The 115343-nt window shown below is 41.8% G+C and carries 104 protein-coding genes and 1 pseudogene (2 of these 105 cut by a window edge); 58 read left to right on the top strand and 47 right to left on the bottom strand.

Features of this window, described 5'->3' with window-relative positions; genetic code table 11:
• The 3 genes in view from ACQEXS_RS10775 to ACQEXS_RS10765 are tightly spaced (at most 54 nt apart) and all read right to left on the bottom strand, a layout consistent with a single transcriptional unit that may run on beyond the window.
• Positions 1–75, bottom strand: the 5' portion of a protein-coding gene (locus ACQEXS_RS10775) for a bifunctional diguanylate cyclase/phosphodiesterase (protein WP_427013818.1). 1836 nt of this gene lie to the left of the window's left edge; only the first 75 of its 1911 coding nucleotides appear in the window; the start codon lies at positions 73–75; its stop codon lies off the left edge, out of view.
• 5 nt (positions 76–80) lie between these two features.
• Positions 81–743: a transglutaminase-like cysteine peptidase gene (locus ACQEXS_RS10770; protein WP_427010791.1), complete on the bottom strand. Its 663-nt coding sequence runs from the start codon at positions 741–743 to the stop codon at positions 81–83.
• A gap of 54 nt (positions 744–797) precedes the next feature.
• Complete coding sequence (locus tag ACQEXS_RS10765) at positions 798–2189, bottom strand: HlyD family type I secretion periplasmic adaptor subunit (protein ID WP_427010790.1); 1392 nt, start codon at positions 2187–2189, stop codon at positions 798–800.
• 321 nt (positions 2190–2510) lie between these two features.
• On the opposite strand from ACQEXS_RS10765, the gene pdxH reads away from it, so the two are divergent.
• Positions 2511–3146 carry a pyridoxamine 5'-phosphate oxidase gene (gene pdxH, locus ACQEXS_RS10760; protein ID WP_367990374.1) on the top strand — a complete coding sequence of 212 codons (636 nt, stop codon included), beginning with the start codon at positions 2511–2513 and terminating at the stop codon, positions 3144–3146.
• 28 nt (positions 3147–3174) lie between these two features.
• Here pdxH and ACQEXS_RS10755 read toward each other — a convergent pair whose 3' ends face one another.
• From ACQEXS_RS10755 to ACQEXS_RS10745, 3 genes are all read right to left on the bottom strand, one after another.
• Positions 3175–3888 (bottom strand): helix-turn-helix transcriptional regulator, encoded by a 714-nt coding sequence (locus ACQEXS_RS10755; RefSeq protein WP_367990373.1) that lies wholly within the window; start codon positions 3886–3888, stop codon positions 3175–3177.
• Between the two features lie 310 nt (positions 3889–4198).
• Entirely contained in the window at positions 4199–6022 is a 1824-nt protein-coding gene (locus ACQEXS_RS10750; protein WP_427013817.1) for an SUMF1/EgtB/PvdO family nonheme iron enzyme, read from the bottom strand.
• Positions 6023–6167: 145 nt separating this feature from the next.
• The gene (locus tag ACQEXS_RS10745; RefSeq protein WP_427010787.1) at positions 6168–7274 is read right to left on the bottom strand and encodes a PEGA domain-containing protein; all 1107 of its coding nucleotides are present in this window, start codon (positions 7272–7274) and stop codon (positions 6168–6170) included.
• Between the two features lie 450 nt (positions 7275–7724).
• Between ACQEXS_RS10745 and ACQEXS_RS10740 the strand changes: the two genes are divergently transcribed.
• The 6 genes from ACQEXS_RS10740 to ACQEXS_RS10715 all read left to right on the top strand — a co-directional run bounded on the left by ACQEXS_RS10740 (position 7725) and on the right by ACQEXS_RS10715 (position 15122).
• The gene (locus tag ACQEXS_RS10740) at positions 7725–8543 is read left to right on the top strand and encodes a helix-turn-helix domain-containing protein (protein WP_427010786.1); all 819 of its coding nucleotides are present in this window, start codon (positions 7725–7727) and stop codon (positions 8541–8543) included.
• A gap of 187 nt (positions 8544–8730) precedes the next feature.
• Complete coding sequence (gene putA, locus ACQEXS_RS10735) at positions 8731–11850, top strand: bifunctional proline dehydrogenase/L-glutamate gamma-semialdehyde dehydrogenase PutA (protein WP_427013816.1); 3120 nt, start codon at positions 8731–8733, stop codon at positions 11848–11850.
• Positions 11851–11871: 21 nt separating this feature from the next.
• The gene (locus ACQEXS_RS10730) at positions 11872–12570 is read left to right on the top strand and encodes a 1-pyrroline-5-carboxylate dehydrogenase (protein ID WP_367990368.1); all 699 of its coding nucleotides are present in this window, start codon (positions 11872–11874) and stop codon (positions 12568–12570) included.
• Between the two features lie 71 nt (positions 12571–12641).
• Positions 12642–14129 carry a sodium/proline symporter PutP gene (gene putP / locus ACQEXS_RS10725; RefSeq protein WP_427010783.1) on the top strand — a complete coding sequence of 496 codons (1488 nt, stop codon included), beginning with the start codon at positions 12642–12644 and terminating at the stop codon, positions 14127–14129.
• A 173-nt stretch (positions 14130–14302) separates the two neighbouring features.
• Positions 14303–14530: a hypothetical protein gene (locus tag ACQEXS_RS10720; RefSeq protein ID WP_367990366.1), complete on the top strand. Its 228-nt coding sequence runs from the start codon at positions 14303–14305 to the stop codon at positions 14528–14530.
• Between the two features lie 115 nt (positions 14531–14645).
• On the top strand, positions 14646–15122 hold the full coding sequence (locus ACQEXS_RS10715) for an Lrp/AsnC family transcriptional regulator (RefSeq protein ID WP_427013815.1): 477 nt from the start codon (positions 14646–14648) through the stop codon (positions 15120–15122).
• Between the two features lie 52 nt (positions 15123–15174).
• Here ACQEXS_RS10715 and ACQEXS_RS10710 read toward each other — a convergent pair whose 3' ends face one another.
• Together ACQEXS_RS10710 and ACQEXS_RS10705 are read right to left on the bottom strand one after the other, a co-directional pair.
• On the bottom strand, positions 15175–15879 hold the full coding sequence (locus ACQEXS_RS10710; RefSeq protein WP_427013814.1) for a DUF445 domain-containing protein: 705 nt from the start codon (positions 15877–15879) through the stop codon (positions 15175–15177).
• Positions 15880–16000: 121 nt separating this feature from the next.
• Positions 16001–17854 (bottom strand): ABC transporter ATP-binding protein, encoded by a 1854-nt coding sequence (locus tag ACQEXS_RS10705; protein ID WP_427013813.1) that lies wholly within the window; start codon positions 17852–17854, stop codon positions 16001–16003.
• Positions 17855–18161: 307 nt separating this feature from the next.
• Here ACQEXS_RS10705 and ACQEXS_RS10700 point away from each other — a divergent pair, with 307 nt between their 5' ends.
• Positions 18162–19139 (top strand): arginine deiminase-related protein, encoded by a 978-nt coding sequence (locus ACQEXS_RS10700; RefSeq protein ID WP_427013812.1) that lies wholly within the window; start codon positions 18162–18164, stop codon positions 19137–19139.
• 43 nt (positions 19140–19182) lie between these two features.
• On the opposite strand, the gene ACQEXS_RS10695 is transcribed toward ACQEXS_RS10700, so the two are convergent.
• Positions 19183–20103 carry a DUF368 domain-containing protein gene (locus ACQEXS_RS10695; RefSeq protein ID WP_427013811.1) on the bottom strand — a complete coding sequence of 307 codons (921 nt, stop codon included), beginning with the start codon at positions 20101–20103 and terminating at the stop codon, positions 19183–19185.
• 640 nt (positions 20104–20743) lie between these two features.
• Between ACQEXS_RS10695 and gltS the strand changes: the two genes are divergently transcribed.
• Complete coding sequence (gene gltS, locus ACQEXS_RS10690) at positions 20744–21970, top strand: sodium/glutamate symporter (RefSeq protein ID WP_367990359.1); 1227 nt, start codon at positions 20744–20746, stop codon at positions 21968–21970.
• Between the two features lie 72 nt (positions 21971–22042).
• Here the strand turns inward: gltS and ACQEXS_RS10685 are convergent, their stop codons facing one another.
• Together ACQEXS_RS10685 and ACQEXS_RS10680 are read right to left on the bottom strand one after the other, a co-directional pair.
• On the bottom strand, positions 22043–23083 hold the full coding sequence (locus ACQEXS_RS10685) for an NAD-dependent epimerase/dehydratase family protein (RefSeq protein ID WP_427013810.1): 1041 nt from the start codon (positions 23081–23083) through the stop codon (positions 22043–22045).
• Positions 23084–23858: 775 nt separating this feature from the next.
• Positions 23859–24596 (bottom strand): PilZ domain-containing protein, encoded by a 738-nt coding sequence (locus ACQEXS_RS10680; protein ID WP_427010777.1) that lies wholly within the window; start codon positions 24594–24596, stop codon positions 23859–23861.
• Between the two features lie 132 nt (positions 24597–24728).
• On the opposite strand from ACQEXS_RS10680, the gene ACQEXS_RS10675 reads away from it, so the two are divergent.
• Positions 24729–25007, top strand: a complete 279-nt coding sequence (locus tag ACQEXS_RS10675; protein ID WP_427013809.1) for a GNAT family N-acetyltransferase — start codon at positions 24729–24731, stop codon at positions 25005–25007.
• 2 nt (positions 25008–25009) lie between these two features.
• Positions 25010–25990: an oxidoreductase family protein gene (locus tag ACQEXS_RS10670; protein WP_427013849.1), complete on the top strand. Its 981-nt coding sequence runs from the start codon at positions 25010–25012 to the stop codon at positions 25988–25990.
• A gap of 16 nt (positions 25991–26006) precedes the next feature.
• On the opposite strand, the gene ACQEXS_RS10665 is transcribed toward ACQEXS_RS10670, so the two are convergent.
• On the bottom strand, positions 26007–26501 hold the full coding sequence (locus ACQEXS_RS10665) for a GNAT family N-acetyltransferase (RefSeq protein ID WP_427013808.1): 495 nt from the start codon (positions 26499–26501) through the stop codon (positions 26007–26009).
• Between the two features lie 223 nt (positions 26502–26724).
• On the opposite strand from ACQEXS_RS10665, the gene ACQEXS_RS10660 reads away from it, so the two are divergent.
• A complete protein-coding gene (locus ACQEXS_RS10660; RefSeq protein WP_427013807.1) occupies positions 26725–27903 on the top strand; it encodes an MFS transporter in 1179 nt (392 codons plus the stop codon).
• A 33-nt stretch (positions 27904–27936) separates the two neighbouring features.
• On the opposite strand, the gene ACQEXS_RS10655 is transcribed toward ACQEXS_RS10660, so the two are convergent.
• From ACQEXS_RS10655 to ACQEXS_RS10620, 8 genes are all read right to left on the bottom strand, one after another.
• On the bottom strand, positions 27937–28779 hold the full coding sequence (locus ACQEXS_RS10655; RefSeq protein ID WP_427013806.1) for an energy-coupling factor transporter transmembrane component T family protein: 843 nt from the start codon (positions 28777–28779) through the stop codon (positions 27937–27939).
• Complete coding sequence (locus ACQEXS_RS10650; RefSeq protein ID WP_427013805.1) at positions 28776–30470, bottom strand: ABC transporter ATP-binding protein; 1695 nt, start codon at positions 30468–30470, stop codon at positions 28776–28778. The genes ACQEXS_RS10655 and ACQEXS_RS10650 overlap by 4 nt, the downstream gene beginning before the upstream one ends.
• Positions 30471–30477: 7 nt before the next feature.
• On the bottom strand, positions 30478–31026 hold the full coding sequence (locus ACQEXS_RS10645) for an ECF-type riboflavin transporter substrate-binding protein (protein ID WP_367990350.1): 549 nt from the start codon (positions 31024–31026) through the stop codon (positions 30478–30480).
• A gap of 156 nt (positions 31027–31182) precedes the next feature.
• On the bottom strand, positions 31183–32985 hold the full coding sequence (locus ACQEXS_RS10640) for a tetratricopeptide repeat-containing diguanylate cyclase (protein ID WP_427013804.1): 1803 nt from the start codon (positions 32983–32985) through the stop codon (positions 31183–31185).
• A 159-nt stretch (positions 32986–33144) separates the two neighbouring features.
• Positions 33145–34275, bottom strand: a complete 1131-nt coding sequence (locus ACQEXS_RS10635) for an HlyD family secretion protein (RefSeq protein WP_427013803.1) — start codon at positions 34273–34275, stop codon at positions 33145–33147.
• Positions 34275–34667 carry a DUF3302 domain-containing protein gene (locus ACQEXS_RS10630; protein ID WP_427013802.1) on the bottom strand — a complete coding sequence of 131 codons (393 nt, stop codon included), beginning with the start codon at positions 34665–34667 and terminating at the stop codon, positions 34275–34277. Before ACQEXS_RS10630 ends, ACQEXS_RS10635 begins: the two co-directional genes overlap by 1 nt.
• Positions 34668–34763: 96 nt before the next feature.
• Entirely contained in the window at positions 34764–36344 is a 1581-nt protein-coding gene (locus ACQEXS_RS10625; protein WP_427013801.1) for a diguanylate cyclase domain-containing protein, read from the bottom strand.
• On the bottom strand, positions 36316–37806 hold the full coding sequence (locus ACQEXS_RS10620; RefSeq protein ID WP_367990344.1) for a hypothetical protein: 1491 nt from the start codon (positions 37804–37806) through the stop codon (positions 36316–36318). The genes ACQEXS_RS10625 and ACQEXS_RS10620 overlap by 29 nt, the downstream gene beginning before the upstream one ends.
• Before the next feature lie 747 nt (positions 37807–38553).
• Between ACQEXS_RS10620 and ACQEXS_RS10615 the strand changes: the two genes are divergently transcribed.
• Both ACQEXS_RS10615 and ACQEXS_RS10610 read left to right on the top strand, forming a co-directional pair.
• Positions 38554–40431 (top strand): S8 family serine peptidase, encoded by a 1878-nt coding sequence (locus ACQEXS_RS10615; RefSeq protein ID WP_427013800.1) that lies wholly within the window; start codon positions 38554–38556, stop codon positions 40429–40431.
• Between the two features lie 10 nt (positions 40432–40441).
• Entirely contained in the window at positions 40442–40894 is a 453-nt protein-coding gene (locus ACQEXS_RS10610) for a hypothetical protein (RefSeq protein ID WP_427010767.1), read from the top strand.
• A gap of 364 nt (positions 40895–41258) precedes the next feature.
• On the opposite strand, the gene ACQEXS_RS10605 is transcribed toward ACQEXS_RS10610, so the two are convergent.
• The gene (locus tag ACQEXS_RS10605) at positions 41259–42728 is read right to left on the bottom strand and encodes a transposase (protein ID WP_427013799.1); all 1470 of its coding nucleotides are present in this window, start codon (positions 42726–42728) and stop codon (positions 41259–41261) included.
• 71 nt (positions 42729–42799) lie between these two features.
• A complete protein-coding gene (gene deoD, locus ACQEXS_RS10600) occupies positions 42800–43510 on the bottom strand; it encodes a purine-nucleoside phosphorylase (protein ID WP_367990340.1) in 711 nt (236 codons plus the stop codon).
• 301 nt (positions 43511–43811) lie between these two features.
• On the opposite strand from deoD, the gene ACQEXS_RS10595 reads away from it, so the two are divergent.
• From ACQEXS_RS10595 to ACQEXS_RS10585, 3 genes are read left to right on the top strand one after another with little or no spacing between them, the layout of a single operon-like run.
• A complete protein-coding gene (locus ACQEXS_RS10595; RefSeq protein ID WP_427013798.1) occupies positions 43812–44762 on the top strand; it encodes a YbgA family protein in 951 nt (316 codons plus the stop codon).
• A 20-nt stretch (positions 44763–44782) separates the two neighbouring features.
• A complete protein-coding gene (gene phrB / locus ACQEXS_RS10590; protein ID WP_427013797.1) occupies positions 44783–46198 on the top strand; it encodes a deoxyribodipyrimidine photo-lyase in 1416 nt (471 codons plus the stop codon).
• A gap of 1 nt (position 46199) precedes the next feature.
• Positions 46200–47105, top strand: a complete 906-nt coding sequence (locus tag ACQEXS_RS10585; protein ID WP_367990337.1) for a L,D-transpeptidase family protein — start codon at positions 46200–46202, stop codon at positions 47103–47105.
• A gap of 71 nt (positions 47106–47176) precedes the next feature.
• Here ACQEXS_RS10585 and ACQEXS_RS10580 read toward each other — a convergent pair whose 3' ends face one another.
• Entirely contained in the window at positions 47177–47437 is a 261-nt protein-coding gene (locus ACQEXS_RS10580) for an Lpp/OprI family alanine-zipper lipoprotein (protein ID WP_367990336.1), read from the bottom strand.
• 465 nt (positions 47438–47902) lie between these two features.
• On the opposite strand from ACQEXS_RS10580, the gene ACQEXS_RS10575 reads away from it, so the two are divergent.
• On the top strand, positions 47903–49246 hold the full coding sequence (locus ACQEXS_RS10575; RefSeq protein WP_367990780.1) for a DEAD/DEAH box helicase: 1344 nt from the start codon (positions 47903–47905) through the stop codon (positions 49244–49246).
• A 149-nt stretch (positions 49247–49395) separates the two neighbouring features.
• Here the strand turns inward: ACQEXS_RS10575 and ACQEXS_RS10570 are convergent, their stop codons facing one another.
• Positions 49396–51039 (bottom strand): methyl-accepting chemotaxis protein, encoded by a 1644-nt coding sequence (locus ACQEXS_RS10570; protein WP_427013796.1) that lies wholly within the window; start codon positions 51037–51039, stop codon positions 49396–49398.
• 375 nt (positions 51040–51414) lie between these two features.
• Between ACQEXS_RS10570 and ACQEXS_RS10565 the strand changes: the two genes are divergently transcribed.
• From ACQEXS_RS10565 to ACQEXS_RS10490, 16 genes and pseudogenes are all read left to right on the top strand, one after another.
• Positions 51415–52236, top strand: coding sequence for a phosphate ABC transporter substrate-binding protein (locus tag ACQEXS_RS10565; protein WP_427013795.1), 822 nt, complete (start codon positions 51415–51417; stop codon positions 52234–52236).
• A 79-nt stretch (positions 52237–52315) separates the two neighbouring features.
• Positions 52316–53245 (top strand): phosphate ABC transporter permease subunit PstC, encoded by a 930-nt coding sequence (gene pstC, locus ACQEXS_RS10560; protein WP_427013794.1) that lies wholly within the window; start codon positions 52316–52318, stop codon positions 53243–53245.
• 3 nt (positions 53246–53248) lie between these two features.
• Positions 53249–54124: a phosphate ABC transporter permease PstA gene (gene pstA, locus ACQEXS_RS10555; protein ID WP_427010760.1), complete on the top strand. Its 876-nt coding sequence runs from the start codon at positions 53249–53251 to the stop codon at positions 54122–54124.
• 42 nt (positions 54125–54166) lie between these two features.
• Positions 54167–54916: a phosphate ABC transporter ATP-binding protein PstB gene (gene pstB, locus ACQEXS_RS10550; RefSeq protein WP_427013793.1), complete on the top strand. Its 750-nt coding sequence runs from the start codon at positions 54167–54169 to the stop codon at positions 54914–54916.
• Positions 54917–55372: 456 nt separating this feature from the next.
• Positions 55373–56773, top strand: a complete 1401-nt coding sequence (locus ACQEXS_RS10545) for an undecaprenyl-phosphate glucose phosphotransferase (protein WP_427013848.1) — start codon at positions 55373–55375, stop codon at positions 56771–56773.
• Between the two features lie 22 nt (positions 56774–56795).
• A complete protein-coding gene (locus ACQEXS_RS10540) occupies positions 56796–57377 on the top strand; it encodes a polysaccharide biosynthesis/export family protein (protein WP_427013792.1) in 582 nt (193 codons plus the stop codon).
• 78 nt (positions 57378–57455) lie between these two features.
• A complete protein-coding gene (locus ACQEXS_RS10535; protein WP_427013791.1) occupies positions 57456–59675 on the top strand; it encodes a GumC family protein in 2220 nt (739 codons plus the stop codon).
• Positions 59676–59803: 128 nt separating this feature from the next.
• Positions 59804–61030: a polysaccharide pyruvyl transferase family protein gene (locus tag ACQEXS_RS10530; RefSeq protein WP_427013790.1), complete on the top strand. Its 1227-nt coding sequence runs from the start codon at positions 59804–59806 to the stop codon at positions 61028–61030.
• Positions 61031–62452 (top strand): oligosaccharide flippase family protein, encoded by a 1422-nt coding sequence (locus ACQEXS_RS10525; RefSeq protein ID WP_427013789.1) that lies wholly within the window; start codon positions 61031–61033, stop codon positions 62450–62452. It abuts the gene before it with no gap.
• 2 nt (positions 62453–62454) lie between these two features.
• Positions 62455–63663, top strand: a complete 1209-nt coding sequence (locus ACQEXS_RS10520) for a glycosyltransferase (protein WP_427013788.1) — start codon at positions 62455–62457, stop codon at positions 63661–63663.
• Positions 63664–63671: 8 nt separating this feature from the next.
• On the top strand, positions 63672–64586 hold the full coding sequence (locus tag ACQEXS_RS10515) for a glycosyltransferase family 2 protein (protein WP_427013787.1): 915 nt from the start codon (positions 63672–63674) through the stop codon (positions 64584–64586).
• 7 nt (positions 64587–64593) lie between these two features.
• Positions 64594–66051, top strand: coding sequence for a hypothetical protein (locus tag ACQEXS_RS10510; protein WP_427013786.1), 1458 nt, complete (start codon positions 64594–64596; stop codon positions 66049–66051).
• 16 nt (positions 66052–66067) lie between these two features.
• Positions 66068–67033 (top strand): glycosyltransferase family 4 protein, encoded by a 966-nt coding sequence (locus ACQEXS_RS10505; RefSeq protein ID WP_427013785.1) that lies wholly within the window; start codon positions 66068–66070, stop codon positions 67031–67033.
• Between the two features lie 343 nt (positions 67034–67376).
• Positions 67377–67541, top strand: a pseudogene (locus ACQEXS_RS10500) (DapH/DapD/GlmU-related protein); the annotation flags it as partial.
• A gap of 209 nt (positions 67542–67750) precedes the next feature.
• Positions 67751–69430 carry a type I secretion system permease/ATPase gene (locus ACQEXS_RS10495; protein ID WP_427013784.1) on the top strand — a complete coding sequence of 560 codons (1680 nt, stop codon included), beginning with the start codon at positions 67751–67753 and terminating at the stop codon, positions 69428–69430.
• 5 nt (positions 69431–69435) lie between these two features.
• On the top strand, positions 69436–70764 hold the full coding sequence (locus ACQEXS_RS10490) for an HlyD family type I secretion periplasmic adaptor subunit (RefSeq protein WP_367990321.1): 1329 nt from the start codon (positions 69436–69438) through the stop codon (positions 70762–70764).
• A 247-nt stretch (positions 70765–71011) separates the two neighbouring features.
• On the opposite strand, the gene ACQEXS_RS10485 is transcribed toward ACQEXS_RS10490, so the two are convergent.
• A complete protein-coding gene (locus tag ACQEXS_RS10485; protein WP_427013783.1) occupies positions 71012–71668 on the bottom strand; it encodes a LuxR C-terminal-related transcriptional regulator in 657 nt (218 codons plus the stop codon).
• 391 nt (positions 71669–72059) lie between these two features.
• Between ACQEXS_RS10485 and ACQEXS_RS10480 the strand changes: the two genes are divergently transcribed.
• From ACQEXS_RS10480 to ACQEXS_RS10465, 4 genes are all read left to right on the top strand, one after another.
• Positions 72060–72968: a hypothetical protein gene (locus tag ACQEXS_RS10480; protein ID WP_427013782.1), complete on the top strand. Its 909-nt coding sequence runs from the start codon at positions 72060–72062 to the stop codon at positions 72966–72968.
• 833 nt (positions 72969–73801) lie between these two features.
• Positions 73802–74704 (top strand): hypothetical protein, encoded by a 903-nt coding sequence (locus tag ACQEXS_RS10475; RefSeq protein ID WP_427013781.1) that lies wholly within the window; start codon positions 73802–73804, stop codon positions 74702–74704.
• A gap of 171 nt (positions 74705–74875) precedes the next feature.
• Entirely contained in the window at positions 74876–75562 is a 687-nt protein-coding gene (locus tag ACQEXS_RS10470; protein WP_427013780.1) for a hypothetical protein, read from the top strand.
• A gap of 98 nt (positions 75563–75660) precedes the next feature.
• Entirely contained in the window at positions 75661–76098 is a 438-nt protein-coding gene (locus tag ACQEXS_RS10465) for a hypothetical protein (protein ID WP_427013779.1), read from the top strand.
• A gap of 36 nt (positions 76099–76134) precedes the next feature.
• Here ACQEXS_RS10465 and ACQEXS_RS10460 read toward each other — a convergent pair whose 3' ends face one another.
• Positions 76135–77106, bottom strand: a complete 972-nt coding sequence (locus tag ACQEXS_RS10460; protein ID WP_427013778.1) for a porin — start codon at positions 77104–77106, stop codon at positions 76135–76137.
• Between the two features lie 303 nt (positions 77107–77409).
• On the opposite strand from ACQEXS_RS10460, the gene ACQEXS_RS10455 reads away from it, so the two are divergent.
• The gene (locus ACQEXS_RS10455) at positions 77410–78804 is read left to right on the top strand and encodes an O-antigen ligase family protein (protein ID WP_427013777.1); all 1395 of its coding nucleotides are present in this window, start codon (positions 77410–77412) and stop codon (positions 78802–78804) included.
• A complete protein-coding gene (locus ACQEXS_RS10450; protein ID WP_427013776.1) occupies positions 78797–79237 on the top strand; it encodes a low molecular weight protein-tyrosine-phosphatase in 441 nt (146 codons plus the stop codon). Before ACQEXS_RS10455 ends, ACQEXS_RS10450 begins: the two co-directional genes overlap by 8 nt.
• A gap of 10 nt (positions 79238–79247) precedes the next feature.
• Here the strand turns inward: ACQEXS_RS10450 and ACQEXS_RS10445 are convergent, their stop codons facing one another.
• The 5 genes from ACQEXS_RS10445 to ACQEXS_RS10425 all read right to left on the bottom strand — a co-directional run bounded on the left by ACQEXS_RS10445 (position 79248) and on the right by ACQEXS_RS10425 (position 83736).
• Positions 79248–80339: a GGDEF domain-containing protein gene (locus ACQEXS_RS10445; RefSeq protein WP_427013775.1), complete on the bottom strand. Its 1092-nt coding sequence runs from the start codon at positions 80337–80339 to the stop codon at positions 79248–79250.
• Positions 80340–80345: 6 nt separating this feature from the next.
• Positions 80346–80810 carry a molybdopterin-dependent oxidoreductase gene (locus ACQEXS_RS10440; RefSeq protein WP_367990311.1) on the bottom strand — a complete coding sequence of 155 codons (465 nt, stop codon included), beginning with the start codon at positions 80808–80810 and terminating at the stop codon, positions 80346–80348.
• Positions 80811–80981: 171 nt separating this feature from the next.
• Positions 80982–82352, bottom strand: coding sequence for a YjiH family protein (locus tag ACQEXS_RS10435; protein ID WP_427013774.1), 1371 nt, complete (start codon positions 82350–82352; stop codon positions 80982–80984).
• A 211-nt stretch (positions 82353–82563) separates the two neighbouring features.
• A complete protein-coding gene (locus ACQEXS_RS10430; protein WP_427013773.1) occupies positions 82564–83247 on the bottom strand; it encodes a YoaK family protein in 684 nt (227 codons plus the stop codon).
• Positions 83248–83337: 90 nt separating this feature from the next.
• Positions 83338–83736, bottom strand: coding sequence for a GFA family protein (locus ACQEXS_RS10425; protein ID WP_427013772.1), 399 nt, complete (start codon positions 83734–83736; stop codon positions 83338–83340).
• 78 nt (positions 83737–83814) lie between these two features.
• On the opposite strand from ACQEXS_RS10425, the gene ACQEXS_RS10420 reads away from it, so the two are divergent.
• The 3 genes from ACQEXS_RS10420 (at position 83815) to ACQEXS_RS10410 (ending at position 86316) form a co-directional block, all read left to right on the top strand.
• Positions 83815–84429, top strand: a complete 615-nt coding sequence (locus ACQEXS_RS10420) for a hypothetical protein (RefSeq protein ID WP_427013771.1) — start codon at positions 83815–83817, stop codon at positions 84427–84429.
• Positions 84430–84547: 118 nt separating this feature from the next.
• Positions 84548–84847 carry an isoamylase early set domain-containing protein gene (locus ACQEXS_RS10415; RefSeq protein ID WP_367990306.1) on the top strand — a complete coding sequence of 100 codons (300 nt, stop codon included), beginning with the start codon at positions 84548–84550 and terminating at the stop codon, positions 84845–84847.
• 176 nt (positions 84848–85023) lie between these two features.
• On the top strand, positions 85024–86316 hold the full coding sequence (locus ACQEXS_RS10410; protein WP_427013770.1) for a peptidoglycan DD-metalloendopeptidase family protein: 1293 nt from the start codon (positions 85024–85026) through the stop codon (positions 86314–86316).
• Positions 86317–86344: 28 nt separating this feature from the next.
• On the opposite strand, the gene ACQEXS_RS10405 is transcribed toward ACQEXS_RS10410, so the two are convergent.
• Positions 86345–88189, bottom strand: a complete 1845-nt coding sequence (locus tag ACQEXS_RS10405; protein ID WP_427013769.1) for a putative bifunctional diguanylate cyclase/phosphodiesterase — start codon at positions 88187–88189, stop codon at positions 86345–86347.
• A 146-nt stretch (positions 88190–88335) separates the two neighbouring features.
• Positions 88336–89220 (bottom strand): LysR family transcriptional regulator, encoded by an 885-nt coding sequence (locus ACQEXS_RS10400; RefSeq protein ID WP_367990303.1) that lies wholly within the window; start codon positions 89218–89220, stop codon positions 88336–88338.
• Positions 89221–89335: 115 nt separating this feature from the next.
• Here ACQEXS_RS10400 and ACQEXS_RS10395 point away from each other — a divergent pair, with 115 nt between their 5' ends.
• The 3 genes from ACQEXS_RS10395 (at position 89336) to ACQEXS_RS10385 (ending at position 91131) form a co-directional block, all read left to right on the top strand.
• Positions 89336–90514 (top strand): multidrug effflux MFS transporter, encoded by a 1179-nt coding sequence (locus ACQEXS_RS10395; protein WP_367990302.1) that lies wholly within the window; start codon positions 89336–89338, stop codon positions 90512–90514.
• Between the two features lie 63 nt (positions 90515–90577).
• A complete protein-coding gene (locus ACQEXS_RS10390) occupies positions 90578–90928 on the top strand; it encodes a hypothetical protein (RefSeq protein ID WP_367990301.1) in 351 nt (116 codons plus the stop codon).
• Positions 90929–90996: 68 nt separating this feature from the next.
• Positions 90997–91131 (top strand): hypothetical protein, encoded by a 135-nt coding sequence (locus ACQEXS_RS10385; protein WP_367990300.1) that lies wholly within the window; start codon positions 90997–90999, stop codon positions 91129–91131.
• Positions 91132–91189: 58 nt separating this feature from the next.
• On the opposite strand, the gene ACQEXS_RS10380 is transcribed toward ACQEXS_RS10385, so the two are convergent.
• From ACQEXS_RS10380 to norR, 9 genes are all read right to left on the bottom strand, one after another.
• On the bottom strand, positions 91190–91798 hold the full coding sequence (locus tag ACQEXS_RS10380; protein WP_367990299.1) for a glutaredoxin domain-containing protein: 609 nt from the start codon (positions 91796–91798) through the stop codon (positions 91190–91192).
• Between the two features lie 54 nt (positions 91799–91852).
• Positions 91853–92743 carry a DMT family transporter gene (locus tag ACQEXS_RS10375; RefSeq protein ID WP_427013847.1) on the bottom strand — a complete coding sequence of 297 codons (891 nt, stop codon included), beginning with the start codon at positions 92741–92743 and terminating at the stop codon, positions 91853–91855.
• A 129-nt stretch (positions 92744–92872) separates the two neighbouring features.
• Entirely contained in the window at positions 92873–93793 is a 921-nt protein-coding gene (locus ACQEXS_RS10370) for a DMT family transporter (protein ID WP_427013768.1), read from the bottom strand.
• A gap of 211 nt (positions 93794–94004) precedes the next feature.
• Positions 94005–95333: an MATE family efflux transporter gene (locus tag ACQEXS_RS10365; protein WP_427013767.1), complete on the bottom strand. Its 1329-nt coding sequence runs from the start codon at positions 95331–95333 to the stop codon at positions 94005–94007.
• Between the two features lie 85 nt (positions 95334–95418).
• Complete coding sequence (locus tag ACQEXS_RS10360) at positions 95419–97350, bottom strand: monovalent cation:proton antiporter-2 (CPA2) family protein (RefSeq protein WP_427013766.1); 1932 nt, start codon at positions 97348–97350, stop codon at positions 95419–95421.
• The gene (locus tag ACQEXS_RS10355) at positions 97347–97967 is read right to left on the bottom strand and encodes an NAD(P)H-dependent oxidoreductase (RefSeq protein WP_367990295.1); all 621 of its coding nucleotides are present in this window, start codon (positions 97965–97967) and stop codon (positions 97347–97349) included. Before ACQEXS_RS10355 ends, ACQEXS_RS10360 begins: the two co-directional genes overlap by 4 nt.
• Positions 97968–98054: 87 nt before the next feature.
• Positions 98055–98672 (bottom strand): HAD family hydrolase, encoded by a 618-nt coding sequence (locus ACQEXS_RS10350; protein ID WP_427013765.1) that lies wholly within the window; start codon positions 98670–98672, stop codon positions 98055–98057.
• A gap of 14 nt (positions 98673–98686) precedes the next feature.
• Complete coding sequence (locus ACQEXS_RS10345) at positions 98687–99046, bottom strand: glutaredoxin family protein (protein WP_367990293.1); 360 nt, start codon at positions 99044–99046, stop codon at positions 98687–98689.
• Between the two features lie 96 nt (positions 99047–99142).
• Positions 99143–100729, bottom strand: coding sequence for a nitric oxide reductase transcriptional regulator NorR (gene norR / locus ACQEXS_RS10340; protein WP_427013764.1), 1587 nt, complete (start codon positions 100727–100729; stop codon positions 99143–99145).
• Between the two features lie 218 nt (positions 100730–100947).
• Here norR and hmpA point away from each other — a divergent pair, with 218 nt between their 5' ends.
• A complete protein-coding gene (gene hmpA, locus ACQEXS_RS10335; RefSeq protein WP_427013763.1) occupies positions 100948–102120 on the top strand; it encodes an NO-inducible flavohemoprotein in 1173 nt (390 codons plus the stop codon).
• Positions 102121–102165: 45 nt separating this feature from the next.
• Here the strand turns inward: hmpA and ACQEXS_RS10330 are convergent, their stop codons facing one another.
• The 3 genes from ACQEXS_RS10330 to ACQEXS_RS10320 all read right to left on the bottom strand — a co-directional run bounded on the left by ACQEXS_RS10330 (position 102166) and on the right by ACQEXS_RS10320 (position 103521).
• On the bottom strand, positions 102166–102705 hold the full coding sequence (locus ACQEXS_RS10330; protein ID WP_427013762.1) for a hypothetical protein: 540 nt from the start codon (positions 102703–102705) through the stop codon (positions 102166–102168).
• Positions 102698–103237, bottom strand: coding sequence for a YaeQ family protein (locus ACQEXS_RS10325; protein WP_427013761.1), 540 nt, complete (start codon positions 103235–103237; stop codon positions 102698–102700). Before ACQEXS_RS10325 ends, ACQEXS_RS10330 begins: the two co-directional genes overlap by 8 nt.
• Before the next feature lie 74 nt (positions 103238–103311).
• Positions 103312–103521 carry a cold-shock protein gene (locus ACQEXS_RS10320; protein WP_367990288.1) on the bottom strand — a complete coding sequence of 70 codons (210 nt, stop codon included), beginning with the start codon at positions 103519–103521 and terminating at the stop codon, positions 103312–103314.
• A 332-nt stretch (positions 103522–103853) separates the two neighbouring features.
• Between ACQEXS_RS10320 and ACQEXS_RS10315 the strand changes: the two genes are divergently transcribed.
• Positions 103854–104129 (top strand): alternative ribosome-rescue factor A, encoded by a 276-nt coding sequence (locus tag ACQEXS_RS10315; protein ID WP_427010722.1) that lies wholly within the window; start codon positions 103854–103856, stop codon positions 104127–104129.
• Here the strand turns inward: ACQEXS_RS10315 and ACQEXS_RS10310 are convergent.
• The gene (locus ACQEXS_RS10310; RefSeq protein ID WP_427010721.1) at positions 104113–105276 is read right to left on the bottom strand and encodes a threonine/serine exporter family protein; all 1164 of its coding nucleotides are present in this window, start codon (positions 105274–105276) and stop codon (positions 104113–104115) included. The two genes, ACQEXS_RS10315 and ACQEXS_RS10310, sit on opposite strands and share 17 nt — an antisense overlap.
• A gap of 449 nt (positions 105277–105725) precedes the next feature.
• On the opposite strand from ACQEXS_RS10310, the gene ACQEXS_RS10305 reads away from it, so the two are divergent.
• The 6 genes from ACQEXS_RS10305 to ACQEXS_RS10280 all read left to right on the top strand — a co-directional run bounded on the left by ACQEXS_RS10305 (position 105726) and on the right by ACQEXS_RS10280 (position 109265).
• Positions 105726–106085: an NADH:ubiquinone oxidoreductase gene (locus ACQEXS_RS10305; RefSeq protein ID WP_367990285.1), complete on the top strand. Its 360-nt coding sequence runs from the start codon at positions 105726–105728 to the stop codon at positions 106083–106085.
• A 168-nt stretch (positions 106086–106253) separates the two neighbouring features.
• Positions 106254–107420, top strand: coding sequence for a serine hydrolase (locus tag ACQEXS_RS10300; RefSeq protein ID WP_427013760.1), 1167 nt, complete (start codon positions 106254–106256; stop codon positions 107418–107420).
• Positions 107421–107630: 210 nt separating this feature from the next.
• Positions 107631–107990, top strand: a complete 360-nt coding sequence (locus tag ACQEXS_RS10295) for a helix-turn-helix domain-containing protein (protein WP_367990283.1) — start codon at positions 107631–107633, stop codon at positions 107988–107990.
• A 97-nt stretch (positions 107991–108087) separates the two neighbouring features.
• The gene (locus ACQEXS_RS10290) at positions 108088–108753 is read left to right on the top strand and encodes a DUF3313 domain-containing protein (protein WP_427013759.1); all 666 of its coding nucleotides are present in this window, start codon (positions 108088–108090) and stop codon (positions 108751–108753) included.
• A gap of 14 nt (positions 108754–108767) precedes the next feature.
• Positions 108768–108983 carry a DUF3820 family protein gene (locus tag ACQEXS_RS10285; protein WP_005433583.1) on the top strand — a complete coding sequence of 72 codons (216 nt, stop codon included), beginning with the start codon at positions 108768–108770 and terminating at the stop codon, positions 108981–108983.
• A 39-nt stretch (positions 108984–109022) separates the two neighbouring features.
• On the top strand, positions 109023–109265 hold the full coding sequence (locus ACQEXS_RS10280) for a hypothetical protein (protein WP_427013758.1): 243 nt from the start codon (positions 109023–109025) through the stop codon (positions 109263–109265).
• 208 nt (positions 109266–109473) lie between these two features.
• On the opposite strand, the gene ACQEXS_RS10275 is transcribed toward ACQEXS_RS10280, so the two are convergent.
• Positions 109474–109812 carry a cytosolic protein gene (locus ACQEXS_RS10275; RefSeq protein ID WP_427013757.1) on the bottom strand — a complete coding sequence of 113 codons (339 nt, stop codon included), beginning with the start codon at positions 109810–109812 and terminating at the stop codon, positions 109474–109476.
• A gap of 540 nt (positions 109813–110352) precedes the next feature.
• Here ACQEXS_RS10275 and ACQEXS_RS10270 point away from each other — a divergent pair.
• From ACQEXS_RS10270 to ACQEXS_RS10255, 4 genes are all read left to right on the top strand, one after another.
• Positions 110353–111129: an SDR family NAD(P)-dependent oxidoreductase gene (locus ACQEXS_RS10270; RefSeq protein WP_427013756.1), complete on the top strand. Its 777-nt coding sequence runs from the start codon at positions 110353–110355 to the stop codon at positions 111127–111129.
• Between the two features lie 19 nt (positions 111130–111148).
• A complete protein-coding gene (locus ACQEXS_RS10265; protein WP_427013755.1) occupies positions 111149–112141 on the top strand; it encodes a helix-turn-helix domain-containing protein in 993 nt (330 codons plus the stop codon).
• 847 nt (positions 112142–112988) lie between these two features.
• A complete protein-coding gene (locus ACQEXS_RS10260; RefSeq protein ID WP_427013754.1) occupies positions 112989–114254 on the top strand; it encodes a RidA family protein in 1266 nt (421 codons plus the stop codon).
• Between the two features lie 303 nt (positions 114255–114557).
• A protein-coding gene (locus ACQEXS_RS10255; protein WP_427013753.1) for a DEAD/DEAH box helicase crosses the window boundary here: on the top strand, positions 114558–115343 show its 5' portion. 465 nt of this gene lie beyond the right edge of the window; only the first 786 of its 1251 coding nucleotides appear in the window; its start codon is at positions 114558–114560; its stop codon lies beyond the right edge, outside the window.

The raw sequence follows: 115343 nt of genomic DNA, 5'->3' as shown, positions 1-115343 counted from the left end.
GATGATAAATACAGATGCCATCAGCATCAAAAACACCGCTATCATTCCCGCGACAAGCTGTTTATATAAAGTCATATTGCCTACTCATCGTAATTGACTATCGGTTTATTCAATTTCAGTGAACGCTCACGTGCCCGCAGATCATTCCACAAGCTGAGACGTGAAGATTTACCGGCCAGTTGGCCTTTCTTCGACTTCATCAGCCAGAGGTTTTTACCGTTAAAACTGTAGATCGGTAGTAGATCCCGTCTCGTAGAAGCGGGCTTAATCACTGGATTAATATTGTCTAAAATAATGGGTTCTGCACTCGGCTTGGAGTAGTACGCGAGAACCATATGGAATTGATTTAGCTCAATAGCTTTAACATACACAAGGCGTAGTTTCTTATCTGAGACACCTAGTTCAAGCAGGGAGAAGTACTTCGCAATTGTGAAATCTTCACAGTCACCAGCGTTACTTCCAAGAAATTCTAGAGGTGTTGCCCAGTAGTCATTCTTACCCCATAAACGAATATCGTTGACGAAATTAAGCTGATTAAAGAAATTGTTAACCTTGGTTAACTTATCTCTTTCTCCCAAATTTTTATATTGACTCATTTCTCGTCGCCATGTTTCTACTCGGCGACCAGCTCGGTCGCCATAGGTCGCACGCACAGCATTTACCCACTGTTGTTCTCGGGTATTTAGCGCCATAGACGTGGTTGATGCCGTGATAAGAATGAGAGCGGCGAGCCAATATTTCATTCAATGCCTTTACTGGCAACTTAGTGTGTAAGTAACGTTTGGTTTGAGCATAAACTATTCCTTTAATGCGTTAGTTCGAGCACTTAAAATCGGTTTCATTAAGTATTCCATTACTGTTCGCTTACCTGTGATGATATCCACCGAGGCTGTCATCCCGGGGATAATGGGCAGAGACTCATCATGGTTGAGTGATGTTTCTTTAGTGCGAACCCTGACTAGGTAAAAACTGTTGCCTTCTTCATCTTGCGTAGTATCAGCACTGATGTGCTCGAGCGTGCCTTGTAATCCACCGTATTTAGTAAAATCATAAGCACTAAACTTAACAATGGCAGGTAAGTCTGGTCTTAAAAAGGCAATATCTTGCGGCGCTATTTTGGCTTCAACCAGCAACGTATCTTCACTAGGGACAATTTCGATGATGTCCATACCCGGTTGAATTACCCCTCCGACGGTATTGAAGTTAAGCGTTTTGACCGTGCCATTGACGGGAGAAACTACTATGGTGCGATTTACACGGTCTTCAAGGCCGACAGTCGACTCGGTCATCGCAGAAAGCTTATCTTGTGCCTGATTCAGTTTCTCTTGTTGCTCTGAGCGAAATTTTTGGGCCGCATCAATTCGGCTTAACATCGCCTCTTTGATCGCAGACTGTAAGACGGGTACCTTGAGTTTACTGGATGTCAACTCACGTCGAGTATCGTTGACTTGTCGTTGTAGTTTCAACAACTCAATACGAGGTACAACCCCTTCATCAGCCAGTGGTTTAGTGATGTCTAACTCTTTCTTGGCGAAGTTGTAGCTTTCTCGGAGATTTCGTACTCGAGCCTGAATTTCAATTAAATCCTGTTGCTTTTGTTTGACCTGTTGATCGATAAGGGATATTTGATTTCGTAGATTATTGAGATCTTGTCGGTATTCTGCTTTTTGACGAGCAACTAATCCGGGACGTTGCTTAGCAAACTCCTCTGGGAAAACGAGTTTGCTGTAATCAAGGACGACGTTCTTTTGCCAGTTTTGTTCGTTAAATTGTTCGTTAACCGTTACGCTGGTCATGGATGCAGACAGTTGAGTAACACTTGCTGTTAAGTTGGCGACCTGTTGCTCTCGCTCACGAAAATCTGAGCGGAATCGTGTGTCATCAAGTAATAGTAGCTGTTGCCCTTTTTTTACCTGCTGGCCTTCACGAATGAGAATTTCTTTTACAAGACCACCTTCAAGGTTTTGAATGACCTGAACTTGTGAAGAAGGGACGACCTTACCTTGGCCGACTGTCACTTTATCGATTTGTGCCCAAGATGCCCAAGCAATAGCAATAGCAAAAAATAAAACAATCACCCAAAGCATGACTCTTGCGTTGCTAGGCGTATTGAGAAGTAGCGCGGCTGTTTTATCATCAATGTAGTCAAGTTCAGTGGGGGAGAGCTTATTATAATCGCTTTTGCTCATTGTGATTCCTTGTCACTAAAAAGTGTTATTTAACTGATTTTATTACCCATTGACCCAAATGTTAAGGTGTTGAGAACAAAACATCATGCGCTATCTTATGGTACTTAAAGCTTAGATATATACCGATGTAAGCTCAAGATACACCTTTTGTTCTAAAATCGGGATTATTTCCCTGCATTATCATGCTAAATATTGACTGGCTCACTATCGAAAGGTGCTTCCTATGTGATGAATAGGGATGGTACAGGTACAAATCTGGTTTGATGGTTGTTTTCTTCAATTTATAGGCGCACAATCAGCAAAAAATGTTGAGGAGTAAAGATGGAACTTGAAGACATTCGTCGTGAGTACAGGAAAGGTGGCTTAAGACGCAAAGACTTGTGTGCGAACCCAATTGAGCAGTTTAATGTCTGGCTGCAGCAAGCGATAGATGCCCATCTTACCGATCCAACGGCGATGACAGTCGCAACGGTCGACCGCACTGGTCAGCCATTTCAACGTATTGTTCTACTAAAGCATGTTGATGATGGGGGCTTTGTTTTCTATACCAATTTAGGTAGTCGAAAGGCAGATCAAATTGAAGGAAACAGTAAAGTCAGCCTTCATTTCCCATGGCACCCGATTGAACGTCAAGTCCACATTACTGGGACGGCTGAAAAACTCACGGCCTTAGAGAATATGAAGTATTTTGCCTCTCGCCCAAAAGAAAGCCAGCTTGCGGCAATCGCGAGTAAGCAAAGCAGCCGGATTTCTGCTCGAGGTGTATTGGAAGGTAAATTCTTAGAACTTAAAAAGAAGTTTGAAAAAGGTGAAATTCCAGTACCAAGTTTTTGGGGGGGATATCGTATCCGACCTGAAAGCATAGAGTTTTGGCAAGGTGGTGAGCACCGCTTGCATGATCGCTTCTTATTTTCCAAAACCGATGAACGTTGGGACATCGACCGTTTAGCCCCTTAATCACTGCCTACCTAAATGACTGCGCCGCTTATGCGGCGTAGTCACTATTTAGAACCACAGAAAGTTGTGTTTTTAATAGCGTTTGGGGGATACGTGAACCAAACCCCTTGTCTAAAGCCAAATCGATAAGATGGGCTTTACTATGTGCTCCAAACTTATGCCTTAACCTGACGACGTAGCTTTCAAATGTTTTAATCGAAATGTTCATTGCATTGGCGATGAACTTAGGTTTTTTACCATAAAGCAATAAAAACAGTATTTCTGACTCTCTAATGGTTAGGTTGCATAAGCCATCTTCATGACGACTAGGGAGGTGGTGCAGGTTTGGCGGGGCAATCATACCTGTTGCTCGGCAAACCCAGTGTCCGACTTCTAATACTGCTGTATCGGTTAAGTCTTGCCCATAGAAAATGGTGCCTTGAACGGTGCCATTTTCATCAAACCATGGTGTTTTAGTAAAAATGTGGGCATGCCAACAACCATCAGGATATGGATGTATGTCTAGAACTTTCAATGATTTTTGGGTCTGAATGACATAGCGATCTTGTTCTTGGAAGCAATGGGCAAAACGAGTTGTTGCACTGGGCATGTCAAAATCTGTACGACCAGAGCATTCTCTAGATGAAGCTAGCCCCACTAATGAAGCATAGGCATCGTTGGCGTACAAAAATACAGAATTAAGGTCCTTGCATCCCCAATATCCGGGAAGTTGCTTGAATAGCGATACTAATTGCTTGTCCAATTTATATGCATCCTAAAGACTATCTTAACGATGATAATCGATCCGAAAGTTTTTGTAATTAACTAATTTATTAGTTAATTGTTCTGGATAAAAAAATGCCAGCCACTGTTTTGGCTGGCAAATACAAGATTCTCTCTTGTTGACGTGTAGAAGAGGTTCTATGCACTCAGCGAGGGTCTTGCTGAGGATAGATGTATCATCAGATACAAAACTCCTTTGCTTCGCATGGGGAGTTCGTTGTTAATGTAAGCTTTCATTTGGCAACAAAAAAGGGGGGAATTCCCCCCTTTGTATTAGTTGGATGTGGCCACTAGTTAATTTCTCGAACGATACGGAAACCAACGTAGTTAGAAGTGGATGACGGCGAAAGGAACAGTTGTTGGTGTGCTGCCGCCATCTCTGGAGCAGAGTTCCATGCGCCACCTTTTGCGATACCTCGACTATCGCTTGTCCATTGCCACACGTTACCAATAGCGTCATAAATCCCAAGTTTGTTTGGTTTGAATGCGCTCACTGGAGATGTGCTCTTGTTTGACCATGGAGTACCACTCCAACCGGTATTCGCTCGTCCTGCTTCGAATTTATCTCCCCACCAATATTGATTATGGCTGCCAGAGCGTGCGGCGATTTCCCATTCATCTTCAGTTGGTAGGCGATATTTAAATCCAGTTTGCTTGGTTAGCCAATTGATATAAGCCTTAGCGTCATTGCGGCTGACACAGACAACAGGAGAGTTTTCATATTGCTTAAAGCCAGGATTGCGCCAGTAACTCCCTGAAATTGGTGTGATTTCACCATCTTTAATGGTTGTACACGTATTTTTTAGCTCAGCATCTGATTGATAGTTGGTTTGATTCACAAAGGATTCAAATTGATTCACAGTGACAGGAGTCGCGCCAATGCCGAAAGCATGATCAAGGAAAATCTGATTTGACGCATGCTCTCCAACTAAATATTCGCCAGGTAGTAACGCAATCACTTCTGGTGCTTTACGCCCGCCACGCATACTGTCGGCAAACTTATCACCAGCCGAAAGAATATTTTTCTTTTCCACTAGGTTTGCGCGCAGTGAGTAATTGGATGTAATGCGAAGCTCTTTTTGGTAGGAGTGGTAGCCGTCTTTCTTAATGACAATGTTATGTAAGCCAACTGGCAACAACACCTCGACTGGAGTACTGCCATAACTTACACCATCTACTATGACTTTATCACCATACTGGTTTGAACGAAGCGATAAACTGACCCATGCAACTTCTTGTTCACTGCTTTGTTGAGCTGCTTCATAACCAGGTGCAAAACAGTATGTGTTTTTAATACCTAGAAGCTTACAAGCTGCACTTTCTGAAGGACGAGCTTCTAATTGAACATCCAAAATATTCCGGTAACGCTCACCATCATAGAATCCTTGTTCAACTACAGAGTGTCGTAGTACGTGCGTGTTTAATGACACTTGGTCGATATGTTGTTTAGCAAGGCTCGACTCGGTTGTAGAGTCTATCAATGCATTTTGGAACTGCTTTACCGCTTTTTGAAGCGCTAATTCTTTTGTCTGGCTATCGCATTGAGCGAGGGTCATTGAAGATTGGCAGCGATTTGTGAAGCTGACATTAAGAGTTTGACTCTGTTGCAACTCCTCTTTCATGCGCTCTGCGCGTGCACGCAGCTTGGCAACATCAAGCTCATTGATGCTTTCCTTGATGTGTTCAACGGTAGTCTGCTTAGAGAATAAGTTAGCACTGAGCTCTTCAAGTTCTTGTTCTGCTTCGAGGCGGTATTTTTGATTTTGTTTTACTTTAGCCCAAGCATCTTGATAAGCCTGTTGAGATGCAACGATATCGATACTTGGCTCATCAATCATTCGCTGATAATCACGCTCGAGATCAGCTTTGGCTTTTGTCATTTCAGTATCAAAGGATTTCGCCTGCTTGGCCAGTGTCTTTAATTGACGTTGTTGGTCGTCTACCAGCTCTTGTTGTTTATCAAGCTCAGCTTTGGCATTCGATAATTCTGAATGTTTAGTAAATAGCTGGTCATCTATTGCGATAACCGAGGTTGGTAACTCTTCAGCCAAAGTTGGCGTCGCAACCAAGCAAGGAGAAATAGCTAGCAAAATAGCGGATAAACCTTGTCGCATTGTCTTTCTTCTACTTATTAATAAATTGGCTAATGAATTCATTCTAAACGCAAACGCCATCTTGCCTGAAGTTACTTTGCTGTAACTTAGAGTCAACATGGCGTTTTTAGTACATCTTTGTGATTTGAAACCGAAAATGAGTACGTTAGCTATTGGTGTTTGGTCTTAGTTTTACCCATACCGTATCGTTGCTGTGTACGCTGATGACTCGGTTGTAAGTTTGGTAACCATCTTTCGAAACGGTGACTTGATGATTTCCTTTTGGAAGAACAACTTCGACAGGTGTACTTCCGTATTCGATACCATTAATAATTACCGCATCGTTATATTGGTCTGAACGTACGATCACATTCACCCAGCTTTTTTCTTGCTTCTTCGTTTGTGTGGTTTGGCGTTCGCCTTTCAAACAGTAACGTGAAGATACGTTGAGCAACTTACATGCGGCCACTGCTTCCGGTTTAGCTTGAAGTTGTGCTTGCATTTGAGTGAAGTAGCTGTTGTTACCTTCAAAACCACTGCGAATAAGTTGGCTTTCCTGAACGTGAATATTCAGTTGGACATCTTTAGCATTCTGTTTTGCCATTGTGGATTCCGTTAAGCTATCCATCAGCTTGGCTTTAAAGGTTTTGACGGCTTTTTGTTTGGTAAGGTATTTACCTTGGCTTGCACATTCACCTAAGGTCATTGTGGCAGAGCAGGTTGTTTTGTAGCTGGTTTCTAAAACTTCGCTCTCACGAAGCTCAGCATCAAGACGTTTAACGCGCGCCTCTACTTTTTGCTCTCGTAGGTAGGAAAATTCGGTATTTAGACGGGCTTGTTTTTGTTTTACCTGCGATAAGCGCATTTCGTTTTCAGCAATTGCCTGTTGGTTTTCCAACATGGCATTTTGGTTGTTTTTTACTGCTGTCCAAGCGTCTTGGTATTTTTTCTGGAAGCTAACAAGGTCAGTCTCTGGATCATCTAAAAGGCGGCTATACTGTTTGTCCAGCGCAGACTTTGCTCGGTTCCGCTTGGCATCTAAATCCTGTTGTTCACGCTTAAGTTTAGCCTGCTCATTTTTAAGCAGTTGCAACTTATCGGCTTCTGAGTCGAACTCAGTGGCCATAGTATCGATTTCTGACTGTTTATTGCTCAATTTGTTATCGATTGCGGCGACAGGATCTGTCTGTGCAGCTTCTTCCGCTGAAATCGATGTCGAAACCCAAAAAGGGGTTAGCGCAAGCAAGAGCGCTGGGATGCGACGTTTTATCATAAGTCCCTGCAACAATTAACGTTTAACTCACCAATGGTAAAAGTAAATAGACAAACTTTTGACGTTGTTGCTCTAAAGTGTAGAACAACGGATTTTTTCGTCCTTTATTAACCTACTACTTAATAATAATTTAGAATAAATTCTAAATCATTGTAAGTCATAATAAAGTACTGTTATTCATTTTGAGCTGATTCACGAAATATGCAAGTGAAGTTTCTCGATCTATGTTTGAGAAAATCAGCTGAACAGACATTCGCCGTAATTTATGTGCACTTGATCATTGTTCCGAAATAGAAAAGATACAAAATTTCAACATTATTAACTTACAAAATAGCATTCTTAGTGTGTTGCTATGCATATAGTGAATGACAGATAGCGAAAATTTCGAGTTAGTTCACTTTTGTTATACCATTCGAAATGAGAAGTGTTTTTCATTGCCGAGTGTTCCAAATGACAGCTAAGCAGCTCCTAACCACGGTTTCGACTGACAAACTTTTGTCGCCCAAGCCCGCAGAACTGGTCACATTACCTTCACATATGGATTGTCATGATCACAGTTACACTCAGGTCGTGATTGGGTTAAAGGGACAAGCTGAATTCGAAGTAAGTGGGATGGGCAACTTAGTGGGGCCGGGCCAAGGTTGTGTGGTGCAGTCTGGTGCTGGGCATGCATTCGGCGGTGTGGTAGGGCAATCTGATATTTTAGTGTTGAATATGCCTTTACCGAGTGATGATGACCCTTTAATGCTGAAAAAGCTTAATGAGCTGAGTCATTCGGAGACTTACTTCCAATTAGATGGTCAGATTCAGAAGTTGATTCATATGCTGGTCAATGAAATGCAATCGAGCCCTGATGACTTGCTTCTCAGCCGCGCCTGCAATGATACTGTTATTGCTTTGCTGCAACGGCATATCTCTTCCTTTGAAACTCATCGAAAAGACTCACGTTTTGACCTAGATGCCATTGATCGATATATCGAACGTCATCTAGGGCAGAAAATCTCGGTTGCACAATTAGCAGGTAGTGTATTCCTAGGGGAAAGCCAATTCCATATGCTATTTAAAGAACAAATGGGGATCACTCCACATCAATATGTACTTGGTAAACGCATCGATATGGCCAAGCGTTTTATCGAGCAAGGAAGTTTATCATTAGGGCAGGTTGCTGAGTTAACGGGTTTTTCTGGTCAAAGCACATTTACCCATACTTTTACTCGCCTTCAAGGTTTGTCACCATCTCAGTACAAGAAACAAATTAATGTTAAATAAGAAAACATTTGCCAGATATTATTTTGATTAATTTGGTGTGACTCTGTATTTATTTTGTTAAAAAGCGTAGTTTTTAGCAAAAGACTCGGAGTTTTTGACAAGTATTCCTCACCCGCTCAAAATACACTGCATGCCATTGTAGAAAATCTGAGTAATTTTTGCTCAGGTATGAGATTGAGGAAGACGGATGTTTACTGCGACAGATGTACTGAACGCCGAGTTTGCCCAGCAACCGCTGGATAAGCTGTGGTCACTGATCTCGCCACTGTATATGGTGGACGAAACTCAATGGCTAAAACAACTTTTACCTTTGGCTACGCCTTCAGAGCGTGAAAAAGAGCAAATTAGCCTAAAAACCACTCAGTTAATAGAAGCGATTCGAGCGGATAAAAACTCGATTCAAATGATTGATGCCTTGTTATTGGAGTACAGCTTGGATACTCAGGAAGGTATTCTATTGATGTGTTTGGCTGAAGCTTTGATGCGTATTCCAGATGCGGCAACGGCTGATGCGCTGATTAAAGACAAGCTCAGTGTTGCGGATTGGAAATCTCACCTTAAGAGTTCAGATTCTGTTTTTGTTAACGCGTCTACCTGGGGATTGCTACTCACAGGTAAAGTGGTTGGTTTGTCTGATGGGGAAAAGCAGAGTCCTGCTCAAGCTGTAAATCGCTTAGTCAATAAGCTTTCAGAGCCTCTGATTCGTAAAGCGATGCACCAAGCCATGAAGATCATGGGGCATCAATTTGTTTTAGGGCGAAGTATTGCTGAAGCGCAGAAAAATGGCCGCCCAATGCGTGATAAAGGATTCACGTATTCATACGATATGCTTGGCGAAGCTGCGTTAACTTCAACGGATGCAAACAAGTATTTCAAAGACTATTTAATGGCGATTGAGGCGGTAGGTCGCGATCGCTATGGGTTAGATACCAGCCCTGCTGCGTCTGTTTCTATCAAACTTTCTGCTTTGCATCCACGCTATGAAGTTGCCAACGAAGAGCGTGTTTTAACAGAGTTATATGACACGTTGATACAGCTTCTGAGCCGCGCGGTAGAGCTGGATGTAGCCATTACGATTGATGCGGAAGAAGCCGATCGCTTAGAGCTATCATTAAAGCTGTTTGAAAAAGTGTATCGCAGTGAGTTAGTTAAAGGGTGGGGTAAGTTTGGCATCGTTGTTCAGACATACTCAAAACGTGCTTTACCTGTTTTAGTTTGGCTCAATGCCTTGGCAAAACAACAAGGTGACTTAATACCACTTCGTTTAGTTAAGGGCGCTTATTGGGATAGTGAGATCAAATGGTCCCAGCAAGCAGGGTACGCCAACTACCCTGTTTATACTCGTAAAGAAGCAACAGACGTTGCCTATTTAGCCTGTGCTCGATTCCTGTTGAGTGAGCATGTTCGAGGCAATATTTTCCCACAGTTTGCGAGCCATAATGCGCATACTGTGACGGCTATTGCGGTCATGGCAACGCATAAAGACTTTGAATTTCAGCGTTTGCACGGCATGGGAGATTCCTTGTACTTCCATGCGATGGAGAAGTATCAACAATCTGTTCGCATCTACGCTCCTGTCGGGAGCCATAAAGATCTGCTGCCATATTTGGTGCGACGCTTATTAGAAAATGGTGCCAACAGTTCATTTGTACATCGTCTTGTCGATGCTCGCTGCCCTGTGAGTTCGCTTACTCATCACCCCGTTGACATGCTGTGCGCTTTCGAAACATTACACAATGCCAACATTCCTTTGCCTCCAAACGTGTTTTCTGAGCGTAAAAACTCTCTCGGAGTCAATATTGATGTCGAAAGCGAAGCCCAAGGATTTGAGGCTCAAGTCCATAGGTTTTTATCTAAGCAGTGGAGTGCTGGTCCCGTCATTAATGGAACGATTCTTAGCGAAAGCATGATCAAGGAAAGTGAACGGCTTGATGTCGTTAAAGCGCCTTATGATCGCCGTATTGAGGTAGGGTTTGTTACTCATTCCAGCCTTGATCATGTTTCCGAAGCTATCACAGGAGCGCACAACGCTTTTTATTCATGGCAGCGAAGTGATAAAGCTACGAGAGCATCAGCGTTGGAAAGGTTAGCTGATTTGTTGGAAGAAAACCTTGCCGAACTAGTCGCGCTTTGCCATCAAGAAGCAGGGAAAACGATCCACGATAGCATCGATGAAGTGCGCGAAGCGGTCGATTTTTGCCGTTATTACGCAAAACAAGTGGAAGCGTTAGGCTCACTAGAAGTGACGGGTTTTGACGGCAGCGTTCGAACCGTATCGCGAGAAGGTCGAGGCGTGTTTGTTTGCATCAGCCCATGGAATTTCCCATTGGCGATTTTCCTTGGCCAAGTGGTCGCTGCTTTAGTGGCTGGGAATACCGTAGTTGCAAAACCCGCAGAACAAACCACTCTTATCGCCGCTCGTGCAGTGGAATTAATGAAAGAGGCTGGTTTTCCTGACGGAACCATTCAATTGCTTCCCGGGCGAGGAGCGGATATCGGAACTGCATTGACCTCTCATCCTGCTATTGCTGGTGTTGCGTTTACTGGCTCCACAATCACCGCTCAACGAATTAACCAAACGTTAGCCGAGCGCGATGCCCAACCTGTGCCATTTATTGCAGAAACAGGCGGGCAGAATGCCATGATTGTTGACAGTACGGCACTGCCTGAACAGGTCGTACGGGATGTGATTCGCTCAGCATTTGCTTCGGCAGGACAACGTTGTTCTGCATTAAGAGTGTTGTATGTGCAAGAAGATATTGCCGACCGCATCGTTGCTCTTATTCAAGGTGCTATGCAAGAGCTCAAAGTGGGTATTCCTTATCTGCATAACACCGATGTTGGTCCCGTGATTGATGCGACGGCTAAAGCGAAACTGCAAGGTCATATTGAACACATGACGAATAGTCAGCGAAAAGTTGCTCAACTTGAACTTGATGAGGTGTGTGAACATGGTGATTTCATTGCGCCGTCAGCATTTGAAATTAATGGTATTGACTGCCTAGCGGAAGAACAATTTGGGCCAATACTGCATATTATTCGCTACAAAGCGAACCAACTGACTCAAGTTGTCGAAGAGATTAATCAAACTGGGTTTGGGTTAACTATGGGTATCCATAGCCGCAATGAAACAACCTACCGTTGGATTGAAAAGCATGCAAGAGTCGGGAATTGCTACATCAATCGAGATCAAGTGGGTGCAGTTGTTGGGGTTCAGCCATTTGGTGGACAAGGGCTATCGGGCACTGGCCCTAAAGCTGGTGGCCCTCACTATTTGTTCCGTTTTACTCAAGTAAATTACCAATAATGCGCAATTAAGGAGAACACTATGGTGCATCAAGTAACACGTTTTTCCGATGCGTATTCTGCGTGGGAAAACTGGAATTTAACCGATTTCGATTCTAAAAGTGAGTGTTTACTCTCTTTTAAAGGAGCACTTGAACAAAGTGTTCCGAATCTTGGTGAAGTAGTTTCATATCACCTCCAACAAGCATCGACACTACTGGCGCAACCCCATGCTTTGGTTGGCCCTACGGGAGAAACCAACGAGTTATATACTGCTGGTCGTGGTGTGGCATTAATCATTCAAGATGAAAGCAGTCTCAATGCAAAACAGTCTGTGCTGGCGATGTTTAGTGCTGCACTCATTTCAGGAAACAGTGTGATTTTGTGCAGTGATGATTCTGAGCTTACTCAGGCTTTGGAAACGGCTTATTCACACTCTTCTTTACCGGCGAATCTTATTCAATTCGCCCCTTTTGATGCATACCATCAATTGATGGATTCTGATGTACGTAACGTTGCGTATGTTGGCCATTCCACACTTGAACGCAGCATCAACTGCCAACTTGCAAAGCGTACAGGTGCGATTGTGAGTTTGGTGTCTGAAACGGATCTGGCTGCATTGCCTGTTGCTCACGATCCATACCTTTCTCTTCGGTTTATTACCGAAAGAACAAGAACAATAAATATAACCGCTGTGGGCGGGAACGCGACCTTGTTAGAGCTAGGAAGCGAAGCTCATTAACGCTATACGCCGGTGCCCCTAAAGACGCAGGGGCATCTATGCGAGGCGATCTAATATAAGAGGACATACTAATGGAAAATAGCTTTGCTATTACGACCACCTTTGTTGCGTATCTAATTTTGATGCTGGCAATAGGTGTGATTGCATATCAACGAACGAAAAACTCGACCGATTATTTCTTGGGCGGTCGTTCCTTAGGGCCATGGCCTGCTGCATTGTCTGCGGGGGCGTCCGACATGAGTGGTTGGTTGTTACTTGGCTTGCCAGGATACGCATATGCTGCTGGTATTGAGGCATTTTGGCTAGCGGGTGGCTTGCTCATCGGTACGTGGCTGAACTGGCTTGTTAATGCAAAACGTCTCCGCACATATAGCATAACTACCGATGCGTTGACGTTGCCGGAGTTTTTATCGCGTCGCTTTAACGACCATTCGAAACTGATTCAAGTAATTTCTGCCTTCTTCATTCTTCTATTCTTCCTTTTCTACACCAGCTCAGGCTTGGTGGCTGGCGGAAAATTGTTTGAAACAGTATTTGGTCTTGATTACACAACGGCGGTGATCATCGGCACTCTATGTGTGGTGTCTTACACCTTATTTGGTGGTTTCCTTGCTGTGTCATGGACAGATTTAGTTCAAGGGTTGTTGATGGCAGCGGCTTTGATGATTGTCCCTATTGCTGCAATGGAAGGTGGCTTTAGCGACCTCAGTCAGCAAATGGAAGCGATTAATCCTGAGTTACTCACCTTGTGGAACGATTCAAAAGGTGAGCCTTTATCTGCCATTGCTATTATTTCATTGGTTGCATGGGGTTTAGGGTATTTTGGTCAGCCACATATTTTGGCGCGTTTCAAAGCGTCTCGCTCAAATCGAGATCTCACAACAGCACGTCGCATCGCAGTGATTTGGACGGCACTTTCGATGGCAGGAGCCATGCTAGTAGGGATTGTCGGCCTGATTTATGTCACTAATTCAGGTGTTACAGTGGATGATGGTGAAAAAATCTTCATGCTGTTGGTGAATTCGTTATTCCACCCTGTTATTGCTGGTATTTTACTGGCTGCTATTCTTGCTGCGGTAATGAGTACTGCCGATTCACAACTTTTAGTGTCTTCATCTGCACTAGCGGAAGATTTCTATAAACAAGTGTTTAAGAAAGATGCAAGTTCTGAAGAGATCGTGATGGTTGGCCGTGTGGCTGTGATTGGTATCTCCATTGTTGCTTTAGTATTAGCAATGACACCAGACAGTTCTGTATTAGGTCTCGTTTCTTATGCTTGGGCAGGCTTTGGTGCCGCATTTGGTCCTGCTCTGGTACTAAGCCTTTACTGGTCACGTATGAATCGTAATGGTGCGCTGGCCGGTATTGTCATTGGTGGGGTTACTATCGTGGTTTGGAAACAGTTGTCAGGTGGTTGGTTTGATGTCTATGAAATCGTACCGGGTATCATATTCTCAACGATTTCTATCGTGGCTGTCAGTTTGCTGACAGGGGAGCCAGATGACACAGTGAAAGCACAGTATGCAAAATTCGAAAAACAGCTTGAAGAGCTCGAATAACATTGGTTCATCACTTATCTAACAAAACGGCCTTAGTAGGGCCGTTTTTGTTTTGCCAGTTAATTTTTGAGGTTAATCTCACGTTTTTGGTGTTTGTTCGCAAGGGAGGGGAACTTGGGCGCTGACTCTGTGTCCACACACTGAATCACATCGTATTACTCAGGGAGAACATCATGCCAAAAGCTTACTGCCAATGCTGCCAAAAACAGACAGCACATAAAGTGGTGATGAAGCGTTGTCAGGATGAACACTCATCTGTTTTCAAAAATATTCAGTGTTTTTTCTCTACACTTATTCAGGGTGATCACTATGTGAAAATGGAACGCACATATTTTTGCCGCAGTTGTAATCACCAAACACTGTCTGCTGGCGTAAACTTTTCCAATATCAAAGCCGCTTAAACGCTTATCTCTCTTCACTGACCTAAGACCAATAGGTTGAGGTGAGGGACAACTATCTCTGTGGATTCATTTCTATTATGATGCAATGAGCATCAATAATAAGAAGAGCCACTATATGGATTTAGACAGAATTGATAGAGAAATCCTTCGCATCCTACACCTCAAAGGAAGGCTACCAGTTGTCGAGCTTGCAAGGATGGTGAATCTGACAACGTCTCCGTGTTCAGACCGAGTGAAAAGACTTGAAAAAGAAGGTTATATCAAGGGTTATCACGCGGAGCTGAATGCAGAGAAGTTAGGCTTAGATGTACAGGTCTTCATTCATATCCGATTAGATCAAACCAGCTTTTCTGTTTTTGAAAAATTTGCAGCGGCCGTTGCTGATATGCCAGAGATTGAGGAATGTTATTCGCTCTCTGGTGATTTCGATACCATGATCAAAGTACGAGTAAAGGACATGAAGGCATATCAGAGTTTTATGTCGACTAAGCTAGGAACTTTGCCTGGAGTGATCCAAACTCGAAGTGAAGTTGTGATTGAGGAACATAAGACTAGTTTTGGACTCAATCCGGATTTAATTTCTTCACTGTAAGTGTTATGAATGCCAAAAGTTAAAAAGGGAAGCTTCTGCTTCCCTTTTTGGGTTATAAAAACAAGGTGCTTATGACGCCGATAAGACCGCCAAAAACGCCGCCCCATACGACAAGCCAACCAAGGTGCTCTTTGATCATTTTCTGAACCATTTCTTTGACAAGTTGCGGAGTCAGTTCATTGAGACGTTGAACGATGATGTTTTCAATGTTTTGTTTGATCTCATCCATCATCGCAGGTGCTTCTAATTGATCTCTTAGCGCATTCTTCACAGAGTCGCTACGGCTGATCTCAACGACAGATTGCTGCATTTTTTCGACAAAAGGTTCTTTGAGAGGCAACAAGGCTTCTGTTCCACCAAACATGGCTAGCATGCCGCCAAACGAGGAGCTCGCAATGACTTCTACTAATGAATCAAATGTTGGATTGAAATCGATGTTCTCGATGATGGGTTCGAGATTTAACGTCGGTGTGCCAGTCATTTCTTTATTCAAGAATTTATCGATGTTTTCACGAGTAAAGAACTGCTCCATCATTAAAGTCTTGATAGCTAACTTAAAGTCTTCAAAGCGAGCTGGGATAACCCCCGAGCCATACAAGCCGGGTACTTTCTCAAAGAGCATGTGAATGGCAAGCCAGTTGGTGATAGCACCGGAAAAGGCAAATAAGCCTGCGTAAAAGGCAATCTCGTTACCAGTGGTGTAACCACCGGCTAATAGTGCTAGCGCAATAACATTAGTTAGTAAACTTTTATTCATTGTTGTCAGTCAGTTGATGGAAAAATTGGCAAGAGTATATTGAGTCGCGTTGCAAGGGACAAGGGGTAAAATAAAGGCAGATCATATGAGCTGCCTCTGTTTGGTCGTTTAGGTAACTAGCTTAAGCACTTTGTTTTTCTATGGCCTCATCGCCAATAAAACCTCCAGTCTGGTGTGCCCAGAGTTGAGCGTATATACCTTTGTTATTGATCAACTCCTGATGGGTACCTTGCTCTGCAATTTGGCCGTTATCAAGAACGATTAGACGGTCCATTGCAGCGATCGTCGACAGGCGGTGGGCAATTGCAATAACTGTTTTTCCTTGCATTAACTCATTGAGGCTTTCTTGAATCGCCGCCTCAACTTCGGAATCGAGGGCTGAAGTTGCTTCATCCAAGACCAGTAATGGGGCGTCTTTTAATAGTACTCGGGAGATAGCAATACGCTGGCGCTGTCCTCCCGACAGTTTAACGCCACGTTCGCCGACTTGAGCGTCATAACCCTCATTGCCAAATGGGTCGTTGAGTGTTTCGATAAACTCGTGTGCATGTGCTTGCTTGGTTGCTCGAAGCAGTTCTTCCTCTGTTGCATCAGGATTGCCATACAAAATGTTGTCTCGGATAGAGCGGTGCAACAAAGACGTGTCTTGTGTCACCATACCGATTTGAGCACGTAGTGAATCTTGACGAACGTTTGAAATGGTTTGACCATCGATCTTAATGCATCCTTCTTCAACATCATGGAAGCGAAGCAATAGATTAACCAAGGTTGACTTTCCTGCGCCTGAGCGTCCTACCAAGCCGACTTTCTCTCCAGGTTGAATGTTCAGATTAAGGTTGCTGATCACGCCTTTCTTTTTGTCTCCGTAATGGAAACTCACATTATCAAACTCAATACCACCTTGCGTAACTTGAAGTGGCTTCGCATCTTTTTTATCTTCAATATCAATCGGTTTTGATAATGTTTTCATACCGTCAACAACGGTACCCATGTTCTCAAATAGCGCACCAACTTCCCACATGATCCACATCGACATCCCGTTAAGGCGCAGTGCTAAGCTAATGGCAACCGCAATGGCACCGATGGTGATGGAACCATCCATCCATAGATAAATAGACAGCGCACCAACCGAAAACACCAATATATAGTTAGTGATCTCTACCGCGACATCGAAACCAGTTACTAGCCTCATTTGACGGTAGACAGTTTTGAGGAAACCCTGCATGCCTTCTTCAGCGTATTCGGTTTCACGTTTGCTGTGTGAGAACAGCTTAACGGTCGTGATGTTGGTATAACTATCGACGATACGTCCAGTCATGGTTGAACGCGCATCCGCTTGTTGTGTCGCGACTTTTTTCAGCTTAGGGACAAAGTAAACTTGAATGCCTACGTAAGCGCAGAGCCACAACAACATTGGGATCATTAATCGCCAGTCTGCTTGTGCAAGTAAAAACACCATTGAAGTGAAATAAACTGACACATAGACAAAGACATCCATGGTCTTCATGACAGTTTCACGAACAGCAAGAGAGGTTTGCATCACTTTCGTGGCGACTCGGCCAGCGAAGTCATCTTGATAGAAGTTCACGCTTTGTTTGAGTAAGTAACGGTGAGCCAACCAACGTACAGACATTGGATAGTTCCCCAACAGCGTTTGATGAACAAGTAGTGAGTATCCAATCACAAGAACAGGCATGACAACCAATAATAGAAGGCTGTAGAAAATGAGTTCACTACGATTGTCTTGCCAGAATGTCTCAGGGTTACTTTGTGATAACCAGTCAACCAAGTTGCCCATCGCACCAAAAAGAGAGACTTCTACAATAGCGACAATGGTGGCTAACAAAGACATCAGAATAAGCGGCCCTTCAAAGCCTCTTGTATAGTGTCGGCAGAAGGCAAAGATCCCAGACGGTGGCTGTGTGGGTTCTTGATCGGGAAAAGGTTTGGTGAAACCCTCGAATCGTTTAAACATGCTAATTCCTAAGCGTTTTAAGTGATTGATTGGTATGCACTTGTCCATTTGGAGAAGGGTGAAGATATGGTATACCGTTGGCGTACAAATTGTAACCAGTGAATTTGCAAAACTTATTCTTTGTTATGCATATTATCCGATATTATGCATTGAAAATTGATATACGCAGTAATATTTACTGTTGTTTGACTTGCTGGCAGTAAAATAATTAAACCTAACTGCTATAACTATCGATAATTCAGTAAATATTATTTTAACATTATGCTTACAATTTCGATTATCTAGTGAGAATAACGAGTTTGTAGCAATGTTGAAACAGCAAACCCATCTGAAAAATGAATCTATTTCAGTACAGAATGCAAATTGTGTTGTGATGGTTCCGCCAAAAGAGTTTAAGTTCAATGCGGAAACAGCAAAAGATAACGAGTTCCAACATCATGTCGACTTAACGGATGCGCAGATCCGCCGCCAAGCGATGGTTGAGTTTGATGCAATGGTGGCGTCTTTGCGCCGTGAAGGTATTCAAGTCGTGGAATTTGACTACCCGGAAAGTGAGGTTGAAACGCCAGATGCTGTATTCCCTAATAATTGGTTCAGTACAACTTTGGCTGGCGAATTTTTTGCTTTCCCTATGGCATGCCAAAATCGACAACAAGAAGTGCGTTCTGAAAGTTTAATTGCTGCGTTAAATCAAGCTGGTCGCGTCGTGAAGCGACAAGATGATCTTACTTCATACCTCAAGGATGACGCGCATTTGGAAAGTACTGGTGTGATGGTTAAAGACCATGTAAATAAAACGATCTATGCCGCGTTGTCACAACGGTGTGATCGTGAAGTACTTGAAGACTATGCTGAAAGAATCGGGTATTCGCGTGTTGTCTCTTTCCAAACTGCATTACCATCCGGGCATCCGATTTATCACACTAATGTGATGATGGCGATTGGCGAACATTTCTGTGTTATTTGTGATGAAGTGATCCCTGAGTTTGAGCGACGTTTTGTTGTCAAGTCGTTGGCTAAAGACAAGCAAGTGATCTCTATCTCTATCGATCAAATGAATCAGTTTTGCGGTAATATCTTGCAACTCGAAACGGTGAATGGTGACAAGGTAATTGCAATGTCTAAGTCTGCTTATGATGCATTTTCGCCGTCGCAGAAAGGACAGCTATCCAGCCACGGTAAGCTACTGGCTTTTGATGTTTCGACCATTGAAAATATTGGTGGGGGAAGTGTGAGGTGCATGTTAGGAGAAGTGTTCTTACCCACTCGAAACCGAGTCTTGTAAGGTAGATATGAAAAAGGCAGAGCTTGAGCTCTGCCTTTTTGCTTTAGATGTCGTGCTTTTCAGCAAACTTTTCTAAGCCAAGTACCAACGCTATGGCACAGAACATCAATACAATCGCCAAACCAAGTTGAGCGGGTTGTGAAGTGATACTTTCAAAATCAAAGGGAGATAAGTTGTGCTGCGTTAGGGGTACCATTTCCCCTTTCGAATTCGTGCGCCATGTCAGTGTTTCTTTCCAAGGCCAGATTTTCGGCAATGTACCTATCATTAAGCCAGTCAGGAACACTAACGCAAAATCGCGATAGTTCTTAAGCAACCAAGAAAGCACGTGAGAAAAGGCCAGTAAACCTGTGACACAACCAACCAAAAATAGTGCAAGCACTTGGATGTCCATTCCTTTGACTGCGCCTAATACAGGTGCGTACATGCCAATAAGTAGCAGAATGAAACTTCCAGAGATACCAGGAAGGATCATGGCACATATTGCAATAGAGCCTGCCAGAATAATATTAAATGTGGTTGGCTCTAATTGCAGTGGTTTAAGCACAGTGATGCTGTAGGCAAACGCGATTCCAAGACATAACAGCAAGAACCGGCTCAGTGTTTTGTGTTCGACCTGGCGTAGAATGTGGTAAACCGACACCAAGATCAAGCCAAAGAAAAACGACCACAATGGAATTGGGTGCGTCTCTAGTAACCATGAAATTAAGCGAGCCAAGGTGGCAATGCTGGTGAGTATGCCACCAAATAATGCGATAAGGAAAAAACCATTGATATGGTTAAAAGCCGCTGAGAATCCCTCATTCTTCCAAATTTTTAAAACACTCGGATTCACACGACGAATGCTCTCAAGCAACGTGTCGTAAATACCCGTAATAAATGCAATCGTACCGCCGGAAACTCCTGGTACAACGTCGGCAGCGCCCATCGCCATGCCTTTTAAGAAAGTACTAAAGTAATTCATTCTCTGTGGTTTGTTAGGGAAGATGTGCGGAGTATACCGACTCTGATGTCAAAAAAGTACGAAAACGATCCAAATAACTTGTATGTATATGTGAACAGTTGAGTATTGATTTGCAACGTTGTTGCAATATGCATTTGCAATTTGCAAACTAATGCTTGGGTTTGGTTTCATATTGCCGATTTATTCGTCTTTTTATGTATTTCAAAGTTGGCACGCTTCGTGCTCTAGTAACATTGATCCTTATTAAGCCGAGGGTCACCTAGCCAACTGACGTTGTTAGTGAATAACTTTGTTCACACAAAAACATATGCCAAATGCCTTATTGCGTTTGGCTTTTTTTTGCCTTTTGGTTGGCGTATAGCACACATTCCCTTTCTCATAGGTAAGACCTTGCCAAAGTTTACACTCTGCAGATTGAGAATTTCGGCAATAAACTCGACAAACCCCCCAGAACTTTTTAATAATGCCCGCTTTCTTTTCCCTGCCCAATTAACACGGGCGTTTAATCTGTTTGTCGAGCGTGGTTAAGCCACCATACAGAGGATACTTTTCGACTAGAAAATCCGTACTAATTTTAAGAGCCAGCTAAGTCTGCTCTTGCTCGTTAAGGAAGATGAGTGAAAAACAATAAAGAGGTTATATGAATCACGTAATTTCAATTGAAACGCTAGAATCTTTCTTAATCGCAATTGGTGTGTTGTTTTTAGGGCATTTCGTAAAAGAGAAGCTGCCCATTTTGAGGAAATTCAACATTCCTGAACCAATTGTGGGTGGATTGATTGTCGCGGTTGCTATTACGCTCATGCATTTCAATGGCATTGATCTGGAGTTTTCTCTTCCTTTGCAAAACACTTTTATGCTGATGTTCTTTAGTACCGTTGGTTTGGCGGCAAACTATACACAGCTTATGAAAGGTGGTGCTAAGGTTTTCCTTTTCCTTGCAGTCGCATCGTTCTACATCATTATCCAAAATGGAGTAGGGGTGTCACTGGCAACGGCTTTAGGGCTGGATCCATTGATGGGCTTAATTGCGGGTTCGATAACCCTATCAGGTGGTCACGGGACAGGGGCGGCTTGGTCTCAAACATTTGCAGATACCTATGGTTTGTCTAATACATTAGAAATTGCAATGGCATCTGCAACGTTTGGCTTGATCATCGGTGGTATCATCGGTAGCCCTGTCGCGCAGAAATTGATTGACAAGCACGAGCTGGAATCAGTCTATGGACGAGGTGTACACACCCATCAACGTCACCCCGAAGTCGTGACTTACAACGAATATGAAGAAGACAAAGTTACTGCAAAAAAAGTGATTGAGGTGCTGTTCATCCTGTTAATTTGCGTAACTGGCGCGAAGTATCTAGAGCAATGGGTAAGCACATTTGAAATTAGCTGGCTTATGATCCCAGACTTTGTTTATGCGCTGTTTATTGGTGTGTTTATCACCAATATTTTAGAAGTGACCAAGGTGAGAACCATTGATACCGAAACAGTCGATATTTTAGGCACGGTTTCATTGTCTCTATTCTTAGCCATGGCTCTGATGAGTTTGAAGTTGTGGAATATCTTCGATTTAGCGGTGCCTTTCCTCGTGATTTTGGCGGTACAATCTTGTGTACTGGGTATCTTTACCTACTTCGTTACATTTAAGGTGATGGGTTCAAATTATGATGCAGCGGTCATGGCTGGTGGACATTGTGGTTTTGGATTAGGTGCAACACCGACAGCAGTGATGAATATGGGCTCTCTAGTCAATAAATTTGGTCCTTCTCCACAAGCTTTCATGGTAGTACCGATTGTCGGTGCATTCTTCATTGATATTGTGAACCTGATTATTCTACAGGGGTATATTTCCTTCATCGGTTAACACATAAAAAAGCTCTGCACTGCAGAGCTTTTTTTCTAAGTGTAGAACTGTTATTCACATATTTAGCTATCGCTAATATGCATTTTCCATATAAAGACGTTCACCTCTGTTATTAACGCTCTTATGAGATAATCGCTTTTTCTCGAGTATTTGGCTTGCTCTCAACTCAATGAGGCGAAGGAGTGATTGTTCAAGTGAAAACTCAGGCTTCCAACTGAGTGCACTTTGGGCTTTCTGAGTAGAGAATACGCCACTGTGTATTGCATCTCCAATCGGGTTTTCTTGGTGGACTAACTGGATTGTTCGACTCGTCATAGTTTCGACCAGATATATCAGCTCATTAAGTGTTGTTATCCTTTCATTTCCTATACAGAAGACGCGTATCCCTTCAGGATTTAATAAGCATAGATTGATTGCTCGAGCGGTATCTCTTACGTCAAGCCAGTCACGAGTTGCATAGCCGTCACCAAACTTCACAATAGATTGTCCAGTCAATGCGGCATCAATTAAAATTCTTGGCATCATATCTCGACGGTCACAAATTTGTGGATTTAGCCGGAAGATGGTTATTGGTATCTGATAATTAGCACTAAATGAATGGAGAAGATGCTCAACACTCGCCTTCGATGCGCCATAAGGGTTAATCGGGCTAAACGGGCTAGTCTCATCGAGATGATCGTCAGGAGAGTTTGCTTCCCCTATCGCACTGCGCGTACTCGTGAAGACAATATGTTCTACCCAAGGGTGTTGTTTAATCACTTCAAGTAAATGAGCAGTACCGACAACGTTGTTGTCTAGAAATTCCGCAGCACTAAAGACACTAACACGATCACGGACGAGAGAGGCACAATGTATGACGGTCTTTATTTTATGCCTTTCGAATATGGTTTCTATTTGTGAGCTCTTTATATTGAGCTCAGAGAAAATAAATGTGACATTATTTATTTTGGCTAAGGTATTGAGTTCTTGAATGTCATGTTTTTTCTCCAAAATAGTTCTGGTTTCTTCATTTAGTAAATCAATACCTATGACATTATTACCAGAGATAATTTGTTGTCGAGCAATCTCAAAACCAACAACCCCAGCAACCCCGGTTATCAATGTGTATTTCATATTAATATGTTCGTAATTGCCAACTATATTAAATCTTAAATATAGTTAACAATTATCTTACCTCTATGATTGTTATATTTATTGTTTTGAAGAGACAACTCTTTAACTCTAAAGCTACAAATAAATTTTTAGTTTAAGAAATAGGAAATAAGAAATGTAATGATGATATTTCTGTCGACTTAGCATGCTGTAACTGAGATACGAAAGTTAGCCATCACCACCTCCTATCAGCCAATGCACATGACTAGGATGGGAGGTGAACAGTGTATGCCACGCCAAACATAATATTAAGCCTTGCACGCTTTAATGAAGGGGGCCCACAAAATAAGAGAGAACCACATGGAACTCTACCAGTCATACGTGATAAATGACTTTAATATCAATACATTTAATCTTATTTACTATGTAAATGATTTTTTATTGTATGTAATTTACTTATAAATAATATTTTTGGATATTTATTGGTATATGTGATTTTTATTTATAAAGTAAATTAATTTTGATGAGCAGAGACAAAGATACGCTAGTTTGTTAAATGAATAAAGTAATTTGTTTTTGATTGGATGATTTTAATTGATATGAGAAAAAACTAGGCATTATATATTTGTGTAATAAATATATTCTTGAACTAATTATTAATAAATACTTAGTCAAAAGCTTTAGAAACTATAAATATATAGGAAGGTCGTTATTGTGAATCATAGTAATGATGGCACACACGGACTTTGGTCTCTATTCTCTGATCTTTGCTGTTTTATTTGCACCTTAGATATAGCTACCTTAAGGTTAATTTAGTGCCATCAAATTTCAGTTGCCCAAGGAGTGATTTCGCGTTGTGCTTACCATTGTCATCAAATGCGACGCCATACCTTGCATAATGCAAGGAACGCTGCAGGTTGCATACTGTTCCTTGCAAAGGAGGAAGGGCTGAATCAGCTCGGGTACCGATACACACTTCAAGTTGAATGGGATCCCCCACTTGGAAGGTTCGTGCCAATGGTGGTGTAATAAAGCGGCAGCCACTCTTAGATAGGTCGCGGATTTCGCAGTCTGAACGATGATTCGCGCTCGTAACTTTTGCAAACAAATTCACCTCATACCTTGGCTCTTTACGAAGCTGAGTTACTTGCATCGTTTGTGGTACGGAAATCGCGGCCATGGCAATTGGCGTCTTATAGATATGTTGCATTTGGCTACGAAAATGAACGACAGCACCTTCACCTCTCGGAGATATTGCTCTTACCGCAAGCCAAAAACCTTCTTGAAAGAAGAATTCGAGGTCATCATGGGAGATCTTGGGGAGTTCGATGAGTGCAACATTGTTTGAATGAAGGCCAATAAACGTTGTTTTACAGCGGAAAGTTGTTCCTACTGGCGTCGTAATACCAACGGTAAGCTCACTGCCATGTTCAACCATAGAGAGCGCATCAGTACTGTTGAGAGTCATTACACTCTTTTCCGAGTTGGTTGGATTTACGTTGTTTTCCTTTAATGCTGACGTTTGAGAATTCATCTAGCCTCCAGTCTTCTTGCCGTGGTATTGTTTTTTGTTAGCAAGCAGATTGATTTTATTTCTCCTTTATCCATAGTTCAAACATCAATCTTAGTTATTATTTTGAGCAACTTATCAAAAATAGGAGTTGGTATGGGGGATTTGGTTATTTGGGATGAGAAAACGTCTCAAATTAAAGTAAAGCTGAGTGATCAACATTATGCCATGGTCAAAGTGATACTAGTGGACGACACCTTGACGATTACATCAACAAGTGTACCTGAATCACTCAGAGGAAAGGGGAGTGGCAGTCAAATGATGGAAACGCTGCTCGTGGATATTGAACAAAAGGGACTGAAAGTGATCCCTGCATGCAGTTATGTTGATTATTATTTGACGAAAAATCCCCAATGGGCTCATTTGAAGGCATGAGGATGCAGTGTGATTATCTATCTTTGGTACAGCAATTAGGCTGCAGTAACGTTGTTAAGGTTGAACTGATTCAAACGCTATGGGGTGGCTACGGTGAATTGGTTCGCTTGTTTGTGAAAGGCTCTTCCTTTGAGTCTGTCATTGTTAAACATGTGAAGTTACCTGAAAAAAGTCAGCATCCACGAGGATGGAATACAGCACGTTCTCATCAAAGAAAGCTCAAATCGTATCAAGTCGAAATCAAATGGTATCGCGACTATGCTTCTGGGTGCCCAGAGTATTGCTATGTTCCAAAAGGCATTTATGTAGAGCAATCAGAGCAAGAGTTCCTCTTGGTACTGGAAGATTTATCTGCGTGTGGTTTTCCTCAGCTATCTAAAGAAGCAACAAAGCCTCAGTTACTCGCTTGCTTGCGTTGGTTAGCTTACTTCCATGTCAAGCATATTGGCCACAATGGAGAAGGGCTATGGGAAAGCGGTACGTATTGGCATTTGTCGACTCGTCCTGATGAGTTACAAGCACTCGAAGATAAAAATTTAAAAGGGAACGCAGCTAAAATTGATGAGAAGTTGGATGCGGTTAAGTTCCAAACCTTAGTTCATGGCGATGCGAAACTGGCTAATTTTTGTTTCAGCCATGCGGGCTCAAACGTGGCTGCGGCGGCCGTTGATTTTCAATATGTTGGTAAAGGGTGCGCAATGAAAGATGTGGTACTTTTTATCAGTAGTGCGATTGAACCAGAGCAATGCCAATTGAAAGAACAATGGTTGTTGGACCACTATTTTTCCTATGTAGATGAGGCTGTTGTTAAACTACGTCCTGAGTTAAATAGTTGCGATATCGAAGCTGCATGGCGACCAATGTTTGCACTTGCTTGGGCTGATTTTCAGCGTTTTGTGAAAGGTTGGTGTCCAACACATTGGAAAATCAATCCGTATACTGAAGCGCTGGCGAAAAAGGCATTACAAGAGCTGGGTAGTTGATACCCAGCCTCCAACATTAACCGTTTCTTATTCTTGCCATGAAATAGGTATTAATATATTCACCATCTCGAAAGGCCGAGCATTTGGCTTCCCCTTCGATTTCAAATCCAAACTTCTTGTAGCAGGCGATAGCAACATCGTTGTCGCTGTTGACCTCTATCTGAATGCGTTTAACTTGTAGCCAGTTGTCAGCGAGATCGACAACAGTTTGGATTAACTGACTGCCAATGCCATGCCCATGATAGTCATCATGAACACCGATGCCAAATGTTGCACAATGTCTGGTTCTGGGGCGCTGTGAATGCTCGAAACCGATGTTACCTACCACTTTTCCATCCACTTCAGCAACAAAACTGTATACGCCGCTAGGGATATTTTCTAGTCGTTTTGTCCACATCTCGACAGAAGGTTTGGGTAACTGAAGTGTCTCACGTTGCGCTCCGGGTTGAGAATAAATATCACATAATGCTGCAGCATCACTTACTAATGTTGGTCGAATCACAATGTCCATATTCCAGCTCTCTGTCCGTTAAGTGTTTTTTACTCTATCTATAACTTATTGGAAATAAAACTCTTATTCACTGAGTAGCGAAAACTTTTTGTGAATAACTACACTTTGCCTTTATGTTTTGGGGCTGAATTAAGTGCTCTTGGAAAGGAAATAAACGGTACTCGTTGCATAAATAGTGGTCGCGAGGGTAGTATCGATAAGCAATGATTCATGGAAGGTAAATATGACCCCCTCAGCGCACTGGAAAACCCCTCAGAATTTTTTATTACTTATTTCGATCGTCGTACCTATCGCTTTTTCGAGTTGGATGGCATTACTGAACAATTTTGTTGTTGAACGAGCAAATTTTGACGGTTCGGACATTGGTTTGCTGCAAAGTGTCAGAGAAATTCCCGGCTTTTTGGCCTTTACCGTGGTGTTTGTCTTACTGTTCATCAGAGAACAAAAGTTCATGTTGATCGCTTTGCTAATGCTGACCATTGGCACTGCGTTAACCGGTTTTTTTCCTTCTTTATTTGGGCTACTTGCTACCACGGTTTTAATGTCGACAGGCTTTCATTATTTTGAAACCTTAAAGCAATCATTGTCTCTGCAATGGCTGAGTAAAGAAGAGGCACCAGAAATGCTTGGTAAGCTCATTTCTGTTGGGGCATTGGCTTCCCTGATCACTTATGGTGCGTTGTGGGTGATGCTGGAGATATTCGCACTTGATTTTAAGTGGGTGTATTTGATTTCTGGTGGTACGGGATTGGTCATTGTTTTATGGATGGCTGCGATCTTTCCGACATTTGAAACTAAGGTGCCGCAAAACAAAAAGCTTGTGCTGAGAAAGCGTTATTGGCTCTACTATGGGTTAACCTTTATGAGTGGGGCACGGCGACAAATTTTTACGGTGTTCGCAGGTTTCTTGATGGTTGAAAAGTTTGGCTACTCAGCTGCAGATATCACCATGCTGTTTTTGATTAACTACTTATTTAATTTTTTGTTTGCCAAACGTATCGGTAAATTTATTGGTGTTGTTGGGGAGCGAAAAGCGCTGTTGTTTGAATATGCGGGCTTAATCTGTGTATTTGTGGGCTATGGGATGGTTCAAACAGCAGAATGGGCGGCGGCACTTTATGTAATCGACCATCTTTTCTTCGCCTTAGCGTTAGCGATTAAAACTTACTTTCAGAAGATCGCAGATCCAGCGGATATGGCATCCACCGCAGGTGTATCCTTTACGATTAATCATATTGCAGCGGTAGTCATACCAGTGACATTTGGTCTGATCTGGCTCGTATCGCCCTCTCTGGTTTTTTATATTGGGGCTTTGATGGCCTTTATTTCGTTGCTGCTATCGTTAAATATTCCTGAGAAGCCGGAAAGTGGTAATGAGGTTAGGGTATTGCGTTGGAGCTAAAACAAAAAAAGAGGCCATACAGGCCTCTTTTTGTTAGTTAAATGGGTACCAGAATAACTCTGTGTCGGTGTAGCGTTTTGTGATTGCTAGTACAACAACCATGGCGATGATGGCTAAACAGAATGTGTCTTTCTGAGTGAGAGGCTTGTAGCTATACCATGTACGGCTTTTATGGCGACCAAATCCTCTCAACGTCATGGCATTTGAGATTTCGTCTGCTCGGTCCAGACTAGAGAAGATCAGAGGGCCTAGGATTTTTGCTACGTTCTGCATGCGTGTAAATAGTGGTGCTTTTTTGGATAGATCAACTCCACGAGCTTGTTGAGCGTGCATGATGTTTATGAAATCCTGCTTCACTTCAGGCAAATACCTCAAAGTCAAACTTACCGCATAAGCGATCTTATAGGGTATGCCTATTTTATTGAGACTCGCTGCAAACTCAGTAGGGTGCGTGGTAAAAACAAACACTAACGCAATAGGGAACATGCTGAAGTACTTTAAGGTCACCGTAAACAAGTAATAGAGCGTTTCCTGAGTTAAGCTGTAATTTCCAGGTAGGGAGAGCAACAGAGTGTTGCTGCCAATAAGCTCACTGCCTTGCTGGGGAGCGAGCAAATACATGAACAGTGCATTGAGCATGAGTACACTACCGGTACCAATCAGTAACGGCTTGTATACCTGAAAAGGAACACGTGTGGCCTTCAATAGGCTCAGACCCAGTATGATCATCATTCCGATAATGCGTAGATCAAACGTAGTGAGTACAACGGTTACCCAAGCACTAAATAGCATAAACTTAGTAATACCGTTTAACGCATGTAAGGGAGAGCCAGTATCAACGTAGTTGATACCAAATTTCATTTTGGATGCCTTCATGCTGCACTGCTCTCCTGACGAATAAAATGGCGCATAAAGCTACTTTTATCTTCGATATTCAAGTGATCTGCGAGTTGATATAAGCTGGTTGTGGCTAAGTTTGCACGTTCTAAAAGCGCTGGTTGGCTGAAGACATCCGTCATAGGGGCATCGGCGATCAGTCTGCTGTCTGAAAATACCAGTGAGCGAGTCGTGTACTCCAATACCAAATGCATGTCATGAGAGACAATCACCACAGTGATCCCTAACTTTTGGTTCAGCCCTTGGATAAAGGAGAGCATCGCGGTGTAGTTTCGGTAGTCTTGTCCAGCCGTTGGCTCATCCAAGATCAGCAGTTGTGGCTCTAACACGAGAATTGATGCGATAGTGACACGTTTCTTTTGGCCGTAACTGAGGGCCTCAACAGGCCAATGACGATACTTATTTAAGCCACAGAGCGTTAACGTTTGTTCGACTTTTTCTTGGATAATTTGCTCATCAATCCCGCGATTACGTAAGCCAAACGCAACTTCATCATAAATCATATGGTGTGAAATCATATGATTTGGGTTCTGCATGACCACACCAATTTTTTCACTTCGTTCAAAGATACTCAGGGTTTGGAGATCTTGCCCGTTAAAGTGCATTGTCCCTTCGTCGGGCTCAAGAACCCCCATGGCTAACTTGGCTAAGGTTGATTTGCCAGAACCATTTTTACCTAAAATAGAAACGAACTCACCTTGATGAATGCAAAAGTTTACATTTTCAATAGCATTTTTCTCGCCATCGTAAGAATAAGTAAGCTGATTAACTTCTAGCAATGGTGCTCGTGGGTTCTCTGGCTTAGCGATAGCAACTGGGTGGTACCAGCTTTTAACCAATTGGTTAAAGGGTTCAAGAGACATTTTCGCTAAACTTGAAGGCTTATGCATGGCCTGAATGTGACAATGGGCGGACTTGAGTGCCGACAGGTACAGTGGTTCTCGTATACCGTGTTGACCTAACAATTCAGAAGCCAGCAATTCGTCTGGGATGAGATCTGCAATGATTGAGCCTTGATCCATGAGGATAACTCGGTCAATGTCACGATGGAGCACGTCTTCGAGGCGGTGTTCAATAATGATCGTAGTTTTGTCATTGCTTTGATGCAGCTCATCGATGATCTCAATAGTTCGCTGGCCTGTTTTGGGATCAAGTGCCGCTAGCGGCTCATCAAAAAGTAAAATCTCTACGTCATCGACTAAGATCCCTGCAAGGGACACACGCTGTTTTTGTCCGCCAGATAAATCATGGGGAGAACGATTGAGCATATCGTCTAAAGCGACCATGCGAGCCGTCGCTTTCACCATGGGATACATGTCGATATTGGTGGTGAGTTGGTTTTCGAGGGCAAAAGCAATGTCTTCACCAATACTCAGGCCAACAAACTGACTATCAGTATCTTGTAATACTGTGCCGACTTGTTCTGTGAAGTCATGTAAAGCAAATTTGCGGCTGTCTGCTCCATCAAAGCACAGTGTCCCGCTAATCTCACCTTGAACTGCGTGAGGAATGAGGCCGTTAAGGCATTGACCCAAGGTGGATTTACCACTCCCGCTTGGGCCGATGATGAGGATTTTCTCTCCTTTCTCTATCCTTAGATTGATATTTTTTAACGTCGGTTTATCCAGCGACTCATATCGAAAAGAGAAGTTAGAAAATTCAATGGTCATGAAAAAATTAAGCCTCGCTTAGATTGCGGCTTTGTTTATTGCGTTTAGCAACATTTTTAAGAATGAAGAAACCCACAATCGCGATCAGAAGTGTGTTACCAGAAGCAATAATGGAAAGTTGAGTGAATACTTTGGTAAAAGGTTCGGCGTAAAGTATGGTATCTAAAAATGCAGAGCATCCGTAACCAATAATGTTACCTACCAATGCTAGGAGTACGAATAGCAAAAAGTCTTTGGCTGGTAACTCCCCTTTTTGTAGGCGCTGGCGAGTCATCGCTGGGAAGAGCCCCATAATTAATCCAACAATGCCGGATCCCAATACCCAGGTCACCCATACGCCCCAACCAGCAAAAAGGTCGGTAACCCAGTGACCGATAAAACCGACAAGAAAGCCTACAATTGGGCCAAACAGGACAGAAAACAGAGCAAGTACAGCCATTGCCGGTTTTAACGTCGTATTGGCGAAAACGGGAATGCCGAACATTGGTAGCCCACCAATGCCATACAGTGCCGCACCAATTGCAATGACGACGACGGTTTTTGCCGAAAGATTCATAGATAACCCCTTGCCCTGAATATTTAAAGAACATTACTGGTCGATTGTTGTTTAAATTTTGTACGCCAGTAAAAAATAGGCGGGAATTATAACTTTTAGGGGCAGTGTTGGAAAGCGGCATACTTGAACTAATACCGCTTTATCTGTATGTCTAAATCAGCAACATACGCAACAGTTTCGACCGTTTCTTTTCGCGTTGTAGAGCGCTTGGTCACTTAACTTAAATGCTTGGTCCAAGCTGAGTGCTTGATTGTGGTGATGGACTCCAAAGCTTGCTGTCACGTTCACTTTACTTCCATTGATGTCATAAAAATTATGTCCGTCGATGCTGGCTCTTAAACGCTCAGCGACATGATTTAGCTCATGCAATGTCAGAGACGGTAAAAGAACTAAGAACTCTTCTCCACCAATTCGGCCAAGAAGGTCTTGGTTACGCAAGCAAGATTTTGCAAGAGCCGCAACCTCTTTTAGGACGGTATCACCAGTGTCATGACCAAATTTATCATTGATTTGCTTAAAAAAATCGATGTCAAACAAGATGACAGAAAGTTGTTTGGGGGCGAAGTTTTGCTCTCCCAATTCAAAGAGATAGCGACGGTTAGGTACACCAGTTAAATGGTCGGTATTTGAGAGGCGGTAAAATTGTTGCTTTTGACGATATTGACCACCTAACAAAGTTAACACCATCACTAAGACAAAAGCGCTGGAGATAAGACCAACTTGATTCATTTGATTATGATGACTTAGTACGTTGTTTTCGTGTTGCAAGCGTTGGTTGTCCAATTCGGATTGCAAGAAAGCCAGCTCTTTTTGAATGTTGTTTTGATAGTAGATCTCAGCGAGGCGATCAAACTGGCGTTGAGTCAAGTAGGCTTGCTCATTCAGCCCCATCCTATGGTAGATCCCTGCCGCTTTTTTTAACTGATTGATCGCGTAGATAGGGTAACTTTGCGTTTCATTTTGGAAATAGTTGGTGGCGGTTTGTAAGTATACTTGGCTTATCGAATACTCACCCGTAGCGAAGAAAAAACTGGCCAATGTAAGCGCATGAGACAGTTGACTGTAGCCGACATAGGTCGCATTCAACGCCTTTAATGCTGTGACATAACCTTCTGCCTTTTGTAGGTTTGAAAGTTCGGTATGGAGAGCAATTAAACCAAGCAGAACGTCGGGTTCTAAATAACGTGTACTTGCTTCTTTAACGTTAATATAAGCCTTATCGAACCAATCTAGAGACTGAACAAGCTCATCTTGACTTCCTGTCGATAAGCCTAATTTCATGTAGGCATTGGCTAAGTTGTAATAAGCAAGTGTCGTTGCATGTTTGTCGTTTTGAGTCTCAGCCAGTTCCAATACTCGTTCTTGATACTCAATTGCCAGAGGATAGTTCTGGTTAAGGTAATACAAAATGCCGAGCTGACTTAATAAGTTAAGGAGTCGATCCTGATCAGAGGTTGTTGCAAGTAGCTTATAGGCTTGTTGAGCTTGCTCCAATGCTTGATAAAAATTGCCTTGCTGAGAATAAACAGCGCTGTACTGGATTTTGATAAATCCCACGCTTTCCATATCTTCAAGCTCTAACGCTGTTTTCTCAGCCTCTTGATACCATTTCAATGCATTGTCGTATTCAGCTTGTTGTTCATATGGCCATGCGGCCTGAATTTGGAACGCGAACAGCGCTCTTTGTTCTTTTCTGGAGCTGATGACTGGCGGATGGTAGGAGTCTATAAATTGGGCAAAGGCTTGGTGCTTTCCTTGTCCGCCCAATGCAGAAGCTAGGACAGTGGCGTATTGAATTTGCTCTAAAGGTGACAGTTGATCGTAATCGATTGGCTTAATGATCTGAATGGCTTCTTGAGGCTGTAACTTAACCAAACTTAATGCACGATCAATGATCGGATTGGCATAAGATGGAGGGAGAGAGAGCAAAAAAAATAAAAAACAAACAATACGGCTCATGCACAGCTTCCTGCTGGTTGCAAAAAGTTTGTATTCTATAAGTTACGTATCTTTTTGAGAACCTTATCCCATAACCTGTTACATATAAATTTGATCTCTGTCATTAAGTGTAGTGATAAAATGCTCAAAAAGCCCACTCTTCCAAGTGGGCTGAATTAATTAGTGATCGAGGTAAAGGTAGTTTTGCCAGCTTTTCATTCGAATGAGCACCTTCCTCATGACGGAGACATGGGTAAAGCTGTCTGAGTAAACAGCAACTTCCACGGCAGTCCCCATAGGAAGGCGGTATTCTGAAAGATCGTCGTTGATTTTTAATGTGACGAATACACGGCCACTGGTCCGTAATGCTTCCGTACCTAACAATGATCCTCTGGCTTGAAATTGGCTTTCACCAATTGCTGGTAACACTTCAATAACCTCACCTTTAAATACCTTACCTGGTAGGGCTCTAAACATGAACTCGGCATCAAAACCCGGACTCAGGCGTTGTAGAGAGTTTTGGCGAAATGCTGCGGTGTAGAGTTTTTCTTCGGTATGAACAAAAGTCATTACTGGAGCGAGAGGCAAAGGTACTGCCATTACTCCGGGTCTTAGCGCCAATTGAGTAACATAACCATCTGTTGGTGCTCGAACAATGGTTTGTTCTAAGTTGAACTCTGCTTTACGCAACTCAGCTAACAGTTGAGCGACTGCGGTGTTTTCGCCACCCACTTCGGAGTCTAATGCAATTTGCGCTTGCTCTTGCTTGGATTGAGCGACTTCGAGTGACGCTTGAGCCGCTTTATAAGCTTGTCGACGTGTATCAAGTTGCTGTTCAGTGAAAGCACCTTTGTCATAACCACGCTGGTATCGATCATATTCTCTTTTGGCTTTGTCTCGATCTGCGATTGCCTTGATAGTAGCGGCTTCAGCTTCTTTCACATTCGACTCAAGGCCCAATGCGCCTTGGCTGGCTTCTTTTACTTTAGCTCGTAATTTTGCAACCTCGGCTTCGAACGGAATTGGGTCAATTTTAAATAGAATGTCTCCCTGCTTCAGTGGCTGATTCGCCTGTACAGGAACTTCAATGACTCGGCCACGAACACCAGATACCACAGGGGTTGTGGAGAACACTTGATTGCCCACTTGTGTAAATGGATGGTTGTAGTTCATCAGTAGAATCAGAGTTCCCACCAAAACCACACCACCCAATACAGCGGTTGGAACCGTCCATTTATTAAGAGGGATATTGAATATTTTAAAAATGGCGATACATATGGCGGCATAAGTGAGGACAAGAAGTAAATCCATTATTGCTCCTCCTCATGACGTGCTGCGTGGACGGAAACGGTTGAGTGATTGTTGCTTTGATGTGTTTTTAAACGTGCGACTTCGCTTTGTAGCTGATTAACTTGATCGATGAGCTGATCAACACGATGGTGGATATCATGTTGCTCTTCTTCAAGCTTTTGGAACCCCCAGCCGCGCTCTTTGCGCCAGAGGGTGGCCCAAATCCAGAGAAATGGCCAGATAGCATGTAGGGTAAACAGGCTAACCCAGCCTGCATAGTGAATGGCATCCTGATGAGGATGTTTACGCTCTTTTGCAATCTCGTACGGTATATCGTGAATGACGATAATGCCGTAAAAGATTACCAGCGCGACAAAGATCAACAGACCTAGCGCAAAATAATCGAGAAACATTAGTTACTTCCTTGTGACGATGTTGTGATTGTTTAGTGAGAATACGTTAGTTAAGTGGATGAAAACAAGCGGTTAGCATTGAAAATCTAGGTTTGTCTATTCTGTGCAAACTTGATTACGACCGTTCGCTTTTGCTCGATATAGCGCTTTGTCTGCGCGATAGAATGTGCGTTGTGTATTTTCTCCCTCACGGTGCAAGGTAATGCCGATACTGACCGTAAGGCCACGTTCTCCGAGTATTTCGTGCCAACCAAATTGGAAAATACGTTCGCGGTAGTTCTCTGCATGCAATTCTGCTTGATCCAGTGTGGCTTTTTCTAGAATGACAAGGAACTCCTCGCCACCGAAACGGACACAAGAAGCACCGCGAAATTTAAAGTAAGCCGCCAATTCTTTAGAGACATTTACAATGGCTTTATCTCCGACCAAATGACTGAGTTCGTCGTTAATCGACTTAAAATGGTCAATATCGATAACCATTAACGCGAATGGGGTATCGTGAAGTAGCAGATCTTTTAATTTTACATCGAGCCAGCGACGGTTGTGTAAGTTGGTCAATGGATCTGTGAATACATCTTGTTGCAGCTGGGCTACGGTGTGTTTCTGGTTTTCCGTTGTTTCTTTCAGTTCGCGATTTTCTAACTCGGAGAGAATGAGTTTAAGTTGCAATTCGAAACGAGATAAGCGCCGTAGCTGCGCAGCACCAAGCTCACTGATTGGGATGTTCTTCATGAGATCGCTTTCGATGCGAAACGCTCTTTTTTGATAGCTTAATGCACGAGCGAAATCCCCTTGTTGCTCACTGATGTCGCTAAGTGAATTGGACAGTTTGAGTGAAAGGAAAGGAGAGGCATATTGCTTGATGCGTTTGTGGGCCGATTCGAGTACCCAGTTCGCCATATGAGGTTTATTTGATTCGGTAAGACAATACGCCAGTTCTAAACGGATCATATTCGATAGCCAGCTTGAATGGATATTGCCAGCAGCGTATTGGACATTCGCGAGGCATTGCATGGCATCATCAAACTTCTTCTTGCGACGATACAATTTTGCACGATAAAGATAGATTTGCCCTGTTAATACTTTATCGCTGACAAGGATGCTTAGTTCTTCGCACTCTCGGATCAGATCATTTGCTGCCTCAGTGCGATTGAGCTCTATGTAGCAAGACAGCATATAGAGTTTATATCGAAGCCTGAGTGAGCGACTAGTAATGGCATGGTCGATACTGTCGATTTTTTGGTAATAACGAAGTGCGCGATTGTGATCGCCGTAGGCATCACACAAGTTCCCCATTCCTAATACTGCGGTAACATAGGCATCAATGAAGCTGTTATCAACTGCGATGGTTGAGCTGGTGATGTATTCATTCAAGGCACTGGTGTAGTCACCCGTTTCAACCAATCTTTCGGCAAGGCTTGCTCGAATTTCTAAGATTAACTCTGCATCTTGGGGTAAGCTCAATAGTTTCAATGCTTGCCGTAACTCATCCAAACTCGCTTGAGGTTGCTTAAGCTCATTACGATATTCAGCACTGATGATCAGAGCTTGTGCCTTCTCTTGTGGTGTTGTCGCGACATACTGACGAATGTGGTTCCAGAAAATTAGAGCTTCTTCGCCAGAAACAGAGGAAGCGTCTAGTCCTGACTCACTGATTTTGTTGAGTAACGTTTCCATTTTCTGTGTCCTGAAGTTCTTCAAGTTGTTCTAATGTGAATGGGAAAGCCAAAATATCCTCAAACATAACTCGTGGTAGAGATTGTTTTAAACCTTTGCGATGCCAAGGGTAAATTTCAATCATTTTTGCTAGAACACGAAAGACATTAAGAGCCTCATCCCCTTTGTCTGCCAGCAATAGCCCGAGGCGGTCAGCGCTTAAACGTGAAAGCAGATCCATACGATTGCATAATGAATGGGCGATTTCTGCACACACATCCAAGTAATGATTATCTTCGTGTTGAATGATGATCACGGAGTGTTTCGATTGCTTAAGTTCGGTTTTGCAAAGTACTAACTGCTCCCACCAAAAGGTTTCAGAAACCATTTGACTGAGCTGCTTGTCAGGGTCGTATTCATGTTGACCTCGAATACGATTAATGAGTTTTCGAGCCCGTTGTTCTAACTGGCGCTTTGAAGCTCTGGCTTTGTCTTTACTGACACGAGCCGTTTGTTCTCGGAGCATATCGATGGAGTGCTTACGATATTTTTTGAACGCAGCAAGGGCGGTTTGGTGATCCTCTTGCTCTTCTGCCACTCGAGATTGCTGGAAACAGATCTGAGAAAGTAGCTCGCCGTTATCGAATGTTGACGCAGAACGCTCGGCTTTTACCAGCAATTCTGCCGCACGTTCTGGATGGCTTCTCAGCAATTCTAGTCTAGCTCGGCTGATGAAAGAGTGAGCTTGCATCCATACTAAGTTGTGTTCTACTGCAAGATCATGGGCTTTTGCCGTCGCTTTTTCTGCATCTTCAATCCGTTCGAGCCCTAATAATGCGAGGCCACGGAAGTCCCATACTTCTGCATGCCATGTTTTATCGTCATGGTGAGAAAGTAGCTCTGATGCGCCGTCTAACACGCTGAGCATCTCAACATACTGGTTTAACAGGTATAAATCCCATGCTAGCAGTATTCGTGCTTTTCCTTCTAACCAAGCAATACGTGTATTATTGGCAACAGTAACGGCAAGCTCGTGAGTTGTACGCGCAAGTTGATATTCATGGGTGATACGCCAAACATTGCCAAGCCCAATGAGGCTCTCTATTTGGTACTCAATTTCATCAACTAAGGCTGATTGCTCTAACGCATTAATCCAAAACTGTTGTGCGGAGTAGTATTTTGCTTGTCCCCAGTAATGTAAGGCGTGGATATGAAGAATTTCAGGGAGGTAATCATCGCTGTCCATTGTGCTTAGCTTACTGTGCGCTTCTTTGATGTATCTTAGTCCTTTCCGGTAATCCATCAGGCACCAGCAACAACGAGACATGATGATTAACCCTTGGATGACGCCGTCTGGGTAAAGTATCTGATTTGCTCGCGTAACACACTGTTCAGCTGTCGCTAACACTTTTTCTGGCTCAGATTCAACTTTGTCTCTGAGTCGTGTGATTTCCGTTTCTAAAAGATGTTGGCTTTTGTCCAATTAATCAATCCCTTAACAGCAAAGTGTTGTGTTAATACCAAAGCATTATAAAAACAGCCATTGCCATATCTCCAGCAAAAGCAACGTTGAGCGTACGGTTTACTGGCGAGGTTCACACTAATGCTAATTATATCGCAGCTCGGAGTTTTTGAGTGAAACCGTTTATGCCCAATTTATATTTAAATAAAGCACAAATTGTGCCAGTAATATTCATTTTGGAAATGTTTATATAAACCAGCATGTTGTGTAGGCAAATGTAAAGCAGGAAAGAGGAGTTATTCATTTATTACATATAAGGACAATATTTTGACGCCAATTTAACTTACATTATATAGAACGGTATCGGTGTGAAAAATAATTAACTTACCTTTCAATTGTAATTAAATCTAATACCAATTTTAGTTTCTATTGTAGAGGTGTCTTAATTTATTGTTGTTTTTGTAATTTTAACTACTTGTCCAATATGTCGAAACTAAATATTGTTAGTTTAACTATAAATATGTTCTAAATTAAGGATTAACTCATTGTTAATATTAGATTTGTATTTAGTTGTTATGTCTGGGTATTGCTAGTTTTTAAGTTTTATTGTTGATAGTAAGAACCTGAACCTAAAAAATATTAATAATGTATTTTCTAACTGCGCTTAAGATCACAAATGATATTTTCGATGGTTTTGAATGGTGTTTTTTTATCTTAAATATGTTCGTGCTTGGTATTCAATCAAGCGAATATTAGAAGGATATAAAAATGTATAAACCAACATCAGTGGCGCTAGTTATTAGTGCATTGTTAGGCTCCGCATCCTTTATGTCGTATGCAGGGGTATCAACGACGGTTCTCGAAAATTCAGGAGAGCCGGCAAGTGTTGAAGCTTGTTCTGCGTTAAATGTGGATGACAACGTCGATGTTTCGCGAAACAGCTTGTTACGCTGCCTTCCAGGAAATGACCCATTGACCGAACACCAATGGCACCTAATGAATACTGGTCAACGTGCATTTGCACGTAACGGCGGGGTTGCAGGTAATGATATGAACGTATGGTGGGCGCACCGTGTCGGCTTTACCGGTCAAGGTGTTAACGTTGCCGTTGTGGATGATGGGTTAGAGCTTGCTCACCCAGATCTTGAAGGCAATATTCGTCAAGGGCGTTCAAAAAACCTAGTGACAAACTCCGGTGATCCAAGTCCAATTCGCCGTGGAGATGCACATGGAACTTCTGTTGGAGGAATCATTGGTGCTGTGCGTAACAATGGCCTAGGAGGTATTGGGGTAGCACCAGAGGTAAACTTGCAGGGCTACAATTATCTTATTGATTGGGATACCGAAACCCTCATTCCTAACGCTTGGTATATTAGCCATGGTAAACCGGGTTATACAGACGACGTAAGAGTATTTAACCAAAGTTATGGTCGTTCAGTATTGACATCGGAATCATACGACGAAGGCTTTAGAGAACGAACTCTGAAGCGTATGTCGATGGACTCCAACGGTCAACTTGGTGCGGTTTTCGTAAAATCTGCAGGCAATGGCTACAACCGTAATAAGTTCCGACCTATTAACCAAGATGCTGATTTACCATGGGAAAATAGCAACCAAGAGAATGATAATGCAAACTATTGGAACGTAACCGTGAGTGCATTAGCCGCTGGTGGGACGCGTTCGTCATACTCAACAGTAGGTAGCAGTGTATTTTTAACCGCACTAGGAGGAGAGTTTGGGAGTGATTTCCCTGCTCATGTGACAACAGATCCGACAGGTTGTGAAATGGGGTACAATAACAACGATCCAGACGATTCGCCATATCCAGGCCACTTGTTACACGGTGGTACTCCTTTAGACCCAACTTGTAACTACAACAGCACTATGAATGGGACTTCGTCAGCGGCGCCCAATACATCAGGTGCTTTTGCGGTCATGATGTCTGCATTCCCTAATATGCATCAGCGTGATATCCGACACCTTCTCGCTTCAACCGCGACACAAGTCGATCCAAATTATGGCGATTTACAACTACGTTATACCACTGCAGCGGGAGCAAATCGTACGGTTGTTGGCTTAGAAGGCTGGGAAGAAAATGCGGCTGGTTATCAATACAGCCCTTATTATGGCTTTGGTTTAATTGATGTAAGTGCTGCAATTAAGGCAGGACGAGACAACTACGTGCCATTACCGTCACTTGAGATTAGCCCTTGGATTAACAGTAACCTTGAAAACCCACTTGCAATTGCTGATGCGGGTGCAAATGCAACGTCTAGCACACTGGCGGTTGAAAGTGACAATACGGTTGAAGCGGTTCAGATCACCCTCAATGCGAACCACGAGCGTATTTCAGATCTGCTGGTTGAACTGGTTTCTCCATCTGGTACCCGCAGTGTGTTGATGTCACCACGCAATAGTATGGTTGTAGAGTCAGTTGGATTCCGAAACAAGTTGATGTTAAGCCACAAATTTTATGGTGAATCAGCAAGAGGAAATTGGACACTGCGCGTCACCGATACCAGCAAAGACATTCGTTACGTAACAGAGGTCAAGACAGGTAAGCGATATCACGTCAATAACAATACCGAAAATGGCGAGCTGTTAGGTTGGTCGTTACGTATTTTAGGTCATACAGAAGCGAAATAAGGAATCAAACATGAAAAATAGTAATACTTTGTTCACAATGCTTGTGATCGGCTCATTATGTTCGTTTTCTGCGATAGCTCAGGAGCCAACCATCAATATTAATGGTGAAGCGTACTCCGTTGTACCATCCAATCACTTGTCAACAAGGTCTGCAGGTGCAAGTGCTGAAAAGTCGAATACCGTTCGTGTCGGTGACTCAGTTGTCCTTTCTGCGAATGCCGACAGTGTCATCCAACCTAAACCGAAGACGATTTCTGGAGAAATTGAGATTGTTACTGACGAGCAGCAAGCGTTAGTGATTGCCGAAAAATTTGATTTGGAATTTCTTGGCTATGAAGGGGGAATTGCATTGCTGTATGCGAAAAAAGGAACGGATGTGAAAGCATTACGAAGTGCGCTGAACACAGAGTTAAATGTTCCCGTTCGCATTCATTTGCAACCAAACGACATTAAGCCGCAATAAGGAGTGAAAAGGCCTGAGTTCTCTTGGGCCTTTTGCTTTCATCCATCCAAAGTGTAATAAGCAGGTTGTAAAATGCTTAGAAAATGGCAGAAGCTGGATGAGAGATTCGCTCGGTCTTTAGACAGAGCGCTCGAGTCAAAAGGATATATTTCATTGAGTTCAATTGTGGAGAGCCAATACTATTTTCCTCAAAAGCATCCCATGAACTTATCTCGTAATAGTCAGCGTTTCGCGAGTGAAGATAAGTTACATGAGAAGTTTGAAAGGAAACATTGGCGGTCCATTGTTGAATATGTCAAACCCATATCATCCCCATAAAAAAGAGCCGCGTATCGCGGCTCTTTTTTTATGCAGTTCTTAGTGATTACTGAAGCAGCTCTCTCAGTGTCAGTGGGGCGTCAGTCAAACCGAGATTTTGTGCCGCGGTTTTTCCGCATTTATCTTGATAACATAGGTTGTGCCACGCCCTGAAAATATCCAGCATCGGTAATAGGCCTCCGGGGCGAAGCTTTCGTCTAGGCTCATTAATAAATGCACCAAACAACAGTTGGAAGCGTTGTTGGTAAAACTCGACTTTACGTGTTGATGCGTTAACCAGCCATTCCTCTGGATTGTTGCGCTCTCCCGCCAAATAACATATCCCTTTAGATGCTTCTTTTTGGTTAGCGATAGCCCAGCGGTCACGCCACCAACCTACGTGTACAATGTCGGTTTTGCCAAAAGTGATGTCGTTACTCCATTGAGTGTCTTCTTCGACATACATGAGGTCTACGTTTTTTTGCTGAATACGAGGCAGGCAAACGCTCAAAGCTGCTGAACGTAAGACCGGATCTTGCGGCATATAAATCGATACACGTTTGTCGTCACCACACATATCTAACACATGCAGGTAGTGCGCGTAAGAGGTATAAGGCGGTCGAATTAAAGCACCTTTGGAAGGGTAGTTAAATGTTGTCAGGTTACCCATTGGGTCTTCTACGTTACCGCGAGCTAAAATAATCTGATATTTCTGGTCAATACGCTCTCTTAAAATAGGAGAAGGTGCGGACGCAGGCATATTGGACTCAGATGAATAATCCTGCGATACGAATCTTGCTGGCATGTCGTAAGGGTTGTGGTCATTGGGGCCATTGGGTTCTTCGTCTGAAGAATAATTCACATGCTGGCACAAAATATAGCCAGTTTTCGCTTCCCCAGTGGTTATCCAAAGTACGCCATTGTTGCTCTGTGGTTGCAATGGCACATAGTACGAAGCAAGCTGATAGCTTTGTGCGTGGTTTACCCATCGCGCATCAATCATTGCCAGCTTACGGCGGCAACGACTTGCGATGTGATCGAGGTGGTCATAAAACGTTTTTGGGTTAATTTCCAACTTACGGCATATTTCACGTACCGAGTAACTCATAAAGAGCAAACCGAGTAGGTTCTCTTGAAAATTCAGCTTTTTGTTTGCTCCAGACCATTTGTCCACAAAGGTCGATTGGCATTGTTTGCAGCGATAACGCTGACGATCGCCACTATAACCAAAGGCATGGTAAAGATGTTTGTGGGTATGAACGGAAAGACCGAAATTGTCACAGTCTTCATTGCGACATGCGGGGAGGCCGTCACTGTGAAGGTGACGTAGTCGATGAAGTTCGTTAAGAACTTCCTGATTGTTAAGTAAGGGGGGGAAAGCGCCACATTCCCGACAAACCATAGCAGGTCGTTTTGGGTTAGCATGCTGCACAACGTATCGATGTGCCTCACTCAATCCAAAGTTGTCACACGCCAATGTTTTACAAAAGTTGAGCTGTAACCCTTCTGCTTCCAGCGGCAGTTTGCCTGTTGTCACAATCTCCCCCTCGGGATTATCTGGGCCATCAGAGAATCCTCTGATGGCGAAGTACTTCAATCGGTGGAGTCTTAGATGTTGATTGCAGTTTCAAGTGCAACCTTCATCATGTCGTTGAACGACTTTTGACGCTCTTCAGAGCTTAGTTTTTCACCACGAATGATGTGGTCAGATACCGTTAGAATCGTCAGTGCTTTTGCACCAAGATCCGCTGCAACACCGTAGATACCCGCAGCTTCCATATCGACACCCAAGATACCTAGTTTTTCCATCTTCTCGAAGATGTCAGCTTCTGGTGTGTAGAAAAGATCAGCTGAGAACACGTTACCTACTTTTACTGGTACTTCTTGAGCGCGCGCTTGGTTAACTGCTTCTTCTAGAAGACCGTAATCAGCGATCGCTGCAAAGTCGTGGTTGTTAAAGCGGATACGGTTTACTTTAGAATCTGTTGATGCACCCATACCGATCACAACGTCCATTAGATTAACGTCGTCACGAACTGCACCACAGCTGCCCACACGAATGACGTTTTTCACGCCGTATTCAGCGATAAGCTCGTGAACATAGATACAGCATGATGGGATACCCATACCGTGGCCCATTACAGAAACACGTTTTCCTTTGTAAGTACCTGTGAAACCAAACATGTTACGCACATCACAAACTTGCTTTACGTCTTCTAAGAAAGTTTCTGCAATGTATTTTGCACGTAGTGGATCGCCTGGCATCAATACTGTTTCTGCGAAATCACCAGGTTGTGCATTAATATGTGGGGTTGCCATAGTTGTTACTCCAAAGTTGCTAGCGAATTAGCTCATTTTATTACTAATTCTGTTGAACTGAAAAAATCTGTTGAGGCAATACTAGCTATATCTAGCATACTCCCATGAGAACTCTGTCACAAAAAACCTTATTTTAGACATTCAAAAACCTATTGATAACTAATTCTGTTGATTTTGATTGAGCAATCGATTTGTAAAAACGTTTGCTTAAAAAATTGAACCAAAATGCCTCTCTCATCGTATGGATAGATGCAGATTCAAATAAAAAGTATTGATGTTTGATTGAGAAAGGGGATTGTTTATGAGCCAAATGATTAAAATCGGGGTAAGTGCTTGCGTACTTGGTGAGCATGTCAGGTTTGACTCTGGACATAAATTGAGTCGGTTTGTGACTAAAGAATTGTCACCTTATTTTGAGTTTGTTTCGGTATGTCCTGAAGTTGAGTCCGGAATGCCAGTGCCAAGGCCGACCATTCGGCTTATTTCCGACAAAGAGCGGATCGCCCTTGTAGAGACGAAAGACAATAGTATAGAGCACACCGATAGGATGGTGGCTTTCGCAAAACAGAAAGTGAATGCGTTAATCAATGATCAACTTTGCGGTTATGTGGTTTGTGCCAAGTCACCGACATGCGGTATGGAGCGGGTTAAAGTCTATAAAAAAGGAGGCTCAGACAGCACTGGAGTTGGCCTTTACACCAAAGAGTTAATGGCTAAAATGCCGTGGCTACCTGTAGAAGAAGATGGACGTCTTAATGATCCTGTACTGAAAGAAAACTTCGTGACCCGGGTTTTTACTTTACACGATTTCTACCAATCAATGAGTGGCACTCCTACTAGAGGAAAAATTGTTGCATTTCATTCTCGTTATAAGTTGACCTTGATGGCGCATCACCCTCAATCATACAAGGAGTTAGGACGGCTTGTGGCTCACATATGTGATTATGATGTTCTTGATTTCTATAACCTTTATCGCACAGGCTTAATGAAAGCGATGGTGCATCGAGCCAGCAGAAAAAATAACACTAATGTGTTGATGCACCTGCAAGGATATTTTAAACGTGCTCTAAACAAAGCTCAGAAAGCGGAACTTCGCCAACTAATTGATGATTATCGCGTTGGGTTGTTACCTTTGCTGGCCCCTTTAACCTTGATAAAACATTATTTATCAGCGCATCCTGACTGTTACTTACAACAACAATCTTTTTTTGACCCTTATCCTCAAGCGCTACGCTTACGTTATGGCTTATGAATGCAAGGTAAATTAATTGGATGAAACTGGTTTGGTTCAGGCGCGATCTTCGCGTTGATGATAATAGGGCATTATTTGAAGCTATAAAAAGTGGCGAACCTGTGATTGGTGTTTATGTGGCGACACCTGACACTTGGCTTAAGCATCATCTTGCCCCTATTCAGGCAGACCTTATATACCGACGTCTCGAAGTGCTTAAACAAGAGTTAGCACAGTACAACGTCGAGCTTATTTATCATGAAAGTGACACCTATGAGCATGGAGCAGAGTTTGTTGCTCATATCGCGAAGCAATGTGGAGCCGGTGCGGTTTATCTAAACAAGGATTATGAGGTAGACGAACAACGACGGGATGAGCATCTTAGAATGCGGCTTAAATTGGAAGGGGTGGCATATCAATGCTTTGATGATAAGTGCATTTTTCCTCCAGGTTCCGTGCTCAACAAACAAGGAGAGTACTTTAAAGTTTTTACGCCTTTTAAAAAGGCTTATCTCAGCAAGTTGTATGCGTTGTCTTTTTCAGTACTTAAGACTGAAACCGCTTCGCCTTTGTCTCAACTGCAAAAGGATAAAATAAACTCGCTTCAACTGAATGCAAGTTTCAGTTTTCCTCGGGTTTCTAGTGCTGCGTACCCCATTGATAGAATTGCTATCCGCAATCAACTGCGCGATTTCGACCAGCAATGGGTTGAACACTATCATCAGCAACGTGACTTTCCAGCTCTACTGGCAACAAGTCGCCTTTCCCCTTATTTGGCAATTGGTGCGCTCTCTGTACGGCAATGTATGGGCAGAGTGATGTATCGGCAAACGCCGACCCTAAGTTGTGGTCGAGAGGTTTGGCAAAGCGAACTGATTTGGCGAGAGTTTTATCAACACTTACTTCATTTTGAACCTAAGCTCAGTAAAGGACGGTGCTTTCTTGAATGGGGGGAGAGCTTGCAATGGGTAACGAATGACACGCTGTTCCAAGCGTGGAAAGAGGGCATGACTGGGTATCCAATTGTTGATGCGGCAATGAGGCAACTTAACACGACAGGTTGGATGCATAACCGTTTGAGAATGATTGTCGCCAGCTTTCTGGTTAAAGATTTACATATTAGTTGGAGAGAGGGTGAAGCCTATTTTATGAGCCACCTGATTGACGGAGATTATGCTGCGAACAATGGTGGCTGGCAGTGGTGTGCGTCAACCGGATGTGACGGTCAACCTTACTTTCGGATTTTTAACCCAATTACTCAAGGGGAGAAGTTTGACCCCGATGGCGTTTTTATTCGGTGCTGGGTTCCTGAGCTACGAGATTTAGAAACACGTTATATTCATCAGCCGTGGAAATGCCCAGCTGTCAATACATTGTCATATCCCAAGCCGATAGTTGATCACAAGGTAGAAAGAGAGATAACCTTACGTCTCTATAAAGAAGCTAAGGAAACCTAAAATGCTGCGAAAAGTTCTTTCTCTCTGTTGTTGTCTGAGTCTGCCGGTGTTTGCGGCAACTTATGAACTACCGCCAGAGGGCAGCAGTTTGGTGGGGCGCACCCAATATCATAAGGTTGAGCAAGGAGAAAGCTTAGCGGATATTGCAAAGCAATATGATGTTGGCTTTTTGTCATTAATGGCAGCAAATAAGGGCGTTGACCCTTTTTTACCTCAAGTGGACTATGTTTTAACCATTCCAACTCAAATCATCTTACCCCAAGTGCCCAGAGAAGGTATTGTGATTAACTTGGCTGAACTTCGTCTTTATTACTTCAAGCCCCAAGAAAATAAAGTACACATTTTCCCTGTCGGTATTGGTCGAATCGGTCGTGATACGCCGGAAATGGAGACCAAAATCAGCCAAAAAAGACCCAACCCGACATGGACACCTCCTGCTTCAATTAGAAAAGAGTATTTAGCGAAAGGCATCGAACTACCTACGGTTGTGCCCGCTGGTCCAGAAAACCCTTTAGGTGAGTTTGCCCTGCGACTGGCTTATGGGGCGGGTGACTATTTGATCCATGGAACCAATAAAGACTTTGGTATCGGTATGCGAGTAAGCTCAGGTTGCATACGTATGGATCCAAAAGATATTAAGTGGCTATTCCCTCAGATCAAACTGGGTGAAAAAGTGAAAATTATTGATGAGCCTGTAAAAGTGGCGTTGGAGCCGGATCGCAGTGTATTTGTTGAAGCTCACGAGCCTTTAACACGTAGCGATGGCAGTAAAAAAGATATGGTGGTTCCGCAGCAGCTAAGCTGGTGGTTAGATGAGTTTGATATTTCGGATGTGAAAGCGCGCGCGGTGATATTGTCACAAAACGGTGTGCCAACAGAAGTCGTCGCGCCGTCATATGTGAATTAATCAGAAGAAGAAAATTGGGTTAAAAAAAAGGGTCTGCAATGCAGACCCTTTTTTTACAACTTGATTCAGAATTACTTAGTGTAAGACTGAGCAATATTGTCGATACGCTCGTTTGCACGTGCTGCTTCTTCTTGAGCAGACATTGCAGCATCGCCAGCTTTCTGAACTTCAGTCGATAGATCTGATTTCAGTGCAGAAACTTCGTTGGTTAGCTGGCTAACTTGGTTGCTTAGCTCATCCATTTTTGCTGTTGTTGCTTCGTCCAGACCAGAAGCACAACCAGCCAGTAGAAGTACAGAAGACGCTGCAGCTGCGATTAACATTTTGTTCATCATGAACTCCTTGCAATATGTAAGTATCAAAAATTCGTCCTATACATTATCTACGATATAGTGACGAGGTAAATTGTAGACCTAATCTTACAGAAGATGTAGAAAAGAAAAGTCAAAAAAATCCAAGATTTTAAGGAATTAGTGAATAAATTGACAGCTGTCTCATAATTAGGAACTATAATTCTGGTTAATGCAATCAGGAGATTTAACATCTAGCTTCATATGTCCTGTCGCAGTTGCATACATTTCAGTATCACTTAATCAGTCAATGGTTCTGGTTACTCACTCCTTGGTTGTGTATGAATTTCCTCACGAGAGCGCTTTACACTTTGGGTTTGACTATTTTTATGTGATCGCTATCTATTTACGTAAGTTTCGCGCTATTATAGCGCGCTTTATTTTTCACCCCCGCGTGACCAAGCTGCTCTGAGTTATTTTGCGGCCAATGACGCGTACCAATATTGACTGGAGAATCCATTGCAGTTTAAAGAGCTAGGCCTAGATAACCGCCTTCTGAAAAATTTGAATCACTATGACTTTAAAAAGGCGACAGACATTCAACGACAAGCTATCCCTGTGGCGATGGCTGGCAAAGATCTGTTGGCCTCGTCTAAAACAGGCTCTGGTAAGACACTGGCGTTTGTTTTGCCCATGCTGCACAAATCTCTTAAGACAAAAGCATTTTCTGCTAACGATCCGCGTGGTTTGATTCTAGCCCCGACTCGTGAGTTGGCGAAACAAGTCTATGGTGAGCTACGTATCATGCTTGGAGGCTTATCATATGAAGCCGCTTTGATTCTCGGTGGTGAAAACTTTAACGATCAGGTGAAAGCGCTTCGTCGTAAACCACGGTTTATCGTCGCAACGCCGGGTCGTTTGGCCGACCATTTAGAGCACCGCTCACTATTCCTTGATGGTTTGGAAACACTGATCCTTGATGAAGCGGATCGCATGTTGGATTTGGGCTTTGCCCCTGAGCTTCGCCGTATTCATAAGGCTGCGAAGCACCGTCGCCGTCAAACGTTGATGTTTTCAGCGACATTAGATCATGCTGAAGTGAATGATATCGCCTCTGAAATGTTGGATGCGCCTAAACGCATTGCGATAGGTGTTTCGAACGAAGAACACAAAGATATCACTCAAAGATTCTATTTATGTGATCATTTGGATCATAAAGAAGCAATTCTAGAACGTGTTCTTGAAGAGTCTGACTATAAGCAGCTTATTATTTTCACCGCAACTCGCTCTGATACGGATCGCTTAACAGAGAAGCTGAATGAGAAGAAACTCAAAGCGGTCGCACTCAGTGGTAATTTAAATCAGACCCAGCGAAATACCATTATGAGTCAATTTGAGCGTGCGGTATTTAAGATATTGGTGACGACTGATGTTGCATCGCGCGGTTTGGATATTGCTAATGTAACGCATGTGATCAACTTTGACATGCCAAAGCATACTGAAGAGTACGTTCACCGCGTAGGTCGTACTGGTCGCGCGGGTAATAAAGGGGATGCTATTTCTCTTGTTGGGCCAAAAGACTGGGTAAGTTTTAAACGTGTTGAAGCGTATCTGCACCAAGATATTAACTTCTCTGAACTGGAAGGGTTAAAAGGCAAGTTTAAAGGGATCAAACCGCGCAAACCGGATATGCGTAAAGCTAAAGGTTCAGTGAAAAAAGCCAAACCACAAGCGAAGAAAGTAGCGAAGAAACCAGTGAAACGTGATAAAGGCTTCTATCAAAACGTCGCTGTAGGTGATTCAGTCTTTATTCCTAAAAAGAAAACACCGCCGAAAGAATCTGAAGATTAAGCTAGCGTTTTGGCATCGCACTTTTTGTTTTAGTTAGGAATAAAGCCGCGTTTGCTAACAACCCTTATAGAGAATTGAAGGCCGAGCAAGTCAATGACAATGCTCGGCTTTTTTATGTTTTGCGAGTTTGTTGACTCAGTGCGAAAGCTTTATGTTCTGAAATAGGCAAGCTGCTGTTTTTGATGCTCAGCAAGGCTGGACAACTCTTGGCTTGCTGTGGCTGCTTGGGTAATCCCTGTTACATTTTGGCTAACTAACTCGTAAATATTACTCAAGTTTGAGTTGATATCAGAGGTCACTTGCCCTTGCTCTTCAGAAGCGGTGGCAACTTGGGTGTTCACAGAGTTCAGCTGTGTGATTGAGTGACAAATGTCATTGAGAGCCTGAGCCACTTCAGTTGCAAGTCCTTGGTTGGTTTCAAGCATTGCTAAGCTTGAAGTCATACTGTCGTTTGCACTACCTGATTGTTGCTGAAGTTCTTCAATGATCACTTGGATTTCTTTTGTTGATTCCTGCGTGCGTGCGGCCAGCATTCTGACTTCATCTGCTACTACAGCAAAGCCTCTGCCACTTTCTCCTGCACGCGCCGCTTCAATGGCTGCATTGAGAGCAAGCAGATTTGTTTGTTCAGAAATACCTTCGATAACTTCAATCACTTTGCCGATTTGCTCAGATTGTTCTTTCAATGAGTTAACGAGTTGTGCGGCTTCGCTGAGCTGGTCAGCCATTTGAGTACTGGCTTTGTGGTTACGTGTAAATTTGTCCAGACTTTCTTTGGCAAGCTGATCAACGATGCTAGAAGCAGAATCGGCTTCACTAGCATTCTGTGTTACTTCACTAGCCGTGCTTTCAAGCTGATTCACAGCCGAAGCGACTTGCTCTACCTCTTGTCTTTCTTGGTCTGAATTATGGCTTGACTGTGTCATGACAGCTGCGAGTTCAGTTGATGCTGAAGCGACATCATTACTCACTCGAACCAAGGCTTCAATGGTATTTCTTAACTGATGAATGGTGCTGTTGACATCATGCGAGAGGACGGCAATTTCATTGTTACCAACGGGGTGACTCTCAACAGTCAAGTTTCCGGAAGCGACCTCACGCATGACATTCTGCAGTTGTTTAATTGGTGTGACGATGATGCCCGCTAAGATCCAACTCAATATAGCTGCGATCGCTAATACCGCAATTAGCCCTAGCGTTGCGTTGTTGAGGACACCGCTGTGTGATTGCTCGTTTTGTGCGACCTCATCCAGAGCAATGGTGTTCAGCTTTTTAGAGAGATTTGCGATAGCCGTAACCATCTGATTTCCCGCTTCGCGATAGGCATTTGCTGCTTGGGTATATTGCTGTTGGAAATCCGGAGAAGGGTATTGTTCGTGATGTTTAATCTGTAATAAAGGAAGCATGACATTGATGGAGTAATTGACGTAATGGTCCATAGCTTGCTGCATTGCACTGACTTCTTGCTCCATACCAGAGACCGAGTTCAATGAGGCAAGCAGTTCTCGGTTGTTTTGCTGCTTTTCTTTTAGCACCGAAGGCAGCACTTTGATTTCGTCGGCTTTAAACAAACTGTATATAGCGCTGATTCGCATACCATAAGTATTGTCTACGATTTGAGTCAGTTCATCTTTGTGAGTGACGAGATCTTCGGTGGACTCGGAAACTTGGGAGAAGGCGTGTTTTAAACTTATTGTGCTAAAGGTGATGCCTGCGATAAGCAAAAGCATAGTGAAAGCTACAGGGACAACAACCTGCATCTTAACCGAAAGGCCACTGAGTAACTGGCGCATAAAGTATCCTCTTCATTCTTGTAAATTAAATTAATTATTATTTTTGTTATTTAAGGGGAGGGATTCTAATTTTTCATTTAAATAATGCAATGTAAAAAATAATACTATCGTTTATTTTTGCGATGTATTGGTATGCAATGAGTTTTCCAATAAATTCATGTGGTTATAGGCTTTCATTCTGATTGGGATCAAGTTTTTTAATAGGCCTAAGAATGATTTTTATGAACTTAGGGTTAGTATCGCTGGTGTGATAGCAAGACTAGTGAGTTGTCATAGAGGGTTCAACGAAGTGAAACACAACTGTCATATTCCCTACCTAAAGTGAGCAGCGTTCAAGTGAAACACAACGGCTAACTTGCCAGAAAGGATATTGTGATGAAAAAGACAGTTATTGGTGCTATCGCATTGTTTAGTGCTCTTACCGTAAACACTTCTGTTGCTAAAGAAACGATTTCAGCAGTAGGTTCTAGCAGTGTAACACCACTAATGGAAGTGTTCTCTGAAACGTATATGAAGAAAAATCCGGATGTATTTATTGAAGTGCAAGGACCTGGCTCTTCGGCTGGCGTAAAGGCGGCAAAAAATGGGTCTGCTGATTTAGGGATGTCTTCTCGTAACCTCAAATCGTCTGAAAAAGAGTCGACATTAATCGAAGAAGTGATTGCGCGTGATGGTATTGCAGTGGTTGTGAATCCTAAGAACACCTTGAAGGCTCTGACTGCTGAGCAAGTAACGGCGATCTATAAAGGTGAGATCACTAACTGGAAAAACGTCGGTGGTCAGGATAAACCCATTGTAGCGATTACTCGTGATACTGCGTCTGGAACGCGTGGAGCGTTTGAAGACATTATGAGCCTCAAGAAGAAAATTTCAGGCAAAAAGGTGTCAGCCATTTCTCAGCGTGCTCAGGTTGCAAATGGCAACGGTGCTTTAAAAACTATGGTTGCTTCCAACCCTTATGCGATTGGTTATATTTCTTTGGGTACAGTAGATAACTCGGTTAATGCCTTATCCATTGATGGTACTCAAGCAACGGTAGATAACGTGAAAAATGGTTCTTATAAAGTTGCGCGCCCATTCCTTGTTCTTTATAAGCAGGGCAAACCTTCTGCTGAAACGCAAAAATTCCTTGAATGGATGTTGACCACTGAAGCGCAATCTCTGGTTGAGAGCAAAGGCTACATTTCAGTTAACTAATCTCTTTTATTTATTGCTCAGCTCGGTATAGAGCTGAGCTTTTTCTTTTTGTCCGTAGTATTACGACATATGAGTAATTATGACCATCGCAAATAGTGACAAGCTTATGGGTATTGAAGCAGCAAGGCTGAGTAAGCCGGGTTTACGTGCGAAGAAGCGTGTCGATTGGAAAGAACGCATTTTCCACGGGTTGTTTTTGACCAGTGCGGTTATCGGCATCGTGTCGCTGGCCGTTATCGCCTATTTCATTATTCGAGAGAGCATTCCCGCTTTTGAAGAGGCTGGTGTATCAGGTATTGTTCTAGGGCAAGATTGGCTGCCACCTGCATTATATGGTGTGGCGACCATGATCGTTGCCTCTATCGTCTCCACTTTTGGTGCGGTTGTTGTTGGTGTGCCTATCGGTGTACTAACCGCAATCTTTATCGCCGAAATTGCACCAAAGCGCTTAGCTGACATTATACGCCCGGCTGTTGAACTATTAGCCGGCATTCCTTCGGTAGTGTACGGCTTTTTTGGCTTGGTGATTATTGTTCCACTTATCCAGAATGTATTTGAAGTGCCAGCTGGAAACACCATCCTAGCGGGCATTATCGTCTTAGGTGTTATGATCTTGCCGACCGTTATTACGGTTTCGGAAACGTCAATTCGAGCAGTCCCTCGTGCGTACAAAGAAGGGGCATTGGCGCTAGGGGCTTCGAAGATCTTCACCATATTCAAGTTACTGGTTCCGGCAGCACGTTCAGGCATTATGACTGGCGTGATCTTGGGTATTGGCCGTGCGCTAGGTGAAACTATGGCGATCATTATGGTGATGGGAAATGCACCCGCCATGCCTCAAGGCATCTTAGACTCTGCAAGAACATTAACGGCGAACATCGCAATTGAAATGTCTTATGCAAGCGGTATTCACGCCAATGCTTTGTATGCGACAGGCGTCGTTTTGTTGGTATTTATCATGACGCTGAATGCGGTCTTGCTTTACCTAAACCGTGAGAAAGCGAGGTAAAAAATGAAAAATGCAAAACAACACGCTAAGTTGAAACAAGCTCGCATGCGAAAAGACCAGCTCCTTACTATTTTTGTATGGGCAGCCGCGGCAGTTACCGTTGGATTTTTGTTTTGGATCATCTGGTACATTCTTTCAAATGGCCTGAAACATGTAGATTGGGCATTTATTAGTGACAATTACACGCGAACGGGAGATGAGCACGGTATCTTCCCAATGATAGTTTCTACAATCTACATGGTGATCGCGTCCATTGCCGTCGCAGCTCCACTTGGGATCATGACGGCGATTTACCTCACTGAATATGCGAAAGTTGGCAGTCGTTTAGTCAAAGTTATTCGCTTTTGTACCGAGTCTTTGGCGGGGATTCCTTCGATCATTTTTGGTCTGTTCGGTATGACCTTTTTTGTCGCCATTCTTGGGTTAGGGTTCTCAATTTTATCAGGTGCATTAACGTTAAGTATCTTAATTCTGCCGGTGATTATCCGCACGACAGAAGAAGCGCTGATGGCTGTTCCTCAAACTTACCGAGAAGGTTCATATGGTTTAGGAGCGCCCAAAATATACACCATATGGCGACTCATCTTGCCAAGTGCGATGCCGGGGATATTAACCTCAGTGATATTGAGTATCGGACGAGTGATAGGGGAATCGGCTCCCGTGTTCCTAACGGCAGGGATGGTTGCTCGTATCCCTGATTCGTTGCTGGATTCAGGTAGGACGTTAACTGTACACCTATACAAACTAACCACAGAGCTATTTACCGTCGAGGAATGGAATCAAGCTTATGGTACAGCCACGGTTCTTATTGTGGTGGTATTACTTATTAATATGATCACTAAGTTAATGGCCAAACGTTTTAATACAGCAACCTATTAGTGCAACTGGGTTCCAAGTTAAAAAAGAATTTAGAGTATGAAGATGAATAAGTTTGATATTAAAGGGTTGGACCTATTTTATGGTGATAACCAAGCACTTAAGTCAATTAATTTGCCAATTCCCAAACGTCAAGTCACTGCATTAATTGGCCCTTCTGGGTGTGGTAAATCTACATTACTTCGCTGCCTTAATCGAATGAATGATCTAATTGAGGGGGTGAAAATTACAGGTCAATTAACCATGGATGGTGAAGACATCTATGGGAATATTGATGTTGCTGACCTCAGAATTAAAGTCGGTATGGTCTTCCAAAAGCCAAACCCATTTCCAATGAGTATTTATGAGAATGTTGCTTACGGCTTACGTGCTCAGGGGATTAAGGATAAGAAGTACATTGATGAAGTCGTGGAACGCTCTTTACGTGGTGCAGCATTATGGGAAGAAGTGAAAGATCGTTTGAAGTCGCACGCCTTTGGCTTGTCAGGTGGACAACAACAACGCCTATGCATTGCAAGAACCATTGCAATGGAGCCTGATGTCATTTTGATGGACGAGCCAACCTCTGCACTAGATCCAATCGCTACGTCTAAAATTGAAGATTTGATGGAAGAATTAAAACAGAATTACACCATCGTTATTGTGACTCACTCAATGCAGCAAGCGAGACGAATCTCAGATCGTACGGCCTTTTTTTTGATGGGGGAACTGGTCGAACATGATCAGACCGATATGATATTCTCAAATCCGAGAGATGAACGCACAAAAGGATATGTAAATGGTGACTTTGGTTAAAGTTTGAATGTCAAATTCAGGAATAATAATAAGCGATGGTAATGATTGCTCCTCATTTTTGAGGGGCTTTTTTATATAAACGTTTGGCGATTTTTTTTACTCTATTTTGTAATTCTAAAGTTTTATTTTATTTGAATGGCCAAATAAGTGATAAGGGTGAACAACTGTCAATGTAATCTGATCTTAATACTCATTTAGTGTGAAATTTAAACTGCAGTGACGAACATTCAAGCAACCTCTCGAAAATGGCCAAAAGTTTGTTCTCAAAAACGAGAACGCTAGAAAACAAGCTGGGGGGGGTATTTGTTTTTCATCAAAAAATATTCAGACTATGTGCTCTGAAATGAAGCTACATCACAGTTGTAAAAGGAACTTTCAAATCTAGCGAAATGAAAGCTTTGAGAGGTACTTCAACGTCTAAGTAGCAACGTATTTAAAGGAAGGGCAAATTCCATGATGAGAGATATAGGAGCAATAAAAAGCCATGGACAGGAAATTGTATGGGCTTATCGTTTAATTGATATTTTACTCATATCTCTAGCATTAATTATTTTTAAAACAGGATACTTAGGTACTTGGGATAATCAGTATCTGCTGATCCTGAGTATTGCAATTGTTGCCTTTAGTATTTTTAGTGAGTTACTTGGCGTATACAATTTTTCGACATATAACTCTGCCAAGCACTCTTTTACACCTATTTTATTTTCTTGGATATGCACTATCGGATGCTTGTTAATTTATGCATTCGTGATGAAGTCAACGCAAAACTACTCTCGAGTTGTAGTTGGCGCTTGGTTTGTTGCTGTGCCAGCATTGATGAGCATATTTCGTTTGCTTGCAATGCAAATTCCTTCGCAGATCAAAGCAAGTTCATACGAAAAGAAAAGTATCATTATCGGTGCGACACCTGCTGGTTTAGCCTTGGCTCGTGAAATGGAAGACAATAAGCATCTTGGTATGAAGTTAGTTGGGATCTTTGATGATCGCTCGCCAGAGCGCTTGCCTACAGATTCTCTAACACAGCCTTTATGTGGTTCAATTAATGAAGCTCTAAAATTGGCGAAAGAGCGCAACTTCCGTCACGTATATGTTGCGCTACCAATGGAAGCGACACGTCGTATTAAAGAAATTGTAAGCTATTTCTCAGACAGTACAGCTCGTGTTTATATTGTGCCTGATTTCTTTACATTCGATCTGATTCAATCTCGTTGGCGCAATGTTGGTCGAATCCCAACATTGAGCATTTATGACACGCCTTTTTATGGCTTTTCTACGTTTATCAAGCGTGTGGAAGATATCGTAGTTGCATCGATTATTCTTGCTCTTATCAGCCCTATTCTGATGGCGGTCGCTATTGGGGTGAAGATGTCTTCTCCTGGTCCAATTGTATTTAAGCAATATCGTTATGGTATTGACGGAAAGAAAATTAAAGTTTGGAAGTTCCGCTCAATGAAAGCGATGGAAAATGGAGCGAAGGTGACTCAAGCGACGAAAAATGATCCACGAGTTACTAAGTTTGGTGCGTTTATCCGTCGTACATCATTAGATGAACTGCCTCAGTTTATCAATGTGCTTCAAGGAAGAATGTCTATTGTAGGGCCTCGCCCCCACGCTGTGGCGCATAACGAAGAATACCGTGCCATCGTTGATAAATATATGCTTCGTCATAAAGTTAAACCTGGTATTACGGGGTGGGCGCAAGTAAATGGTTTCCGCGGTGAAACTGATACTCTAGATAAAATGGAAAAACGTGTTGAATATGATTTGTTTTATATCCGCCGCTGGTCACTTTGGTTAGATATCAAGATTATATTCATGACAGTATTTAAGGGATTCGTAGGTAAAACTGCGTATTAATTTGATAATTAGGTTGTTAAAAATGATTAAGACTTTTTTCCAGCTTCTGCTAGTTGGCCTATTAAGCATCAATAGTGCAATAGCAGCAGACAGTTTATATAAAATCGGAGCTGGAGATACTATTCGAATAAAAGTATATGGCGAAGATACGCTCAGTATGGATGAATTAAAGATTGATAACAGAGAATCAATCGATTACCCATATTTAGGTGAGATTCAACTTGGTGGCAAAACTTTAGAACAGTTACAGAAAGAAATTACTAATGGCTTAAAAGGTGATTACCTTATCGACCCAAAAGTGAATGTTGCAATTGTTCGTTATCGAAATGTCTATATTAATGGCTTAGTGAATGCGCCTGGTGGTTACGAGTATGAACCTGGTTTGACTGTGCAAAAGGCGATCTCTCTTGCTGGTGGTGTGATGAGTAAGTATCGACGTAGTGCCAAAGCCTATATAACAAAAGCAAGTGATGGTTCAAAATATCAGAACCTGTCTAACAAGGAGTTAGCCGATGCTTTTGAAAAAGACACTGAAAATGAAGTCGAACCATATCAACGTATACATCCTGGCGATACTATTTATGTAGTGGCTTCTTTCTGGTAATACAGGATTAGTCATTAAGTAAACTGGTTAGGATTCTAAATTCATTAAATGTTTAATAAGCTGAGGTAGGGACCTTACATGCAGCTGCTTTCTTCTGACAACGTAATGAGTTCAAATGACTCAATTGATGTTGCAAAATATTTTAATCTTGTTAAGTCAAATTTGATTAGAATTATACTTTTCTCATCACTGACAACGCTTATCGCTATATTAGTAGTGTTGTCTCTGACTCCTAAATATCAATCTACAGCTACGCTATTGATTGAATCTAAAGCTAATAATGCTGTTTCAATTAAAGAAGTTGTGGGAGTCGACAGCCAACAAAAAGAATATTACAAAACGCAATTTGCGATTCTTCAGTCAAGACGTATTGCTGAGCAAGTCGTAGAAAAGTTGTCTCTCACAGAGCTTCCAGAGTTTAACCCTAGCTTAAACAAAGAAAAATCACTGTTAGGTGAGCTGAAGAGTGCGTTTCGTTCTATTCCTCTATTCAATAGTAGCAGCAATAAGCCGAAACTCTCAGCTGAAGAGCTAGCCAAAGCACAATTGCAAAATACGGTTGAAATTTTTAGAAGTAAGCTGACTATTACACCTTTACGAGGTACCCAGCTAGTCGATATCACGTATGAGTCAACTGACGCACAACTTGCAGCTGACATCGCGAACGCTGTTGGTGAAGCGTACATCGATGATGCAGTTAATGCGAGAATTGATGCAACAGCACATGCTTCTACTTGGATTTCAGGTAGATTGGAAACGTTAAAAGAAGAGCTACGTAAATCTGAGCAAGCACTCATCGATTTTTTGGCGAAAGAGAAGCTAATTGATGATAGCGGTATTGATGCGCAGGCGAGCTCTGTTATTAATGATCTAACGTTACGACTAAGCGAAACGACAGAAAAACGAATTGAACTTGAGTCTGCTTATAATACGTTGCGTAACTCAAAAAACATGGGTGACCAACAGTTTACTACCATACCTGCTATTAATAGCCATCAACAAGTTGTTTCAATCAGTAGTTTACTAGCTGATAGTGAAAAAGAAGTAACTGAGCTATCAAAACGCTATGGCCCTAAACATGGAGCAATGCAAGCAGCGATTGCAAAGCGTGATAACTTAAAGCAACAGTTATCTAACGTGATTAAGCAACTGGTTTCTGGCTTAGGCCAGGAGTTAAACGCTGTTCGCAGTCAAGAGCGCTTGATTAAAGCTGAGCTGGATAAAAAAGTCGGTGAATTTCAATCTCTTACAGTTAAGAAACGTCAATACGACGCATTGGTTCGTGAAGAGCAGACAAATAGGAATATTCTAAACATTTTCCTAAATCGTGAAAAAGAAACCTCAGCGACTGTGGATTTTGATGCGAAAACTGCGAGATTTACAGATGTGGCGATTGCATCTCAATATCCAGCGAAGCCGCGAAAGAAAGTTATTGTTATGTTTGTATTTGTAGCTTCATTTGGTTTCGCAATATTTGCGTTATTAATTCTCGATGCTCTACGCAATACATTTGAAACAACGAAAGAATTTGAAGAGAAAATTGGCCTAATTCCGTTAGGTGGGATCACTAAAGTGAAACCTAAGTTGTTGCCTAAAGGTGAGATGGTTAGCAAGGTATATTTTGATGAGAAACTCCACATGTTCAGTGAGTCTGTACGTTCGATTCGTACAGCGATATTACTAGCGTGTGGCTCGAAAGGGCAAAAAACAGTTGTAATTAGCTCCTCAGTACCTGGAGAAGGGAAGACTACAACAGCAATTAATCTAGCGCAGGCATTTGCTCAAATGGAGAAAGTGTTACTCATTGATGCTGATTTACGTAAGCCAATGGTTTCTGAACGATTTGGTCTTACTAAATTCCGCCAAGGCTTAACAAACCATTTGCTCATGGGGGCTAGCCTTGAAGAATGCATTTTTAAAGATGAAGAGTCTGGTGTTGATGTCTTGCCCGCGGGTATGTTGACACCAAAGCCTCAAGAACTATTAAGTTCGAATAGTTTTCGAGAACTAATTTTGTCACTAGAGCAGAAGTACGACAAAATTATTATTGATACCCCACCGACACTTCCTGTTAGTGATAGTCTAGTTGTTGGTAAGCTTGTCGGTAGTGTTGTTCTTGTTGTTAAGGCAAATTCAACAAAAGTCAACACAGTAAAGAACACATTATCTCGTTATATTTCTCATGAAGTAAAAGTTGAAGGTGTAGTTCTAAACCAAATTAATGAAAAAGGTGGTTTAGAAGATAGCTATACAGGCTATGGTGTTTATCAGGAAAAAGAGCTTAGTAAGTCTTTATAATTAATTAGAACATAATATAAATTTATGGGCTTTGATAGATAATTACACATTTAGAGTGTCGTATTATTCAAAGCCCATTCTTTTTATCTCACCTTTTTGATATATGGTGAACTGTAATTGGTGTTAAAATGAAAGTTTTGTTTGTTGGTAATCATAGTTGTTCAAATCGTGGTGATGCAGCTATTACACGTGGTCTATTAGAGTATTTTAATAAGTATGATGCTGAGCAAGTTGTTTATTCCAGATTTCCAGTTGGAGCATCTGAAATATTAAATAAAGATGTTTTACCTGATCCAACAAAAGTATCTGACAATCCAGCAGGATTTATTCGTAAAGTAATTGATAAAGTTGCTTGGAAGCTTAAGTTTGATCCTGAAACATTGTTGCTTATTGGTAGTTATTATATTCCATTCTTAAAACGCCTATTGCCAACTAATATTAAAGATATGATTTCTGCGTGCGAATCTAGTGATGCAGTCGTACAGGTTGGTGGGTCATTTTTTGTCGATCTATATGGAATGCCACAGTATCGTTTGATGGCGTGTTCAATTGTTGCCCGTAAGCCTGTGTTACTCATTGGCCATAGTTTAGGGCCATTTGAAGGATGGCAATATGGGAAAGTTGCGGGCTGGTGCTTACGAAAAGCAAGCGCGATTGTCATTCGTGATGATGTCAGTATTGAAATGGTGAAAGAAACATACCCCGATCTGACTTTTATTGAAGGTGCTGATACTGCTTGGTTAGTGCCACCGGTTAAATCTGAAGTACGTGATAATGCTGTTGCCATAACAGTCCGAAAACTAGCACCTTTTGATAAGCGTCTGGGCATATCACAAGATGAGTACGAGAAAAAGATCGCTGATCTATCGGAATGGCTAGTAGATAGAGGATTACAAGTACGCTTTTACTCAACATGTACTTCTTTTGACAACTATCATGCAGACGATAGAAAGGTCGCTCAATCGATTTTTGAACGTATATCTAAAGATAAGCAAGATCGTGTCAAGGTAATTTGGGATGAACTTGATGACGTTGAATTAGGCAAAGAGCTATCTAAGTGTAAGTTTACGATTGGTACGCGTTTACACAGCACTATTATTTCAATGAACTTTGGTGTTCCTGCTATTGCTATAGGTTATGAGCATAAATCTAAAGGGTTATATTCCGCGATGGGGCTTGAGGAATTTGTTTTTGATCTAGAAGGCTTTGATTTAGAAACCCTAAAAGAGAAAGCTCGCTTGTTTGATGAAAATATGGCAGAGATTCAGGTTCGTTTTGATAACGCAGTTGCCGGACAAAAGAGCAAGGCTGTTATTGCTAATGATAAAGCTTTTGAAATCTTGCAGAGTAAATAAATGTTTAAGAAGATTGGATTAACATTCTTTGCTTCTGCTTATACAGCTGCTACCCAGATATTAATCTTGGTAGCATCTGCTAGATTTTTGACAGCAGAAGAGCTAGGTTGGGTATCAATTGGTGGTATGGTACTGGCTCTTTCTAATATTTTTATTGATTCAGGTCTTGGAACATTTATTATTTATAAACGAGACCTTCGAAGAGAAGCATTAAATACATTATTATTGGCTAGTATTGCATTATCTACAATCTCATATGGGATAGTTGTTACTTTTTCAAACTCGATAGAAGTTTTTTTTGAGTCGAAAGGTTTAGCTCCAGTGTTAGAGGAGTATGCATTGATCCTGTTATTGACTCCATTTTTATCTCAATTACAGGCTCTTTTAGTTCTTAGGCAGCGATTATCTCAGCTAGCTATTGTTGATATTATCTCAAGAACTTTAGCAGTAGTGGTTACTATTGCTGGTCTGTACTATAACTATGGGCCTATTGCTATTATTGCTGGTTTAATAACTTCTTATCTTCTCAAAATAATTTTGTCTCAGATTGCATTACCTAAAGATCTAAAGGTAAAACCTTCATCTTTAGATTTTACGGTTATGCCGGAAGCTTGGAATTATTGTAAATTTCAAGTAGGTTCGCAAATATTAAGTTATATTCGAACATACATTGACTCACTTATTGTTGGTAAGTCATTTGACGTATCTCAATTAGGTACTTATTCATTAGCAAAAGATTTAGTTGGGAAAGTTCCAATGGTTCTTACGCCAATATATTCTAAGTTATTGCTGCCAATAATGTCTAAAGTGAAAGATAATCCTTCTACGAGATTTGAATTGTTTTCAGGAGCAAATCGTATAGTCTTGTTCGTTAATGCGCTTGTTTATACTGTTATTTTGTTCAGCTCTGACTGGGTTGTAAATTTATTATATGGTCAAAATGATTTTGTTGCAGATGCAATAAAAATTCTAGCTGTTTTTTATATGATACGAAGCTGTGGACTGGTTAATGGGATTTACTTGCAATCTGTTGGTCGAGTTGGAAAAGACTTTTATTGGAATATGTTTGCAGTTGTAGTGTTTCCTATATCGATGTATGCCTTCTCACAATTTGGTGTGTTAGAAATGTTAATAGGTATGGCAACAACACAAGGAATATTTTTTATCTTGTCTTTTATCTATTTTCACAAAGGGGATTACCCGCTAACACCAATGAAATATACTCTTGAATCAACAAGTGTATTTTCAGTAGGTATTGCATCGTTAGTAATACTATCAATACTCGAATTGAGGTTGGGCTTTTTAATGTCGATACCTTTATCCCTCATTTCATCTTTACTTTTGATCTTTATACTAATCCAGCTATTTGGTGGAAAACAGGGTATTACAAGATTTGCATTAATCTATAAGGGGAATCAGTAACTATGTCTAAAGTTAATTTTTTTGTTGGTGGGTTTCCTGTTTTATCTGAAACATTTGTTATCAATCAAGTGGCTGCTATTTTAGAGTCTGGAATTGATACAAAGGTCATATCAATGTTTCCTGGTATAGCTGGAGAGGGTCACCCTGCAGTTAAAAAGCACGATCTACTTAATAAGCGACTTCTTGCATATTCAGGGATAGATAAAAAGTCACGTATAAAGGATATTATTAAAGCAATAACTACAGACGTCACTTCATTGAAATGGAACCGATTAATTTGGTTAATGAGAGCTGGACATGATGGATATATGCTTGGGCGAGAATTTGAATCGATTCAAGGGTTAGTAATTTGTCATTTTGGACCAATGGGAGCAGATTTAGCTGTATTGAAAAACAAAGGTGTCATTAAAGATATTGATATTATCACCGTTTTTCATGGTTTCGATATGTCAGCTTATTCGTTATTGGAAGAATATAAAGAGCGCTATGAACTGCTTTTTGATGAAGGGAAATGGATGCTTCCGGTGAGTGACTTCTGGAAAGAAAGGCTCATCACGCTTGGATGTAGTAGAGATAAGATATTAACACAACGAATGGGCGTTAACTCGGAAAGCTTTATCTATCAGGAACGTTATTCACAGCGTACTTTTGATAATAATGAGATTAACCTTATTTGTGTATGTCGATTTGTTGAAAAGAAAGGTGTTCCTGTTCTTTTGAAAGCTCTTTCAGTATTACCAGAGAAATATAAATTGACACTTGTTGGTAATGGTGAATTACAAAGCGAAGTAGAGCAAGAAGTACAGGCACTAGAAATTGGGACTCGTGTAGATATGACGGGCTCACTAAGTTCGGACCAAGTTGCGCAAAGACTAAGTACATCAGATGCGTTTGTATTGCCGAGCGTGACAGCCAGAGACGGTGATATGGAAGGTGTTCCTGTAGCTTTGATGGAAGCAATGGCTCAAGGCTTATTAGTGTTCAGCACATACCACTCAGGTATTCCAGAGTTAATTGAACACGGCAGTACAGGATTTCTTGCCGAAGAAAAAGATCACATTGAATTGGCAAATAACATACGCTATGCATTTGAAGAGTTGGCCCCTGAAGCTAGGCAATCTATTGCTGAACAAGCTAAATGCAAGGTGGCGAATGAATTTAACCTGAATAAATTAAATAGTGAGCTCGTCGAGCTGATTTCAAATTCCTAAGAACTACTATGAATAAAGTAACAACCAATAATACAGTTTCAGTAATTATTCCGTGTACAGATCGAGTCGAAGGATTAGAAAAGTGTCTACAGAGTGTAATAAATCAAAAATGCAATTGTGATATAGAGATTATTCTTGTAGAAAATAATTCAAAAGATAGAACACTGATACCTGATTTAGTTGAAAAAATTAATAGTTCATATTTAAAACATTACTATATGGATGAATGTGAAAATGCTAACTGGGCACGAAATTACGGTGTCGATGTGAGCAGAGGTAACTATATTGCTTACCTGGATTCTGATGATTGGTGGGATAACTGTCATATACAAAATAGTTTAGATCTGATGGTAAGTGGTACTTACGCATTATATTCTTCATACATTGTTGATAATGGTAAATTTCAGAAAACTAAGCAATCCTATGACATAAAATCCATATCTCCTTATGAGTTTTTATTCGGAAAAAATGCTGGTGTTGCACAGACTTCGTCTTTTTTCTTAGACAGAACGGTTTTTGATACCGTTCGGTGGGATAACGATCTAAAACGAAGTCAAGATTATGATTTTTTTATCATGGTTCAAAAATCTATTGGATGGACGTACAATCCAAATTCAAATGTTATTGTTTATTGGGAAGAAGGTGCTGTAAGAACGATTTCTACTCCTGCATTTGAAATGTTTTTAGACAAGCATGAAAATATGATGTCAAAAAATGAATTGGCTCAATATTTATCTGAAATATCGAAAGCTGTTGCAGAAAAATCTAAGATTGATTTTATTAAGTTTAAAAAGCGTTTAGAACCAGTATTTTCATATTTATCATTGAAAGACCGGTTGATATTAAAAAACTATTTCACGGTTAGTTTATATATTAAATTGAGAGATAAGTTTCGTTCTTTAAAAGCTATAATCTCGAGTTGAATATGTTATGAATATAAATAATGTTGAAACAAATAAGATTACATCATACGATACTTTCTTGTTATGTATTCTAGTGTTATCTACACTTATTGGCTCTAATATTATTGCTACTATATTCCAGATTGCATTAATATTAAAAGCCTTATGTGTAAAAAAAGTATCTATTATAGGAGTAAAGGAACTAATAATTTCAGCATTATTAGGAGTAGAAATAGCACTTATTATATTTCCAATATTATACCTATTTACATATGTAATATTACGGAATGGAAGATTTAAAAATTATCACAAAAACTATATAGTGTTAATAATTTACGCTTTTATTGTAGCATTAATTTCATCAGTAAATGAATTCTTGCCTTTAAATTTGATTGCTTGGGTATTGATTTTTTCAGCACCATTTTGTTATTATTTTTATGCTATAGAGTATGATGGTAAAAAATTAGAGAATACAAATACACTAGTGTTTATTGAAATCATCATGTTCATTGAAATTGGTCTTATTCTTTTTCAAGGTATCAAAGGTGTAGGTTTTCAACCGAGCGACTTATTTATTGGAACATTGAATGATGCCCACAAAATAGGCTTGCTGTTTTTTATTTTCTTTTTCTATGGATGTTACATTTTAAAAGATACACCAAATAAGCTCATCGGTTTTATGGTAATTATATCAGCCCTAGTGGTTGAGTACCTCTCAGATTCAAAAGCTATTCTTTTAAGTGCCGCAATTGCAGTTTTTATTTTGTTGCATTTTTGCCTCTTATTTAATAAGAAACTTAATTCAATAATTAAATTCGATCAATTATTGCTATTACTATTAGTTATATATACTGTTTTTATTTTCGTGGTCTTATTTATAGATAATGCATTCCAACCAGCTTATGATTTTTTTGAACCATATTTATATGGCCCTTTGACTTCATCAAAGGCAATTATGTATGTTCGAGTATGGAATGATATGTTATTCGACCACTCATTTGAATGGTTGTTTGGGACTGGTCCTGGCACGTTAGCTAGCCGAGCATCAAATATGTTTTCAGCAGATATATTAGCTAAACCTAACGATGTGCTCCCTATATCCAGTTCGACTTGGACTAGAGAATATATGGCAGGGCTATACGATTTCGAAGTGTTAGACAACATTAGGTGGGTATCAGCGGTGCTTACGTATCCGTTTTCTGGCTTCATTTCTCTCAAAGGCGAGCTTGGGGTTGTAGGGATGAGCATGTATATACTTACAATTTTTAAGATGAGTTATCTATTATTAAGTAAATCGAGTAATAAATATGTAAGCGCTTTTAAATTAGGTTTGTTTGTGGCCGTATGCACTTTTATTGTTGCGTTGCTTTTTGATAATTACCATGAACAATTAGTTATTTCTGCACTATTTTTTATCTTTATTGGTATATTTACTAATGAAGAAGTAAGAAATGTTCGATTGAAAAAAAATAATTATCCCAATTAGTGGATAAGGAGATAAATTGAAAGTTTTAATTATTTCAAATATGTACCCTGATAGAGATAAGAACTTCACTTACGCAGGTATTTTTGTAAAAGAACAGCTTGATGAACTTAATAAGAGAGAAGGCATCTCTTGTGATATTTTTGCGATCGATGGATTTAAATCTAAACTTGAATATTTGAAATCTGTATTTGAAATTAATAGACTACTGGCTACTAAAGAGTACGACATTATCCATGTTCACTATGGATTGAGTGGACTATTCATGTTAGCAAACCCGTTTAAATGCTGGAAAAATGTGGTGCTAACTTTGCACGGTGGCGATATTCTGATTAAACAAGGTAAGACAATGCAAGTCGCCTTAACGAAAAAACTTCTCCGTAAAGTCGGGAAAGTGATTACGTTAAATGAAGAAATGAATAACGTTGTTAAAGAATTCCGAGATGATTATAAGGTACTGCCTTGTGGTGTAGATGAAAGCTTTTTCAATAATGAAATTAAAGAGCGCAAGAATCAAGTACTATTTCCTGGCCGCAAAGACAGACCTGTTAAAAACTATCCTTTTTTTAAAGCAGTGATAGAGGCATACAATAAGAAGTTCGGTCACCTTGAACCCGTAATTGTTGATGGTTTTACTCGAGATGAAGTTAGAGATTTGATGAAATCATCTTCAGCAATATTGATGACATCAATTAGTGAAGGATCTCCACAAGCAATTAAAGAATCTATGGCCTGTAATCTTGCAGTGGTAAGCTCGGATGTGGGTGACGTGGCGCACGTGTTAGGGAATACCACAGGAACGTATGTTTACAGCAACACTGAGTCTCCAGAAGATGTTGCTGAAAGATTAAATCATGCTATTGAAGAAAGTCAGACTTCTCCAAATTCCCGTTGTGAACGAATTAGAGACTTACAGCTTGGTAATGCACAAGTGGTTGATAACTTGGTCGAAATATATAGTGAGATTTGTAGCAATGCTAAATAAAGTAGCACTAGCAATTTATTATCTGATTATTCGAAAGTTACCAAATACAAAGTATTTGGACTTTCCAAATAAAATACGAGTTTGGTATGTGTGTAATGTATTGAAAATAATGCAATACCATCCAGAAACGATTTTTGAAGATGAAGTGTACATTTCTCATGGGAAAAATGTTCGCATTGGCAAGCACTGTCACATTAATGAGAGAGTCTTTATTCAGGGAGCGACCATTGGCGATAAAGTCATGATCGCAGCTGATGCTTATATCATGAACTCAACCCATAATTTCGATAAACTCGATATTCCTATGATTGATCAAGGCGGGATCACCGATAACAATCCTCAAATTGGTAACGATGTTTGGATTGGTAAAAATGTCGTAATTATGCCGGGAGTGAAGGTTGGTGATGGCGTTATCATCGGTGCGGGTGCTGTGGTTACGAAAGATATTGAACCTTACTCGATTGTTGGTGGTGTACCTGCAAAAGTAATTCGATCACGTTTGAGTGATAATCACTAATAAGTTAGCTTTATGGCTAGCATAATTTTATTAACTTCAAATAACGCGTCTCTTTTATGAGATGCGTTTTTTTTTGTCTCACGGCGACGTTTTTAGAGCGTAGAATGACAACACCACGCTACTCCTATTTCCTGTGAATGCGTGAAGGGATGTTCGAAAAAAGCGGACTCTATAATTCAAATGAGAACTAAGCGTACATTATGTTTACGATGGAATCTTTCAAAGACAAAAAGAAGAACGTCTTTTTTTACATTGGACTTTTTTCTGTTGTCATCAATTTATTGATGCTCGTCCTTCCTGTATACAGTTTACAGCTATTTAGCCGAGTATTGTCTTCTAGAAGTGTCGAAACACTTCTTTTTCTAGCAGGTCTTGCGTTAATCCTCTTGATTTTCCAGTCAACACTGGACTACGTGCGGAATAGACTACTGCATTCTGTAGGAAATATGTTCGAGAAGTTATGTTCACGTTTTATCGTTGAACAGTCACTTCTAAAGTCTTCATCTAGTGTTGGAGAAGCAAGACGCTTATCTCAAGATATTCGCGAAGCTCGTGGTTACGTATCGGCAAATTTTAATGCAATCTTGTTCGATTTACCTTGGACACCCATATTCGTATTAGTGATATTTACTTTTCACCCTGTGCTTGGCTGGTTTGCGGTAGGTGCTATTTTAACGTTGGCAATTCTCGCATTTACTAACTTAATGCTCACAGATAAAGCACATAAAAAAATGAGTGATGCGTCTTTTAACAACAATACCAGCCTTTATAAGTTACTTCCTTATGGGCAGACAATTAGTAATTTTAATGTCTCTAAACCACTGTCTTATGAATGGGAAGAGCAGAATTTAGCTCTTATCGCACAACAAGATCGTACTCATGTCGTTACCGCTACAATTCAAGCGACGATTAAGTACATTCGTATGACAATGCAGATTGGTGTGTTGGGTGTTGGTGCTTGGTTGGTTATTACAAATCAAGCTGAATCAGGTGTTTTGATCGCATCGTCTATCTTGCTTGGTCGAGCACTTTCGCCAATCGATCAAGGTATGAACCAGTGGCCAAACTGGCGTAAAACCCGCGAAGCATTCAAACGTATTGAAGAACTCTATGAAAAGGCAGAGGAAGATAAGCGGATTGAAGTACCACTAGAGCAGTACCCGTTAACCGTTGAAGCTGCTTCGATCAGAGATAAGTTTGACCGTTATATTCTTAAAGGGCTTCAGTTTGAACTGAAATCCGGGCATACAATGGCGATTATCGGTGCTAGTGGCTCAGGAAAATCTGCCTTGCTCAACGCTATCAAAGATCCAACGAGACTATCGCAAGGCAAAATCCGAGTAAATGGTATGTCATTACTTGAAATGCCTAATGAGCAGCAAGCGTCTCTTATTGGTTACTTACCTCAGAATATTCAGTTCTTTGAAACCACGATTTTTAACAATATTTGTTGTTATGACGATGCGGACGATGTCGAAGAGCGAGTTTTTGCCGCAGCTAAATTAGCAGGTATTCATGATTGGATTTGCCAACTTCCAAATGCCTATCAAACGGTATACGGACAAAATGGGTTTGGGTTATCAGGAGGGCAACAGCAACAACTTGCTCTTGCTCGTGCGGTATATAAATTACCTAAAATCTTGTTATTAGATGAACCTGACTCTAATTTAGACCCACATGCTGAACAGCAGTTATTGTTTGTCCTCAAAAAATTGAAACAACTTGGTACTTCTATCGTATTAGTGAGCCACAGAAATAAGCTTCTTGAAGCAGTTGATTGGGTTGTCGTTATGGAGAAAGGACAAGTTAGAGACGCAGGCAAACGAGATGACGTACTTCAACGTCTTACTTCGAACAAAGTCGCGAATATTCGTGGGTAATTTAAATGAATAAAAAAGTTAGTGAAAATCCAGAGTTGGAGTTCACCCACAAGAAATATATCAAGATTGGTATGGTGTGTGTGATTCTCGGTTGCTTATTCACGTATTTTTGGTTAATCAGAGCTGAGTTATCTTCTGCTGCTATTGCCGGCGGTGTAGTTGGGGTTGAAGGTAATCGTGCGACTGTCGCTCACTTAGAAGGGGGGATTGTCGAGAAGGTTCTGGTTTCTGAAGGTGATATGGTTAAAGCGGGTGAACCATTAATTGAGTTGGCTTCTGTAGCTCCTAAAGCACAATTGGCACAGCTCGAGTTACGTTATTTCAATAACCTAGCACGAAAAGAACGACTTGAAAGCCAGCGTAAAGGGGACGCACAGCTAATTTTTAGTGAACGGTTAATTGAAGCCAAGAAACGCTATGGTTCTCTTGCATCGGTTCTGGAAACTCAAACTCTCTTGTTTACTAGTAAGCAAGAAAGCTTGAGCAGTCAATTAGCGGTTCTGGACACTCGATTAGAGCGTCTTGTGAGTAGTGAAAAGTCCTACCAAAAGCAAACCGTGAAGCAACGCAAAGCATACAATTTGTTAGAACAAGAGCTTTCTATGCATGAAAAACTATTGAAAGAAGGCTACAGTTCTCAATTACAAGCGATTGAACTTAAAAGAGGTCTAGCGTTATTAGCTGGTGACCTCGCCGAAATTGAAGGTCAATTGCAGAGTGTTTCTATTTCAAAAGCAGAAGTGAAACAACAAATGCATGCGGTGAAACAAGAGTACTACAGTGAAATTGAAAGTGAGTTGCAGGATATAAATCAACGCCTAGATGAAGGTATGGAGCAGCTGACACATGCTAAAGATATCGCTGATCGTGTAACGATAACTAGCCCATATTCTGGGCAGGTCGTCGGGCTATCCGTCTTTAGTAAAGGCGATGTCGTTCGCCCTGGTGAGCCACTAATGCAAATTGTTCCTGATGAAGACCGTTTGATTATCGAAGCGACAATTAAACCTCAAGATATTGATGATGTGTCATTAGGACAGAAAGCGATGGTTAGATTGGCTGCTTACAATGCGAGAACCACACCATTATTCGAAGGTATTGTTGTTAATGTTGCTGCTGACCGTATTTTGGAAAAAGAAAGAGAATCTAAAAACCCTGGTTTTAAGATTAAAGTTGCTATTGAAAAGGATGCATTTGTTGACTATCCGGAAATCAAATTGCATCCCGGTATGCCAGCAGAAGTATATGTTTTAATCAAGCAACGTTCTCCTATGGATTATCTATTAGAGCCACTAGAAATAGGGTTACTAAGAGCATTTAGAGAAGCTTCATAAGCTTTGCCGAGAATCTTGTTTACTAATGAAACGCCCGATTTATATCGGGCGTTTTTTTACCCTAAAACCAAAGAGTTAAAAGGATAGTTATATCAGATAATGACTTATTTAGTTTTGTGTTCTTCTTTTTGCTCTAAGTAACGACATACATAAAGGAACCAGTAGCAGAAAAAAGCCACCTTATAAATAAGGTGGCTTTTAAATTTAAAATGTAATAATGGAAGGATAAATTTTTTTAATGTTATCTTTAATCAAGATGCTGTTTACTCCAATCTAAGGCTTCGAGCTTATTGGAGACATTTATCTTTTTAAATATATTATTTAAATGTGTTTTTACAGTATGCTCACTAATGAAAAGAGAATCAGCAAGTTGAGAATTGGACTCTGACTCTGAAAGAGCTTTCAAAACCTGTCTTTCACGCTTTGTCAATGAAGAAGGTGATGCAACACTCGATTTTTTTAATTGTTTTGGTTTTAGATTTGCTTCGTAATGATCGAGAAGTTTATTTACAACATTACGAGGTAACCAGTTATCTCCACTCAGTATAGCCATTAGACCATTTTTAAGTTGTGCAATATCGCAGTTTTTTCCAAAAACACCCTTGATCCCTTTCCATTGAATAATCTCACTGAAAGACAGTTTTTCAGGGCTGTTTACAATAACCGTTACAAGGTTTAGCTTCTCGACATGTTCAGTTAGTGTTGATTTTTCATCTTTTTGAAGAGCTGAATAGTCTACGATTAACAACTTTCGTTTATTGTGTACTGGTGTTTTTATAAATTGTGTCGGCTCCAATGTTTCTACGGGTAAACTTAAAATAGATGTAAGCACATCACTAATTGCTTTAGTTTGGTTGTTCAAACTAGATATGAATAGGATGCCTTTGATTCCTTTGTCACTCATAAACTCAGTTAACTTAGACGTTTTTCCTAGAAAGAAAACTAATTATCGCTTTAACAAATACTAAATACTTAGATGCTTAATGTCATTGGTTTTTGAGGATTTACACTACTGTTATTAAGTTTGAAACATGCTTTGCACCTAAAACGAGGTACTTTAGGCTTAGTTAGCGTTAAGGGTAATTTATGACTTTGGTTCGTCTATTGCGAAGGTACCAAAAAAATACCAAATCTCATTTTTGAGCATGGAATATTTGTTGTTTTTATATAAGATCAATTCTGCATCTATTTGATGCATAAGATTCATTTGTTTTATTTTTTATAATTATTTTTATTGACAGAGAGCCTCTAAGTTAGTTTGCAATTCTTAGGCCTCTATACAAAAGGAATTCATTATGAGTGTATTTTTGGGTACTACTAACACTGACAGTACTGGTTCATCAGCAAACTTAAACGCAGGTAATGCAACAGGCGAAGTTGATAAAGTGTACCATGAAGATGGTGTTGATGGTGTTGTTACTGGTACGTCAAAAGATACTTACGATTTTGATACAGTAACTGTAGTTTCAGACGAGTGGAACAAAGACGGCTACAAAGAAGCTAAAATTGATGGCTCTTTTGAAGTGATCACAGTTGAAGATTTTGTTGATGTTGATATCCAGAATGCTGCTGATTCTGGTTTTTCTCATATTCATCTATTGAACACTAAACGTGGTCAAATTGATACAACAGGTACTGATTCAAATGACAGCATCTTTATCGCTGTAGAAAGTAACAGCAACACTTGGTCGAATAAGTTTGTTGTTGAAACCGGTGAAGGTAATGATGTTATTGAAATGGTTGACGTGCTGAATTCTAACTATACTGAGTTCAATATTTCTCTTGGTGATGGAAATGACACTGCAGATGTTTCTCAACTGCAAACTGCTTTGGATGATTCTAAAGAACGTATCATTGACGGTGGTAAAGGTCTGGACGTTTTAGTGACTAATGGTGACGCGCAGTTGGTATTCAGTGGTTTTGAGGTAATTCAAGGTGATAACTTCGGAGCTGGTAGTCAGCTAACACTTGACGCAACCGCGCTTGAAAATAATGCTAACCCTCTTGGCCTTGTTGTTTCTAACCTAGACTTAAGCTTTGACGAAGCATCAATCGATGGTTCAATCCATCATGATCTTAATGCTTTCCAAGAGTATTATGTAGAACAACTTGGCTTTGATGCGGAAAACTTTGCCGCTGTAGAGGTTGCAGTTGACGGTCAGAAGTATGTTGTTCTGACTGATGATGCGGATTACCTTGCATAATATATATTCATATTAGTTTAAAGGAGCTGGCATAATCGTCAGCTCTTTTTAGTTTCGGCTAAACATAAACAATAATCCCGCATTTTGAATGCCCTTTTTCTCAACTACTACTTTTCAGTAACGTATCTCAATTTATAGCGACAAAGGTGTAGCCCTTATTAGAAGCAACTATGTATCTTTGTTTAGTTTCAGTCTTTATCATTTGATATAGGTATGGGTTATTTAGCGGTATTGGCATGATTAATGTTCTTAGGCCCACAACCTAATTTTTTAAAAAAAGTGAAGTTCAAGACATACTAAAATTATTATTTGAAGGTATGATTTTGCCATGCATTCATATTTAGTCTAATGCCCCTTAGTATATGGTATCTATTTCTGTTTAATAAATAAGCAAATAACTTACTCAAATCACATATCAGTTGTTCTGATCTTTGACCTTATATCGAATATCACTTCATAACTGGTTAAGTAAAAAGTTTTAGATATTTGATTTTACATGAGTTAAACAATGTCAGTTGTAAATCATTATTTGTTAAAGTTGAGCTATATTACGTGGTTGTTATTTACGCTGTGAATCATTTTGTATTATTTGTGTGTGTTAATTTAATTGATAGATGATTCATTTGTCAGTCTTATTTAAACATAGAGACTAATATTCTAATGGTACCAAAAAAATATTAAATCAATCTCTTGTTGTCGACACCAGGTGGAGAAACTGAATAAGATAGTTCCATCGCTTGGACATCTATTTAGATTTCCTATATCAGCCTCCAATTAGAAGAATGTATGGTTTTAATTGGGCATAATATTAAACCTTAACAAAGGAATAAATAATGAGCGTTATTTTTGGTACAAGTAATACTGATGGTACAGGTTCTGCTGCTGACTTAAACGAAGAAAACGGCATCTTAGTTCAAGATGATTACCAACAAGATGGTGTAAACATCAACGTTACTGACGAAGACGAGCTAGGTTTCTCATTCTCAGAAATTGAAGCTGATACTTCAGTATGGAACGCTCCAAAAGAAGTTAAAGTAGAAGGTTCTTCTGATGAAGTAATCCAAATTAATAACTTTGTTGATGTGTACATCGACAACCAAGCAGACCTAGGCCACTCACAACTTGACGTACTAAACGTTAAACGTGCGTTTATCAATACTGCAGGTGTAGATTCTGATGACAGCATCATGATTGGTGTTAAGAGCAACAACGATCACTGGAGCAACTTGTTCGAAGTAAACACGGGTGACGGTACTGATGCGGTATCTATGATGAACATTGAAAACTCAAAGTTCACTGAGTTCGATGTCAATCTAGGTAACGGCAACGACAAATTTGATTTCTCAAGCCTTGAGCTTTCTGATAAAGAAGGTCAACTGCGTCATGTTGATGGCGGCGAAGGCTTAGACGTTCTTTACACAAATGGCGATGCTAACCTAACCTTTGAAGGCTTCGAAGTTGTTCAAGGTAAAGGCCAAGGTATTGACTCTGTACTAGAAATTGATGCTGCTACGCTTGCAAATAATGATTCTTCAGAGTCTGGTTTGATTATCGCAGACCTAGATGTAGAAATGGGTGAAGGTGTTGACTCTTACACAGTATCTGAGCTTTCAGCAGATCAAGCGGATCACCTACTTGATGAAAGCTTTGACGCAAATGAATTCGTTGCTGTAACTTTCACTACAGATTCAGGCGAAGAATTCACTATTCTTACAGATGACGTTGACTTCATGTAAGCTTAGTTTATTTAGCTAAATATTAAACCGGCAGTCGAAGACTGCCGGTTTTTTTGTAACTGAATGAAATTGTCTTTTTCTTGAGAATAAGGATATACCAAAAATCTATTACTTAAGATGTATGTTAAGTCTGGCATAATTGTTTAGTTTGTCGGAATAGTTGCTGGTGTTATGGTTCTAAACAATTCTCGTATAGTTTATTTTGTTTTATTGCTGATAGCGTTTGTTGCGCTTTTCTTCTCACTACGGCAAGGTCACTCAGACCTTAAAATGCATGCTTTGCAGCAAGATATTCAGCGCACAAAGCATTCAATTGCTTCTCGATCACTCTCTTTAGAAGATGATTTATTAAAAGAGCAAATTGAACGTATCTTAGCTCAATCAGAAAATCCTCAATATATGTATTCTATCGCTAACTTTTATGCTTGGCTCAGTTACGTTGCAAAGGTACAACTAGGCAAAGACAAGTTAGGTTCAACATACAGTGAGAAAGCATATCAACTGAACGAAAAATCAAGAACATTAAGACCATTTGACTCTGCTATATATTCGGCATTGGCAAAGGATGCTTGGCGTTTAGGGAAAGATAGAGTGATTATTGAGAATTGGCTGGATGTCGCTCAAAAGCTAGGGCCATATGAACGAGTCACTAGTTTAACAAGTGTTGAGTATTATTTGGCTCATTGGCCTACTTTGAATAAAGAACAACAAAAGAAGGTGGTGTCCTATTTATTGGAAATGGATGATTTTAATCTCAATGAAGGAGATTTTTGGAGTATTCTCACTCAACCGGTGTTGAAGTCTCGATTTTGCTCAATAATGAGGTTTAATGCGCAGAAGTTTGGTGCTTGCCAGTGAGTTGCTATGGGATATGGGATATTTGACGCCAATAATAAATATAGATGTCGTCCAGACATCACTTAAAGTATAAGTTTTTTTATAAACAAGGACACGAAATGAAACTAAAAAAGCTAGCATATGGTACGCTTATTGGCTTTTCAGTTTTCTCATCACAAGCTATTAGTAAAGAGTTAAATATCGCAGGTATTTCATCTGTAATTACAAGCTCGGTTGAGAATATTGAAACTCTGACAAAAGAATTACTAACTGAAAACGAAGACAATGCAATTGAATTGTTTGAGTTGTTGCTAAAGTCAAGAGTAGGCGAGGCTGATCAAATACTTGCTTCTGCGATGCAAACTTTTCCAAGCTTAGCTAGTCAATTTGCCTTATCAGCAAGAAATCTAGGTATTTCTAATTCTGAGATTACGATTGCGGCGATTGAAGCAGGCATTGACCCGACTTTAGTTTCAGAAGAAACAGCGGCAGGTCTTGAGGAAGTCGTACCAAGACCGACACCTGCGAGCCCTAAAGCTCCAGTTTCTGGGAATTAACAAATTAAGCCGTTCTAATGAACGGCTTAATTTTTATTAAAATGATAAAGTTGCACCTAAAGAAAGGTTTACTTCTGATGGTTTTGAAATGGGATCTACATAACCAACTTCTGAGAATAGTTTAGCTTGATCAAAGATCCGATAAGTTAAACCTGTATATGCATTATGTAATACGCCATTTTCTGACTCCGTATCAGAATCCTGAAAAACGACTTCATAACCTGAGTACAATGTAACTCCCTCAACAAATGCAAGCTGGCCAGCAAATGCGAGTGCATTTTTATCGACTGAGCGGGATGATACTAGTTTATCTTCAGTAGAATTATAGTAATACGTTGCACCAAGGTTATAATCACCCATTTCAAGAAATGCTGAAGTATGGCCGTATATCGATTCTTGTTTATTGTTATCAGCATTGGTTTTAGTTTTACCTATACCTGCAACTAAAGTAATATCAGCACTGCGATAACTACCAAATAATTCAGCTAGTTCTCTTTTACGATCTCCAGATTCAAAGCCATAGGTGCTACTTAGAGCAAAAAGTTCGGTGCTATATTGGTATTTAATTGTTTCGTCTTTGACACCAACGCTGTTTAAATTAGCTTCTCCACCGAAGCCTTCGGAGTAATCTACTCCACCAAAATTATCTGAAGAAGTTGAGTGTTTACCATAAGTTAATTTGCCTAGTGATTCACTATACAAACCAACATAGTATTGCGATAAGTAAAGGTCGTCTTCATTTCTGTCTTCATCAGCATCTAGGTTAACTTGTGCTTCTGTGCCTGCTGCAATCGCTAGAGTATCTGTAATGAAATATTGTCCATCGACACCAATGCTAGAGTCTCCAAATGTATAGTTGTTATCTCTTTCATCCATGAGCTGTGCTTGAGCTTTGATGTTACCATAGACAGTTAGATAGGCTTGATCGGTGTTGATAAGTTCATACGCTTGAGCTTGAGTGAAGCATGTTAAAGCTATCGCGATAGATAAACAGGTCTTTTTCATCATATTCCCGCTGAGAGATTAGTTTTAAAGTAAATATTTTTGTAGTGCATGTCTTAATGCGTAACAGAAAAACTAAGGTCAATTAATGTATTGGCTTAACTATATTACAGGTGGAACAATAATATTGTCTTATGTATGAGATGTATTGACTTTAGGTGGGGATGTTTTTGACACTCACTCATGTGTGGATATTATGGACGTAAAAATGCAACTTTTGTAGTAAAATTAAATTAGTATTTGTGTGTTAACTTATTGTTTGGGTAGTGTATTTGTTAATAAACTCCCATTATGTCACTTGGAAGTAAAATGGATAAAGTAGATAAAGTATGTTTCCATACTTTGCTGTTACTACTAGTATGGCTACCAGTCCCGCTTGGTTCAAATAGGGTATGGGCGTGGTCGATATTTGGAACAATCATCAGTGGAGTTGTAATCGCTTTTGTAATCTCTAGTTTAGTGACGAAGAGAGAATTACCTTTTAATCGACTAATTCGGTTTGGGTGGTTGTTAGTTCCACTAATGCTATATTTATGTTGGGGAATATTTCAACTTATACCTTTACCCATGTATATTTTAGACTTTTTATCACCAAACGCATATAAATTTTACTCTCAATTTGGTTTAAGTTTTTCTCCGATTACCCTTGATCCTTATGCGACAAAGGTTGCTTTGCTCAAAGGTGTCTATTTTCTATTATTCGTTATATCTACAATTTTATTTGTAAATACTCCAAATAGAATAAAAAAAGTACTATTCGCATTGTTATTGAGTGGACTCTTTCAAGGAGCTTATGGTGCATTTGAAATACTTTCCGGAGCAGAACATAGTCTAATTTTTCAGCTAAAGGTTAATAAAGCTGCAACGGGTTCGTTTGTATATAAAAATCACTTTGCTAATTATTTAGTGATGTGTCTTTGTATGGGATTGGCACTTATCGTCGCCAATTTACATTCGACCTCTTCAGGTTCTTGGTTTGTACGCTTTAAGCGGTGGGTTGGCGCCATTTTATCGGGAAAAATGCTGGTCCGCTTGGCTATGGTTGTGATGGTGATAGCGTTAGTTATGTCTCGATCTCGAATGGGGAATACTGCGTTTTTTGTTGCGTCATGCATAGGTGGAATTGTTGCGTTACTGTTTTATAAGCAGAAACCAAGAGCGTTAGTTGCTCTTATTATCAGTGTTCTGATGATCGATGCGATTGTAGTCGGATCCTTATTTGGTGTGAGTAAAGTTCAGCAGCGTATTGCTGAAACTTCATTTACTCAAGAGACTCGTGATGAAGTTGTAGAATGGAGTCTCCCGATTATTTCTGATTTTCCATTGACTGGAACGGGGATGGGGAGTTTCTATTCAGTTTTTCCAGCTTATTCAAAATATAATATTGGCTTCTATGACCACGCACATAATGACTACCTGCAATTTGCTGTTGAAGCGGGTATCCCCGCAACGTTGCTATTGGGCTTTCCTTGCTTATGGGCATTGTGGTTATGCGTTAAAAGTATGAGAACCCGTAACAGTCGGACACTAAAAGGCACCGCGTTAGGATGTTTTATGGCTATACTAGCGATGCTGATTCACATATCAGTCGACTTCATGCTCCAAGCACCAGCGAATGCAGTGACATTTCTTACAATCTTAGTTTTGGCTGGCTGCAGTGCTTCAATGAAAATCTCAAGACGTTCAGAGAAAGATTATGTTTGATAAAATCCTCGTCGTGTGTGCTGGCAATATTTGTCGCTCTCCGATCGCTAAAGAAATGCTATCGAAAATCATGCCCGATAAAGAAGTGGATTCTGCAGGTTTAATTACGCAAAAAAGTAATTTAATCAGCGCCAGAGCCAGTGAGCCAATGATTCAGTTAGCGCTAGATGCAAATATTGATCTTTCCACACATCTGGCGAAACAGTTAACACCTGAACTTTGCCAATGGGCGGAGCTGATTTTAGTGATGGAAGAATCTCATATTTATTCGGTAGCAGATATTGCTTCGACTGCACGAAGCAAAACATTTCTGCTAGGGCAATGGTCTACAGGTACCATTAGTGATCCGTATGGTAAAGGAGAGCGAGAATACAAAGTGGCTTACCAGGCGATAGAACAAGCCTGTGAGAGCTGGAGAAAGCGCCTAAAATAGATCGAGTGAGCTAAGGCCGATCCGCAAACTTCATTTTGTACATACTGTGGTCGGCCTGAGAGATCAACTGATTCATTGTTGTTGAATCATCAGGGTATCTGGCCATTCCCACACTTGTTGATAAATACTCAGAGCTACTTGAGAGCTCGATTTTTTCTTTCACGCATTGCCGTACCATTTGTTCAATATTTTCAATAGCTCCGCACTCGATATCATTAAGAATAATTGAAAACTCATCCCCTCCAATACGATAAACTTGATAATTTAACGAATCACTTTGAGTTGAAAGTCGGTGTGAAAATACTCTAAGTAAATGATCGCCAGCTTGATGGCCGTATGAGTCGTTAATGGATTTGAAGCCATTAAGATCTAGGATAAACAAGGTGAAGGGACGCTGGCGTTGAATATTAGACTCAAGGGCTTTGAGCAAGGCTAACCGATTGAGAATTCCTGTCAAAGGGTCTGTTATGGCAAGGCTTTTATGGTGCTGTGCTTCTTTATGGAGTATGTAACTTACCAATCCTGCGCAGGTAAATAGAAGAAACATCAGAAGAAATTGAACGTGTGTCAGCATCTGGGCTTGCTGCATTTGAGCTTGATACAACGGGCTTTTTAAGCGAAAGTTCGCGTTTACGTATTGTATTGTGGTCAGGTAAATATTGTTAAATGCTTGACTGAGCTGTTTCGCTTCTTCTGAGCTTTTGACCTCTAATTGGTTTTCAAGCTCCTTGAAGCGAGTAAACATCTCGCTGAAAAAGCTGTATGCCCCTTCAAGAGCCATAATATCGTCCGACTCTTTGCTGTGCATGAGGACATCAAAGCGACTCCAAGTAAGCTCATATTTTAACTTCATACGTTCATCATATTCAGTATGATCCGCTGCAAAGGGGGTGATACTAACGAGCTCAGAAAACTCCTTAGTGAGCTGAAATAAAAACCAAGATGCCTGGTTATGCTGCTCCGAGTACGAGCGCGCAAGCTCTCTGGTTGCAGATAGAAAGTATAAGTTAGCTACGATAAGTATCGCCGAAAACACAATGAGCAGTGTTTTCGCTTGAGACAAGAGTATTGGTAGTTGCTGTTCTTTGTAATGCTTAACCATATTATATTATGGGTTGTGAATAACAATTTCGTCTATTTGCCAAACCATTTGAGAATAATAGGTTGGATTGTTTATCTCTGGGTTTGAATCTAAATCAAATACCAACCAAAATGGTCCCTTATTTCTTATTTTCATATACTTACCATCCATTTGATACGCGATGATTGGATCATAAGTGAGGATGTCTTTTACTGTGCTGCTTGCAGCATAATCGTTCAACGCAATAAATGAGACGGCAAGCGCACTGTCAAGTTTGTAATACTTCAAAAGTTCGGAGACTTTGACTCCAGAGAACGCTTTTGTCTCTTCAAACCATGGTAGTTGCGTTGTAAATGATGAGATCGGAAATTGACTCATTAGTGTCTGTCTACTGAGCGTTTCAACTTTTTCATTTGGCAACTTAATCACGAGATCGGCGGCGTGGGTGTAGGTGCTGACTAGCAAAAAACTAATGAGAAGAGTCCATTTCATTTGTATTCCTTAACTCACGCTATGTTAATTAGGTTTCTCTCAATAAGTATACGATTAAGTGTACTGTATTTAAACGAATTTATGAGTATATCAAGTAGTACTTTTGGTATGAGGATATAAAAAAGCCCCTCAAAAGAGGGGCTCATTACGTGAATATATATTGATTGGGAATTAGAAGATAAGGTGCGCAACACCTGCAATAACAGGTAAAGTGATGAGAGTTCGCAGGATAAAAATCGTAAATAATTCAATGATGTTGACTGGGATTTTACTGCCAAGCAATAGAGCTCCTACTTCGGACATATAGATAAGTTGTGTTACAGACATTGCTGCTATCACGAAGCGTGTCATTTCACTATCGATTGATGCTGCAAGGATTGCAGGGATAAACATATCAGCAAAACCAACAACAATGGTTTCTGATGCCGCAGCAGCCTCTGGGATCCCTAGCATTTCAAGGAATGGGATAAATGGTTGACCTAACACACTAAACACACTGGTGTATTCAGCAATAACAAGAGCGATAGTACCAAGGCCCATCACAACAGGTAAAACACCAAACACCATATCGACTGCGTTTTGGATACCTTCTTTAAAAACACCTTTTGCAGACGTTACTTTGCTTGCTTTTTCCAGTGCTAAGCTCATTCCCCATGAAAAAGTCGAATGTCCTTGAGGAATAGCATCTGCATCATCTTCAGGTTTTGAGCCGTCAATGAAGGTGTCTTTTTTCAAGCTAAGTGGTGGTAAGCGAGGAATAATAATCGCAGCTACTAAGCCTGCTAAACAGATTGCGCCATAGAAAGGCAGAAAGAGATGCTCTAACTCGACTTGCGCAATGACCACTAAGCTAAATGTAATCGAGACGGCAGAAAATGTGGTGCCCACAACAGCCGCTTCTCGCTGTGTGTAGAATTTATTTTCGTACTGCTTGCTTGTTAATAGAATACCAACACTGCCGTCACCAAGCCAAGAAGCCATACAATCAATAGCACTTCGACCTGGTAGATTAAACAATGGGCGCATGATTTTACTTAGTAGAGTGCCAAAAAGTTCTAACAAGCCAAAATTTAGAAGTAGTGGTAGCAAAAGACCTGCGAAAATGAATACAGAGAACAGTGTAGGAAGTAGACCGTCTAAAACAAGCCCTCCTGTATTTTCCTCCCAAATGGCTTTTGGTCCGATTTGGAAGTACGTCATGATGACAGCAATGCCACCAATAACTCTCACCGCTAGCCAAAGTGGAGATGGGTTAAACAACCCGTTTAAAAAAGGCGAACTAGCGATAAAAGATGGAGTTTTGATACGACAAATTGCTGATGCAGCAGCCATGGCAGCAATAATGAAAGTGAGCGTTGGAACCAGAAACTCACCAAAAACCGCTTGGAGTGTTTTTGCGAGAACGGCTACGGGAATAGTAATGTCACCTTGATAACTGATCGGTGCCATAAATAAAAAGAGTCCCAGCATTGAAGGAATGAGGAACAGCCAAAATTTACTCTTCAGATTTGGTTCTTCTACAGTTTGCGCGTTGTTTTGCATTGATTTACCCATGTTACAACTAGTTCAATCCACATTTATCGTATGGAATATATATTCACTAAACATTCGTATAAATTCACGAGATGTAAGAGTAACTAGTTTTATCATCTCGTGCAATACTATTCATTAATTTGGTTTAAATATTCAGTGTTACATATTGAAGTGTATTAACTTTCTGGATGTATGTTTTGCAGATGATACAGTTGTAGGTTTATTGTTGCAAATTGGGTTTATTGTTGTTGGTTTTTATCAATAGATAAGTCCAGTAACTAAAAGCAATTGCTAAAGATAGGAATACTGGGAGGAGCAGTGCGCCTAAAGAGTACGCAGCAAAGAGCTTAGCTCCAAGTACGCCTCCGGATAAAAAACCAAGGAAAATGAATAGAAATAGCTTAGCTTTGCGGTAATCAAAAGGTTGTCCTCTTAGACGAGCGCCAATCATTAGCCCTAAGTCGGTGACGATACCTGTTAAATGAGTCGTTCGAACAACAGCTCCGCTAAATGTGGTCAGCATGGCATTTTGTAAACCGCATGCGGCTGAAGCAAAGTATTGACCATAAAGTGAATTGTCTTTCAATAGAAGGTAGGCAATATAGAGAAGCCCACCCTCAATACACAAGGCAACACCATACCGGCGGCCTAACTTTAGAGCAGTGCTTTCGATAAATGTGCCACTTAAGACGGCGCCAAGCATGAAGCTAAAGACAATCATAAATAGGTGTAACGTTCGGCCGTCTAAACTCTCAAGGCTTGTACCAAGAAGTGTTACCGTACCTGATATGTGAGAGACTGCTTGATGTTGAAATCCTAGTAAACCGATTGCATTTACAATCCCTGCGAGAGAGGCCAGTAGAAAAGCTCCATATTCTACCCAGCGTGGAAGTTTAGAAATCAAAACGAACTCCTCAAATTGAAGAAAGAGATTATATCGCTTTGATCCTTTATGAGATAGGAGTTATCTATGAGCTCAGTTGATCCTAAACAATCAATCGTAATGTTTCATCTGACAATCAAAACTTACCCAGCCAAATTGCCTTTTTTCGTAGATAGAAAAGCTTGGTGTTGGTAAATCTTGTTGTTTAAACACTCCGATGGGGATAACGATAAATTCTGGAGCGTTTTCCAAGTGCAATAACATGGTTGTTCCACAGCGAGGGCAGAAAGAATAGGTAACATTACCACCGCTATCACTGATGCGACTAAAAGACGCAACCTCACCATCATGGCGAACTTGGTGCTCTAAGAATCGAGCCTGTACGCCAAAAACACTTCCGGTACGTTTTTGACATTCAAAGCAATGACATATTGCTGTGCGTATTGGTTCCCCTCTACATACCAGCGAAACTTGACCACAACTGCACTCAGCTGTTCTGATTTTTTCCATCTGGGAAGCTCCTTGTGATGACAGCAGTACATTGATAAGGTTTACCACCAACTTCAGTTGATGACAAACTTGGACCGTATGAAAAAGAGACTTTTGCCGATCCCACTTATATTACTCATTCCCATTGTTTTACTCGTCATAGTGGCCGTTGCCGGTATTTATCGATTTAGCTTAAGTGATGAAGAAATCATGGCAAAGTTTCCAGCAACAAAGGTTAAAAGTGACCTGATCCTTAAAGAAGTCTTTGATATTCCTACCTCGAATCCGTGGACAATCCGCGTACCTGAAAGCAACGCATTTGCTTTTATGAAAAAACATGAGCGAGAGAAAGGGTTTGTATCTGGTCCGTTTGACGATGGTGTTGTTCGTGGTGAGGTTATAGTTGAAACCAAATGGTTAACTCAGATTGCACCTACCGTTTTTTCTGCACCTATGTTGGTTTCCAATCAAGGCTCCGGGATATTTTATTACTTAGCGATCTTTGAATATGACATTACTCGCAAACGGATGATTTTATCAGATGTGGCATTGATCGGTGACCGAATTAAAGTGACTACCCTTGACTACAAAGACAATCGCTTAACTTTAATGGTTATGCGGAATGGCGAGCAGCAAGCGATGGCAGAAGAACCTAATGTGCCTGAACAATTCGAGTTTGATTTGAGTCAGCAATATAAGCTCGAACCTTTGTAAACCAGATAACCAGTCAGGAAAGGGCGTCGGAGTTTTTGCTTCCTTTCTGGCGAATATGTCCAGTATTGCTTATTATTTAGCCATGAATATGGAATAAGAGCAGTTAATGGAGTAACAAATGATTAATAAGCGCTTCTTTAAAACAAAAAATGAAGTTGAAGTCACTTTTGAGTTGCCACAAGAGCAAGCAAGCCAATCGGTCGCTTTAGTGGCGGATTTTTTAGATTGGCAGCCAGCAGAAATGAAAAAAGTGGCAAAGTCGAAAACCTATAAGTTTAAGACTCGCTTACCGAAAGATAGCCATTTCGAATTCAGGTATTTGATCGACAATGAAAAATGGATAAATGATCCGAATGCCGACCGCTTTACACCAAATGGGTTTGGTGAAGATAACGGATTGATCTCGACATTTCGCTGATCGATAGATGAGATATGTTAGTGACTACTAATCATATAACCTATGTCACATAAAGAGGCGCTTTTGCGCCTTTTTTGATCTTTCTTTGACATTACTGTGGTGACATTTATTAAAGAAATACGTACTCTTATGCTTTTCGGAATTCATGTAAAGGTCAAATTGTGCAAGCCAAGACAATGAAAGCTCGATTTTTTGAGCTGACAACACCAAAAAAGCTACTGCTTTTGGGGCTGCCTGTTGCTGCGATAGTTGCATTTTCTTCTATCAACAATACAACTCTTCCTTCACGCACCGTTGATCTTTCTCTTCCTGAAACCGAACTGGTAAATTCCTACCTTATTGATACCGAAGATACACACGATATCCCAGACTATGAATACGTCATTCAGAAAGGGGATAATCTGAGTAATATCTTCGAGCAACTGGGCTTTGGCTACAGTGATCTTCTAAAAGTAATGGAAACGGATCTTAACTATCTGGCATTAGATACGCTTAAGCCTGGCAATACGCTTCGGTTTTGGAAAGGTAAAGAGGGCCAAGCCCTTGAAAAAATGGAGCTGGAATTTAGTTTAGTTGAACGTGCTGTCTACTCTCGATTAGATGATGGCAGCTACGAGTTTGACGAAGTTAAAATTCCGGGTGAATGGAAAGAGCTTCCATTAGTTGGTGAAATACGAGGCAGTTTTTCACAGTCGGTCCATAAACTTGGACTCGGTAGTTCTGAGATAGAGCAAGTCGTTGCCTTATTAAAAGACAAGATTAACTTCACGCGTGATCTGCGTGCTGGAGATAAGTTTGAAGTGGTTCAGTCACGCCAATATATCGGCAATAAACTGACAGGAAACCGTGAAATCAAGGCTATTCGTATCTATAACCGCGGTCGTGTGTTAAGTGCATATTTACACACTGACGGTCAATATTACGATCAAAACGGAAACAGTTTACAACGTGCTTTCCAACGTAAGCCAGTGAACGGTAACTACCGATTGAGCTCAAACTTTAACCCGAATCGTAAGCATCCTGTGACTGGCCGCGTGGCCCCGCATAATGGTACTGACTGGGCGACTCCAACCGGCACGCCGATTGTATCGACTGGTGATGGCGTGGTCATTATGACTCGTAAACACCCTTATGCTGGAAATTACGTGGTGATTCAGCACGGTAGTACTTATAAAACACGCTATTTGCACCTGAGCAAGATCTTGGTGCGTAAAGGGCAGAAAGTGAGCCGGGGACAACGTATTGGTCTTTCAGGAAAATCTGGACGCGTTACTGGGCCTCATATTCATTACGAATTGATTGTTCGGGGTCGTCCGGTGAATGCGATGCGAGCCAATATCCCAATGGCGAATTCAGTACCAAAAACTGAAATGGCATCCTTCAGAGCTAAACGAGATCAATGGGACGCGATGTTAAAGCAAGAAGAAATGAAACTTGCTTCTCAAACCGATTCCGATTCAACCAGCTAAAAAAATCCCCTGTTATCAGGGGATTTTTTTATGCGTTAGAGACCTTTTTATTTTGGTCCCCTAGGTTATTTTGAAAGTTGACGATGGTGTCTGGACGCTCAGGTCTTGAGAAATAGTACCCCTGAATTTGCATGCATCCCATATCGTAGAGTTTTTGCAAGGCCTCTTCATTCTCAACGCCTTCGGCAACAAGGTCGACCTCAAGCTGCTTAGCAAGTTGAATGATTAGCCACACCACACTTTCCGATGTCTTGTTACAAAGCATGTTCCGAATAAATGTCGCATCGATCTTGATACAATCGATAGGGTAGCTATGGATATAATTCAAACTTGAATAACCGGTACCAAAATCATCTAGAGCGACGGTAAAGCCGAGCTTTCTGAGTTTGTCGAGGATGATCCTGACTTCGTTAGTCTGAGACAAAAGGACGGTTTCTGTCAGTTCAATGGTGAATTCGTAAGGCAAGAAGCCAAAGCGATCAATTGTTTCAACTAAATGGCTGAGGTAGCGCTTCGAGTCGTTGAGCTCATGTGCTGAGCAGTTGAGCCCCAATTTGACTTTGTGTCCTAAGCCTTTTTCTAACTGCAGTTTTGCTTCACAGGCAAGCTCGACAATGCGTTCTCCCAGTTCAACTATTAAGCCTGACTGTTCAGCCGCTTCGATAAATTCTAACGGAGAGATCACTCCAAGAGATTTACTTTGCCAGCGGGCCAATATTTCGAAATAGCTCCAACGCGTACTGTTTTTTCTTACAATGGGCTGGGCTAACACATAAATTTCACTTGGCATGTCTGGGGATTTGTTTAATTCATGACGAAGCGCGTTGATGATCATTGTTTTGCGATGATACTGCGTACTTAAATGGGTGTCGTAGCACTGGACTTTCGTATTGCGTGATTGCTTACAGTCTTTCAGGGCTAAACTGGCATTGAGTATCAGCTGATCGGCCGTCATTTTATTTTCAAATCGCCGTGCAATACCAATGCTGGCACTTAATTTGATGTTATGAACCGGGTCGGTGTATCCGGCTTCAAGTCGGTTAATAATTTTCCGGCACACTTTTAATGGATCGCCAGAAAAAGTGATAAAAGCGAACTCATCGCCCGCAATACGGAAGGCGAGCTGTTCTTCGGGAAGAGACTGGCTAATCGCAGAAGCTACATATTTTATGATCTGGTCACCAATGTAATTGCCATATAAATCATTGATTGATTTGAAATTGTCGATGTCTAGATAGGCCAAAGTAAAAGGTGATGGGTAATTTTCAGTGAGTTGCTCTAATTTGTCGGACAAAAAGCTGCGGTTAAGCAAGCCAGTTAAGTTGTCGTGAGAGACTTCATAGCTCAGTTGGTTAACTAAACTGTCGGAACGTGCAGAAAGCCATTGAGAGCGAAGGCCATGCACCACGACATTTGCGAAAAGTCTGTGATAGAACACCAACTCTTCTTGGTCCGAAACCGGTGTGGTAAAGGTTGAAAGCAGAACCCCAAGAACCTCTCCACTACGTGTGCGCAAAGGTAATCCCAAATAGGCTTGGAGGTGGTTTTCCTTTATATACGAGTCATGAGGAAAAAACTCCGCGACATTCTTGGCGTACAAGCAGAAATCACGGTCAGATTTGCTGACATGTTCACAAGGTGTCCCACGCAGCGAGTAGTTGCCATCGCGTTTCAGTTTGTTCTCGCAAGCATAAGAAAGTGTTTGGGCGTTAAAATTAAACTTATCGACTTCCACAATGCAGGTGCAGTATGTTTGGAAGTGCTTATGCAATACAAGGGTGACTTTGTCCAGCAGCTCAGCGCCATTGAGTAGCAGCGTCTCATTGATAATGTCTAAACTGATGGAGCCACTCTGGTGAGGTTTCCTAGCCATAATGAGTAACCCATGTTGTGATGATTTTTTATCATCTATTTATTGGTATATGCACATGGTTACTATGGTATAGCGCTCACACTTTTTCAAACTTGGTTGCTAGGACTTTTTTGTGGTCCTTGGCTAGTTTGTTGTTTTTAATAAACTTACTTAGGATCTTTTTGTAAGCGCTGTTTCAGATAGTCCAAAAATAGTTTAGTTCGTGTGTGTTGGTAATCTAATTTCGGATAATAAGCATAAACTGTGGTTTCATCAGCAGTGACATCAGCCAATATACGTTTCAAGCTACCCAGCCGAATTTCTTCTCTCATCATGACATCGTTAGTCAGCAAAATGCCCATCCCGCTTTTTGCTGCGTAAAACAGTGCTTCTGGGTTGGTTGTTGCAAAGTTACCTCGTAATAATATGCGCTTTCCATTGGAGAGCTTAATTTCACGCTGTGTCCGCTCTCCCCATATCAGCATATTGTGTTCAGTTAATTGGCTAGGTTTGGTTGGCTCGCCGTGTTTTTCGATGTAATCAGGTGACACATAAAAGCCTGCTTTGTGCTCAAACAGTGCAGTAGCTTTAAAGCTCAACGAGTTTAATTGCTCGATTTCACGGCTAATGAATAGGTCTAAGCTGAGATCGGGTAGTTGCCCTGGTATTGTAGTAGTGAGCTGAATACGAATATCAGGATACATTTGTAAAAACTCATCTAAGTACTGCACCAAAAACTTTGAACCCACAGCAAGTGTTGCGCCAATTTTTAGCAGGCCAGCCGGTGATTGATCGACGGAACGTGTTTCATCAACGACGGATTGCCACTCTTCAAGTTGCCTCTTTGCACGTTCGTAGAATAAGGCTCCTGCTTCTGTTTGAGTGACCGAGCGGGTTGTTCGTTTCAGAAGCTGCACACCGATGCGTTCTTCTAACCAATGCACTCTTTTGCTAATCGCTGAGCTAGTGGTGTTTAGCTTGCGCGCCGCACCATTGAAACTCCCTTCATCAACAACTCGAACATAGCTATCAACACTTTGCAGCCAATCCATTTTGTGGACTCCTATTAATTCTCATCTGGAACTAATTCTTTTCCTTATGAGGTGATTATCATGTATGAGCGTTTAATTTACACTGGATTTCATGGCGTGAACATAAGAGATTTTAATGAAGAAAACCCCGATTTTATTGGCTATGATGATCATTGCAACGGGTCAAGTGGGTGTGAGTATTTATCTACCTGCATTACCCCTTATTAGCGAGAGCTTATCTGCGACCCAAGCTGACGTTCAACTTCTCGTGACACTTTATTTAGTTGGTTTTGGGTTATCGCAGCTTTTTTATGGCCCGTTATCAGACAGTATTGGTCGCCGTCCTGTGTTCTTACTGGGGCAGGGTATTTATCTGATAGGTACACTGGTTTGTGTACTGTGTTCGTATGATTTAACCATGCTAGAGAGTGGTCGATTACTACAAGGCTTAGGAGCGGGTAGTGCTTCCGTTCTTGGGCGAAGCGTGTTGCGAGACAGTTATGACGGGGCTCAATTAACCAAAGCTTTTTCGTATATTTCTGTAACGGCCTCCATTTTGCCAATTCTTGCTCCCGTTGCTGGTGGATGGATAGCTTCTCATATCAGCTGGCAAGCGATATTTCTTTTTGTATTAGTATATTTATTAGCGATTTACTGCCTAGGTTATTGGGTATTGAGAGAAACGCTACCGTATGCGAAGCGAGCGTTTCGGGTTCGTTCCATTATTCAGAACTACTCTCAGCTTCTGTCAAACCCGCAGTTGTATATGAGTGCTAGTTTCAATTGGTTGAGTTACTTAGGATCTATTGTGTCACTGTCGGTGATGCCTTTTATTGCTCAGAACCAACTTGGCCTGAGTGCTGCGGAATATGGTTCGGTAATGATCATTCCTTCATTAGGCTTGCTTATGGGAAGTACCATGATGAACATATTGATTCGGTATTTTAGCCGTCACTGCCTATTAGGTGGCGCGATAAGTATTGCTCTGGGGGCTGGTGTCTGGTTAATGATGAGCTCTGTTTCGTTATTTAGTTTGATCCTTGCTTTTACGCTATTCTCGATCGCACAAGGTTTGTCTTTTCCCATCTCAATCTCGATGTTGCTTGAGCCTTATAAGGAAAATGCAGGGTCGGTGTCGGCACTTTCTGGTTCGGTGCAGATGGCGCTGTCAGGATTGTTTGGTGGATATCTGGTGAAAACTTGGATTGGATCTTCTGAGTGTTTAGGTATCTTCTATGTTTCTTTGGCGGTCATCATGACTATTGTATTGGTATTGCAGCGTCGACATCATCAAACTCAACAGGAGTTTGCTTGAAACCGACCTACGGATTGATACAATGCGAACCCAAATTGATAACCTGCCTTTGAGGTCATGTTCATGGAACATAAAGAGTTTGAAACACTGGTTAAGAGCCTTTGTGAAAAAGAAAATCTTCCACAAGCTTTAGAGTTACTAAAAAGTAGTGATGACGCTGAAGTAGCACAAGCCGCAGAGTCTTTGGCTGGCCAATTTGCCCTTGCCGAAGTAGAGGGTGAGAAGCGAATCTACCATGTAGTGCTTGAAACAAATGACCAAGGCGAAGAGCAAGAGTTTGTAGAACACATCATGAACGAAGGTGATGATGTCATTGTGTTTGTTGCTTGGTTCTTTGATGCGATGTTTGAAGTGAAGCGTAAAGATACCTATCAAGCAGCAGGCAAAACTTACAAGCAGCCTAAACGCAACTAAATGTGATTTAGATCTTGTTTTGTTGGTGGTTCGGATTAAAATCGGCGTCGTTTTTACAGGAGACGACAATGAACCACGAATTAGGTAGTGCCTATTTAGGTCAGCTAGTTGCGAAACAAGCGATGCATAATGCGTTGTATGGTAAGCCAAAAGTGAAGAAAAGCTCATTTCTAAAACGTTGTTGGAAAAAAGTGAGCCAGTAAACGCTACTAAAATGGATTTTAAAACCCCGACATTCATGTCGGGGTTTGTTGTTTTCGCTTAACCGTTCTCTAGGTTTACCACATTGTCAGGGATGGTTTTTAATCCCTTTTCTTCGAGCCAAGCTTTTAGATTGTCAGCCCCACCAATATATTGGCCATCTAACCAAATTTGTGGCACCGTGACGGGCGTTTTCTCGCCAATGATCGCTTTGACTTCTGGAATCATACGATAGAGTGCTGCGCTGTCTTTTACCACATCATGATACTGGTAATCGATGCCTGCTTCATTCAGCATGTTCTTTGCTTTGACACAATATGGACACGTTGCTTTGCCATAGACAACACTTCCCGTCATTTCATCACGCTTCGTCCACTCTTTGATCACAGACTGAACAAGTACCCCGCGATTGAGTGCTTCTCCCTGACTGATCACTTGGCCTTCCACCATGATAATTGGGGCGTGCCAAGCTCCTTTCTTCAAAGGCTCCCACCAATGCGATAACCAATCTTTCACTTCCAACTGAACGGGAATACCTGCCAATTCCGTTTCGAAAGTATCTTTGAGGATATCTTTAGTCAGGGTACATTCACCGCAAGGAATATTTACCTTGAACGGTCCCCAGCTTCCTGCCCAGCGATATAAAGTGATTTTGATTGGATCTGTCATTGTGGCTCTCCCATAAATTGTTTTCTTCCTTAAAAGAACGACATTGGTCAGAATTTATTTCAATGATTTTGCTTTTGCTGTTTCCCAATGGGTAATAAAGGCGACAGACAGTATGATGATCATCGCTCCTAACCATAACCTACCGGGTGGTACCCAACCAAAGACAAGCCACCCAGCAAGTACATTCAACGGCAATTTGGCATGGTCAAATGGCTGTACAAATGAGGCGTCAGCAACGGCATAAGCTTTCACGATGGCCCATTGGGCGAGTGCTGTCATGATGCCAGCAGCAATTAATATTATCCAAATTTCCCCTCCTTGTGGCATTTGCCAATCAGGTAATGCCAACATTAGGTTGAATGGGGTGATCAGGACGAGGAGATAAACCACCATGGTTGATGGAGAGTCATCGGATGATAGTTTTTTTACCATTAAAGAGTAGCAGGCCCAAAAGAAGGCAGCGCCAACAGGTAGTAGAGCTGCCCAGCTAAAATCATCGGCCCATGGTTCTAGAATGATCATGGCACCGACAAAGCCGGTTACAGTTGCTCCCCAGCGCGCCATACCTACTTTCTCTTTAAGAAATAACCCAGAACCAATCGTGGCAAACAAAGGAGAGGTCATGAGAAGTGCAATACCTTGCCAGATAGGTACAGGGTAAGCTAAGGCCCAAAGCCATAATTGAATGCCAATGACTGAGAGAAAAACACGGAACACGTGCCATCCTAACTTGGTTGTGCGTAATGACTTGCGAATACCCAATGTTTTTAGATAAGGCAAAATAGCGACCAAAGCGATGCCATATTGGATCAGTGCAACCGTGGTTGAAGAGAGGCCATGATGGATACTGGCCATCTGCGCAAGGCTATTCACAATAGCAAAAGAGAGGCCAGCAGTAAGCATCCAGCTCGCTCCCTGAACTGGATGGTGTTGTTGTGTTGTCATGTCGGATTGGGGGATAAAAAAACGTTTTTGAATCATACGTTTTTCTATTCAGGAAACCAACATTGATAACCATGCCTACAGAAAAATCTGGTTAACGACAGGTGTCTTTGCTCTTATTTCTTGTCATGATTAGCTGCGGTTGGTCAGGTAAACAGAAACAGTGACCAAAATCATTCCCAAGCCATGCCATAGCGTAAAGGTTTCACCTAAGACGATAACGGCGCTAAGCGCAGTGATTGCCGGCCCAATGTTACTGGTGAGACTGAGCTGTGTAGGCGTTAAGCGTGCCATGGCCGCAGCAACTAAATAAGAAGGGATCACAGTACAAAAAATACCTAATACGATACCCACAATAATCAGTTCAGGGCTCAATGTGGTGATATGTACATCACTGAACCATAAGTGAAGTAAAATGGCTGCACCTGCACTCCCCATACCAATGCTGGTAAATAGTGAACTACCGAGCTGTGCAATGAGTGGTTTACTCCACACCAAGTAAAACGCGAATATCAATGCTGAGCTAACCGCCAATACACTACCGATTGCAACCGTATCTCCAAATGCGTGAAAGTCATGAATGACGATCAACATGATGCCACCATAACCAACAAGCGCAGCAAGCAAGGTATGGAAGCTTGGACGTTGACGATAGAAAATCCAGCTAATAAGGACAACGAAGGTAGGAAACAAAAACAGTAAGAGACGCTCAAGCTGAGCGGAAATATACGCCAATGACGCAATATCTAAATAGCTTGCTGCGTAATAACCTAAGATGCCAACCGCGACCGCTTTCAAACCGTGTTGTTGAACATTACGTCGGTTTTCAGGAACTCGGCACAGCCAAAACAACATCACTAGATATAAAGGCAAAGAGCTAAAGGCGCGCAGAGCCATAATTGAGGTCGCATCGCCACCGTATTGGTATGCAATTTTAATTAATACAGGCTTAATTGAGAAAAGTACGCATCCGCCAAGCGCCAGTAATATGCCGACTTGAGCACGACGGGGTCGGTGAGGCTCAGCAGGTTGTTGCAGGGTATTTTCGGTCATTATTCTCGTATCCTTACATTGATTTGGCTACGAGATATAGGGAAGAACAACTGGCTACATTCTCGTAGCCAGGCACTAAGTTACCTACCGGCTACAGGTATTGAAGAGAAGGAGCCAAAGGTAGGTAACTGTATCATTCATGTGTGGTATCCATTTTGGTGAATATTTAGCCTAACGCAGGCGGCGCTTGAAAATCAACCACCTAATGGGATTATATCGCTAACGCCTTATTTTCAATTTGGTTTAGTGCTTTTTTGTACATCAACCAAGCACATGTACCCGCTAAAATGTTCCCTCCAAAAGCCCCCCAAAATAAGCCTTGTAGTTCACCGAGTTGCGCTCCTAACCATAAACAGGGAAGGAAGAAGGCAAACAAACGCAGAGCAGAGATAGTCAATGCGGTATAGGATTTGCCTAGAGCGTTTGAAACCGACACCATTAGCATACAAATCCCCAACGGCCCAAGGCTGAATGGAACGATATAAAGGTGCCATGAGAGGATTTGTTCCACTTCGACCTCGCTGGTCATCAGTTGAGCCAGTTGGCTGGAAGCAAGCCAAGTTAGGGCTGCAATAGCGAGCTGGGAAAGAACGATGAATTTACAAGCGATGCTCACCAGCGTGCGAATGTCGATTAGGTTATTTGCACCTAACAAGCGCCCAACCATTGGCGGCATTGACATGGTCAAAGCCAGCACTGTGACAATGGCAAAAAATTCAAAACGAGAGCCAAGCGCCCATGCAGCAACTGCCGCGGTACCAAAACCTGCGAGTAGTTTAGTTGCCAGCATGGATGAGAGCGGTGGCAGCAGTTGGCTGACCATTGCCGGACCCATAATATTGGCAATAGCACTTAAGCTTTTCGTCAGATTTAAATTACTCCAATCGAAACTGATCCAGTTCTTTTTGAGCACCTTAGGAGCAACAACCAGTATGCCAATGCCAAAGGCGATGATGGTCGCTAAGGCGGCGCCGTTAATGCCTAGATCAAAGGTAAAAATGAAGAGAGGATCGAGCGCTAAGTTTATGCCACTGGTCACCATCATCATGGTGCCGGGCAGCATGGTGTTACCGTTTGCACGACACACGCTGTAAAAGAAATACAACACGGCGCCAGTCCAAGCACTGATGAGCCAGTAAATCCAATACGCATCAATAATTGGGAATACACTTTGGGGCGCGCTTAATAGATTAAGAATAGGTTCTCGAATGACATAAAGTAGCAATGAAATCGCCGCAACGCCAATGCTGCCCATTGCGATAACTAAAGCGCCAAGCTGCTTAGCATATTGTGTGTCGTTGCTGCCTAATGCCTTGGCGATGACGGCCGTAGTTGCAATGCCTAACCCAACTTGAATGCCGATGATGATCATTTGAATCGGTAAGGTAAAGCCTTGCGCAGCAAGTGGTAAAACACCGAGTTGACCTATGAAGGCACTATCAACAAGCTGAAAGCTCATTAAAGAAAGGACACCGAATACCATAGGCCATGTCATGGTAAAGAGCTGTCGTCCCAGTGATTGCGTCGCGTTTTGTTCCATGGATTTCTGTCTTTATGAGAATAAAAACCCCCGGGAAATCCGGGGGAAGAGTGGGTAGTTTAACAGGATGATGACTGATTCTGCATCAATTTGCGGGTTCCTTTTCATCGAGATGATCAGCATAGCCTTTTGGTGGAGGCGTCCAACCACGTTCACCGTCTTCATGTTTTGCGAAGCGATCGGTATTCATGGCCAGTTTAATTTGCTCTTCTAGGTGCATGAATAACTGGCGATAGTTGTTATCGAAGCGCTCGCCTTCGGAGTCATCTTCCCAAGCCTCGTAAAGTAGGTCAGATTTCTTATCTTCAATTTGGCGATATGCCGCTTTCTGCTGCTCGACTAAGAATGGATGATGGCCCATTTCACGCATGGCATGTGCGCCAAGCTCCATTGCGGAATGGTAGGTTTCAGATTCAATGATATCGGCCCCAGCTTGACGAAGCAGATAACCATGACCGCGGTCAAAGGCTCTGGCCAATACTTTCACATGTGGGTAAGTATGTTTGACGTATTTCGTCAACTCGACGCTCGCTTCCGTATTATCAATGGCAATCACCAACATAGCGGCTTCCTCAATACCAGCAGTATGCAGAAGATCAGGCCTTGTGGCATCGCCAAAATAGGCTTTAGTTTCAATCTGACGGACCACATCGACTTGATCTGCTTGGTGGTCAAGGACAACGGTTTTAACACCACTGGAAACTAAGAGTCGGTTCACGATCTGACCAAACCGGCCAATGCCGGCGATGATCACTGTGCCTTTTTCATCGATGTCGTCAGGTTGTTGTTCGTTCGACTCTTGTTCAAACCTTGGCAGGATGACTTTGTCGAATAAGATGAACAAGCCGGGCGTCAAGAACATCGATAGGGCGACAACCAGTGAAAGTGTTTGCGCGATCTCTGGTGGAATAACATGATTTTGTACTGTAAAGCTCAATAATACAAAACCAAACTCACCAGCTTGCGCAAGGCTGAGGGTAAAGAGCCAGCGGTTACTGTTTTTAATTCTAAATACAAAAGCCAATACATAAAGGATGAGGGCTTTAAGCAGCATAACGCCCAGAGTTAAGCCAATGATGGTAAAGAATTGATCGAACAGAATTGAGAAGTTGATGCCAGCACCAACAGTGATAAAGAATAGCCCGAGCAACAAACCTTTAAATGGATCGATATTGGACTCGAGTTCGTGGCGGAATTCACTGTTGGCTAGCACAACGCCTGCGAGGAATGTACCAAGAGCGGGAGATAAGCCAACTAAGCTCATTAAAGCAGCAATACCAACCACCAACATGAGCGCTGTGGCGGTAAAAATTTCTCGTAAGCCAGAGCTTGCTACAAAACGAAACAGTGGGCGGCTCAGATAATGGCCACCAATGACGAGGCCGATAATCGAAGCAATAATAACCATAGCGTAAGCCCAGCCCGGCAAACCGGCGACTAAGCTGAGTTGTTCATGATGTTCTGCTGCGCTGGTGGCCGCTTGTTGTGCTTTCTCGACAAGTTCTGGCAATGCCAACAGTGGAATAAACGCCAACATCGGGATCACAGCAATATCTTGGAACAACAAGACAGAGAAGGCATTTTGTCCGCCTTCTGTTTTAGACAAGCCTTTTTCGTTGAATGTCTGTAATACAATCGCTGTTGAAGAGAGCGCAAAAATAAGGCCTATTGCCAATGCAATGGTCCAAGGTTGTTGAAAGAAAATCGCAATGCCCATCACGGCTGCAGCTGTTCCTGCAACTTGTAAGCCCCCTAAACCCAGTAGTCGGTTACGCATTGACCACAGCATTTTAGGCTCAAGCTCCAGCCCGACTAAGAACAACATCATAACCACACCAAACTCAGCAAAATGCTGAATGGTTGTGGTTTCTTCACCAACTAAACCGATGATCGGCCCAATGACCACACCGGCAATGAGGTAACCCAGTACGGAGCCCAGCCCAAGCCGTTTTGCGATAGGCACGGCAATAACAGCAGCCGCAAGATAGATGAAAGCCTGGAGGAAATAGAGTGTCATCGTGTGGCCTCCATAGGTAATTCATCAAGATAGTGGTTGAGCTTGTCTGCGTGACTCGCTTTTTCGACGTCAATGTGATCATTAACTAAAGCGGTCAGGAGCTTTTTCCAGTCAGTAATGTGTTTGTCTACACGGCCTTCTTCTTTGGCGGTCCGTGCGCCAAACAGAGTAAAAGGTGCCAAATACTGCATGCCTGTCAATGTGGCCATTTGCTCCAAAGGAGACAGCAATTCACGAATCTTAAAATGGTTATAGCCTTGAGCATGATAAGCTTCAGCCTTGCCACCAGCAGTGAGAGAGCACAAGAAACGTTTACCATGTAACGCCGTACCTTCGTGTCCATATGCAAAGCCATATTCAAGAACCAGATCTTGCCATTCCTTTAATATGGCCGGCGTCGAATACCAATAGAGAGGAAATTGGAAAATGACGACATCGTGCTCAAGCAGACGTTGCTGCTCTGCATCAACATTGATGTGGTAATGCGGATATTCATAGTAAAGGTCAACAATCGTGACCCCTTCGATTTGCTCAGCAGCGTTAATAAGAGGTTGATTAACCTCTGAACGGTGTTGGGATGGGTGGGCGTAAAGCACCAAGACTTTATTCTTTACCATAACTTCCCCAAATTTATATTTTTGTGATTATTTTTGGAATTTTCATTCTCCACCAATTTGGGTGAATAAGTCACTCATCATAAAAGACTATTTTTGTAAAAAGTGACGTTCTAACAAAGCTTGTAGATCATATAAATGGTGGACAGCGACAGAAGCATGTTCGGTAAACGAGGTTGCTTTTGCATGGGTAACTAAACAGGAAGGCATTTGGGCATTGAATGCGGCTTGTAAGTCATAAAGGTAGTCGCCGACATAGAGTATCTGAGCCGGGCGTAATTGCCATTCATCGGCAAGAGCTAGGAGTGAATCGGGCGCAGGTTTTGGTGGGTAATGCTCTCGACTAATGACTCGGCTGATATTGAGCTGGTTGTGTGAGATTTTTTGCTGAGCGGCTTGAGCGCAATTACGAGTGATGATGGCCGTATGCAATTTATGAGTTTCGATAAAATCTAACAACGAGCTGCAACCTGGCATTGGGTGCGAGTGGACAGCATCTTCCAGCTCGTGTTGCAGAATGAGTTGATGTGCGTTAGCACTAGCAATGGAGCAGGGCATTGCATCGACATAAGAGAGCACATCCTGATCGGCTGGGCAGCCCACTTGACGCCTTAGCCATTGAAAATCCATCTCCGACGTGACCAAAGTGTTGTCGAGATCAAAGACAATGGCTTTGAGGTTGACGGCATCAAGTGGAATTGCAGGCATAGTATCCCTTTTGGTTATGCGAACTCTTTTTCCAAATAAGAGACGATGTCAGAGGACTCATACATCCATTCTACTTTGCCGTCTTTCTCAATACGCAAGCAAGGCACTTTAATCTTGCCGCCGCCAGCTTCAAGTTCATTGCGATGCTCCGCGTTGTTCTTTGCATCGCGTAGCTCGATATTTACAGATTGACGTTTCATCGCTCGGCGTACTTTGACGCAAAATGGACAAGCGTCAAATTGATATAACGCCATTGTGTTGGCACGTTCATCTGCTTGTTGTTGAGCGTCTTCAGTTCGTTTGATGCCTTTTGGTGAGAATATGGCATTGAGCAATAGGATAATACGGCCTAAAAACCAACGGATGAATTTCATAACTTTCCTTTACAGCTGTGGGTGTTCCGGAAAGTGCTTTCCGGAATGTTATTGTAATTCGACAATTGTAACCAGTTAGCTACAAAGGAAAAGCAATTAATAACGAATATTGTGTTCTTTTGTTACCACGATACCAAGCCGTTTTGCTAGCCGAGTCAGGTTGGCGCGATCGGTCTTGAGTGTCCGTGCGGCTTTAGCCCAGTTAAACTCAGACTCAATTAGCACTTCGGAAATCATGTCTTTTTGGTATTGCTCTGTGGCTGCGCGTAACCCTTTAAAAAGCTCATCCCGAACCATAGGTGTTTGCTCATTGCGGCGGGTAGAGGTTGAGTTCGTCGGAACATTATCAAGTGTGCCAATGTCTTCCACATTTACGCTGATCAGTTTTCTTGTACCACTTCTGGCTCTGGCTTTTAAGGCGGCGCGATTGATCACATGTTCCAGCTCACGCACGTTACCCGGCCAGTTATAGCGGGAAATATGCACCAGAGCTTCTTTGGTTAGCTTAAGCTGTACGATACCAAGCTTGAGTTTCGCTTTCTCAAGGAAATAGCCAGCAAGTAGGGCAACATCCCCTTCACGTTCATGCAGTGGAGGGACTCGAATCGGGTAAACGCTTAGGCGATGGTAAAGATCTGAGCGAAATCGGCCTTGGTCGACTTCGTGTTTTAAATCTCGGTTGGTTGCAGCAAGTACGCGGACATCTGTTGTTTGAACCTTATCTTGTCCAACTGGCTGGATTTCGTTGTTTTGCAAAGCTCGTAAAATTTTACTTTGCGCAGCGAGTGGAAGCTCACCAATTTCATCTAAAAATAGAGTTCCACCATCGGCTAAGGCAAATTTCCCTAAGCGAGACTTGTCGGCACCAGTAAATGCCCCTTTGACGTGGCCGAATAATTCACTTTCCACTAAGTTTTCCGGGATAGCGGCGCAGTTGACGTAGACCAATGGATGCTTACGACGTGGTGAAAGATGGTGCAGGCGACGTGCTACCAGCTCTTTACCCACGCCGGTATCACCGTGGATCAGAATATTAAAGTTAGATGGCGCAACAACCTCGATATCGGATTTCAGTGCCAACATGGCGTTGCTAGAGCCGATAATTTCGCTGCCATCCCGTTCCCATGCACCTTCGTTAAGCTGCTCCATTCGCTGTTGTACTTGCTTGGCTTGTTGTTCGAGCTGAGAAACGGTCATCGCAACTTTGAGTGATGAGGCAATGATTGCAGAGAGGGCTTCTAACGAGCGCGCGGGAATGTTATCGAACACCTCTGGGCTAAGGCTATCCAGTGTTAGCACACCAAGTAACTTATCCCCGTAAAGGAGAGGTAACCCCATGCAAGCATGCATTGGAAGATCCCCTTCATAATCTAACAATAGGCCATCAAAAGGGTCGGGCAGTTCGCAATTTGCATCAAAACGTACCACACTTTTCGATGCACATATTTCAGCAAACCGAGGGTGCTCTTCTAAGCGAAAGCGGCGACCTAATGTGTCACGGGTTAAACCTTGTAGTGCGAGTGGAATTAAGGTGTCCCCTTGCAAGCTGAGTAGAGCGACGCAGTCACATTGAATCGCTTTACGAATGGCGTCGAGTAAGCGATTGAAGCGATCGTGGTCGTTTTGTTCGCTGGCCAGTCCAATGGACATCTCAATAAGGGTCGAAACGGGAATATCTTGCATAACAAACTGAGTGTGTGATTTTTTATCATTGTAGTGTCAAATTAACCTAATTTAAAGTTGTCAATTTGACATGGTTTGATGAATTTTCATACATGAAAACCAATAAGTTAGTGCTTTTATGAGTTGGCATTAAACATGCTATATCGCTAGGTAGAGAGTGGCACAAAGCCACCGTAGATTGTCTATTCGACAACATATAATCGAGGAGAAAAATTACCATGCTCAACAATCAACATATCGAGATTGTCAAAAGTACCATTCCTTTACTTGAAAGTGCGGGTCCGGCTTTAACTCAGCATTTCTACCAGCGAATGTTTAGCCACAATCCTGAACTAAAAGATATTTTTAATATGACGCACCAGAAAACTGGGCGTCAAAGTGTGGCTTTGTTTGAGGCTGTAGCAGCGTATGCGAAAAATATCGAAAACCTTGGTGCCTTGACGACGGCTGTTGAACGAATCGCGCATAAACACACAAGCTTCAATATTCAGCCAGACCATTACCAAATTGTGGGTCATCACCTGATTGAAACCTTACGTGAGCTTGCCCCCGATGCATTTACAACCGAAGTGGAAGAAGCGTGGACAGCGGCTTATCTGTTTTTAGCCAAGATCTTCATTGATCGAGAAGGTGAATTATATTTGCAACGCAAACAGGCGATTGGCGGATGGGACAATGCCCGTGAATTCGTGATTACACGCAAACAGCCTGAATCTGAATTGGTCACAAGCTTCGTGCTGGAGCCTGCGGATGGTGGGGCGGTGCTGGGTTATCAACCGGGGCAATATATTGGTATCGAGGTAAAGCCTTCGCTTGGTACTCATAAAGAGATCCGTCAATATTCGCTATCGCAAAAGCCAAATGGTCAGGATTACCGGATCTCAGTAAAACGCGAAGTCGGTGAGTACAAAGGCTTGGTGTCGAATTACTTGCATGATGAGCTTTCCGAAGGCGACAAAGTGAGTTTGTATGCGCCAGCGGGGGACTTTTTCTACGTAGAACGCAATGCGCCAGTTGTTTTAATTTCTGCCGGTGTGGGTGCAACACCAGTTCAGTCCATGCTTCAACATTTATCTGATCAAGGGAAGAAAGAAGTCAGTTACCTATATGCGTGTAACGGAGCAGAACAGCACACGTTTGCACGGGAAACCGCAGACTTAATCGAAACAAATCACTGGAACCAATACACATGGTACCTCAATCAAGCCACTCAGTTTGAAGGTGAGATGAATATCGCTCTTGTGGCCGAGGAGCTGCCGCTCCATCAAGCAGATTTTTACTTATGTGGTCCCGTTGGGTTTATGGAAAGCATTGTGCGTCAACTTGAAGAGTTAGGTGTTGCGCGTGAACGTATTCACTATGAGGTGTTTGGACCGCATACCTACCTATAATCGCATACTGCTCTAGCAATCTTAAAAGGCTCCTGACAAGGAGCCTTACCATTTGAAGTAGGCTTTTATTGCTGCAAGTAGGCCACCTTTTTTGGGGGCCAAAGGTGATGCATTTGCGCCAGTATAGAAGCTCGATAAGAACTGAGTACGGATATGCTCCGAGTCGAGTTTTGAAATCGAGGTCATCAACGTTGCGGTTTGATGGGCATGATCATTAGCCAATGAAAAGTCCATTCGCAAATAACCTTGCATATACAGCCATGCATGCGTGATAAGCAACAATTGGTTGTAGCCATGGTTCTCAAAGCGCCTAGCGTGCTCATGGCCTAAGTTTTGTTCAAAAACCTGTTGCATGGCTTGAGTGGATGCTTGGTTGTGCTCAAAAGCCGATTGGCTTTCAATATGCGCTTTGGTCAAAATACCAAGCAGATGATGATGTATCGGCGTCTCTGGTTTGTTTTCGATGACCTTATTAAATAGCGCCTCATTCTCATCACAAAACGCCACCCAATGCTTCTGATGTTGGGAGATGACTTCGAGTTGCTGGATACCTACTTGTTCAAATGCTGAAGCCAGTTTACTCATTGCTTTGTAATGTCTCCCAGCAAACTTCAGTTGAGCCACTGTCTGAGTCAATAAAGAGGCTTGTTCCAGTCAACATGATGGAAAGCTCCATCGTTCTGACTAAGTTGTTCGCCAGTTCTTCTATCGGTTCCCAAGGAAAGCGGACAATTTCTACGGGGTATTGTGTGACTTTATTCTTGGTTTGCTCCCACCATACGTTGGATTTGGAGTTGAAGCTGTAAACCTTAACGGACTTAGCTTGGCGGCATGCTTTTTTAATGCGATCAACAGCAGGTTCACCCACCTCAATCCATAACTCGGTTTGTCCGTCTAACGATTGAAGCCAGATATCGGGTTCGTCGATGTTAGATAGGCCTTTGGTAAAGGTCAGTCCTTCTTGGGCGTTTAAGCAAAAGGCTAAAACACGCGCTATCATGCGAGGTAAGTTCTCTGATGGATGCTGCGCAATGGTCAGGTTAACCGTGTCGTAATAGTCACGATTGGTATCAGAGAGTGCAATGCGGAATTTAAATATCGTCGGTTTGAGTGCCATAGGGAGTCTCTATCCAAACAAAAAAATAGCCAGCGAGTGCTGGCTATTTCTAAAAAATCTTGTTCTAAAAGAAATTATAGAACTTTGATGTTTTCAGCTTGAGGGCCTTTTTGACCTTGAGAGATAGAGAACTCTACTTTTTGGCCTTCAACTAGAGTACGGAAACCGTCGCCAGTGATTGCGCTGAAGTGAGCGAATACGTCAGGGCCGTTTTCTTGTTGAATAAAACCAAAACCTTTAGTTTCGTTGAACCATTTAACTGTACCAGTAACAGTGTTAGACATTGTGTATATCCTTGGATAAAAATAAATATTACGCCTCATCGGCACGGATAGCGTGGAAAAGGAAATTGCTATTGCGTACGGCGTTTAGAAGAAATGGTATTCAACGAAACGGCGAGATAAACAAAGAACCCGTTTTCTAGCTGCCCTACAGTGTAGATGGACATTTTACTAAGTCAACGAAAATAAATCCTGTTAAGTCAGAGAAAAATAATTTCTTTCAGATATTTGCGTTAGATAACGTTTCTTAAAGTACATGATGCCTCTGTAATCTTATGGTCATCAGTGTACAATAGCCCTGTTGTGACAAGGCGTTACATATAAAAAGGTAAATTATGAGTAAAAGAAAATGTATGGTTGAGGTGGATGAACCCAATCAAGAAAAAAAATATTCGGTCGAAAGCGGAAGAGGTCAAATAAACGACAATATGCTTAAAGCTTTGGTGACCAGCAAGCTGTTTCAATCAAAAGTAGAGAAATCGAAGAAGGGAAAAGGGAGTTTTACACGCAAGATGAAGCATAAGGGCAAAGAGCCCTATTCAAAGGTAGCAACCTCGCTGTTTTTGAATAGGGCTTTTTCATATGCTTTAAATGTTAATGCTCAATTTTAGGTGAATAAATCGAGTAGGCGGTTATTTGCCCAGCCACGATTGCTGAAAACATAAAGAGCGCAGACAAACCAATACTAGGAATGGGCAATACAGATTGTTCAAACAACGATTGGCTTGCACTGACTAACACGCGGCTACCGGGAACGAGGATAATGATCCCTTGAACTATGTAGATAGCGCCTGTGAGCTCCACTTTCTTCGCTATCCATGTTCCATAGAGAGTGATCAATACCGTGGTAACCCATGTACCAACAACCCAACCACTATCAAAACCCAAATAAAAAGGCCCCCACATCCCCAATGCCGCAACCGGTAACCCAAGAAGAATATCGATAGGTCGTGCATTAAAAATGATGCTTAAAGAGACTGAAAGCAGAAACAGGCTGCAGATATGGAGCCACAACGGCACTTCATTCATGTAGTCAGACGAGGTGGCAGAGCCCCATACCGCCTCACCAATACTAAGCCCCATAACGATGCCAACAAACAACTTGATCAGCGTTAGTGCACTTTGACCAAGTAAGCTGGTCCCTGAGACCAAATCATTAAATGCAAGGCATTCAAGCGAGTTGGCGATCGACAATCCCGGAACAAATAAGATCACCGAGGCAATGCATAACGCCCAAATGGGGATCTCGTGGTTTGCGCTGGCAAAGAAAGCCACCAGAATACCGGTAAGTAATGCTGCTATAAATTCGACGGCAATGGAGCGTCGGCCTCGGCATAACTGCTGGCACCCCCAGACAATGAATCCAAGTAAGCAAGAGATTAAAACGGCTTCAAGCGTACTGCCAACCAACATCAGGTATGACGCAGGAATTGCCATGTTTGCAAAAGCGGTGATCCATTTCGGGTAGCGTATGGGCTCTGGAATGGGCTCACTACTCGGTTGGTTGATTCGTATGATGGTGTTTGCGAGCAAACTGAGGTTGATCGACGGCGGGCTATGACGCCGCATCACAACCGTATTATTGTCATCAGGGAATTGGTAGTTGACGGTGGTGGGGGTGGCTTGAACCATCACATCGACACCGTGTTTACGGGCGTAATATTGCGTGTATTTCTCTAATTTGTACGGTGCGCACCCGCTGCGGTGGAGTGTATCGCCAATCTCTACGATTTTACTGATGCGATATTGTGAAGTCATGGTTTGTCATTGGTTAAATTAATTAGCGCGACGTTATCAAAGTGGTTATGGGTTGGCGAGTGAGTGATGAATGAATAGTGGGAAAGGTCACGCTAGTTCGTTTATGAAGTGAAAACTTAGTTTGCGCTGTAGTCTTATTCTGTCAGTGTCTCCCTATATATCCGTTCGGTATCACAAAAACAATTAGATTCAGAAAAATATTTCTTGTTACAAATATGTACAAATTGCACTCGTTTTTATGCCTAATAATGGGTAAATCCTTGTGAGTTAAGAAAGTTGGTAGTAACAAATATTAACCTTTTATTTACAATAATCTTTCGGTCACTTTTTGTTCTGTTTTTGTGCAAAATTTGGGCTTGAAATCTAATTTAAAAAGACGAAAATGTACGCAAAATGAGTTTTCAAAAATGAAAGGAAGCTTTTTCTAAGTTTTAAAAGCGAGGTGTACGATGAAACTATTTCTATTGCTTATGACATCACTATCAGCTGGTGTTGCGTCTGCCGATCATCTTCATTCTTTCATGCTGGGTCTTTCAATTTCTGCATTAGCGGTTGGTAGCTGCTACTGGTTTGCGTTTCGCTCAACTCGATTCCCACAGCTCGCGCTGTTTCTTTTGATTTGTGGAATGCTATCTAAGTTGGTGATTACCGTTGCAGGCGTAAGTTGGAGTATGTCAGCGGACTTGATCACTTCACCTATCATTTTTGCGCTGTCTTACTTGTACTTCTCTATTGCAATCACTTACCTGTGGTTCAGTTACCGAGACAGCATCACTCCAAAACCTAAAAATACCGAAGCGATTGCTTAATCGCGCAGTGAATTTAAGAAAACCGGCTAACGTTAGCCGGTTTTTTTGTGCTTTGGAGCACCCCTTTGCGACAAAAATCGATTAAACGTAACGAATGGTTACAAGCCTCCTGAAAAGCTAAGCGGTTTGATTATACTCAATGAAGTTGTGTCTAACGGTAGGCGACTTATGAGAAATATGATTTTTACTCGCACATTCGTGCTGTCTTCTTTAGCTATTTCTTTTGCAGCAGTTTCTGCGCCAACAATCATTCCTGATCCTCCAGCCATTGGCGCGAAAGGTTATGTGCTGATGGATTACCATACAGGCCAAGTGTTGGTAAACAAAAACGCTGATAAAAAACTGAACCCAGCAAGCTTAACCAAATTGATGACCGCTTATGTTGCGGGGCAAGAGATGAACAGCGGCAATATCAGCTTGGATGATAACGTGCTGATCAGCAAAAATGCATGGGCCAAAAACTTTCCAGACTCTTCCAAAATGTTTATTGAGGTGGGTAAAAAAGTTGGTTTAATGGAGCTATACCGTGGGTTGATTGTTCAGTCTGGTAATGATGCGAGTGTCGCAATTGCTGAGCATGTCGCTGGGAGTGAAGGGGCATTCGTAAGCTTAATGAACTCATGGGCTGACAAGCTTGGTTTAGCAAACAGTGCTTTTACCAACCCTCATGGTCTAGATAGTGAGGGTCTGTATTCCACCCCTTACGATATTGCTAAGTTAAGTCAGGCCATTATTCGGGACTTACCTGACATTTACCCTCTCTATAGTGAAACCTCTTATACCTTCAATGGGATCACTCAATACAACCGCAATGGGCTGCTACGTGACCGCAGCATGAACGTCGATGGTATGAAAACCGGCTATACCAGTGGGGCTGGATACAGTCTTGCAACTTCAGCGACCAGCGGAAACATGCGTTTGATTTCAGTCGTTATGGGATCTAGTAGTACAAAAAGTCGGGAGTCTGAGAGCAAGCAACTGCTGAGTTATGGTTTCCGTTTCTTCGAAACCATTTCGCCGACAAAAGCGGATCAGGAGATTGCTCAAGCGCGAGTCTGGATGGGAGATAAAGACGAGTTGAGTGTCGGTGTGGCTGATGATGTCTATCTCACACTACCAAAAGGAGACGTTAAAAAGCTCAAAGCGGAAGTGGAGTACTCACAAGAATTGGTTGCTCCAATCAAGCAAGGAGATGTGTTAGGTAAAGTCATCTACAGCATTGACGATACTGAAGTCGGCTCAGAGCAGCTTGTCGCACTTGAACAAGTTGACAAAGGTGGTGTATTTAAACGATTGATCGACTGGTTCAAGCGGCTACTACTTAGCTGGTTCTAACATACATTAAAGTTGAAAATATCAGAGCGGATACCCAAGGGTATCCGCTTTTTTATCGCGGTTTGTCTCGTCCCGGAGCCCCTTGACTGTAAAGGCTCGCGTCAGATGTCAGTGTGTGGCAAAACCCTAAACTAAAACTCACCGTTAGCTGACATCCCTAACCGTCATTACCTCAAAATTATGGCCATCATTGATATATGAGGGAAACGAATGGAGTTTACACAAGAAGATAGAGACGCGCTGCACCGAACTTGGATGTCTCAAAAAGCGAAAATGCGAATTACCCAAATGGAATTCGCTAAAAAGCTTGGTGTAAGCCAAATCGAGTTTTCAGAGCTATTACGTGGCTCTAAGCCACTGACCATGTCTTTTATTTCTCAGTTTTGTCGTTTACTTCATGTTGAACCACAACAATTACTGCCATCGTTAAAAGCAAGCAGTACTGGTGCGCCACGAGTCGTGTTTCTAGAAAGTCGCATGAGTGTCGATGGTGAAATCCAACGCGCTTATATTGAAGGCAACCAAGTGGTTGTCGAATACGCACACACCATTGATCCTCAAGACGCCTAAACATTAAAAGCGTCAATGATTGATGCTGTAAAATAGACAATAATAATTATATGGTATAGCATTCTGGTTTGTTTGGATCAGAATGCTTTTTTATGTCATGAAAACACGATTTCTTCTTTTTCTTATCACCATGTTTCTTGTTGGATGTGCGAGTCCCATAAAGCAACAGGCAACATCGTTCACTAACTACGAAGACTTTAGCACAGGCCCTGACGGCGGTGTGGATTTAGTCTGGGCTCGGGAAGACCTTCGTGACAAGGCGCGACTCCGGGACAAAATAAAGCAATACGACTCGTTGATCATTGATCAAGTGGTGGTTGTGGCTGAAGAAGGCACCATCGACAATGACGACATTCAAGAACTTACCACATATACGGTTAACCAGCTTAAAGCCAAACTCTCAGCCTATAAACCGATCGTTACTCAACCGACAGGAAAGACATTACGTCTTAGTCTTGCGTTAAGTAATGTTGAGACACCAAATCCAATTCTTGCAGTCACCAGCAGTGTTTTGCCTGTGGGATTAGCTATTTCTACCATCTCAAAAGTCACGACTGGTGAGCATACAAATGTTGGTTCGGCAAGTTTGGAACTGTTGGTAAGCGACGCACAAACGGGGAGCCCATTATTTGCTGCGATTGATCGTGAGAGCGGAAACAAAGACTTTTCAACGATGGTGGATGCATTAGACGATGCAAAAGATGCGATCAACTATTGGATTGAGCGTTTGGGTGTTACTCTACAAGGGTGGCAACAGCCTTAAATCATAGAGAAACGATGTTAGAAAAAGAAAACTTAATCAAGCTTGCGCGCATGCAAATGCCTTTTGGCAAATACGCAGGAAGAGTGTTGATCGATCTACCCGAAGAGTATTTACTGTGGTTCGATAAGAAAGGCTTCCCAGAAGGGGAGCTAGGTGAACTACTTAAACTCTGCCTTGCACTAAAAATAGAAGGGCTTGATAGCGTTGTTAAGCCGTTAAAGCGAATGTAACCTGTCGCAGAAGCTTTCCATTTATAAAAAAGACTTACTATGAATTTTGATATCAATACACTGAAACACCACCAACTGGTCGAAGATGGTCAACTAGAAGGATGTTACATTCATCAGCCTGCTCAAGGTAGCCAGCAAGATGACAAAGCTGTTTTGGCAGAACGCCAAGCGCTAGAAAAGATGGGCTATAAAGTAGTACAGGTTCAAGCTAAAGGCGGGACAACAACGTTCGCTGAGGCGATGCAAAAATTTGCGAAGAAGACGGGTCACCAATCCAAGTAATCAGCGACTGCAACCGACCAAAGCATCCTTAGCCTCTTCGACAACGCCATGTGTTTTCATTTAAAAGAGTCAGATCATCAGGCTGACTCTTTTTTATCCCATTCCTTGCTAGGAGTACAGCTTGCCGGCTAACCGCAGCATTGTTTTTGTTATTGAAGCGTGGAACAAGATCCATTCAATTGGCCGATTTCAACTAACCTAATAATTTTCAGTCCATTCGAGTAATAAAGGTTTGTTCATCATCCACAAATGCTACAAAACCGCCGTGATAGATAAACACCCGACCACGCCCCTCAACTAGGCAGGCAAGCTGTGGGTTCAAATCTTCTTCGTTATCTTTGCTTTGAAAAGTGCCAGTATCGGTGATTACGCCGCTGAGTTTAGGCAAATATCCATAAGTGCGCTTGGCTTGATCAATCAGGCTCAATTCGCTAGCGCTAGAGAAGCAAGAGGGGATCGCACCAGCGTCTTCAATAAATATAGGTTTCAGTTCTTCAAAAGCGGTAATCACCAGCCAGTCGATGCCATTGACATGATGGATAAACATAGAGTTTCTCGATAATTCAGATGCGGAGATTCTATCACTATCAGACGCATAACGTAGTAGAAATTTAGTTGCTAAAAGCGGTAAGTCTGTGCCATTTCCGGAGAGTCACTAGGCTAACTTGAAATACGTTTTTGTCCAGAATCTTCATTAGCCGAACTTTTACTCGTGGCATTTTCTAACTCGAAAGTGCCCCATTCGGTGTTAACGTAATTACTCAGTGGTTAATTGTACCACTGAAATCACCATACTTTTGTTAATGGTTGTCAACCGAGAGGCTGTGACAGAAAGCTCCCTATTTTCTATCGATATCAGCAAGTCTAATCAGAGCTTTTCTAAGGCATGTTTATGCATCGTTGGTAAATCAGAACGCAAAAAATGTATCGTTGGCGAATGACAGCTATTCAAGTGCTGTATCATATTGGCACAATCTGAATCAACTATGTCGCTTTCCGATGTCTCATGGCGTAATTCGACTGTTTATACTGCCGTTATCAGCTAACGCAATTGATCAATAATAGTAGTTTAAAAGGGGCAATCATTATGTCAAACACAGCATTAATCACAGGCGCTTCCAGTGGTATTGGTCTTGAACTAGCCAAGATTCACGCTTGTAAAGGTGGTGATCTGGTTCTAGTCGCACGCTCTGAAACGAAACTAATCGCATTAAAAAATGAGCTTGAAAAGGAGTTCGGTGTAAAAGTTGATGTGATAACCTCAGATTTAGCAAAGCTCGATGCCGCACAATTATTGTTTGAGCAGACGGAAGCACTTGGCCTACAGATCGACATGTTAATCAACAATGCGGGTTTTGGTGGCCACGGTAAATTCCACGAACGTTCTCTTGCTGATGAGCAATCAATGATGCAAGTAAATATGGTGACACTGACCAACCTGACTCACCTATACCTAAAAGGCATGGTCGAACGAAACAAGGGAAGGATCTTGAATGTATCTTCAACCGCATCATTTATGCCAGGTCCTTTGCAAGCGGTATACTACGCCACCAAGTCTTACGTTACCTCATTTAGCCAAGCAGTGGCTGAAGAAGTAAAAGATAGCAATGTGAGCGTAACGGTACTTTGCCCAGGGACAGTAGCTACTGGTTTTGTCGCTGCGGGTAACTTGGAAGGTGTTGATGCGTGGAAGAATGCAAAATCACCTCAGTCTGTAGCAGAATGCGGTTACAAAGGGATGGAAGCTGGAGAATTGATAGTATTCAATGAATCATCCTTGAAGTTTATGCTTAACTGGATTATCCCTCTATTGCCACGTAAATTAGTCCTTAAAATGTCTCGCCAGTCCATGGAAAAAAAATGATTTAAGTGGAAGTATGGGTATGAAAAGAGCAGATAAATTTGTCATTCCGTCGAACTGGAAAGTTCTCTTTAAAGACCTTGGTATCAACCTGCAAGTTGCACTCGGTTATGCTGAGCTGCCTCTGGGATTGTTTGAACAGAAAAAGGTACAACTGTCGCCATCACAATACTTTCAACTGTTTCAAGGCATAGATAAGGCAGCTCAAGTGCAAGGCATCGACCTTGCCTTGAAATTAGCGGAAGTGATGAGTTTTGAGTCCTTTGATGTACCGATTTTTGCTGCTATCTGCAGCCCTAATCTGAACTCAGCAATTAAAAGGTTGCAGGAGTATAAACCATTAATTGGACCTATGGATCTTACGCTAGATCAAACTGATGCTAAGACTGAAATTGAAATTAGTTGTTATGGGTTTACTGGTGCGCTACCAATATCTTTAAGTCTGACTGAATTGGTGTTTTTGACTCAGCTTACTCGGTTAGCGACACGCCAAAGCATTAATCCAATTCAGATTGTGTTGCCCGAGCTTCCATTGAATCTAAGTGCATATATGAGTTATTTTGGTTGCAAAATTACACAAGGTTCAGCAACGAAGATGGTGTTCTCGAACAAAGATGCGCGAGTACCATTTCTGACGAACAACCAAACTATGTTGAACATATTTGACAATGAATTACGTAAAAAGCTTGATGCGATGGAAAGCAACCATACTACATCGAAAGCTGTTTATACTCATCTGATGGACTTACTTCCTCAGGGGAACAGCTCTATCGGAGTAGTGGCATCACAAATGGCAATAAGTAAGAGAACGTTGCAACGCAAGCTGTCCGCGGAAGGTAATAGCTATCAGTCAATTCTTCATAAAGTTAGAGAAAAGCTAGCTCATTATTATTTGAAAGAAACAGAGCTATCTATTAATGAAGTATCGTTTTTATTAGGCTTTCAAGAAACCAATTCGTTTATTCGCGCATATAAATCATGGACTGGGATTTCTCCTAGGCAAGTCAGATATTGATATATGAACTGTTTTCATAGCTTGAATTACAAGAATAAATCGTGTTGGAGCATAAACGTTTCAAGGTTATCAGGATACTGCATACTTTCTAGTAAACCCTGCATATAGTAAATCTGTTAAAACAGTTTTTTGGTGAGCAGGTTTGTCCAACGCCTTTTATGGGCGGCACTCTGTATATCGGTGACACCCATTAGTTTGCAGTATTAAAAGTTATCCGAAGGTCAGACTTCTTCTTAAAAGTCTGAATGGTTTCTGTCCAATAGTGGGCTACAACAATAAATATAATCCCGTAAGCCACTCGATAAAAAGCTTCTGAGAAAGGAGTAAGTGGAACTACTAAAATTCAGCACCCCGCTAAAAATTGAAGGCTTAGCTACGATTGTTAAGTCTTTAGTGTGAATGTAGAAAGGTTGTTTAAAAAGCCGACGCAGAGTCGGCTTTTTTGTATCTATGATATTTCAAACAAAAATCTATTCATTAAATGTGGGTATCAAAGCATCCGATTTGGTGGGGAGCGGGTCGTTTCCTCGGTATGTTGTGAAGCCGCCATCATATTTGAATATCTAACCCTAAATAAACGGCATATTCTAAATGCTATATATTCATTTTCAGAGAATGAATACGCTTATTAAAGAAACATAGTGAGGTTTATTCTGGATCGTTCGGATATTTAGTTTAGCCCTGACTAATTATCCAAAAAGTGTCAGGTTGCTAGTGAAATTGAATTTTGAAATTCATCACACTCATGGAAATAGCCTTGAATTACCATCAGCTCTCTTAGAACGATAAGCCCTAAATAATAACTATCAAAATACCCTACAAACCTATTATAAGGATACCTATCATCATGAGCGGTAAGATCATCAAGCTATCTCGAAATACAGACCTAGCGCCAATCCATTCACTCTCTACTCAAAGCGTTGCTTTCTCCCACTACAACAACATCTCGGCGCAGTTGCCGCTTGATCCGAAAAGCGGTGAGCTGGTGGTAGGAGACATCAAGGCGCAAGCTAGGCAATGTTTTGAAAACATCAAATCTATCGTAGAGAGCATTGAGCACGTGATGGATGATGTAGTTAAGGTTAATGTATTCCTTAAGAACATTGATGATGTAGAAGCCGTAAACGAAGTGATGGCGATGTTCTTTACCGAGTACTTCCCAACTAAAACGGTCTCTGCGGTGGCTCAACTACCAAACAGCGATGCACTGATCCAGATTGACGCTTTAATCTCAAACGGTGAAGGTACCCAGCCTCAAGAACCATGTGCGTTGATTAAGCAGGCAAGAAACTGCGATAGCGTAACTAAGAGTGCGACATCGACGCATTCGGTTGCATTTTCACACTACAACAACCTATCTGCGCAGTTGCCAATTGATCCTAATACAGGCACTTTGGTTGAAGGTGGAATCAAGGATCAAACCGCTCAATGTTTGCGTAACCTAAAGACTGTTCTAGAAAGCATTGATGTGCCGTTTGATGACATTGTAAAAGTGGGCATTCAGGTAAGAGATCTTGCGGACATTGAGCTCGTGAACGAAGTGTACATGACTTTCTTCCCCGATTCGGCCATCGCTCGCAGCGTTGCTTATGTTCCAGCGCGTACAGTGACACAAGCGGCGGGCCTACCAATGAATGCACTGGTTCAAATTGATGCGGTGATTTCTCATGGCGACGGCACACCACCACAAGAAGTGGAAGACAGACACGGGATTGTGATTCGCGCGAACAATACTGACTTAGCACCTATTAGTGCGCTTTCCACGCAAACTGTTGCTTTCTCTCACTACAACCATATCTCAGCTCAGCTTCCTGTGGATGCACAGACAGGGAAACTTGTAGAAGGGAATACTGGTGAGCAGGCTAAGCAATGTCTAACACACATTAAGTCCATCGTTGAAAGCATTGGTCATGAAATGGATGATTTGGTGAAGGTCAATATTCAGCTAACTGACATGGCTGATCTGAATATGGTTGATGAGGTATACACGACGTTTTTCAATGGCAAACTCCCGGCAAGAACAGTGATTGGCGTTGAAAAGATACAATCAGGCGCATTGATTCAAATTGATGCGGTTGTTTCAAATGCTGAAGGCACGCCTCCAACAAAATAATAATGTTGCTGCCTTATATGCTGAACATCAGCATATAAGGCAAACTTTACCTTTCTCAAGAATATCCTCTCAATAAATAAGTTAGAACGAACGGGAGCAGGTCATTGCCTTTTGCTAAATTTGCAAAGTTACTCACGCACTTTGATCTTTCGCAGCTACCTCATTCAATCTCACAATACAGCTTGTATTGTTTCAAAAGAGTGGGATTTTCATACTGACTCTTTTTACCGCATTATCGCTAACATCCTAGCGCTAAATAGCATAAGATACACGGCCTTTACTTAGCACCGAGCCATTCACGTAATGACAGATAATACACAGCAAGCGACGTTTGCCGACCTTGGCCTAATGCCAACCTTAATCGAGCGACTAGAAGCATTAGAATATAGTCAACCGACACCTATTCAATCTCATGCCATTCCTCATATATTGGATGGACGAGATCTGGTTGGTGGAGCCAATACCGGGTCTGGTAAAACGGCTGCTTTTTCGCTGCCAATTCTGCAAAAGATTCTTCAGCAAGATACCGCCAACTCTCGCCGTGGTAACTTTGCGTCTCACCTGATTTTAGTTCCAACTCGTGAATTGGCATCACAGGTGGCTTACAACATTAAGTCTTACTCTTACCATCTTAGAGATAAGATCAAAACGGTTGCGGTGTTTGGTGGTGTATCAGTGAACCCGCAAATGCTGGCGCTTCGTGGTGGGTGTGACATCATTGTCGCGACGCCGGGTCGACTGCTTGACCTCGTCTCTAGTAATGCGATTAAGTTAGATAAGGTAGAAACACTTGTTCTTGATGAAGCCGATCGCATGTTAAGCCTTGGGTTTACGGAAGAACTGAATAAGCTCCTTGCTTTGCTGCCAGAGAAGAAGCAAACCTTGCTATTTTCTGCCACATTCCCTGATAAAGTGACCAGCTTAGCTCAAAACTTACTTCAAGCGCCTATTGATATTCAATTGCAAAGCGCAGAAGCCAGTACTTTGGTGCAGCGTGTGTTTAGTGTCAATAAAGGCCAAAAAACCGCGGTTCTCGCGCACTTAATCAAGCAACACCAGTGGCGACAGACTTTGATTTTTGTGAATGCA

The sequence above is a fragment of the Vibrio sp. TRT 17S01 genome (assembly GCF_050113695.1).
Lineage (GTDB): Bacteria > Pseudomonadota > Gammaproteobacteria > Enterobacterales > Vibrionaceae > Vibrio.
The sequence above is the reverse complement of the archived record's forward strand: the minus strand, read 5'-3'. Positions and strand labels throughout refer to the sequence as shown.

What these genes read in the sequence shown, in the direction of transcription:
- ACQEXS_RS10635 (WP_427013803.1), bottom strand. Translation starts at nt 34,275, where the DNA reads ATGGATTTACTTCTTGTCCTCACTTATGCCGCCATATGTATCGCCATT.
- ACQEXS_RS10710 (WP_427013814.1), bottom strand. Translation starts at nt 15,879, where the DNA reads ATGAATAAAAGTTTACTAACTAATGTTATTGCGCTAGCACTATTAGCC.
- ACQEXS_RS10520 (WP_427013788.1), top strand. Translation starts at nt 62,455, where the DNA reads ATGTCTAAAGTTAATTTTTTTGTTGGTGGGTTTCCTGTTTTATCTGAA.
- ACQEXS_RS10485 (WP_427013783.1), bottom strand. Translation starts at nt 71,668, where the DNA reads ATGAGTGACAAAGGAATCAAAGGCATCCTATTCATATCTAGTTTGAAC.
- ACQEXS_RS10380 (WP_367990299.1), bottom strand. Translation starts at nt 91,798, where the DNA reads ATGACAGATCCAATCAAAATCACTTTATATCGCTGGGCAGGAAGCTGG.
- ACQEXS_RS10310 (WP_427010721.1), bottom strand. Translation starts at nt 105,276, where the DNA reads ATGACTTCACAATATCGCATCAGTAAAATCGTAGAGATTGGCGATACA.
- ACQEXS_RS10610 (WP_427010767.1), top strand. Translation starts at nt 40,442, where the DNA reads ATGAAAAATAGTAATACTTTGTTCACAATGCTTGTGATCGGCTCATTA.
- ACQEXS_RS10285 (WP_005433583.1), top strand. Translation starts at nt 108,768, where the DNA reads ATGTTAGAAAAAGAAAACTTAATCAAGCTTGCGCGCATGCAAATGCCT.
- ACQEXS_RS10660 (WP_427013807.1), top strand. Translation starts at nt 26,725, where the DNA reads ATGACCCCCTCAGCGCACTGGAAAACCCCTCAGAATTTTTTATTACTT.
- ACQEXS_RS10595 (WP_427013798.1), top strand. Translation starts at nt 43,812, where the DNA reads ATGAGCCAAATGATTAAAATCGGGGTAAGTGCTTGCGTACTTGGTGAG.
- ACQEXS_RS10460 (WP_427013778.1), bottom strand. Translation starts at nt 77,106, where the DNA reads ATGATGAAAAAGACCTGTTTATCTATCGCGATAGCTTTAACATGCTTC.
- ACQEXS_RS10570 (WP_427013796.1), bottom strand. Translation starts at nt 51,039, where the DNA reads ATGCGCCAGTTACTCAGTGGCCTTTCGGTTAAGATGCAGGTTGTTGTC.
- norR (WP_427013764.1), bottom strand. Translation starts at nt 100,729, where the DNA reads ATGCAAGATATTCCCGTTTCGACCCTTATTGAGATGTCCATTGGACTG.
- ACQEXS_RS10740 (WP_427010786.1), top strand. Translation starts at nt 7,725, where the DNA reads ATGACAGCTAAGCAGCTCCTAACCACGGTTTCGACTGACAAACTTTTG.
- putP (WP_427010783.1), top strand. Translation starts at nt 12,642, where the DNA reads ATGGAAAATAGCTTTGCTATTACGACCACCTTTGTTGCGTATCTAATT.
- ACQEXS_RS10670 (WP_427013849.1), top strand. Translation starts at nt 25,010, where the DNA reads ATGCAGTGTGATTATCTATCTTTGGTACAGCAATTAGGCTGCAGTAAC.
- ACQEXS_RS10470 (WP_427013780.1), top strand. Translation starts at nt 74,876, where the DNA reads ATGGTTCTAAACAATTCTCGTATAGTTTATTTTGTTTTATTGCTGATA.
- ACQEXS_RS10515 (WP_427013787.1), top strand. Translation starts at nt 63,672, where the DNA reads ATGAATAAAGTAACAACCAATAATACAGTTTCAGTAATTATTCCGTGT.
- pstA (WP_427010760.1), top strand. Translation starts at nt 53,249, where the DNA reads ATGAAAAATGCAAAACAACACGCTAAGTTGAAACAAGCTCGCATGCGA.
- ACQEXS_RS10745 (WP_427010787.1), bottom strand. Translation starts at nt 7,274, where the DNA reads ATGATAAAACGTCGCATCCCAGCGCTCTTGCTTGCGCTAACCCCTTTT.
- ACQEXS_RS10580 (WP_367990336.1), bottom strand. Translation starts at nt 47,437, where the DNA reads ATGAACAAAATGTTAATCGCAGCTGCAGCGTCTTCTGTACTTCTACTG.
- ACQEXS_RS10720 (WP_367990366.1), top strand. Translation starts at nt 14,303, where the DNA reads ATGCCAAAAGCTTACTGCCAATGCTGCCAAAAACAGACAGCACATAAA.
- ACQEXS_RS10360 (WP_427013766.1), bottom strand. Translation starts at nt 97,350, where the DNA reads ATGACACTCTATTTCCTCCAGGCTTTCATCTATCTTGCGGCTGCTGTT.
- ACQEXS_RS10525 (WP_427013789.1), top strand. Translation starts at nt 61,031, where the DNA reads ATGTTTAAGAAGATTGGATTAACATTCTTTGCTTCTGCTTATACAGCT.
- ACQEXS_RS10615 (WP_427013800.1), top strand. Translation starts at nt 38,554, where the DNA reads ATGTATAAACCAACATCAGTGGCGCTAGTTATTAGTGCATTGTTAGGC.
- putA (WP_427013816.1), top strand. Translation starts at nt 8,731, where the DNA reads ATGTTTACTGCGACAGATGTACTGAACGCCGAGTTTGCCCAGCAACCG.
- ACQEXS_RS10420 (WP_427013771.1), top strand. Translation starts at nt 83,815, where the DNA reads ATGAAAAAGAGACTTTTGCCGATCCCACTTATATTACTCATTCCCATT.
- ACQEXS_RS10655 (WP_427013806.1), bottom strand. Translation starts at nt 28,779, where the DNA reads ATGAAGGCATCCAAAATGAAATTTGGTATCAACTACGTTGATACTGGC.
- ACQEXS_RS10315 (WP_427010722.1), top strand. Translation starts at nt 103,854, where the DNA reads ATGAGTAAAAGAAAATGTATGGTTGAGGTGGATGAACCCAATCAAGAA.
- ACQEXS_RS10415 (WP_367990306.1), top strand. Translation starts at nt 84,548, where the DNA reads ATGATTAATAAGCGCTTCTTTAAAACAAAAAATGAAGTTGAAGTCACT.
- ACQEXS_RS10260 (WP_427013754.1), top strand. Translation starts at nt 112,989, where the DNA reads ATGAGCGGTAAGATCATCAAGCTATCTCGAAATACAGACCTAGCGCCA.
- ACQEXS_RS10490 (WP_367990321.1), top strand. Translation starts at nt 69,436, where the DNA reads ATGAATAAAAAAGTTAGTGAAAATCCAGAGTTGGAGTTCACCCACAAG.
- ACQEXS_RS10320 (WP_367990288.1), bottom strand. Translation starts at nt 103,521, where the DNA reads ATGTCTAACACTGTTACTGGTACAGTTAAATGGTTCAACGAAACTAAA.
- ACQEXS_RS10585 (WP_367990337.1), top strand. Translation starts at nt 46,200, where the DNA reads ATGCTGCGAAAAGTTCTTTCTCTCTGTTGTTGTCTGAGTCTGCCGGTG.
- ACQEXS_RS10295 (WP_367990283.1), top strand. Translation starts at nt 107,631, where the DNA reads ATGGAGTTTACACAAGAAGATAGAGACGCGCTGCACCGAACTTGGATG.
- ACQEXS_RS10695 (WP_427013811.1), bottom strand. Translation starts at nt 20,103, where the DNA reads ATGAATTACTTTAGTACTTTCTTAAAAGGCATGGCGATGGGCGCTGCC.
- ACQEXS_RS10405 (WP_427013769.1), bottom strand. Translation starts at nt 88,189, where the DNA reads ATGGCTAGGAAACCTCACCAGAGTGGCTCCATCAGTTTAGACATTATC.
- ACQEXS_RS10410 (WP_427013770.1), top strand. Translation starts at nt 85,024, where the DNA reads ATGAAAGCTCGATTTTTTGAGCTGACAACACCAAAAAAGCTACTGCTT.
- pstB (WP_427013793.1), top strand. Translation starts at nt 54,167, where the DNA reads ATGAATAAGTTTGATATTAAAGGGTTGGACCTATTTTATGGTGATAAC.
- ACQEXS_RS10475 (WP_427013781.1), top strand. Translation starts at nt 73,802, where the DNA reads ATGAGCGTTATTTTTGGTACAAGTAATACTGATGGTACAGGTTCTGCT.
- hmpA (WP_427013763.1), top strand. Translation starts at nt 100,948, where the DNA reads ATGCTCAACAATCAACATATCGAGATTGTCAAAAGTACCATTCCTTTA.
- ACQEXS_RS10465 (WP_427013779.1), top strand. Translation starts at nt 75,661, where the DNA reads ATGAAACTAAAAAAGCTAGCATATGGTACGCTTATTGGCTTTTCAGTT.
- ACQEXS_RS10675 (WP_427013809.1), top strand. Translation starts at nt 24,729, where the DNA reads ATGGGGGATTTGGTTATTTGGGATGAGAAAACGTCTCAAATTAAAGTA.
- ACQEXS_RS10535 (WP_427013791.1), top strand. Translation starts at nt 57,456, where the DNA reads ATGCAGCTGCTTTCTTCTGACAACGTAATGAGTTCAAATGACTCAATT.
- ACQEXS_RS10305 (WP_367990285.1), top strand. Translation starts at nt 105,726, where the DNA reads ATGAAACTATTTCTATTGCTTATGACATCACTATCAGCTGGTGTTGCG.
- ACQEXS_RS10685 (WP_427013810.1), bottom strand. Translation starts at nt 23,083, where the DNA reads ATGAAATACACATTGATAACCGGGGTTGCTGGGGTTGTTGGTTTTGAG.
- ACQEXS_RS10400 (WP_367990303.1), bottom strand. Translation starts at nt 89,220, where the DNA reads ATGGATTGGCTGCAAAGTGTTGATAGCTATGTTCGAGTTGTTGATGAA.
- ACQEXS_RS10665 (WP_427013808.1), bottom strand. Translation starts at nt 26,501, where the DNA reads ATGGACATTGTGATTCGACCAACATTAGTAAGTGATGCTGCAGCATTA.
- pstC (WP_427013794.1), top strand. Translation starts at nt 52,316, where the DNA reads ATGACCATCGCAAATAGTGACAAGCTTATGGGTATTGAAGCAGCAAGG.
- ACQEXS_RS10565 (WP_427013795.1), top strand. Translation starts at nt 51,415, where the DNA reads ATGAAAAAGACAGTTATTGGTGCTATCGCATTGTTTAGTGCTCTTACC.
- ACQEXS_RS10270 (WP_427013756.1), top strand. Translation starts at nt 110,353, where the DNA reads ATGTCAAACACAGCATTAATCACAGGCGCTTCCAGTGGTATTGGTCTT.
- pdxH (WP_367990374.1), top strand. Translation starts at nt 2,511, where the DNA reads ATGGAACTTGAAGACATTCGTCGTGAGTACAGGAAAGGTGGCTTAAGA.
- ACQEXS_RS10730 (WP_367990368.1), top strand. Translation starts at nt 11,872, where the DNA reads ATGGTGCATCAAGTAACACGTTTTTCCGATGCGTATTCTGCGTGGGAA.
- ACQEXS_RS10625 (WP_427013801.1), bottom strand. Translation starts at nt 36,344, where the DNA reads ATGGAAACGTTACTCAACAAAATCAGTGAGTCAGGACTAGACGCTTCC.
- ACQEXS_RS10645 (WP_367990350.1), bottom strand. Translation starts at nt 31,026, where the DNA reads ATGAATCTTTCGGCAAAAACCGTCGTCGTCATTGCAATTGGTGCGGCA.
- ACQEXS_RS10445 (WP_427013775.1), bottom strand. Translation starts at nt 80,339, where the DNA reads ATGGTTAAGCATTACAAAGAACAGCAACTACCAATACTCTTGTCTCAA.
- ACQEXS_RS10425 (WP_427013772.1), bottom strand. Translation starts at nt 83,736, where the DNA reads ATGGAAAAAATCAGAACAGCTGAGTGCAGTTGTGGTCAAGTTTCGCTG.
- ACQEXS_RS10530 (WP_427013790.1), top strand. Translation starts at nt 59,804, where the DNA reads ATGAAAGTTTTGTTTGTTGGTAATCATAGTTGTTCAAATCGTGGTGAT.
- ACQEXS_RS10355 (WP_367990295.1), bottom strand. Translation starts at nt 97,967, where the DNA reads ATGGTAAAGAATAAAGTCTTGGTGCTTTACGCCCACCCATCCCAACAC.
- ACQEXS_RS10455 (WP_427013777.1), top strand. Translation starts at nt 77,410, where the DNA reads ATGGATAAAGTAGATAAAGTATGTTTCCATACTTTGCTGTTACTACTA.
- ACQEXS_RS10450 (WP_427013776.1), top strand. Translation starts at nt 78,797, where the DNA reads ATGTTTGATAAAATCCTCGTCGTGTGTGCTGGCAATATTTGTCGCTCT.
- ACQEXS_RS10390 (WP_367990301.1), top strand. Translation starts at nt 90,578, where the DNA reads ATGGAACATAAAGAGTTTGAAACACTGGTTAAGAGCCTTTGTGAAAAA.
- deoD (WP_367990340.1), bottom strand. Translation starts at nt 43,510, where the DNA reads ATGGCAACCCCACATATTAATGCACAACCTGGTGATTTCGCAGAAACA.
- ACQEXS_RS10480 (WP_427013782.1), top strand. Translation starts at nt 72,060, where the DNA reads ATGAGTGTATTTTTGGGTACTACTAACACTGACAGTACTGGTTCATCA.
- ACQEXS_RS10495 (WP_427013784.1), top strand. Translation starts at nt 67,751, where the DNA reads ATGTTTACGATGGAATCTTTCAAAGACAAAAAGAAGAACGTCTTTTTT.
- ACQEXS_RS10290 (WP_427013759.1), top strand. Translation starts at nt 108,088, where the DNA reads ATGAAAACACGATTTCTTCTTTTTCTTATCACCATGTTTCTTGTTGGA.
- ACQEXS_RS10265 (WP_427013755.1), top strand. Translation starts at nt 111,149, where the DNA reads ATGAAAAGAGCAGATAAATTTGTCATTCCGTCGAACTGGAAAGTTCTC.
- ACQEXS_RS10395 (WP_367990302.1), top strand. Translation starts at nt 89,336, where the DNA reads ATGAAGAAAACCCCGATTTTATTGGCTATGATGATCATTGCAACGGGT.
- ACQEXS_RS10385 (WP_367990300.1), top strand. Translation starts at nt 90,997, where the DNA reads ATGAACCACGAATTAGGTAGTGCCTATTTAGGTCAGCTAGTTGCGAAA.
- ACQEXS_RS10640 (WP_427013804.1), bottom strand. Translation starts at nt 32,985, where the DNA reads ATGAGCCGTATTGTTTGTTTTTTATTTTTTTTGCTCTCTCTCCCTCCA.
- ACQEXS_RS10705 (WP_427013813.1), bottom strand. Translation starts at nt 17,854, where the DNA reads ATGTTTAAACGATTCGAGGGTTTCACCAAACCTTTTCCCGATCAAGAA.
- ACQEXS_RS10510 (WP_427013786.1), top strand. Translation starts at nt 64,594, where the DNA reads ATGAATATAAATAATGTTGAAACAAATAAGATTACATCATACGATACT.
- ACQEXS_RS10435 (WP_427013774.1), bottom strand. Translation starts at nt 82,352, where the DNA reads ATGCAAAACAACGCGCAAACTGTAGAAGAACCAAATCTGAAGAGTAAA.
- ACQEXS_RS10300 (WP_427013760.1), top strand. Translation starts at nt 106,254, where the DNA reads ATGAGAAATATGATTTTTACTCGCACATTCGTGCTGTCTTCTTTAGCT.
- ACQEXS_RS10440 (WP_367990311.1), bottom strand. Translation starts at nt 80,810, where the DNA reads ATGAAATGGACTCTTCTCATTAGTTTTTTGCTAGTCAGCACCTACACC.
- ACQEXS_RS10545 (WP_427013848.1), top strand. Translation starts at nt 55,373, where the DNA reads ATGAGAGATATAGGAGCAATAAAAAGCCATGGACAGGAAATTGTATGG.
- ACQEXS_RS10750 (WP_427013817.1), bottom strand. Translation starts at nt 6,022, where the DNA reads ATGCGACAAGGTTTATCCGCTATTTTGCTAGCTATTTCTCCTTGCTTG.
- ACQEXS_RS10350 (WP_427013765.1), bottom strand. Translation starts at nt 98,672, where the DNA reads ATGCCTGCAATTCCACTTGATGCCGTCAACCTCAAAGCCATTGTCTTT.
- ACQEXS_RS10715 (WP_427013815.1), top strand. Translation starts at nt 14,646, where the DNA reads ATGGATTTAGACAGAATTGATAGAGAAATCCTTCGCATCCTACACCTC.
- phrB (WP_427013797.1), top strand. Translation starts at nt 44,783, where the DNA reads ATGAAACTGGTTTGGTTCAGGCGCGATCTTCGCGTTGATGATAATAGG.
- ACQEXS_RS10325 (WP_427013761.1), bottom strand. Translation starts at nt 103,237, where the DNA reads ATGGCACTCAAACCGACGATATTTAAATTCCGCATTGCACTCTCTGAT.
- gltS (WP_367990359.1), top strand. Translation starts at nt 20,744, where the DNA reads ATGAATCACGTAATTTCAATTGAAACGCTAGAATCTTTCTTAATCGCA.
- ACQEXS_RS10680 (WP_427010777.1), bottom strand. Translation starts at nt 24,596, where the DNA reads ATGAATTCTCAAACGTCAGCATTAAAGGAAAACAACGTAAATCCAACC.
- ACQEXS_RS10650 (WP_427013805.1), bottom strand. Translation starts at nt 30,470, where the DNA reads ATGACCATTGAATTTTCTAACTTCTCTTTTCGATATGAGTCGCTGGAT.
- ACQEXS_RS10365 (WP_427013767.1), bottom strand. Translation starts at nt 95,333, where the DNA reads ATGGAACAAAACGCGACGCAATCACTGGGACGACAGCTCTTTACCATG.
- ACQEXS_RS10630 (WP_427013802.1), bottom strand. Translation starts at nt 34,667, where the DNA reads ATGTTTCTCGATTATTTTGCGCTAGGTCTGTTGATCTTTGTCGCGCTG.
- ACQEXS_RS10280 (WP_427013758.1), top strand. Translation starts at nt 109,023, where the DNA reads ATGAATTTTGATATCAATACACTGAAACACCACCAACTGGTCGAAGAT.
- ACQEXS_RS10375 (WP_427013847.1), bottom strand. Translation starts at nt 92,743, where the DNA reads ATGACAACACAACAACACCATCCAGTTCAGGGAGCGAGCTGGATGCTT.
- ACQEXS_RS10770 (WP_427010791.1), bottom strand. Translation starts at nt 743, where the DNA reads ATGAAATATTGGCTCGCCGCTCTCATTCTTATCACGGCATCAACCACG.
- ACQEXS_RS10330 (WP_427013762.1), bottom strand. Translation starts at nt 102,705, where the DNA reads ATGAGTAAACTGGCTTCAGCATTTGAACAAGTAGGTATCCAGCAACTC.
- ACQEXS_RS10370 (WP_427013768.1), bottom strand. Translation starts at nt 93,793, where the DNA reads ATGACCGAAAATACCCTGCAACAACCTGCTGAGCCTCACCGACCCCGT.
- ACQEXS_RS10700 (WP_427013812.1), top strand. Translation starts at nt 18,162, where the DNA reads ATGTTGAAACAGCAAACCCATCTGAAAAATGAATCTATTTCAGTACAG.
- ACQEXS_RS10765 (WP_427010790.1), bottom strand. Translation starts at nt 2,189, where the DNA reads ATGAGCAAAAGCGATTATAATAAGCTCTCCCCCACTGAACTTGACTAC.
- ACQEXS_RS10540 (WP_427013792.1), top strand. Translation starts at nt 56,796, where the DNA reads ATGATTAAGACTTTTTTCCAGCTTCTGCTAGTTGGCCTATTAAGCATC.
- ACQEXS_RS10275 (WP_427013757.1), bottom strand. Translation starts at nt 109,812, where the DNA reads ATGTTTATCCATCATGTCAATGGCATCGACTGGCTGGTGATTACCGCT.
- ACQEXS_RS10345 (WP_367990293.1), bottom strand. Translation starts at nt 99,046, where the DNA reads ATGAAATTCATCCGTTGGTTTTTAGGCCGTATTATCCTATTGCTCAAT.